Genomic DNA, 115,343 nt, shown 5'->3' on the forward strand with positions numbered 1-115,343 from the left:
CCCGCCGCCACGACGGCCGGCTTTTCGGGGGTCCGGGTGGCGGTGCCCCCGGCCCGAGGCGAAGCCTCGGATGACACTGCTTCGCGCGGGCGCTGCACCGACGCCAGGCTGAGGATGTCACGGCCGAACAGCGCCTGCGTCAGCCACACCGCCAGCACCCGCACCTTGCGTTCCCAGGTGGGTACGGCGAGCACGTGGTAGCCGCGGTGCATGAGCCACGCGGGGAGTCCCTTGATGACGAGCCGCTTGTACTGGAAGATCCCGCGGCCCAGGCCGAGCGTCGCGATCGACCCCAGGCTGTGGTGCACGTACGGCTTCGGCTCCCAGCCGCGCAGCGTCGCGATGATGTTGCGGGCCAGCAGTTTTCCCTGCCGGTAGGCGTGCTGGGCGTTGGGTACCGTGCGCGTGCCCGGCACCGTGAGGTCGGGCACCGCGGCGGCGTCCCCGGCCGCCCAGGCGCCGGGAACGCCCTCGATCCGCAGATCCGGGCGCACGACGAGGTAACCGCGCTCGTCGACCGGGAGGTCGGTGTGCCCTCCGATGACCGGGTTGGCGCCGTTGCCCGCGGTCCAGACGATGAGCTCGGCGTCGAACTCCTCGCCGGTCGAGAGCGTCACGTGGCCGTCCTCCACCGACGTCACCAGGGTGTTCAGGTGGACGTGCGCGCCTCGCCGTTCCAGTTCCCGCACGACCCAGCGGCCCGGCCGGGCGGTGACCTCGGGCAGGATGCGGTCCGACGCCTCGACGAGGTGGAACCGCAGTTCGTCGCGGCGCAGTTCCGGGTAGCGCTTGAGCAACGCCGTCGCCAGCGACAGCAGCTCGCCGAAGCCTTCGACGCCCGAGAAGCCGCCGCCGACAAAGGTGACCGTGAGCAGCTTGCGGCGCTGCGGGCCGTCGGGGAGGGCGGCCGCGCGGTCGAAGGCGGTGAGCAGCCGGTCCCGGATCGCGACGGCCTCTTCGACGTGCTTGAGACCGATGGCCTGGTCGGCGATGCCCGGCACGGGCAGCATCCGGGTGACCGCGCCGGCGGTGACGACGATCAGGTCGTAGCTTTCTTCGAAGGCCTCCCCGTCGGCGGGCTGCACGGTGACGACGCGGTGGGTGTGGTCGATCGCGGTGACCTTCCCGGCCACGATCCGGGTGCGGCGCAGGTGCCGCCGCAGCGACACCGCGGCGTGCCGAGCCTCGACCGAGCCGGCCACGACCTCGGGCAGGAACGGCTGGTAGGTGAGGTAGGGCCGCGGGTCGACGAGGGTGACTTCGGCTTCGCCGCGACGCAGCTTCTTCTCGAGCTTCCAGGCGGCGTAGAACCCGGCGTAACCGCCGCCGACGATCAGGATCTTGCGCATCTCGTCCTCTTTTCTCGCTTCACTCCCTGGACGAGGTGGCGGACGAGGGTGTGACCGCGATGTGCGTCACAGCTTCAGCGAAGGGCGGCGGCGAGCTGCCGGTACTCCGCGAGAGGCAAGCCGGGGTTCGAGGTGAGCACCTGCAGGGCCACGTGGTCCGCACCGGCCTGGTGGTGTTCGCCGACCCGCTCGAGCACGGTCTCGACGTCACCCCACGCGACCACCGCGTCCACCAGCCGGTCGCTGCCGCCGCCCGCGAAGTCCTCGTCGGTGAACCCGAGCCGGCGGAGATTGGCGGTATAGCCGCGTTTGGCCAGGTAGAAGCCCAGCGCCTGCCGGGCGGTCGCGTGCGCGGCCGCCCGGTCCGCGGTCAGGACGACTTTCAGTTCCGGGGCGAGCAACGGGCCGTCGCCGAGCGCGGTGCGGGCGAGGTGGGTGTGCTCGGCGGTCGTCAGGAACGGGTGCGCGCCGATGCTGCGTTCCGCGGCGAGCGCCAGCATGCGAGGACCGGCCGCGGCCAGCACCCGGCTCCCGGCGGGGGCGCCGAGCGCGTCCAGCTCGTCGAAGTACGCCACCATCCGCCGGTACGGGGACAACGCCCACTGGCTCGCTTCGCGGGGGCCGTTGCCGAGGCCCAGCAGCAGCCGGCCCGGGTGCCGTCCGGCGAGTTCGCTCCTGCGCGCCGCGATCGCCGCCGCCGGGTGCGCCCAGATGTTGGCGATGCCGGTGGCCACGGTGAGCCGGGAGGTCGCGTCGAGGAGGGTGGCCGCCACGTCCATGATGGCGGGACCGTTGCCCAGCCAGACCGCGCCGAAGCCCGACGCGTCGAGCTCGGCCATCGTGTCCGGGAGCCGCGCACCCTCCTGTTCGAAGAGCCGCAGCGGGTTCCAGAGGCCGATCCGTCCGAGGTTCACGGACGAGACCGTAGGAGCCGGCGATCCTCGGTGTCCAAGGCCAATCCGCCGAAACCGGCCTGGTCGCCGAGTGCGCGCGACTCGGTGCGTCGGGCAGAATTCCGGGGTGGCGTACACCGGCCGGCGAGATTCCTGTTCACCGCCACCGGAGGGGTAAGGCATGACTTCGAGGCAGGACGGCGACACCTGGGACCTGGCGTCCGGCGTCGGGGCGACCGCCACGATGGCCGCGGTGGCGCGGGCGATCGCGACCCGCGCGGATCCCGCGCGCATCGACGACCGGTTCGCCGAACCGCTCGTCCGGGCGGTCGGCGTCGACCTGCTCACCCGGCTGGCGAGCGGCGAAGAGCCGCCCGGTGAGCTGGTCGAGCGGGCGTGGATCGACGTGGCGAAGGTGCGGACGAGGTTCTACGACGCGTTCTTCCGCGAGGCGGCCCTCCCGCAGGCCGTGATCCTGGGCGCGGGGCTGGATTCGCGCGCGTACCGGCTGCCGTGGCCGGCCGGGACCGTCGTGTACGAGATCGACCGGCCGGAGGTCCTCGAGTTCAAGACCCGCGTTCTGGCCGAGCTGGGCGCCGAGCCCGCCGCCGACCGGCGCGGGGTGCCGGCCGACCTGCGTGAGGACTGGCCGGCCGCGCTGTCCGCCGCCGGCTTCGACCCGCGCCTGCCGACCGCGTGGAGCGCCGAAGGCCTGCTCGGCTACCTGCCGCCCCAGGCGCAGGACCGCCTGCTGGACACCGTCACCGGGCTCAGCGCGGCGGGCAGCAGGCTGGCGACGGAAAACCGGCCCAACCCGCGGCCGGGCGACGAAGAGCGGGTGAAGGCCGGCCTGGACCGGATTTCCGGGCGCCTGCGCGAGCAGAGCTTCGACACGGACATGGCGAAGCTGCGCTATTTCGGTGAACGCGACGAAGCGGAGACCTTCCTGGCCACGCGGGGCTGGGTGCTGACCGGGAACACCGTCCGCGAGCTGCTCGCCGCCCACGGCCTCACCCCGCTGGGCGACGACGACCTGCGCACGGGCGACGTGCGGTACATCAGCGGCGTCCTCCCCCGGGAGTGGCCCCCGGCTTGACAGCGGGCCGTCACGTCTCGCACTATGCGAACAAGTGTTCGATGATTGTTCTGGGTTCGCCCGCGGGTTCGCGTGGGTGTCTCCGGTACGAGTACGTGGTGCTGGAGGTGAGCGGCGGTGGCGGTGCCGGAGGCGCTGGCCGGGCTCACGGCCATCCCGGGGGTCCGCACGGCCGCGCAGCTGCGTGAGCCGGGCGACGGGCAGCTGCTGACGGTGCTGCCCGAGCTGGCCCGCCTGCTCCCCGACGGCGGCCTGCGGCGCGGCAGCACGGTCGCTGTCCGCGGAGCGACCTCCCTGGTCCTGGCCCTCCTGGCGGCCCCGACCCGCAACGGTTCCTGGGCGGCGGTGACGGGCCTCCCGGAGCTGGGCCTCGCGGCGGCGGCGGAGCTCGGCGTCGACCTGGAGCGCGTCGCGCTGGTGCCGGACCCGGGCGCGGAGCTGGTGGCGGTGGTGTCGGCCCTGGTCGACGGCTTCGACCTGGTGGTCCTCGGCCCGGCACCGGTGCCGGCGCAGACGGCGCGCCGGCTGGCGGGCCGGGTCCGCAACCGCGGGACGGTCCTGCTGACGGCGGGCGCGTGGCCGGGAGCGGACGTGGAGCTGAAGGTGTCCCGCCGCCGCTGGCACGGCCTCGACCAGGACGGCCACGGTCACCTCCGCGCCCGCAACGTGGTGGCGACCAGCCGCGGCCGGGGCGCGGCCGCCCGCCCGGCGACGGTGGGCCTGCAGCTGCCGGGCCCGGAAGGCGCGGTGGCCGGCGGAGCGCTGCCGGGCCGGCGGCTGGTCGAGGTGGCCGGATGAGGCCGGCGATGCGGCGGTTTCGCGCCGGACGAGTCGCGAGATGAGGGTGGCATCGAGGCCGCCGGCTGGGTCGGGTGCCGTCGGCCGATCGGGGTGCGAATCCAGCCGGACGACACGCGTACCCAGCCGGACGACACGCGTACCTGGTTGGACGACACGCGTGCTTAGGCGGACGACACACGTGCCTGGGCGGACGACACACGTGCTTGGGGGGACGACACGTGTGCTTGGGGGGACGACACGTGTGCTTGGGCGGGCGACACGCCGGTTCACCGGAGAATCGTCGTGTCGTCCATCCGGGTACGCGTGTCGTCCGCTCAGGTACGCGTGTCGTCCGGAACTTCCGGTTTCGTCCCGCCGCCGTGGGCAGGTCGCCGGATGAGTGATGCGCCACGGTTGCTCGTGCTGTGGTGCCCGGACTGGCCGGTCGTCGCCGCCGGGGCCGCTGCCGGTACGCCGCCCGCCGTGCCCGCCGCCGTTTTCTCCGCCAACCGCGTCGTCGCCTGCTCCGCTTCCGCGCGGCAGCACGGGGTCGGGCGGGGGATGCGGCGGCGGGATGCGCAGTCGCGCTGTCCCGGACTTGTGGTGCACCAGCACGATCCCGATCGGGATGCCCGGCTGTTCGAACCCGTGGCCGCCGCCGTCGAAGGGCAGGCCGTCGGGGTCGAGGTCGTGCGGCCCGGGCTGGTCGCCGTGCCCGTCGACGGGGCCGCCGGGTACTTCGGCGGGGAGGCCGCCCTCGCCGAGCTGCTCATCGACGAGGTCGCCGCGCGGGCCGGGGTCGAGTGCCAGGTCGGGATCGCCGACGGGTTGTTCGCCGCCACCCTCGCCGCCCGCCGGTCGGCTCTCGTTCCGCGTGGCCGGACCGGACACTTCCTCGCGCCGCTCTCGATCGCCGAGCTGAACCAGCCGGGTGACGACCGCGGAGAGCTCGTCGACCTGCTCAAGCGGCTCGGCCTGCGCACCCTCGGGGCGTTCGCCGCGCTGGCCGAACGGGACGTCGCCGGCCGCTTCCCGAAAGACGCCGTCGCCGCCCACCGGCTCGCCCGGGGCCTGTCGGAACGCCCGCCGCTGCGCCGCGCCCTGCCGCCGGACCTGGCGGTCACCGAAACCTTCGAAGAGCCGCTGCACAGAGTCGACGAAGCCGCCTTCGTCGCGAAGACGCTCGGCGAACGCTTCTTCGCCGGGCTCGCCAACCACGGTCTCGCCTGCACGCGCCTGGCCATCGTCGCCGTCACCGAAGCCGGCGAAGAACGCGTACGCGTCTGGCGCTGCGCCGAGCCCCTCACCGCCCGCTCGACGGCGGACCGCGTGCGGTGGCAGTGCGAAGGCTGGCTCACCACCCGGGACCGGCCCACCGCCGGCATCGTCCGGCTGCGCCTCGACCCCGAAGAAGTCGTCGGCGGCCAGGCACTGCAGCTCCAGCTCGGCTCGGTGGGCCGGGACGCCGACGCGGCCGAACGCGCCGGCCGCGCCCTGGTCCGCATCCAGGGTCTGCTGGGCCCGGACGCGGTCGTCACCCCGCTGCTCGACGGCGGCCGCGGCCCGGCCGAACGCGTCCGGCTCGTCCCGTGGGGCGAGCCGCGCCGCCCGCTCGCCGCGGACCGGCCGTGGCCGGGACGGCTGCCCGCGCCGTCGCCGACGGTCGTGCCGCCCCGGCCGGTACCGGCCGAGGTGCTCGACGCGGTCGGCGACGTCGTTCGCTGCACCGCCCGCGGCGAGCTCGGCTACCCGCCGTCGACGGTCGCCGTCGACGGCGGACCGGCGCGCCGGGTCATCGGCTCCGCGGGCCCGTGGGTGGTGCACCCGGCCCTGCCCGGCCGCCGCGCCGAGCGGCCCCTCGCCCGCGTCCAGGTGGTCCTGGAGGGCGACACCGCGGAGGACGGCGACGTCGCACTGCTGCTCAGGGCCACCGTCGGGGACGATCCACAGTGGACGGTCGAGGGCTGTTACGACTAGCGGCACGGGTGTCCGTGCGGTGTCAGGGCCGTGTCAGGCGGGGCGCCCACAGTAAGCACATGACCAAGAACAGCGCCGCCCCGACCACCACCGCGAACTGGACCGGCATGGTGCCGGTCGAAGACACGGCCCTGGCCGTCACCGACACCGGCGGCCCCGGCCTCCCCGTCATCTACCTCAACGGCCAGTTCGCCACCCAGGGCTACTGGAGCCGCGTCCTCGCCGAGCTCGGGCCGGAGTTCCGGCACGTCACCTACGACGAGCGGGCCCGCGGCAAGTCGAGGCGCTCGGCCGACTACTCGTTCGAGGCCGCCGTCCGCGACGTCGACGCCGTCCTCGCCGCCCGCGGCGTGGAGCGGGCGCTGGTGGTGGGCTGGTCCTACGGCGCGGTCGTCGCGGCGCACTGGGCCGAGCGGAACCCGGAGCGCGCGGTCGGCGCGGTCCTGGTCGACGGCGCCTACCCGCACGACTGGCTCGACGACGCCATGGAGCAGCGGATCCGCAAGCTGTTCAAGCGGATGAGCTGGTTCATGCCGCTGCTGCGCCCGACCGGCCTGACCCCGCGGATGAACGCGGCGCAGCAGGCCGAGAGCAACATCGAACTCGGCAGGCTTTCCCGCGAGCGCGAGCTGGGACCGGTGCTGGACGGCCTCACGGTCCCGGTGCGGTACGTGGTCGCGTCGGGCACGTCCTTCGGCAGCAAGGGCGACGAGCAGGAGCGCATCCGCGAGGCCCTCGACGCCGTGGTCGCCCGGAACGGGAACATCACCAGCGAGAAGGTCGGGAGCAACCACGGTGCCATCCTCCGCAAGGACTTCCGCACCGTCGCCGCCGCGATCCGCGGCATCGCGGCCCAGGACGGCTGAACCACCCGCCCGACGGCCCGGCGCTCACCCGGATCCCCCGGTGGCCCGGGCGTCAGCGGGCCGGCAGGCCCAGCAGGCCGAGGAACGCGGTCGCCGCCGGGGTCCGGCCGGTGCCGCTCCAGATGAGGTACTCGACGCGCGTGGGGGCGTCGGTGATCTCGACCGTCGCCAGGCCGGTCAGGTGGGGGACGTAGGTCGACGGGAGCAGCGCGATCGCCAAGCCCTGCCGCACGAGCCGGGCCATCATGAAGTCGGCGGTGGTGACCTCGAAGGCGACCTCGCGGCTCAGGCCCGCGGCGGCGAACGCCTCGTCGGACTGCGCCCGTGCGGCGGACCGCGGTGGCAGGTCGATGAAGGTTTCGGTGGCGAGCCGGGCCAGGTCGACGACCGGCTCGCCGGCCAGCGGGTGGTCGGGGGCGACGACGGCGACCAGGCGGTCCCTGGCGAGCTCGCGGGCGTTGACGCCGTCGGGCCGGGTGCTGGGCGGCAGCCCGAGGAAGGCGACCTCGATCCTGCCCTGCTTGACCTGCTCGGTGAGGTCCTCGCTGCCGCCGACGCGGATGTCGAGCCGGACCTGGGGGTACCGGTCGCGGAACCGGCTCAGCGCGGCCGGGACGTCGACGGCGGCCACGGTCGGGATCAGGCCCAGTGCGAGCCGGCCGCGCACCTCGCCGGTCACCGCGCCGACGTCGGCGACCGCCCGCTCGGCGGCGTTGAGGCTCTCGCGCGCCGCGGCCACGAACGCCTCGCCGGCCGGGGTGATCCGGACGTGCCTGCTGGTGCGGTCGAACAGCCGCGCGCCCAGTTCCCGTTCGAGCCGGGCGATCTGCCTGCTCAACGCGGACTGGACGACCCTGCACTGCTCCGCGGCGCGGGTGAAGCTGTTCGTCTCGGCGACGGCGAGGACGTAGCGCATCTGCTGGAGCTCCATGGATCAATGATCCTCGGGCATCGCTGAAGTGACAACATTGCGTTGGACTCATTGATCGACGGTCGGAAGACTCGGGCGTAGTTGCTCTTCCCCGCCGCTGCAGGACGTTCCGAAGGACTCCCATGACCACATCCGGTACCGCCCCGCGCTCGCTGCTGCGGGCGTGGTCGGGCGTCGCGGCCATCACCGCGAGCCTGTTCGTCTTCGTCACCACCGAACTGATGCCCGTCGGGCTGCTCACCCCGGTCAGCGCCGGCCTGTCCGTCTCCGTCGGCCTCGCCGGCATGATGGTGACGCTGTACGGCATCTCCGCCGGCGTCGGCGTGCCCTTCCTGGTGGCGTGGAGCCGCACGGTGAACCGCCGCTCGCTCCTCGCCGCGCTGCTGGTGATCATGGCGGCCGGCAACCTCGTCACGGCCGTGTCGCCGAACTTCGCGGTTCTCCTCGCCGCCCGGCTCGTCACCGGCTTCGCGCACGGCGTGTTCTGGGCGATCGGCGTCGCCATGGCGATGCGGCTCGTCCCCGGCGACAAGGCGAGCAAGGCCGCCGCCGTCGTGCTCTCGGGCATGTCGATCGCCACCGTCGTGGGCATGCCGCTGGGGACGTTCATCGAAAGCCTCACCGACTGGCGCACCACGTTCCTCATCTGGAGCGGCCTGAGCCTGCTGGTGCTCGTCGCCGTCGTGCTCACGCTGCCGTCGCTGCCGTCCGCGAGCGCCGTCCCGGTGCGGGAGGTGTTCTCGCTGCCGCTGGCGAACGGACGGCTGCGGGCCGTGATGACCACGGTCGCGCTGTACGTGCTCGGGCACTTCGCCGCGTACACGTTCATCCGCCCCTACATGGAGCAGAATGCCGGGGTCGCGCCGGTGTGGGTGACCGGGCTGCTGATCGTCTTCGGCGTCGGCGGCGCCGTGGGCAACTTCGTCGCCGGGCACACGGTCACCAGGAACATGCGCGCGACCTTCGTCGCCGCCTGCGCGGGGCTCGTCGTCTCGCTGCTACTGGTCCTGCTGATCGGCCACGGCCCGGTGGGCCTGGCGGTCGCGATCGTGCTGTGGGGTGTCTCCTTCGGCGCCGCGAACCTGTGCCAGGTCAACATGATGCTCGCCGCGGCCCCGGACACCTTCGAGGCCGCCATGTCGCTCAACACCATGGGCTACAACATCTCCATCGCGCTCGGCGCCCTGCTCGGCGGCGTGTTCGCCACCGGCTTCGGAACCGCCGGCGCGGTGTGGTTCGGCGTCGCGCTGACCCTGGCCGCGCTGCTGGCCTCCGCCGCGCGCCGGGCGCCGTCCGGCTCCGCGCTGTGATCGAGGTGACTCCGGGACAGTCCACAGTTGACACCGGCCGGGCCGTGGACGCAGGATCGGACCGCGGTATTCGTCCGTGTGTTCGAACAGTAGTCGCTGGCTTCCCCACAGCGAAAGCGGTGGGAGCTGGCTTTGGCGTTCAACAACCCGAGTGTGCCGTGGTCCGAAGTGGAGCGGATCGCGTCCGGACGGCCGCCCGTGCCCGGGGACGGCAGCGACGCCCCCGCGTGGTCGCGCAAGCGGGAGGGCTATGCCGGGGCACCCGCGGACCTGCGGAACCGGCGCCGCCGCGACGACGGCGGGGCCCGGATCCGGGCCCCCTACGCCGAGCTGCACGTCCACTCCAACTTCAGCTTCCTCGACGGTGCGAGCCACCCCGAGACGCTCGTCGAGGAGGCCGCGCGGCTCGAGCTCGACGCGCTCGTCCTGACCGACCACGACGGCATGTACGGCGCCGTGCGGTTCAACGACGCCGCGCGGGAGCTCGGGGTGCGGGTCGGGTTCGGGGCCGAACTCTCGCTCGGGCTGCCCGGTCCGCAGGCCGGTGCGCCGGACCCGGCCGGGTCGCACCTGCTCGTGATCGCCCGGCAGCAGAGCGGGTACCACCGGCTGTGCCGGGTCATCTCGCGGGCCCAGCTCGCCGGCGGGGAGAAGGGGCGGCCCGTCTACGACTTCGACGCGCTCGCCGAGGAGCTGGCCGGGCACGTCGTCGTGCTCACCGGCTGCCGCAAGGGGGCCGTCCGGCAGGCGCTCGCCCGGCAGGGCCCGGCCGCCGCGCGCGCCGAGCTGGGCCGGCTCGTCGACCGGTTCGGGCGGTCGCACGTCGCCGTCGAGCTGATCGATCACCGGCAGCCCCGGGACGACGCCGCCAACGACCTGCTCGACGGGATGGCCAAGGAGCTCCGCCTGCCGACGGTCGTGTCCGGCAACGTGCACTACGCCCGCCCGGAAGACGCCGTCGTGGCGGACGTGGTCGCCGCCGTCCGGGCGCGGCGGCCGGCCGAGGACCTCGACGGGTGGCGGCCGCCGTCGGGGCAGGCGTTCCTGCGGTCCGGGATGGAGCAGCGGCGCCGCTTCGAGCGGCGGTACCCCGGCGCCGTCGGGCGGGCCGCCGTCCTGGGCGTCGAAGTGGCGTTCGACCTCAACCTCGTCGCGCCGGACCTGCCACCGTTCCCGGTCCCGGCCGGGCACGACGAGATGTCCTTCCTGACCGAGCTGACCTGGCGGGGCGCGGCGAAGCGCTACGGGCCGCGGGAGGAGAACCCGAAGGCCTACGCCCAGCTCGACCACGAACTCGCCGTCATCGGCAAGCTCGGCTTCCCCGGCTACTTCCTCGTCGTCTGGGACATCGTCCGGTTCTGCCGGGAAGCGGACATCCTCTGCCAGGGCCGGGGGTCCGCGGCGAACTCCGCGGTCTGCTACGCGCTGGAGATCTGCCACGCCGACCCGGTGAAGTGGAACCTGCTGTTCGAGCGGTTCCTCGCGCCCGAGCGGGACGGGCCGCCGGACATCGACGTCGACATCGAGTCCGGCCGCCGCGAGGAAGCCATCCAGTACGTCTACGAAAAGCACGGCCGGTTCCACGCCGCCCAGGTCGCCAACGTCATCACCTACCGCGCGCCCTCGGCGATCCGTGACGCGGCGAAGGCGCTCGGTCACAGTCCCGGGCAGCAGGACGCCTACGGCAAGCTCGTCGATCGCTGGGGCGGGGTCGCCGCCACGAAGCAGCAGGCGGCCGGGGCGATCCCGGACGACGTCCTCGACCTCGCCGCGCGGATCGAGGACTTCCCGCGCCACCTCGGCGTCCACTCCGGCGGCATGGTCATCTCCAAGCAGCCGGTCTCGGAGATCGTCCCGGTCGAGTGGGCCACCATGAAAGACCGCAGCGTCCTGCAGTGGGACAAGGACGACTGCGCCACCGTCGGGCTGGTCAAGTTCGACCTGCTCGGCCTCGGCATGCTTTCGGCGCTGCACCACATGATCGACCTCGTCGCCGCGCACCACGATTCCGAAGTGGACATCGGGAAGCTCGACCTGGCCGACCCGGCGGTGTACGACATGCTCTGCGAAGCCGACGCCGTCGGGGTGTTCCAGGTCGAGTCCCGCGCGCAGCTGGCCACGCTGCCGCGGCTGCGGCCGCGGAAGTTCTACGACCTGGTCGTCGAAGTCGCGCTGATCCGGCCCGGCCCGATCCAGGGCGGTTCGGTGCACCCCTACATCCGGCGTCGCCGCGGTGACGAGGAATGGCAGCACGCGCACCCGCTGCTGGCGTCCAGTTTGGACCGGACGCTCGGCGTGCCGCTGTTCCAGGAGCAGGTGATGCAGATGGCGGTCGACGTCGCGAGCTTCACCCCGGCCGAGGCCGACCAGCTGCGCCGCGCGATGGGCGCCAAGCGCTCCAGCGCCAAGATGCAGGCCCTGATGGCGCGGTTCTTCGCCGGCTGCGAAGCCAACGGCCTCGACCGCGAGCTCGCCACCCGGATCTTCGAGCAGATCCACGCCTTCTCCGGTTACGGCTTCCCCGAAGCGCACTCGATGTCCTTCGCCCTGCTGGTGTACGCGTCCGCGTGGTTCAAGCGCTACTACCCGGCCGCGTTCTGCGCCGGGCTGCTGCGCGCCCAGCCGATGGGCTTCTACAGCCCGCAGTCCCTGGTCGCCGACGCCCGCCGCCACGGCGTGCACGTCCGCGAACCGGACATCAACGCGAGCCTCGCCGGCGCCACCCTCGAACCGGACGCCGGGAGCACCGGAGGTGTCGCACTGCGGCTCGGTCTCGCCGCGGTCCGCCACCTCGGCGACGACCTCGCCGAGGAGATCGTCGCCGAACGCGACGCCCACGGCCCGTACACGGGCATCGGCGACCTGACCCGCCGGGTGCGGCTGAAGAAGAACGCCACCGAAGCACTGGCCACCGCGGGGGCGTTCAGCGGGTTCGGCGGCGACCGGCGCCAGGACCTGTGGGCCGCCGGCGCGGCGGCGGCCACCCGGCCCGGGCACCTGCCCGGCCTCGCCCCGGGGCTGGACGCGCCCGCGCTGCCGGGCATGACGCGGCTGGAGGTGACGGCGGCGGACCTGTGGGCCACCAGCGTCTCCCCGGACAGCCACCCGGTGGAACACCTGCGCCAATTCCTCGAAAAGCGTGGCGCGATCACCGTCGCCGAGCTCCTGCGGACCGAGGACGGGGCCCGGGTGTGGGTGGGCGGCGCGGTCACCCACCGGCAACGCCCGGCGACCGCCGGCGGGATCACCTTCCTCAACCTCGAAGACGAGACCGGGATGGCCAACGTCGTGGTCTCCCAGGGCCTGTGGCACCGGCAGCGGCTGGTCGCCCGCACCAGCGCCGCCCTGGTGGTGCGCGGCCGCGTGCAGGCGGGCGAAGGCGTGGTGACGCTCGTCGCCGACAACCTTGTTCCGCTCGACATCCGCGGGCTCGCGGTTTCGTCCCGAGACTTCCGCTGAGGCCGTCCCCGCCACCGATCGCCCACCGCGTCGAAAACCTCGATTCCTCGGCGCGGGCGGGCCCGCACACGCGGCTTTCGTTGACTTCGGGCCTTCTCGGTGGTTCTCTCCCTGAGAGCGCTCCCAGTCATCCGTTCGTGCCCGACGAGTGAGGATGGACTTTTCATGACAGCTCGACGTCTGCGCTGGGCAGCGTGGCCGGTGATCGCCGTGCTCGCCGCGGCGGTACCGGCCGCCGGCACCGCCGGAGCGGCGACCACGCCCGCGGCGACGGTCACCGTCAACGCCCGAGCCGGGCTGGCGACCATGCCGGACACCGGGATCGGCATCAACCACGCGGTCTGGGACAGCCAGCTGGGGACCGACGAGGTGGCCGACCTGTTCGGCGCGGCCGGTGTCCGCACGATGCGCTACCCCGGTGGGTCCTACGGCGACATCTACCACTGGAAGGACAACACGGCGCCGGGCGGTTACGTGGCGCCGAACACCGATTTCGACACTTTCATGGGCGGTGTCCGCAGAGCCGGCGCGCAGCCGATCATCATCGCCAACTACGGCACCGGCACCCCGGAGGAAGCCGCGGACTGGGTGCGGTACGCCAACGTGACCAAGGGCTACGGCGTCAAGTACTGGGAAATCGGCAACGAGCTGTACGGGAACGGGCACTACGGGGCGAACTGGGAAGCCGACAACCACGCGGACAAGAGCCCGACGGCCTACGCCAACGGGGTCGTCGCCTACGCCGACGCGATGAAGGCGGCCGACCCGGGCGTCAAGATCGGTGCCGTGCTGACCACCCCGGCGAACTGGCCGGACGGCATCGTCGGCTCCGGTGACACGGCGACCTGGAACCAGACCGTGCTGTCGATCGCCGGTCCGCACATCGACTTCGTCATCCTGCACTGGTACCCCACCGGCTCGACGGCGGCGGAGGCCCTCGCCAAGCCGGAGCAGATCGACGACATGATCTACCTGGCGCGCGAGCAGATCACGCGGTACGCGGGCCCGGACTCCGGCCGGATCGGCATCTCGATGACCGAAACCAACACGCCGGTCGGCATGGACACCCAGCCGGGCGCCCTGTTCGCCGCCGACACCTACAGCTCGCTGCTGGCGAACGGCGTGTTCACCGTCGACTGGTGGGACACCCACAACGGCGGCACGAAGGTGTCCACTGTGGCCGGATACCCGGACTACGGCGACTCCGGACTGCTTTCCAGCGCCACCTGCCTGGAGGGCGGCGTCTGCGAACCGCCGCTCAACACGCCGTTCGCGCCCTACTACGGGCTGAAAATGCTGAGCACCTTCGCGCACCCGGGCGACCAGTTCGTCCGCGCCGGCGCGGACGACCCGCTGGTCGGCGCGCACGCCGTCCGGCGACCCAACGGGGACCTCGCCGTGTTGCTGCTCAACAAGGACCAGGACCAGGCGAGGACGGTGACGCTGGACTACGCGGGCTACACGCCGGCCGCGGGCGCGCCGCAGGTGTTCACCTTCACCAACGGCGCCACGGCGATCTCCAGCGCCACGACCGGCACGAGCACGTCCCAGACGCTGCCGCCGTATTCGCTCACGACGCTGGTGCTGCACCCCGCGACGGCCGCCTCCGCCGGTCCCGGGGCACCCGGACAGCCGACCGGGACGGCGACCGACCGGACCGCGGCGATCAGCTGGCCCGCGGCCGCGCCCGGCGCTCACCCGATCGCGAAGTACGAGGTCTACCGCCAGGTCGGCACGACCAGTGAGCAGTGGGGCGAGACCACCGGCACGTCGCTCGACGTCGGGAACCTCGTGCCCGGCAGCCGGTACACGGTGAACGTGCTGGCGCGGGACACGGCCGGGAACGTGTCCGCGGCCTCCCCGCCGCTGACGCTGACCACGGGCGCGCCGGCGGCGAGCAGCTGCACGGTCCGGATGACCGACGTGACCGACTGGGCGAGCGGCTTCGTCGGCGGCATCCACGTCACCGCCACCGGCGTGGTGGGGGACTGGACGCTGACGTTCAAGTGGCCGACCGCGCGCCAGCGGCTCACCGGCGGCTGGAGCGGCACCTGGGCGCAGAACGGGACGACGGTGACGGTGTCGTCGTCGGCCCCACCGGCGAACGGCGTCGACGTCGGGTTCACCGCCGACTACAGCGGGCCGAACATCCTGCCGGCGGCGTTCACCCTCAACGGCGTGCTCTGCGCGGCGGGCTAACGTCCGGACTCGACGCGCTCGCGCACAGCCCGCAGTTCTTCCCCGACGACCACCATCTGCGCGTCGACCGCCGACGGGTCGGTGCCGTCGGGGAAGAACAGGCTGAAGATCAGTTCGGCCCCGGTCAGGTTCGGCACCGCCCGGGTGAACAGGCCCAGGTGGGGGGCGTCGGCGCTGACGACGTCGACGACACCGTGCTCGGCGGCGACCCGCACGGCGACCCGCTGCGGGCCGCCTTCGGTGTGGACGCGCCAGATGTCGTCGTGGTCGTGGTCGACGGCGGTGGCGAATCCCGGGGCCCATTCGGGGAGGTGGCGCGGATCGGCGAGGTACTCGACAACCTGCTGCGGCGGGCGGGCGATGGAGATGGTGCGGGTTTCGGCGCGTCCCAGTGTCATGCCGGAAACGATACGCACCTGCGTACGATTTGTCGACGCGTAAAATCCCGCCGGTGAACGAGGACGACGATCTCGGAGCCCTCTGCGCCGGGGCGGGCCGCAGCCTGGCCGAAGCCGAGCGGCCGGTGCTGGAGCGCCACGGCCTCACGATGTGGCAGTACGTGGTCCTGTCGGCACTGGCCGCCGGGGCGGCGCCCAGCCAGCTGGTGCTGGCCCAGCAGATCCGCTACGACAAGACCCGCTTGATCGCCCTGCTCGACGCGCTCGAGGCGGACGGCCTGGTGCTCCGCGAGCCGGACCCGGCCGACCGCCGCGCACGCGTGGTCCGCTTGACGCCGGAGGGACTCGAGCGTCATGCGGCGGTCCGGATGGCGATACGCGAGGTGGAGGAGCGGAAACTGGCGGGGCTGCCGCTCGAGGCTCGGCGCCTGCTGCGGTCGGCCTTGGCGCACCTGGCGAACACGGAGTGACTGCGGCGGCCGGGGCTGTGCTGAGCAGCCCCCGATTTCCACGCTACCGGAGGGCACCGACAAAACCGGCGGCCTCCGCAGGGGCTGTCCACAGGCCACGCGCGAACCGGTGGTGGACAATGCGGGCCGGCCAGCTGGGAACCGGCGGCTGGCAACGCGGCTCGGCCGGCCGGGAACCAGTCGCGAACCGGTGGCCGGCAACGTGGGCCGACCAACGACGTCACCAGGCCTCCCCCGTCCCTCATCCCTGCCTTCTCTTCAGCCGGCGGTCGGGTTTGTCAAGGCACGCTTTCCCGCCTTGACAAACCCGACCGCCGGCTGAAAATCCCACCGGAGGGGCGGGGGAGGCCGGGCCCGCTCTGCCGTGGCAAAAACCTGCAGACATCTGCCGCGGCTGAAAGTCTGCCGCGGCTGAAAAGACAAAACTGTCCTCGCCGGACGGGCAGGCTCTGGGATGGCCATCCTTCGCCGCTGCTGTCTCTCGTTGCGATGTGGGCCGCTGGGTGGTCATCCCGTCGCCTGATTGAGGCCTATCACTTTGAGCCGGGCCCGCAAGCCTGCGCTGTTCTCCTGCTTTGCGCTGTGGGTTGCGGGCCCGGCTCAAAGTGATTTTTGCGGCCTCAGGCGACGGGATGACCACCCAGCTCCTTTGCTGGTGGGTTGTCGGGTCTTACGCTTTGCGGATCAGTTCCTCCGCCACCCAGTGGGCCACGCCCTCCGGGTATGGGTTTGGCAGTCCCAGTACGAAGTGGCCGAATCCCGCGTTCCCTGCCTCCGCTATCTTGGCCCTCGTTACCTCTGAGTGCTCGTAGTCCGCCGGTAGGAAGATCGAGCGGGTGATCTCCGCCGGGTTGCGGCCGATCTCCTCGCAGTACTTGTCGAGCAACCTGCTGCGGGCTGCGAGATCCTCGATGTCGCCGCCGCCCGGGATGTTCCACACGTTTGCGTGCGCTGCTACCACTCGGAGCGTTGCGTTCGCTCGGCCGCCGATCATGATCGGGGGGTGGGGGCGCTGCACCGGGCGGGGGTTTCCGTACGCTCCGGTCAAGGAGACGTGCTCGCCCGCGAAGTCGAACGGTGCCTCGGCTGTCCACAAGCGACGGATCACCGTGCACGCCTCGGCCAGGGCCGCCACCGCGTCCGCCTGGCCGTGGTACGGCAGGCCGTGCGCGTCGTACTCCCGCCGCGCCAGCGGGTGGCTCGGGCGGGAGCCCGCGCCGATGCCGAAGTCGAGGCGGCCACCCGACACGATGTCGACCGTCGTGGCGATCTTCGCCAGCATCGCGGGCGGCCGGAAGCGGTTGCTGGTGACCAGCAGGCCGATGCGGAGCCGGGACGTCTGGGCCGCCAGCGCCGAGAGCAGCGTCCAGCCTTCCAGGATCGGGCCGTCCGGGTCGCCGGCGATCGGCATCAGGTGGTCGAACAGCCACGCGTGCTCGATCTCCGGCACGGTGTCGGCTTCCCGCCAGACCCGCAGGACCTCGTCGTACCCCACCTGCATCGGCGGGGTCATGATGCCGAAGCTCATCGGCGCCGCCGCAGCGACGGGTCCAGCAGCGACGGCGGGGTGTCGAACTTCTCGTCCGGCGCCAGGTCGACACCGGGTGCGACGACGGTGTCGATCTCGTCGAGGACGTCGGCGGACAGCACGGTGTCGGCGGCGGAAAGCTGCGACCGCAGGTGGTCCAGGGTTCGCGGGCCGATGAGCGCGCTCGTCACGCCGGGGTGCGCGGTGACGAAGCCGAGGGCGAGCTGGATCAGGGTCAGCCCGGCCCGCTCGGCGATCTTGGCGAGCTGCTCGACGGCGTCGAGCCGGGCCCGGTTGGCGGGGATGTCGAGGTCGAAGCGCTGCGGCAGGACCTTCGCGCGGCTGGTGCTGATCTCCCGGCCCGCGCGGACCGCGCCGGACAGCCAGCCCGAAGCCAGCGGGCTCCAGGCCAGGACGCCCATGCCGTACTCCTCGGTCACCGGCAGCACGTGGGCTTCGATGCCGCGCTGCAGGATCGAGTAACTGGGCTGCTCGGTGACGTACCGGCCGAGGTGGTGCTCGCGGGCCGCCCACTGCGCCTGGACGATGCGGTAGGCGGGGAACGTCGAGGACCCGAAGTACCGGATCTTGCCCGCGCGCTGGAGGTCGGTCAGCGCGGAAAGCGCTTCCTCGTCGCTCGTCGTGGGGTCCCACCGGTGGAGCTGGTAGAGGTCGACGTGGTCGACGCCGAGGCGCCGCAGGCTGTCGTCGAGCGCGGTGACCAGCCAGCGGCGCGAGTTACCGCGGTGGTTGCGCTCGTCGCCCATCGGCATGGTCGCCTTCGTGGCCAGCACGATGTCGTCACGCCGGCCGGCGATCGCCTTGCCGACCATCACCTCCGATTCGCCCTGGCCGTACATGTCGGCGGTGTCGATCAGGTTGATCCCCGCTTCGAGCGCGGCGTCGACGATGGCGGTGGCCTCGTCCTGGCCGGTGTTGCCGATGGCGCCGAAGTTCATCGCGCCCAGCGCGAGGGTGCTGACCTGGACGCCGGTGCGGCCCAAGGTGCGGTACTGCATGAGGGGTGCCTCCGTGAGAGGATGAGCAAGCGGAACGTTGCTCCGCTAACCATACGGAACATGGTTCCGCTTAGCAACCCCGGGAGGGTCGGTGACTGAGCGCAAGCCCAAGCGGGCGGACGCCCGGCGCAACGAGAAGGCGTTGCTGGACGCGGCGGCCGCCGTCTTCGTCGCCTCCGGCGTGGACGCGCCGGTGCGCGACATCGCGGCGAAGGCCGGCGTCGGGATGGGCACGATCTACCGGCACTTCCCGACCCGGGCGGACCTGGTCATCGCGGTCTTCCGGCACCAGGTGGACGCCTGCGCGGAAGCGGGGCCGGCACTGCTGGCTTCGAACGAATCGCCGTTCGCGGCGCTGACGCGGTGGATCGACCTGTTCGTGGACTTCCTGGTGACCAAGCACGGGCTCGCCGGGGCGCTCCAGTCCGACAACGCCGGCTTCGAGACGCTGCACGCCTACTTCCTCGACCGCCTGGGGCCGGTGTGCGGCGAGCTGCTCGACGCGGCGATCGCGGCGGGCGAGGTCCGGACCGAGGTGCGGCCGCTGGAGCTCATGCGGGGCGTCGGGAACCTCTGCATCGGCGCGGACACCGATCTCCGGTACGACGCGCGCAAGCTGGTCGGGATCCTCGTCGCCGGGCTGCGGTGCGAGACCATGGGCACATGACGGCGTGGCGGGAGTTCGAAGCGGCGGAACCGGAGTTCGCCCGGCGGGTGCGGGCGTTGTTCGACGCGCACAAGCACAAGACGATCGCGACCCTGCGGGCGGACGGCGCGCCGCGGATCTCGGGCATCGAAACGGCCTTCGCGGACGGTGAGCTGGTCTTCGGCTCGATGCCGAACGCGCGCAAGGGCGCGGACCTGCGGCGGGACCCGCGGTTCGCGCTGCACAGCGCGACGGTCGACCCGGTCGAAGGCGAGGAAGCGCGGTGGCCGGGCGAGGCGAAGATCGCCGGGCGGGTGCGCACGGAGGACGGCGAGCGGTTCGTCGTCGACGTCGCCGAGGTCGTGCACACCCACCTGAACGAGGCGGCGACGCTGCTGGTCGTCGAGTGGTGGACGCCCGGAGCGGGCCTGCGCCAGGTCGAGCGCGAGTAGCCGGCGGCGCCGAACGCTCACTCGACCGTGACGGACTTGGCCAGGTTGCGCGGCTTGTCGATGTCGTAGCCCAGCGTCAGCGCGGCGTGGTAGGCGAGCAGCTGCAGCGGGATGGTCAGCAGGATCGGGTCGAGCTCCGGCTCGGTCTTGGGCACCACGATCCGCGGGACGCCGAGTTCGCCGAAGTCGACGCCTTCGTGGGTCACCGCCAGTACCGCGCCGCCGCGGGCCTTGATCTGCTGGACCGCCGCCAGGTTGCGCTCGGTCAGCTCGTCCCGCGGGACGACGGCGACGGTCGGCAGCTCCTCGTCGATCAGCGCGAGCGGGCCGTGCTTGAGCTCGGACGTCTGGTACGCCTCGGCGTGGCGGTAGGAGATCTCCTTGAACTTCTGCGCGCCCTCGCGGGCCACCGGGTAGCCGCGGACGCGCCCGACGAAGAACAGGCTCTTCGCGGCGGCCACGGTCTTCGCGTGCTCGGCGATCTCCGGTTCGAAGTCCAGGATGGACTTGATCTGGCCCGGCAGCGCGCGGATGGCGTCGATGATCCGCTGACCGTCCGCGTTGGACAGGTCGCGCACCCGGCCCAGCGCCAGCGCGATCAGCGCGAACCCGACGGCCATGTTGGTCAGCGCCTTGGTCGAGGCGACCGCGATCTCCGGGCCGGCGTGCAGGTAGACGCCGCCTTCGCAGGCGCGGGCGATCGTCGAGCCGACGACGTTGACCAGGCCGACGACCCGGCCGCCCTTGCGCTTGATCTCCTCGACCGCGAACGCCGTGTCGATCGTCTCGCCGGACTGGCTGACCGCGATGTAGAGCGTGTCGGCCTCGATGATCGGGTTGCGGTAGCGGAACTCCGACGCGGCTTCGGCGTCGGCCGGGATCCTCGCCAGTTCCTCGATCATCGTCGCGCCGATCTGGCCGACGTAGTAGGCGGAGCCGCAGCCGAGGATCTTCACGCGGGCGAACCCGCGCAGCTCCCGCGGTGTCAGGTTGAGCCCGTCGAGGCGGGCGACGCCGAACCGGTCGTCCAGGCGGCCGCGGATGATCCGCTCGACGGACTCGGGCTGCTCCTGGATCTCCTTGGCCATGTAGTGCGGGTGGCCGCCCAGGTCGAGGTCTTCGGCGTCGATGTCGATCTCGGTGGCCGGCTTGGTGGTGTCGCTCTCGTCGACGGTGAAGGTGCGGTAGCCGGTGGCGAAGACCGTCGCGAACTCGCCGTCGTCGAGGTGCGCGACCTGTGAGGTGTGCCGCACGAGCGCGGCCAGGTCGCTGGCCACGAACATCTCGCGCTCGCCGACGCCGATGATCAGCGGGGAGCCGTTGCGCGCGATGACCAGCCGGTCCGGGTGCGCGCTGTCGGTGACGGCGATCGCGTACGTGCCGGTGACCCGGGAGACCGCCGCCACGACGGCGTCTTCGAGGGTTTCGGCGCCCGAGCGGGCGATGAGGTGGGCGAGGACCTCGGTGTCGGTCTCGGAGGTGAGGGTGACCCCGGCGTCGGCGAGCTGGGCGCGCAGCGTGTCGGCGTTGTCGATGATGCCGTTGTGGACGACGCAGATCCGGCCGTCCTCGGAGGTGTGCGGGTGGGCGTTGGCCTCCGACGCGGGCCCGTGCGTGGCCCAGCGCGTGTGCCCGATGCCCGCCTTCCCGGCGAGCCGCTTGGGCAGTGCCGCGGCGAGGTTCCGCACCCGGCCGACGACCCGGTGGACCTGGGCGCCGCCCTTGGCGCCGAGGACGGCGATACCCGCCGAGTCGTAACCGCGGTACTCGAGCCGGGTCAGGCCCTCGAGCAGGATGGGGGCGGCGTTCTGGCCGCCGATGTAGCCGACGATCCCGCACATGGGGAGTCCCTCTTCCTAGCCGTAGACGATGCGGCGCAGCTGCCGCTCGGAGAGGATCGGTGCGGCCACCAGCCTGCCGCGGAGCTCGGCGGCGATCAGGGGGAAGATCTCGGGGTTCTTCCGGCCCTGGGCCTGCAGCTCGGCGTGCCGGCGGCGCACGTAGTCCTCGGTGGGAGTCCGGTAGAAGGCCAGGACGTCGTCGACGACCCGGGCGGCGACCCGGGGCGGCAGCCCGGTGGACGCGGCCACACGCTCGACGATGTCGGTGTCCTCCACGCGGGCCATCATGCCCTCTCGTACGGCGAACCCCAAATTCTTGCCCGAATTCGGGCAAGTTCTAAATGGTGGACAGTTTCCCCGGCCTCGGGCGAGGGTGGAGGAGTGCGACAGGACGAGATCTGGGACGCCGAGACCGCCGAGCGCTACGACACCCCGGGCCGCGGCGTGTTCGCCCCCGAGGTGGTCGGACCCGCCGTGGAGCGCCTGGCCGCGCTGGCGGACGGCGGGCGGGCGCTGGAGTTCGCCATCGGCACGGGCCGCATCGCCGTCCCGCTCGCCGAGCGCGGGGTGCCCGTCACCGGCATCGAGCTGTCCGAGCCGATGCTGGCCAAGCTGCGGCAGCGGGCCGCGATCCCGGTGGTCGCCGGGGACATGGCGACAGCACGGGCGGAGGGCCGGTTTTCGCTGGTCTACCTGGTGTACAACACGATCTCGAACCTGCTGACCCAAGACGAGCAGGTGGCGTGCTTCCGCAACGCCGCCCGCCACCTGGACCCGGGCGGCCGGTTCGTCATCGAGCTGGGCGTCCCCGAGCTGCGGCGGCTCCCGCCGGGCCAGGACGCCCTGGTCTTCCACGCCGAAGACGGGTACGTGGGGGTCGACACCTACGACCCGGTGCGCCAGCACCTGGTGTCCCACCACTTCACCTTCGGCGCGGGGCGGCAGGCGCGGGTGAGCCGCTGCCCGCAGCGCTACATCTGGCCGGCCGAGCTGGACCTGATGGGCCGCCTGGCCGGGTTCGGGCTGGAGTCCCGCCACGCCGACTGGACCGGCGGGGAGTTCACGACGGAGTCGAGCTCGCACGTGTCGGTGTACCGGTTGCCCTGATCGCTTCGACCAGCGGAAGCCGCACGCTCGCGTGCGGGATGACCCCCAGTTCGGCCAGCGCGGCCTTGGCGTTCGCCGCCCCCGTGCCGGAGCGCATGAGCGCCTCCGTCAACGGGATCAGTCCGTCGTTGATCGCCCGCGCCCCGGCCAGGTCGCCGTCGCGGACGGCGTGGATCAGCCCGGCCGTGCGCCCGGCGGCCACGTTGGCCACGACGCTGACCAGGCCCGCCGCGCCGCAGGCCAGGTACGGCAGGTTGAGCTCGTCGATGCCGCAGTAGTACGCCAGCGACGTCCGGCTCATCACCGTCATCGCCTCGGACAGGTCGCCCTTCGCGTCCTTGACCGCCCGGATCCGCGGGTGGCGGGCCAGCTCGATCAGGGTGGACGGTGTCATCGCGACACCCGTGCGGGCGGGGACGTCGTAGAGCATCACCGGCAGTTCGGTGGCGTCCGCCACGGCCAGGCAGTGGGCGAGCACGCCGTCCTGCGTCGGCCGGGAGTAGTACGGGCAGACCAGCAGCAACGCGTCCGCGCCCGCCGCCTCGGCTTCGCGGGCGCGGCGGATGCTCGTGGCCGTGTCGCAGGTGCCGACGCCGGCGATCACGCGCGCCCGGTGCCGCACCTGGACCACCACCGTCCGGATCAGGTCCGCGGCTTCGGCCTCGGACAGGGTGGGGGACTCCCCGGTGGTCCCGCCGACGACGAGGCCGTCGCACCCCGTGTCCAGGAGGTGCTCGACGAGCCGGGCGAGGCCGGGTTCGTCGAGCGCGCCGCCGGGCTGCATGGGGGTCACCATCGCGACGAGGTTGGTGCCGAATTCGGTCATGCCCCGACCTTGCCCGGGGGGACTGGTGTGGTCCAGCGATGCTTTTTTGCCGGTATTGCGTAGTCTGGCTTCATGATCGAGGTGGGCGCGCTGCGGGCGTTGCGCGCGGTGGCGGCCCTGGGGACGCTGGCGCGGGCGGCCGACGAACTCGGGTTCACCGCGTCGGCGGTGTCGCAGCAGATCAAACGGCTGGAACGGCAGGTCGGGGTGCCGGTGCTCGCGCCCGCCGGCCGCGGGGTGGTGCTGACCCCGGCCGGACAGGCGATCGTGGACTCGGCGCCCGAGGTGTTCCACGCGCTGGAGCGCTGCGCCGAAGCCGCCCAGTCCGTGTCGGACGGCGCACCGCGCGGCACCCTGCGGGTGGCGGCCTTCTCGACCGCCATCCGCGGCCTGTTCGCGCCCGTCCTGCCCCGGCTGGCGGCGCGGTGCCCCGACCTGCGCGTGGAGCTCACCGAGCAGGACCCGGACGAGGCCCTGCACAGCGTCGGCGCGGGGACGGCGGACTTCGCGCTGGTCCACGACGCCGACGGGCTGCTGCCCGCCCCGCTGCCGCCCTCGCTGACGCGGCGGTGGGTGCACACCGACGTCGGCGACGTGGTGGTGAGCCGCACGCACCCGCTGGCCCGGCTCGACGCGCCCCTCGCCGGGGCCGCGCTCGCCGGGCACGCGTGGGTCACCAGCCCGCCCGGAACCGTGTGCCACCAGTGGTTCCGGCGGCTGTTCGCCGAGGCCGGGGCCGAGCCCGACGTGCGCCACCTGGTCGACGACTTCGCGACGCAGCTGGCGCTGGTGGCTGCCGGGCAGGTGGTGGCGCTGGTCCCGCGCCTCGCCCGCCCGCCGCTGGGGGAGAACCTGATCGCCCGGCCCCTGCGGCGGCCGCCGAGCCGGGAGGTCCACGCGGTGTGGCGGCGGAGCGCGGAGGCGAGCCCGGCGATCCGGGCCGTGCTGGCGGAACTGGCGGAACCGGGCCCGGCCACCGGCGGCGTCGCGCAGCGGCCCCTCGCCGACGTCGAGGCCCCACTCCCGGCCGAGCAGCGTGCTCAGCTCGCGCGCCACCCGCGTTAGGGTCGGGGGGTAGCGAACTTTCCGCGAGGAGGCACTGTGCCGGTCGCCGCCGCGATCACGTTCACCTGGCTGGGAATGGTGCTGGCGATCTCGTTCCTGGAGGCACCGCTGAAGTTCCGCGCCCCCGGCGTCACGCTGCCGCTGGGGCTGGGCATCGGCCGGGTCGTGTTCGCCGCGCTGAACCGGGTCGAGGTGCTGTTCGCCCTGGCGCTGGCCGCTTGTCTCGTGGCCGGCCCGCGGACCACGACCGCGGTGGTCCTCGGCGCCGCCGTGGTCCTCGTGCTGCTCGTCCAGCTGGTCGCCGTCCGCCCGGCGCTGACGCGCCGCTCGGATCGCGTGCTGGCCGGGGAAACCGGGCCGCGCAGTCACGCGCACCTCGGCTACATCGGCCTCGAGGTGCTGAAGGTGGCCGCCCTGCTCGCCTTCGGGATCGTCAGCCTCTGAGGGCGGCTTCGGCGCTCGGGTAGGTCGGGAAGAAGTCCCCGAGGCCGATCAGCCCGAACGTCCGGCTCAGCCGGCCGGGGACGGCCGCCAGCGCGACCCCGGCCCCGGCGGCCTCGGCGACGTTGCGCGCCGCGATCAGCGCGGAAATCCCGCTGGAGTCGCAGAACGTCACCCCGGCCAGGTCCACCACCAGCCGCTGGCCGGCCGCCAGGGTGAGGGCCTCGATGCCGGCGCGCAGCCGCGGCGCGGTCGCCACGTCGAGCTCGCCCAGGACGGTCACCACCGCGCCGGCCCCCGTGGTGCGGGTGGTGACGGAGAACGGGGTGCCGGTCACGGTCGATCGCCTCCGGGACGCGGGATGCTCAGTGCCAGCAGGGCCGTGTCGTCCTCGACGCCGTCGCCGAAGCCGGCGAGCAGGCCGGTCACCGCCGTGATCACCGCCGGTGCCGTCGTCGGCGCCAGGCCGGTCAGGTACTCCTGCAGCTCCTCTTCGCTGTAGCGGACGCGACCGTGCGCGCGGGCTTCGGTCAGGCCGTCGGAGTAGAGCAGCAGCGTGTCACCCGGTCCCAGGACGACGTCCGCGGCGGCGAAACGCGCCTGGGGCAGCGCACCCACCAGCTGACCACCCGGGACGGGCAGGAACTCGGACGTGCCGTCGGCGCGGATCAGCAGCGCCGGCGGGTGGCCGCCGGTGGCCAGGGTGACCGCCGCGCCGCCGGCCTCGGGGCGGATGCGGCCCAGGACGACGGTGCAGTAGCGCGGATCCGAGCCGCGGTACTCGTGGTGCAGCACGGTGTTCAGCCGGTCCAGCACGGTCGCCGGGTCCGGGTCGTGCACGGCGGCGGCGCGCAGCGTGTAGCGCGCCAGCGACGTCACCACGGCCGCGGCGGCGCCCTTCCCGGAGACGTCGCCGAGGAAGAAACCCCACGTGTCGCCGGTCAGCGGGAACAGGTCGTAGAAGTCGCCGCCGACCTCGTCGGCCGACGCCGGGTGGTAGTAGGCCGCGACCTCCACGCCGGGGACCTCGGCCAGCGCGGGCGGCAGCAGGGTCTGCTGCAGCGTCCGCGCGAGCCGTTGCACGCGGTCGCGTTCGCGCTCGGCTTCTTCGCGCGCCCGCAGCAGTTCCCGCTCGTAGGCCCGCCGGTCGCGCGCGTCGAAGATCGTGGTGCGGATCAGCTGCGGCTGCCCGTCGGTGCCGGTCTTGACCGTCGAGGTCACCAGCACCGGCAGCCGGCTGCCGTCCGCGGTCTTCAGCTCGAAGGCGACGCCGCCGAGCTCGCCCTGCATGCGCAGGAGCGGCGCGAAGTGCGTCTCGTGGTAGATGCGGCCGCCGACGGTGAGCAGGTCGGCGAACCGGCGCCGGCCGACGACGTCTTCGCGCGCGTAGCCGAGCCAGCCCAGCAGCGTCGCGTTGATCTTCGCGATCGTGCCGTCCAGCAACGTCGACAGGTAGCCGCAGGGTGCGTGTTCGTAGAGGTCTTCCGCGCTGTCCTCCAACATGGCCGAAAATTCCGGAGCGGCACTTTCCCGACCACCCGGACCGGGGTGGCCCTCGCACATCATGGCCCGCTCACGAACGCCGTGATCGCGGCGGCCGTCGCCTCCGGTGCGCTGAGCTGGGGGCAGTGCCCGGTCGCGTCCAGCGTCACGAGGGTGCTGCCGGGGATTTGCTCGTGGGTGAACCGCCCCACCTCGGGCGGCGCGATGGCGTCGTTCGCGCACTCGAGGATCAGCGTGGGCACGGTGACCTTGGCCAGGTCGGCCCGGTTGTCGGAGAGGAACGTCACCCTGGCGAAGACGCGCGCGATGGCGGGATCGGTGCGGCAGAAGCTGTTCGTCAGCTCCTCGCCGAGCTCCGGGCGGTCCGGGTTGCCCATGATCACCGGCGCCATCGTCGCCGACCAGCCCAGGTAGTTCGACTCGAGCGAGTCGAGCAGCTCGTCGATGTCGGCGCGGCTGAACCCGCCGCGGTAGTCCCCGTCGTCGAGGTAGCACGGCGACGGCGTGAGCAGCACCAGCTTCGCGAACCGGTCCGGCTCGAGGTTGGCGGCCAGCACGGCGATCATCGCGCTGACCGAGTGGCCCACCAGCACGACGTCCCGCAGGTCCAGCTCGCGGCAGATGGCCAGGACGTCGTCGGCGTAGCCGTCGAGGCTGCCGTAGCGCTCGGGCGTCCAGGCGGACAGGTCCGAATGCCCGGCGCCGGTGTGGTCGAACAGCACCACCCGGTACCGCCGCTCGAGCTCCGGGACGACGAGGCGCCACAGGTTCTGGTCACAGCCGAAGCCGTGCGCGAGCAGGAGAGCGGGGCCGTCTTCCCGGCCGGTGACGGTCACGTTGTTCCTGGTGCGCATGCTCACCGGGACATCCTGCCACCGACCCGGCCGGAACGTGGACTGAGCGCCCATTGTCGCGTACCGGGAGGGCCGGGTGGCGTACCTGGGCGGTGGGACGGTGGTTCCCTCAGGTCCGACGCTGGGCGAAGCCGTCGAGCAGGCAGTCGAGGCCCAGTTCGAAACGGGCGTCCGCGGTCAGGTCCGGCATGTCCGCGAGCCAGCCGGCGAGCGAGTCGTCCGCCATCTCGGCCGCGTGCGCCTGCAGGTCCTCCGTCGAGGCGATGCCGAACCGCTCGAGCATCGCCAGTTCGCGGGTGACGCTCATCGCCGTTCCCGTGACGTAGTTGTCCAGCAGCGACGCGTACGCCACGGCCGGCCGGAGACCCGCGCCGTCGAGCACCGTCAGCAGGAAGGCCGCTCGGCGCAGGGTGCGGGGGCCGAACGGGGGCCGGCCGTCCACGAGTTCGGCGTACCAGCGGTGGCGGCCGATCATCGCCCACAGGCTGGTGGCGAGCCCCCGCAGGTCGGCGCGCCAGTCGCCGCTCGGCGCCGCCGGCACCGAGACCTCGGCCGAGACCTCGTCGAGCATCAGGTCGACCAGGCCGTCCTTGTTCAGGACGTACCGGTACAGCGACATCGGCGTGGCCACCCCCAGCGCGTCGGCCACCGTCCGCATGGTCAGCGCGGCGACGCCGCCGGTGTCGGCGACTTCGATGGCCGCGCGCACGACGGCCGCGCGGGTCAGCGCGTTCTTCCGGCCCGGCGGCTCCGGGTGGTGCCAGATCAGCGGTGGCATGCGCGGAGTGTACGTCGTACATTGGAGTGTACGACGTACATTCCGGGAGGGGCCGTGCAGCTCAGGGGGATCAACTACGACACCGGCTTCGGCGGCGCGGTGGGGGACCGGTCGCGCCGGGAGTTCGACCCCGCGGTCGTCCGGCGGGAACTGGCCATCATCGCGACGGACCTGCACTGCGACGCGGTCCGGATCAGCGGCGACGATCCCGATCGGCTCGTGGTGGCCGCGCACGCCGCGATCGACGCCGGGCTGCGTGTGTGGTTTTCGCCGTTCCCGATGGACCTCACGCCGCCGCAGCTGCTGCCCTACTTGGCGGACTGCGCCCGGCGGGCCGAGGAGATCCGGGCGCGGGACCCGGAGACCGTGCTCGTGCTCGGCTGCGAGATGTCGCTGTTCTGCGTCGGCTTCGTGCCCGGCGCCGCTCTGCTGGAACGCGTGCGCAACGCGGCGGATCCCGCGGCCTGGGCCGGGTTCACCCACCAGTGGGACTTCGGCACGATGCTGCGTGACGTCGCCGGCGTCGCGCGGCGGCACTTCGGCGGCAAGATCACCTACGCCGCCGGGGACTGGGAGGAGATCGACTGGGCGGAGTTCGACTTCGCCGCCGTCAATCTCTACCGCTCGGCGGACAACGCGGGTGGCTTCGCCCAGCGCGTACGCGACCTTTCAAGCCAGGGGAAGCCGCTGGTCATCACGGAGTTCGGCTGCTGCACCCACCGGGGCGCCGCCGACGCGGGCGGGACCGGCTGGATGATCGTCGACTTCGAAGCCGACCCCCGGGTGCTGAACGGCGCCTACGACCGCGACGAGGCCGGTCAAGCGGCCTACTTCACCGAGCTGATGGACGTCTTCGAGACCGAAGGCGTGCACGGCGCGTTCTGGTTCACCTTCGCCGGTTACGAATGCCCGTCGGATCCGGAGCCGCGGCGCGATCTCGACCTGGCCAGTTACGGCCTGGTCAAGGTTCTGAAGGGCCGGGACGGCAAGGCGTACCCGGGGCTCGCGTGGGAGCCGAAGGAGGTCTTCCACGCCGTCGCGGCCCGGTTCGGCCGCCGGTGATCAGCCGGCGAGTGCGTCTTCCCGGGTGGTGGCGACGGCCAGCGCCTCGTGCAGGCCGGTCAGGCTGAGGGTCCGGTTGACGACGCTTGCCTCGGGGGCGACGACGCGGACCCGGGTGCCGGCGCCGGCCTCGCGGCGCGCCTCCAGCAGCACCGTGATGCCGATCGAGGCGAGGAAGGACACTTCGGACAGGTCGACCACCAGCAGCTCCGGCGCGTCGGCGAGGGCGGTGGTGACCGCTTCGCCGAGGACGGGTGCGCTGAGCAGGTCGATTTCGCCCGCCACCGCCAGCACGACCGCGCCGCCGGAGTGGTGGGCCGTCACGCGCAGGAGGTCCTGTGGCCGGACCCGGTTGCCGTCAGCGGTCACGGTCACCCCTGGGCTGCATGCTGGGACCCCTTCTCCGTCGTCCACTCTGCTCCGAGTCGGTTGTACCCCGCTCTCGCGGCGGCCAAACATCGGTGAACAACTCGAACGGAGTCATTCCCGGGACCTCAGAGCAGCGGCTCGGACCGGTACCGCGCGATCCGCTCGGTCAGCCCCCGCACCGCCGCGTCGCCCCGGTGCGCCCGCAGCAGCCGCTCCAGCGGCCCCAGCCGGTCCTTCGGCCGCACCGAGCCCACCGCTCCCGCCAGGTCGACCGCCTCCCCGCCGATCCGGGTGGCCTCGTCGAAGTCGCCCCTGAGCGCGTGGTTCTGGGCCAGCATGATCAACGTCAGCGACCGGCTGCGGGCCATGTCGGCGCCGTAGCGGCCGGCCGCTTCGGTCAGCTCGGTGATCGCCGCGCCGCTGTGGCGGGCCCCCACCGCCGTGGCCAGCTCGGTCAGGACCGTGCCGCGCATCGCCGCCATGTCCGTCTCGCGGAAGAACGCCTCCCACGGCTTCGGCTCCGGCCACGAGCCCGCTTCCGCGAACACCGCTTCGGCCTCCCCCAGCCGGGTCAGGGCCGCCCGCTCGTCCCCGCCCATCGCGGCCGCCCAGGCCTCGTTCGCCGCCAGGATCGTCCACGCGCGGCGGGATCCGGAGCGCCGTGCGGCCGCCTGGCCCTCGGCGAACTCGGCCAGCGCCCCGGCCACGTCGTGGTGGTGCAGGTGAACGCGGCCGAGCCGGTAGCGGATGTTCGCCACCAGGTTGTCGTTGCCCGCCTCGGCCGCGAGCTCCAGCGCCCGCGCGAAGCGGTGCCGCGCCGGCACCGCGTGTCCGATGTCGAACTCGGTCCAGCCCAGCAGGTTGTGCACGTCGGCCAGTACCGTGTGGAGCCTGGCCCGCAACGGACCCGGGACCGTGCCCCAGTGCAGCAGCAGGCTCGCTGTCTTGACCACCCGGACGGCGTCCCGGCAGAACCCGCCGCCCTGCCGGTAATCCAGGGCCCGCAGGACTCCGACGGCCGCTTCCAGCTCGCCGACGTCGGTGGTTTCGATGCTGATCGGAAGGGGTGTGCCATCGCCCGTCGTCGTCACCATGACCTCACCTCGCGCCACGTGCACGCATGGTCGGTTGCCGGCGCCGGGGAGATACCCACGACGGGCGCGGTGGAAACGGCCGTCACCCGCCGGGGGAGGTCAGTGCCGAAGGAACCGCGCGATCGGCAACCGGGCCTGGGTCGCGGCCTGCGCGACGAGGGCGGCGAACTGCTCGGCACCGTACCGGCTCAGATGGGTCGCGTCGTCGACGCCGTCGTGCGCCAGCGTCAGGTACAGCGGCCAGGACGCGGCTTCACCCAGGCCCTCCAGCAGTGCCTGGCTGTGCGCGGTGAGGTCGAGCAGCGGGAGCCGCTGCCGCCGGGCGACGTCCCGCAGCACCGCGGGCAGGTCGACGCCGAGGTTGTTGACCACCAGGCCGAGCGGCGTGAGCCTGCCGTCCGCGCCGAACCGGTGCCGCACCGGGGGTGTGACCATGACCGGCGCCCCGCCCTGCGCGCGAACCCCGGCGACCAGCGTGGCGAGGTTGGCGCGGTAGACGTCTTCGGTCGTCTGCTTGTCGTTGTGCGCCAGCTGGATCAGCACCGTGTCGCCGGGCCGGATCATCGGGCGCACCCGCGCGAAGTAGCGGGGGTCGTCGAGGTAGCTGACCGTGCTCGCGCCGGATTGGGCGTAGTTCCGCACGCTCGGCCCGGCGCGGAAGAACGCCGGCAGAGCCTGGGCCCAGCCGTTCTTGGGCAGGTTCGCCCAATCACCGGCGGTGGAATCGCTGATCACGAAGATCCGCGGCGCTTTCGGCCGAGGTGTCACGGTGATCCGGACCGGCCGCGGGGCCGGTCCGGTGAGGTGCACCTGGAGTCCCGGCGTGCCCGGTCCGTCCTGGCCGCTCGGCATCCCTTCCGGCGTCCGCACTTCGACGGTCACCGAACGCCGGACGTACTGCCCCGCCTCGGTGGCCACCGGGGCGAGCGCGATCCGCCGCGCCTCGACGTCGAGCCCGGTCGACCCGGCGCCGGGGCCGCCCAGCACCACGTCGATCTCGTAGTCGCCGGCGGGCACGTCGAACGAACACGAGTCCGCGCACACGGTCCACCGCGGGGACGCGTCCGCCGGGACCGCGCCGGACGCGAGCACCGCGGCCAAGGCGAGCCCGAGGATCCTCACGGCGCTTCCTCCGGGGCGATGGCGAGCAGGGCGATGGTGGCCAGGTTCCGCTGGGCGAAGTCGTTGGTGGCGAACGTGGCGAAGTCGCCGGCGGGGTTCGTCGTGGTCCGCGTGGGAATTTCCGTCACCGGACCGGCGACGGCGGAGCCGGTGACGCGCTCGGCGGGCGGCCACGGCCGGCCCGCCGGATCACCGGTGAACTGGTCCCAGCCGCGCTTGCGCAGGCTCGCGTCGCCGAGCTGCTCGCCCGCCCACGCCGTGACGCGGGAGTAGATCGTCTTGAACAGCCCCGGGTTGAAATCGCGGCCGTACCGGGCGATCTTCTCGGCCGGCGGCGCCTGGGCGTACCGCGCGAAGTCCAGGTAGGTCCGGCGGAACTCCGGGACGTCGACCAGGTCGAGGGCCTCCCAGAGGATCTGCTCGCCGAGGAAGGCCATCGAAAGGTTGTAGCCGCCGTCGAAGTCGCCCTTCTCCAGGTTCACCAGGTGGCCGGTCGCCGGGTCGAAGCCGACCGCGCCGCCCGCTTCCCCGGTGAACAGCCCGGCCGGGAAGGTGGCGATGTCCCGCATGCCGGTGACGATCCGGTCGCGCCAGCGGACGTCGCCGGTGCGTTCCCACTCCGTCAGCCAGTTGCTGACCAGCGCGTACCAGTCGGGTCCGATGCGGACGCGGGCCGGTGCTTCCGTCTGCGGCGGCAAGACTTCACGCAGGGGATCGATCGTGCGCAGCGTTTCGTCCACCTGCATTGACGACCGGATGAGGTCGCCCAGGAGCTCGTCGGCGGTGAGGTAGTAGGAGAACCGCTTGGTGAACGACTCGCCGACGCGGGCCTCCTTGGCGCCGTCACCCCAGTGCACGACGGCGTGGCGCGAGCCGAGCCCGGCGAACCGGCCGCCGTGGTGGGTGTCCACTTCGGACACGTGCTGGGTCATCGCGTGCGCCAGCCGGAACGTCCGGGGATCGCCCGAGCGCAGGAAGGCGTACCAGAGCAGGGCGTCCGTGCCGAGTTCGGCGTTGTCCCAGGCGTACCCGCCGACGTCGTAACGCCATTCGTGGCGGTCGGCGTCGTAGGTGTGCATGACGTCGCCGTAGTGCCAGAACCCGTACCACTCGCGCTCGTCGACCTGGCCGGCGTAGAAGGCGATCTCCCGGGCCATCCCGTCTTCGAGGGCCGCGCGAGCCGGCGTGCTCCGGTCGGGCAGGCTCCAGCGGCCGAACACCCCGGCCGCGTGGTAGGTGCCCGGGTCCGTGACCAGCTGCGGCGGCGTGGTCAGCGAGGCCGAGAGCGCGGCGATCGTGTCCCGCGGCGGGGTGGCCGCCAGCGCCCACAACCGCAGCTCGGTCGAGCGCACGACGCCCTGAGGTGTCGCGAAGCCCTCTTGGACGTCTTCGTAGGACAGGTCGAGCCCGTGCGCGACGGTGTCGTAGGTGCGCAGGTCCATCGCCGGCGCCAGCGGGGAATACGACCAGAGCGTCACCGACGCCGTGTCGGTGGCCGCGCCGCGGATGTCGAGCGAGCGCGGGGCACGCTGCCAGAAGTCGCGCAGCCCGAAGCCCAGCCCGCCTGCGGGACCGCCGACGTAGCCGAAGCCGGCCGCGCGGTCGCCGCGACCCGCGTGTTTCAGCCAGCTGCCCGCGGCGCTGGTCCGCTTCCAGACGGCGAAGTGGCGGGCGGACTCCTGGAACAGGGTGAAGTCGTTCCACAGCGCCAGCTTCTGGTAGCCGTCCCGCACCTGCTGGCCCCACTGCGCGACCGGTGGCGTGGCGGTGCCGTCGGTCTGGGCCTTCCGGACCGCCGGGCCGGGGTCGCGGCGCAGGCCGGTGAGCACCCGGACCGGCTCGCCCCAGACTCCGCCGCCGTCCGTGCCGAAGCGGACGTGCCGGTTGTGCGGCTCGTCGGCGAGCGGAACCGAGAACCGCAGGCCGAGCCCGCGCACGAAATCGCGGTTTTCGTCGGCGTCCCAGCGGAAACCGTGCACCACGCGCAGGGAGTCGTCGCCCGCGCCGAGGTGGATCCGCATGGTCCAGGGCAGGATGGCGCGGGTGCCGCGGCCGCGGTCGCGCCGGTACCGGCCGGTCAGCTTCACCACCGCGCGCACCGGGCCCGCCTGCTCGACCTCGGCGCGTTCGACGACGCCGCTCCAATCCTCGCGGCGGGGCGCCCGGCTGTCGTCGGCGTCGTCCGGCTGGTCCTGCAGGCGCAGCAGGAGCTCGCCGTCGCGGGCCACGACCCGCCCACCCCGGGAGAGCGACGGCACGGCGACGGCGCCGGTCGTGGCCAGTTTCAGCTCGACCGTTCCGTTGGCCACGACGATTTCGCGCGGCGACCGGCGCACGGTGACCGGAACCGGTGGCGGCGCGGGCGTTCCGGGGGCCAGCGCGAAGGTGTCCGCGGCGGCGGCCGACGTCACGGCGTGGCCGGTCCACTTGACCGAGCCGTCCGGCCAGTACGCCAGCGGCCACGACTGCAGCGGAACTCCGGTGCCGTCCCCGGTGCGCAGGGCCAGCGGGGTGGTCCGGGACAGCGTTCCCCGAGCCCAGGGGACGCCGAAGGCGCAGCCCACCGGGGCCGCGGGACGGCCGTCCAGCCAGTGCAGGCGCACTTCGCCGCCGCCGGACGCCGCGGGCGGGGTGACCGCGGCCGCCGTGGCCGCCGGGGGTGCGACCGCCGCCGCGGCCACGGCGGACACACCGCCGAGGAAGACTCTTCGGGAAAGCGGGGACTGCGGGGACATCATCGGCCTCCGGGTCAGCTCGTCGCCGCCGCGATGAACCGATTCAAACCAGCCGCTCCGGTGGTTGTCAACGGGATCGACCCGATCAGTCCAGTAAGCGCTTTCTCGATCACGGACCGAACGGCGGCGGCCGTTCGACCCATTCGAAAGGTTTCGGCGCTTTCGTTGGTGCTGTTGCTGGTTGACGCCGCTCGCGCGCGGACTTACCGTGCTTGAACCGATTCAGGACCGGATTCCGTGAGTTCGCCCGGTGCTGGTCTCAGAAGGGAAATCCGATGAACGGACGGCCCACGACGATCCGATTCGGGTGCTGGGCCAACGAAGGCCGGGCCGAGGTCACGAAGGCCGCGGTGGAGTTGCTGCAGGTGACCGGCCTGCGGGGTGCGGCGGCGTGGCGGCCGGTGGAGGTGCCGGCCGCGGTCGCGGTGGGTGTCCGGTGAGGCCGCCGATCGGCATCCGGGACGTCGCCGTCCACGCCGAGGTGTCGGTCGGCACGGTGTCCAACGTGCTGAACCGCCCCGACGTGGTCGCCGCCGGCACCCGCGCCCGGGTCCTGGCCGCCATCGACGCGCTGGGGTACGTCCGCAACGAGCCGGCGCGCCAGCTGCGCTCCGGCACCGCCCGCACGCTCGGCCTGGTCGTGCTCGACGTGGGCAACCCGTTCTTCACCGACGTCGCCCGCGGCGTCGAGGAGGCGGCGAGCGAGGCCGGGCACGCGGTGATCCTGTGCAACAGCGGCGCATCCGTGGCCAGGGAACGCGGGCACGTCGAGCTGCTGGCCGCGCAGCGGGTGCACGGGGTGCTGATCACGCCGGTGGACTCCGGGCCGGTGCCGGTGCGGTGGCTGCGGGAGCGGGGGATCTCGGTGGTCCTGCTCGACCACCCGACGGCGGAGGAGGACCTCTGCTCGGTCGCGGTGGACGACCGCCGGGGCGGCGAGCTCGCGGTCACCCACCTGCTGGCCGAGGGGTGCGAGCGGATCGTGATGGTCACCGGCCCGGCGGGCATCCACCAGGCGGCCGAACGCCACCGCGGCGCCCGCGACGCGGTCCGGCTGGCGGGCCGGCCGCCGGACGTGCTGGAGGTGCTGCCCGTCTCCGCCCTCAACGTGGCGTCCGGCCTGCGCGCGGGTGAGCGGCTGCTGGCCAGGTCGGTGCGGCCGGACGCGGTCTTCTGCGCCAACGACCTGCTGGCACTGGGCCTGCTCCAGGCCACGGTCCGGGCGGGCGTCCGGGTCCCGGAGGACCTGGCGATCGTGGGCTACGACGACATCGACTTCGCGGCGGCGGCCGCGGTCCCGCTGACGTCGGTCCGCCAGCCACGCCACGAGATCGGCCGTGCGGCGGCGGCACTGGTCATCGCCGAGTCGCAGTCGCCGTCCGAGCACGAGCACCGGCACGTCGTGTTCACCCCGGAGCTGGTGGTCCGCGAGTCGAGCCGCCGCCCGCGGTTTCGCCGAACGACCTCGAAAACTCGATCGAAGGAGATCGGATGACCCCGTTCCGCACCGGCCGTCTCGCGACGGCGGCCCTGATCCTGGTGGGCCTCGTCCTGCCCGTTCCGGCGGCTTCGGCCGCGAACTCCCTGAGCATGCTGGGCGCGGACGTCTCGACCGCCCAGCGCGCGCTCGACCTCGGCGCGAGGTACACCGACGCGGCCGGGGTGGCCCGTGATCCCCTCGACATCCTCAAGGGAGCGGGCGTCAACTACGTGCGGCTGCGCGTGTGGAACAACCCGCGCAGCGGCTACAACAACAAGGCCAAGGTGCTGCAGTACGCCCGCACCGTGAAGGCCAAGGGCCTCAAGCTCCTGGTCGACTTCCACTACTCCGACACGTGGGCCGATCCCGATACGCAGACCAAGCCCGCCGCCTGGGCGTCGCACTCCACCGGACGGCTGCAGACCGATGTGTACGACTACACCTACGACGTCTGTTCCGGGCTCAAGGCCCAGGGCACGACGCCGGACAGCGTGCAGATCGGCAACGAGATCAACGTCGGCATGTTGTGGAACGACGGGAAGGTCGTCAACAACGACTTCACCAACCTCGGCCTGCTGCTCAAGGCCGGCTACAACGCCACCAAGGCCTGCAACGGCGGCACCCAGGTGATCGTCCACACCGCGGACGCCGACAGCGACGCGCACGCCCGCTGGTTCTACGACGGCATCCGGGCGCAGGGCGTCCCCTGGGACATCACCGGCCTGTCCTACTACTGCTACTGGCACGGGACGATGGCGAACATGGCCGGTGTGGTGTCCGACGTGCGGTCGCGGTACGGCAAGCCGGTCGTCCTCGCCGAAACGGCCTACCCGTACACGACGGCGAACGACGACAGCACGCCGAACGTCATCTCGGCCGCACAGCCGTGCGCCGGGTACCCGGCCACCCCGGCCGGGCAGGCGGCGAACTTCACCGCGGTCCAGGACACCGCCCGCGCCGCCGGCGCGATCGGGGTCTTCTACTGGGAACCCACCTGGTACGCGGTCAACGGCAACGGCTGGGACCCGGCCGACATCACCGGCTCCGGCAACGGCTGGGAGAACCAGGCCGTCTTCGACCACTCGGGCCGGTTCAACCCGCAGGTCCGCTGGCGAGCTTGACGGGCACTCAGAAAACGCTTTCTCGAACGTCGCTTAACGTTCAGCAGATTGGCCGTTTTCTGTCTCGCCGCAGGTGTTCCGCCCGTGGCTCACGTGTTACCGTGGGAGCGCTCCCAGCCTGAAACTTTCCTGTCGAGTGGTGCTCCAGGAGGTCGGTAATGAACTGGCGATTCCTCCGCGCGCTCGTGGCCGGCTTGCTGCTGGCCGCCTGCGCCGTCGTGGCCCCGGCCGCGGCCCGAGCGGCCGTGCCCACGCGGGTCATGGCGCTGGGCGACTCCATCACGGGGTCGCCCGGCTGCTGGCGGGCGTTGCTGTGGAAACACCTGCAGGACACCGGCCACACCGACGTCGACTTCGTGGGCACCCTGCCGGCCCCCGGCTGCGGCTTCACCTACGACGGCGACAACGAGGGGCACGGCGGGTTCCTGGCGACCGGGATCGTCCGGGACAACCAGCTGCCCGGCTGGCTGTCGGCGTCCCGCCCGGACATCGTGCTGATGCACCTGGGCACCAACGACGTGTGGAGCAACATCCCGGCGAGCACGATCCTCGACGCCTACACGACGTTGCTCGGTCAGATGCGGGCCGCCAACCCGGCGACGAAGCTGATCGTCGCGAAGATCATCCCGATGAACCCGGCCAACTGCGCGGCCTGCGGCCAGCGGGTGGTGGAGCTGAACAACGCCATCCCCGCCTGGGCGCAGGCGCACTCCACCGCCGCGTCCCCGATCACCGTCGTCGACCAGTGGACCGGGTTCGACACCGCGGCCGACACCGGCGACGGCGTCCACCCGAACAGCACCACCGGCATCCAGAAGATCGAGAGCCGCTGGTACCCGGCGCTGCTCGCGGCGCTCGGCACGGACACCCCCGCCGCGACCGGCCTGCACGTCGACGGCACCCGCGTCCTGGAAGCCGGCGGCAGTCCGTTCGTGATGCGCGGGGTGAACCACGCCTACGTCTGGTACCCGAGCCAGAACCGCGCGTTCGCCGACATCAAGTCCTTCGGCGCCAACACCGTCCGGGTCGTGCTCGGCAGCGGGCAGCGGTGGGGGCCGACGCCGGCCGCCGAGGTCACGAGCGTCATCGGGCAGTGCAAGCAGAACCGGCTGATCTGCGTTCTGGAGGTGCACGACACCACCGGGTACGGCGAGCAGAGCGGGGCCGCCACCCTGGACCAGGCGGCGAGCTACTGGATCAGCGTGGCCAGTGCGCTGAAGGGCCAGGAAGACTACGTCGTGATCAACCTGGGCAACGAGCCGTTCGGCAACGACCAGCAGGTGAGCGCGACCTGGACGACCGCGACGAGCAACGCGGTGCAGCGGCTGCGGGCCGCCGGGCTGCGGCACCTGCTGATGGCCGACGCGCCGATGTGGGGCCAGGACTGGCAGAACATCATGCGGGACAACGCGGCCACGGTGTTCAACGCCGACCCGCAGCACAACACGGTCTTCTCCATCCACATGTACGGCGTCTACGACACCGCCGCCGAGATCAACGCGTACTTCGACGCGTTCCGCACCGCCGGGCTGCCCCTGGTCGTCGGCGAGTTCGGGAACATGCACACCGACGGCAACCCGGACGAAGACACGATCATGGCCCAGGCGCAGGCCCGCGGCCTCGGGTACATCGGCTGGTCGTGGAGCGGCAACAGCAGCGACGTCGGGTACCTCGACATGACGAACAACTTCGACCCGGCCGGTCTGACGGCGTGGGGCGAGCGGTTCCTCAACGGCGCCAACGGAATCCGCCAGACCTCGAAGGAAGCCACCATCTTCGGCGGCGGCCAGGCCGACACCCAGGCACCGTCCGTTCCGGGCACCCCGGCCGTGTCGGGCGTGACCTCCGGCGGTGCGACGTTGACCTGGGCGGCTTCGACGGACAACGTCGGTGTCACCGGTTACGACGTCCTCCGGGCGCCGGGTGCGAGCGGCGGCACGTTCGCGGTGGTCGGTTCGTCCGCGACGACGTCGTTCACCGACAGCGGCCTGGCGGCTTCGAGCACGTACCGGTACCAGGTCCGGGCCAAGGACGCCGCGGGCAACACCTCGGCCCTGTCGGGAGTCGCGACGGCGACGACGAGCGCGGGCGGCGGCGGTGCGTGCAAGGTGACCTACTCCGCCTCGAACTGGGGCGGCGGCAACGGGTTCACCGCCAACATCACCATCGTCAACACGGGCACGAGCGCGCTCAACGGCTGGACGCTGGCCTTCACGTTCGCCGGTGGCCAGCAGGTGACACCGCCCGGCTGGGGTGCCGGCTTCGCGCAGTCCGGCGGTGCGGTCACCGCCAAGAACCTGAGCTGGAACGGCACGCTGGCGCCCAACGCCTCGACCGGCATCGGTTTCAACGGCACCTACAGCGGCTCCAACCCGGCGCCGGCGGCGTTCACGCTCAACGGGAGTACCTGCTCGGCGGGCTGACGCGCCTTCCAGGAAGGACGAAGGAGTCCTCATGTCCCTCAAACGGCCAGCGGTGTTCCTCTCCACTGTCCTCGGCTGAACAACCAACGCAGATCGGAGTAGCCATGCGCAGGTTCGCCGTCAGCAGGCGGCTCGTCGTGGCCGCCGCGGCCGTGGTGGCCGCCGGCCTCGTCCCGGCCCCGGCCACCGGCGCGGTCGTGCCGGCCGCGCCGCTCAGCGGCACGCCGCAGATCGACAAGCTGAACCGCGGGGTGGTGAGCGTCCACACCGCACAGGGCAACCGGGTCAGCTGGCGGCTGCTCGCCGGTGACCCGGCCGGCGTCGCGTTCACCGTCTACCGCGACGGCACCAGGGTGACCGCGACCCCGGTGAGCGGGCCGACGAGCTTCCTGGACGCGGGCGCCCCCGCGGGTGCCCGCTACACCGTGCGCGCGGTGGCCGGCGGGTCGGAGGTGATGTCCGCCTTCGCCGCGGAGGATTCGCTGACCCTGGACAGCGGTGTCGCCGCGAGCACCCGGGACATCCCGATCCAGCCGCCCGCCGGCGGCACGACGCCCTCCGGGGAGGCCTACACCTACACGGCCAACGACGCCAGTGCCGGTGACCTGGACGGCGACGGCCAGTACGAGATCGTGCTGAAGTGGGATCCGACCAACGCCAAGGACAACTCGCAGTCCGGATACACCGGCAACGTCTACATCGACGCCTACCGGCTCGACGGCACGCGCCTGTGGCGGATCGACCTCGGGCGCAACATCCGCGCCGGCGCCCACTACACGCAGTTCCAGGTCTTCGACTACGACGGCGACGGCAGGGCCGAGGTCGCCATGAAGACCGCGGACGGCACGCGGTCGGGTACCGGCCAGGTCATCGGCAGCGCGAGCGCCGACTACCGCAACTCCAGCGGGTACGTCCTGTCCGGCCCGGAGTTCCTGACGGTGTTCAACGGGCAGACCGGCGCCGCGATGTCCACGGTGAACTACGACCCGCCGCGCGGCACGGTGTCCTCGTGGGGTGACAGCTACGGCAACCGGGTGGACCGGTTCCTCGCCGGCACGGCCTACCTGGACGGGTCCCGCCCGAGCCTGATCATGAGCCGCGGCTACTACACCCGCACGGTGATCGCGGCCTGGGACTTCCGGAACGGCGCGCTGACCAAGCGGTGGACGTTCGACTCGAACTCGGCCGGCTCGCAGTACGCCGGCCAGGGCAACCACCAGCTGGCCATCGCCGACGCCGACGGCGACGGCCGGGACGAGATCGTCTTCGGGGCCATGGCCGTCGACGACAACGGCAGTCCGCTGTGGAACACCCGCAACGGCCACGGCGACGCCATGCACGTCGGCGACCTCATCCCCACGCGGCCCGGCCTCGAAGAGTTCAAAGTGGACGAGGACAAGTCCAAGCCGGCCGCCTGGATGGCCGACGCGCGGACCGGCCAGATCATCTGGCAGAACGCCTCCTGCAACTGCGACAACGGACGCGGGGTCTCGGACGACATCTACGCCGGCAGCCCCGGGGCCGAATCGTGGTCGTCCGCGGTGTCCGGGCTGCTGAACACCAGCGGCCAGAACATCGGGCGCAAGCCGTCGTCGGCCAACTTCGTCATCTACTGGGACGGTGACGCCCAGCGCGAGCTGCTGGACGGCACCCACATCGACAAGTACGGCACCAGCGGCGACACCCGGCTGCTGACCGCGTCGGACGTGCACTCGAACAACGGAACCAAGAGCACCCCGTCGCTGCAGGCCGACCTGTTCGGCGACTGGCGCGAGGAGGTCGTCTGGCCGACCTCGGACAACCGGGCGCTGCGGATCTACTCGACCACGGACGCGACGAGCATCTCGCACGTGTCGCTGATGCAGGACCGGCAGTACCGGACGGCCGTCGCGTGGCAGAACACGGCGTACAACCAGCCGCCGCACCCGAGCTTCGCCCTGGCGAGGTGACGGCGTTGTCCGCCCCCCGGAAGGTCCTTGCCGGTGTACTGGCGCTCGTGCTGGTTCCGCTGACCGTGGTGTCCGGCACGGCGGTCGCGGCCGATCGGCACCGCACGGTCACGGACTTCGACGCCGGCTGGCTGTTCCACTACGGTGACGCCGGTGGTGCCGGTGGTGCCTCCTACGACGACGGCGGCTGGCGCAAGCTCAGCGTGCCGCACGACTGGAGCATCGAGGGCCGGAACCCGCCGGCCGTCCCGTTCTCGCAGTCGGCACCGAGCACCGGCCGCGGCGGCTACCTGCCCTCCGGCATCGGCTGGTACCGCAAGCACTTCTCGCTGGCCGGGGTGCCCGCCGGCCGCAAGGTGTCCCTCGAGTTCGACGGCGTGATGGCCAACGCGAGCGTGTACGTCAACGGCACGCTCATCGGCACCCACCCGTACGGGTACACCGGCTTCCGCTACGACATCACCGCGGCGGCGAAACTCGGCGGCGACAACGTGGTCGCCGTCAAGACCGACACGACGGCACAGCCGGCGTCGCGCTACTACACCGGCGCCGGGATCTACCGTGACGTCCGGCTGATCGCCACCGACCCGGTGCACATCGGGCAGTGGGCCACCCGCGTCACCACGCCGGGCAACAACACGGTGCACGCCGAAACCACGGTGGTCAACGAGAGTGGCGCGGCGGCGAGCGTCAGCGTCCAGGGTGTGCTCACCGATCCGGGCGGGGCCGCGCTGCCCGCGGTCACCACGGCGGCCAAGACCGTCGCCGCCGGGGCGTCGGCCACCTTCGCCTACGACGTGCCGGTGAGCAACCCGAGGCTGTGGGACCTGGCGAGCCCGAACCTGTACTCGCTGGCCACCACCGTCCTCGCCGGCGGGACGGCGGTGGACGACGACGTCACGTCCGTGGGCATCCGCACCCTGGCGTTCAACGCCGCGAGCGGGATGAGCCTCAACGGCAAGAACGTCAAGTTCCAGGGGGTCGCGCTGCACCAGGACCTCCACGGGCTCGGGACGGCCGCGCCGCAGCGGGCCGTGCAGCGGCGGCTCGCGCAGCTGAAGGCGCTCGGGGTGAACGCCATCCGCACCGCGCACGACCCGCCGAGCCCGGCGTTCCTCGAGCTCACCGACCGGATGGGGTTCCTGGTCCTCGACGAGTTCTTCGACGTCTGGACCCAGCACAAGTACTCCGACGTCGGCGACTACGCGACCCACTTCACCCGGACGGCGGCCGCGCCGACCGGTACCCCGGCGGTGCCCGGCGCGAGTGGTTCGGTGCCGTGGTACCAGGTGGACGCCACCAGCGTCGTCCTGCGCGACCGCAACCACCCCAGCGTGGCGATGTGGAGCACCGGCAACGAGATCCGCGACCCGATCGCGACCCGGACCCCCCTGCTGACCAGGATGGCCGCCATCGCGCACAGCCTCGACCCGGGCCGTCCGGTCACCCAGGCGCTGTTCCGGCCGAGCGACAGCGGCGACGTCACCGGGGCCACCCGGACGATCGTGGACGTCTTCGGCGGCAACTACCGGCCCGACGAGGTCATCCGGGCCGCGAAGACGTCCCCGGCGCGGCCCGGGCTGTTCACCGAGATGGGCACCGACACCTCGGCGTGGCAGACGGTGCGGGACAACCCCGTGGTCACCGGCCTGTTCCTCTGGACAGGCGCGGCGTACCTGGGGGAGGCCGACGGGCTGTGGCCCCGCGTCGAGCCGGACTTCGGGTTGCTGGACGGCGTCGGCACGGTCCGGCCGATCGGCTACTCGTGGCAGCGGACGTGGGGTGCGCCGACGACGTCGCCGCCGGCGACCGGCACCACGGCGACCCGCGTGCTGCTGTCGCCCGACCACAGCGCCGTCTCCACGGACGTCGACGACGTCGCGTACGTCAAGGCGACCGTGGCCGACTCCGCCGGCCGCGTGGTGACCGGCTCCTCGGCCCCGATCACGTTCGGCATCAGCGGGCCGGGCGAACTGGTGGCGGTCGACAGCGGGAGCCCGGTGCAGGAAAGCTTCCGCGGCTCGGTGCGGAAGGCCTACCAGGGCATCGCGTACGGCCTGGTGCGGGCGACGGGCCCGGGCACGGTCACGGTGACCGCGAGCTCGGCCGGGCTGACGCTCGGCACGACCACGCTGACCGGCACCACGGCGTCGTTCGTGCCGTGCTCCGGCAGCTGCGACTGAAGGGAAGATCCGTGCGCAGGTACCGGCTGAGCATCCTCACGCTCGCGGTGGTCCTGGCCGGCGGCGGGGTGGCCGCCGCCGGCCCCGCGGCCGCCGCCACCTACTACGTCGCGCCGTCGGGCAGTGACAGCGCCGCCGGGACGCAGGCGGCACCCTGGGCGTCGATCGCGCACGCCCAGGCCGTCGCGCAGGCGGGCGACACGGTGTACCTCCGCGGTGGCACCTACACCTATTCCCGCGCGAACAAGGCCTGCGCGAGCCAAACCGACCGGGTGGACGCCATCACGCTGAACAAGAGCGGCAGTTCCGGCAACCCGATCCGCTACTGGGCCTATCCCGGGGAAACGCCCGTCTTCGACTTCTCGCGGGTCAGCGACAACTGCCGGATCAAGGGCTTCGACGTCACCGGCGATTTCCTCCACCTGAAGGGGCTGGAAGTCAAGGGTGTGCCCCAGAACAACAACCTGAACCACGAGTCCTGGGGCATCTGGATCTCCGGGAGCGACAACACCTTCGAAGCGCTCAACCTGCACCACAACATGGGTCCCGGATTGTTCGTCCAGGACGGCGGCGGCAACGTCGTCCTCAATTCCGATTCCCACGACAACTACGACCCCCGGACGTCGAACGGGGCCGGGGAAAGCGCCGACGGGTTCGGGGCGCACGTTTCCGCCAACCGCCCGGGCAACGTGTTCCGCGGCTGCCGCGCGTGGTGGAACTCCGACGACGGGTTCGACCTGATCAACGCCTTTTCGTCGGTGACGATCGAGAACTCGTGGGCGTGGCGCAACGGCTACCTGCCGCAGACGACCACGCCGTCCGGCAACGGCAACGGCTTCAAGATGGGCGGCTACGGCGGGAAGTACGTCAGCAACGGCGTCAAGCACTACGTCCGGAACTCGGTGGCGTTCAACAACAAGGCGGCGGGGTTCTACGCCAACCACCACACGCTGGCCAACGACTACTTCAACAACACCGGCTACGCCAACAACCCCGACTACAACATGCTGGGCATCACGCCCAGCGGCGGGGCCACCGGGCTGGGCAACCTGCGCAACAACATCGCCTACAAAGGAACCCTGACGTCGAACATGTCGGGCACGAGCGCCTCGTACAACTCGTGGAACCTGGGCGTAACACTGTCGGACGCGCAGTTCCAGAGCGTGTCGACGGCCGGCTGGGACGCGCGGCGCCAAGCCGACGGGAGCCTGCCGGTGCTGCCGAACCTGCGGCCGGCGCCGGGGGGTTCGCTGATCGACAAGGGCACCAACGTCGGCCTGCCGTACCGCGGGGCGGCGCCGGACCTCGGCGCCTTCGAGTACTGAACAGCCGAATGCGGCCGGACGAGATCAACTAGGGTGGTGGTGCCTGGGGGACGGCGAGGACGAGGAGCGATCGTGCCCACATTGACCGAATTGCCCCGGTGGACGATTCGGACCTCCGGTGACCAGGCCACCTTCACCTACGTTCCCGCGGGCGGCGACCCCGTGGCGCCCCCGGTGCGGGGCGGGCGCGGGCTGGCCCTGCGGGAGGCGGACCTCCCCGGCTTCGCCAAGGCGCTCGGCGAGGTGATGAAGCTGCCGACCTACTGGACGGCACGGGCCCGGGCGGGCCGCCTGAGCCTCGACGGCGACCCGGCCTGGTCGGAACCCCGGCTCGACCCGGCGGACGGCTTCGTCCACGTCGCCGGGCCGTGCGACCCGCCGGAGGCGGGCGGCTCCTTCACCGTGGCCTTGGCCGACGTCCGCGCCCTGCGCGTCCGGATCGCCGCCTACCTGCACCGGCGGGGGTAGCCCGCGGGTTGGCTGCCCGCCGGGGTGGGTAAGCGGGGGCACGACGCAGCCGGCAGCACGGAGACGACGATGGCCATCAGGCTGGGCAGCACGGTGATCAACTGCACCGGCCTGGACACGATGACCCGCTTCTGGGGCGCGGCGCTCGGCCTGGAGCCGGCGTCCGGGACCGACGGCTTCCGCCTGTTGCGCGGCTCACACGTCAACCTCTCGCTGCAGCGCTCCTCGGCGCCGGTGTCGGCGCGGGACCAGATGCACCTGGACCTCTACACCGACGACCAGCAGCACGAGGTCGAACGGCTCCTCGGTCTGGGCGCCCGCTTCGTGCGCCACGTCGAGGACGACCCGGTCGACGACTGGGTGGTGCTGGCCGATCCGGAGGGCAACTTGTTCTGCGTGTGCGCGAAGCCGGCGGACGAGGTTCGTGACGCCCGGGCCAGGGCGACGGAGCCGTGAGCCGGTCCGGCGGCGTAGCCTCGCCCTGTGGATGCCCGCCGAACGACCCAGCGAACCCGCTGCGACGGTCCGTGACCATGCGTGCCGGGGTGACCGGCGGCAGGACGGATTCGTGGCCCACGCGGGCGAGTTCCGGCCCGAGGGCCGGGTGCGCGACGTCGCCTCAGGGCACGAGGCGACGATGACCGCGCGGCCGCGGGCGGACGAACGCCGCGCCGAGGGTCCGGAGCCCGGGGCGGTCCGCGTCGCCTCGGTGGACGCCTTCGCCCGCCACGAGCAGCTGGCCGGCCACTCGGACCGGGAGTCCCGCCGGCTCTGGCCGCCGGCCCTGGAGCGCGCCGGCCCGCGGCCCGAGGGCACGATCACCCTCGACGCCGCCGGCCCGGACTTCGCCGAACGCCGCGGCCTGGGCGCGCTCGCCGGCTCCGCCGAGCGGCACGCGACCACGCTGAAACCGACCACGCCCGCCCGGCTCGTGGCGCTGCCGGACCTCCCCGGCGTGCGCGTGGAGCGTGCGGCATGAGCAACCACCACGCCACCGTCCGCTACCGCGATGACGACGAGCTGCTCGCCGTGGCCGTGCCGTTCCTCGAGGGCGGCCTCGCCGCCGGTCAGCCGACGCTGGTGTCGCTGGAGCCGGACCGCGCCGAACTGCTGCGCGGCGCCCTGCCGCGCTCCGCCCGGGTGGAGTACCTGTCCACCGGCGACCTCTACGCGCGCCCCGCCGCCGCGATCAAGTCCTACCGCGAGCTGATGGCCGGCCTCGTCGACGGCGGCGCGACCGGGATCCACGTCTTCGGCGAGATCCCGCGGGCCGCGATCGACACGTCCTGGCACTGGTGGGCCCGCTACGAGGCGACGGTCAACCACGCCTACGACGAGTTCCCGCTGCGCAGCATCTGCGCGTACGACACCCGCACGACGCCACGGCACGTACTCGACGACGTCGCCCGCACGCACCCCTTCGTCGCCACTCCCGGCGGCGCGCACCACCCGAACACCGGCTACGTGGAGCCGCGGTCCTTCCTGACCGGCTCGCGGCCGATGACGCCGTTCCCGATCGAAGGCACCGAGCCGCGGGCGGAACTGCTCGATCCGCGGCCGGCGGACGCGCGCCGGGCCGTGCTGGCGACCGCGCCGGGGGATCTGCCTCCGGCCGAGGTCGACGACCTGGTCCTGGCCGTGAGCGAGGTCGTGGACAACGCCGTGCGCCACGGCCTGCCGCCGGTCCGGGTGCGGATCTGGGCGGATACCGGGCAGCTGGTGGTCTCGGTGCACGACGCCGGCGAGGGACCCACGGACCCGTTCGCCGGATTGCTGCCGGCGGAGCGGAGCATCGGCGGCCGGGGGCTCTGGATCGCCCACCAGGTCTGCAGCGAGGTGGTGCTGCACCGCGGCGAAGCCGGCTTCACGGCCCGCCTCGCGGCCGGCCGGCCCTGGTAACGGCTCAAGCGCAGCGCGGCTGCCCCGGGCAGCTCCGCAGCAGAACGACCACCGGCGCGGCCGGGATCGTGCCGTCCGGCTGCGGCATCCCCTGCGGCCACGCGATCGACAGCGCCACCGCCGACGCGTTGTTGCCGTAGTTCCGCTCCAGCAGCGTCCGGTCGGCGTTCACCGTGTTCACCAGGTCGTACGTGCCGGCCGGGACGTGGGTGATGTCCAGCCACTGGAAGTCCACGGTGTACTTGTAGTCGTCGCCCGCCCCGACGGAGATGCCCTCGAGCACCTCCAGCGCCGTGGGCTCGTGGTGGCGGCACATGTTGTCGCGCAGGTTCGCGGCGAGTTCCGCGTCGGCGCCGGTTGCGCCCGGGACGTGGGTCAGGCGGGCGGCGTCGTGCACCCGGAACCGGTCGCCGAGGCAGAAACCGTTCTTGCGGTCGGTGACCACCGTCTTGCCCTGCCGGGACACCAGCGCGAAGTGCTCGAAGTTCATCAGGTGCCAGTGCTGGTGGGCGAGGGCCGGTTCGTAGTAGGTGAACGCCCCGGTGGCCCGCTGCGCCGCCGCGTAGCCGGCCGGGATCGAGCCGTCGGTGCCGTCGCGCAGCGCCTGCCGGACGCTCATGGTGTCCTGCTTCGTGCTCTCGCGGCGGCCGTACAGCAGCAGCGGCCCGTCGCCGACGTTCTCCTCCGCGCTGGTGAACCGCAGCCGGACGGCCTTCGCCACCGACGGCGTCACGCACCGGCCGTTGGGGGCCGCCGCGTCGATCACCGGGCAGACGTCCCAGGCGGTGCACTGCGGGAGTTCGCCGGTACTGCCCCCGGGACACCCCGGCGGGGCCTGGCGGAGGTCGGGGAGCAGGAGGTCCGGTGCCGCGTCGGCCCGGGGAGCGGAGGCGGAAACGGAGGCCGCGAGCGCGACGAGCGCCAGTACCGCGAATTTTCTGAGCAAGGGCGGGCCGTCCTGTCCGGTATTCCGACCGGGCCATTCTAGAGCGTCCGCAATTCCCCGGTGCGACACCGTGTCGTCACACGATCGACTGAGTCGCCCCCGATTCGGCGGTTCCGGTCAGTAACGTGCGGCGAACTCATCGCCCGAAAGGACCGCACCGCATGTCGACGACCACCGCAGATTTCCGCGCGACCGCCGCGAGTTCCCCGGCGGCGCGGCCCGCCGGAACCGGCGGGATCACGCTGGTCTGTGGCACTCGGCCGGAACTGATCAAGCTCGCCCCGCTGATGCGGGTGTTCGGCGACGAGTGCGCCGTCGTCTACACCGGACAGCACTACGACCGGTCGCTGTACTCGCGCATCCGCGCGGACCTGCCGCCGTCCGACCGGTTCCACGAACTCGGCGTGGGCGCCGGCCGCCGCGGCGGCCAGCTCGGCCGCACGGTCAGCGCGGTCGACGAAGTACTGGCCGACCGGCCCGGCCGGGTGGTGGTCGTCCAGGGCGACACGACGTCCGCGCTCGCCGGCGCACTGGCGGCCAACGCGCACGACCTCCCGCTGGTGCACGTCGAAGCCGGGCTGCGCAGCCACGACCGGGCGATGCCCGAAGAGCACAACCGCGTGCTGATCGACCACCTCGCCGATCTGTGCTGCGCGCCGACCGAGCTCAACCGCACCAACCTGCTGGCGGAAAACGTGCCCGCCGACCGCATCGCCGTCACCGGCAACACCGTCGTCGAGGCACTGCAGGCGGCGCTGCCGTCCACTGAGGACCGCCGGGCGGTGCTGGCGGCCCGCGGGCTGGAGCGCGACCGGTTCGTGCTGGCGACGATCCACCGCCCCGAGAACGTCGACGACGCCGGCCGGCTGGCGGTGATCCTGCGCGAGCTGGGCCGCCTGCCGCTGCCGGTGGTGTTCCCGCTGCACCCCCGCACGGCCAAGACCATCGAGGCGGCCGGTCTGCGGCCCCTGCTGGACCCGCTCGTCGAGCTGGAACCCCAGGCGTACCCGGCGTTCCTGGCCCTGGCCGCGGAAGCCGCGGTGCTGGTCTCGGATTCCGGCGGCATCCAGGAGGAGGCGAGCGTCCTCAAGCGCCCGGTGATCGTGGTGCGCCGCAGCACCGAGCGGCCCGAGATCGCGGGCACGTTCGGAACGCGGGTGCTGCCGGGGCCGTCGATCGGCGCGGAGGTCGCCCGGTGGCTCGACGACGTGGCCGGCCACCGGGAGCGCCTCCGGCAGATCCCGTCACCGTACGGCGACGGATCGGCGACCGCGCGGATCGTGGCCGCGCTGGGTGCGTTGCTCGACGAGCGGGCCGGTGTGGTGACCGGCGGCTGATTCGCGGGGCGGGGGGCGCTACTCGGCCACTCGGTCCGCCGGTGCGCGCCCTCCTCGATCACCCGGCCGGCGCGGTCACCACCGGCTGACCCGCCGGCGCGTCGACCACCTCGTTCGCCAAGCGCACGCTCGAATTCCAGCTCGTCACGTCCGGGTAGACGTGGGCGGTGGTGGCCAGCAGGAGGCCGGTGCCGTCCACCGTCACCGGGGGGCGCGCGGCCAGGTAGCCGAGCGGGTACACCGGTTCCACGAACGGCGCCTTGAACACCCGCACCTCCTCGATGCCGTCGGCACCCAGCTCCGGGTACAGCCCGCGCAGCTGGGTCGACCAGCGGGCCGCGATCGCGGTGTCGTCGTCGAGGAACAGCTGGGAGTCGCGGTCGGTGTAGTGCATGACGTACACCAGGTGGCGGCCGTCGTGGGGGCCGGCCAGCGCGGACATCGCGACCACGCCGTCGAACTCCGTGCCCGAGTGCAGGACCGGCGTCCAGTAGTGCTCGGTGATCGGCTGCCGCAGGAAGAACACACCGGTGACCACGCCCTGGTAGGGCAGGTCGGTCGTGGGCAGGCGGGTGGCGAGCGCGTCGTCCGCGATGCGGCGCAGCAGGGGGAGCGGCACGGTGGAGATCACCTGGTCGGCGTCCAGGACCTCGCCGCCGGTCAGGGTGAGGACCGGGCGGCCGCCGGTCGAGCTCAGCCGTCGGACCGGGGTCGACGTGCGCACGACGCCGCCGGCCCGCTCGATCGACGCCCGCAGCGCGTCGATGATCGTCTTGTAGCCGCCGTCCGGGTAGCCGCGGGTGGCGACGTTGCGCTCGCGGCCCAGCCGCTGCCACAGGTACAGCGCGGGGACGTCGCCGAAGGCCGTCCCGAACTTCGAGCCGAACATCGGCGCGAACAGCCGCTCCCACACGACGTCGCCGTAGAGCCCGCGCAGCCAGTCCTCGGTGCGCAACCGGTCGAGGTCGCGGCCCTGCCCCAAGCGGCGCAGCAGCAGGGAAACCACGCCGAAGCGCACGCGGTCGTGCAGCCGCAGCGGGGAGAACCGGAGCAGGTCGAGCGGGGAGTTGAACGGGTGGCGCCGTCCCTCGACGACCATGCCCATCGTCGTTTCGCGCCACCGCACCGCGTCCCGCAGGCCCAGCTCGTCCAGCAGGGCCAGCAGGCTCGTGTCGGACGGCATGACGCAGTGGTAGAAGCGCTCGATCCACCGGTCGCCGTGTGCGAAGAACGTGCCGAGCCCGCCGAGCTGGTCGCTGCTCTCCAGGAGCGTCACGCGGGTGCCGCGGCGGGCGAGGCGGTGGGCGGCGGCGAGGCCGCAGATGCCGCCGCCGATCACGGCGACGTGCGGGGAGTCGGGGTGGGTCACCGGGGTCACAGCTTCCGGTAGGGCGCCGGGCTGAGCCGGTCGCGGGCGAGCAGTTTCAGGTATTGCACGACGGTCCGCCGCAGCTTCAGCTTGCTGGGTCCCTGTTTGCGGTCGTACCGCAGGGCCAGTGGGACCTCGGTGATCACCGGGTGGCAGTGGCGGAGCTTGAGCAGCAGCTCCACCATGCACGCGAAGCCCTGCTCTTCGATGAGCCGCTCGCCCCAGTGCGCGGAGGCCCGTGCCAGCAGCGACGCCCGGTAGGCGCGGTAGCCGCTGGTGAAGTCCCGGACGCCGTCGACGTCGAGGGCGCGGTGGAACAGCTGGGCCGCGCCGCGGGAGAGCAGCCGCCGCCCGAACGGGGCGGTCCGGTCGTCGCCGCCCGGGACGAACCGGGAGCAGATGGCGACGTCCGCGCCGGCGGCGATTTCCGACTGCAGCGCGCGGATCAGCGCCGGGTCGTGCGTGTCGTCGGCGTCCATCACGACGACGACGTCGTCGGGGCCGGCTTCCTCCAGCGCCGCCCGCAGCCCGGACTGCACCGCGCGGCCGAGCCCGAGGTTCACCAGGTGCCGGACGACGCGGACGTCGAGCCCGCCGTAGCCCGACTCGGCCACGGCGACCGTGGCGTCGGCGGAACCGTCGTCGACGACCCAGACGGTGACCTGCTCGGTGCGGGCCACGTCGGCGAGCCGGTGCAGCAGCGGCGGCAGGGACGCTTCTTCGTTGAACGCGGGCAGCACGACGTGCGCCCGTCCGCCGGTCCGGCCGGCGGTGCGGTCCGGTTCGGACAGTGTGGCCAGGGTGGTCTCTTCGCGTGCCACGGTTCCCCTCGTCTGGTTCTGCTCGTCGTTTGCCCGTCACCCGGACGGAATCGGGTTTCGTGGGGCCGTCGAGTCCTATTCGGCTATGTTGTGTGGTTTCTTTAGTGGCCCCGGAAGTCCCCCGGAAGGAGGCGCGTCATCAGAACTACTTGGTGTTTCCGGAATTCACCGGATCGGGTCCGTTTGACGCCCCGATCGAGTGGCTTTCCGAAGCTGGGCGGAAAAATTCACCCGATCGAGCCGGTGTTGCCTCGAATGGCTGAGTCGTGAAGAAAGCGAGAATGGAATCCTCATGTCAAGTAGAGGTCGAGACCGGTGACTGAACTCAGGGACACGATCGTCACCGAAGCGGTGCCGGCGCCGCGGCACGTGCGGCCGGGTGACCGGCCGCGAGCCGCCGTGCGCACCCGCCCGCTGCTCGCCCGGGTCAACGCCGTGGCCGTGCTGCTCGTCGCCGTCGACGCTGCCGCCTGGCTCACCGCGGTGCTGCGCACCGGGCCCGGCCCGGCGTGCGCGGCGGTGACCGCCGCGGCCCTCGCCGGGGCGCGCGTGGCCGGCCGCGTCCACCGCCGCCGCCTCTGGCTGTCGTGGCTGCACGACCTCCCGCGTTCGGTCACCGCGACCGCGCTGGCGTTCGCCCTCGTCACCGGTTTCGGCCTGGTGGCCGGCATGGACGGCGACGAAACGGCGCGGATGCAGGAAGTGGTGCTGTGCTTCGCCGTGCTCAGCGAAGCCGTCCGCCCGGCGGTCTTCGCGCTCGGCCGCTGGGGCCGCCGCCGGCTGCGGCGCTGCGACCGGGCCGTCGTGGTCGGGTCCGGCCGGATCGGTGGCGAGCTGGTCCGCACCATGCTGGAGCACCCGGAGTTCGGGCTGCTGCCGGTCGGCGTCGCGGCGCCCGGCCCGGAGGCGGTGCCCGCCGGCCTGCCGGTCGAGCGGATCGACGGCGACCTCGCCGGCGCCATCGCCCGGCTGCGCGCGGGCACGGTGATCCTCGCCCCGGCCGACGAGCGCGACGGCCCGATCGTCGACGCCGCCATCACCGCGCACCGCCTCGGCTGCGTCACCCTGGTGCTGCCGCACCTGTTCGAGCTCTGCCCGGACGGGCCGGGCGTCGACCGGCTCCGCAGCTACCCGCTGGTGTGGCTGGGCGGCGCACCGACCCGGCGGCCGAGCTGGTGGGTCAAGCGTGCCGTCGAGACGGCGCTGGCCGCGGCCGCGCTCGTCGTCCTCGCGCCGGTCATCGCGGTGTGCGCGCTCGCGGTCGCGGTGGAGAGCGGGTTCCCGGTCTTCTTCCGCCAGGTGCGGGTCGGGATGGACGGCGGCACGTTCGTGCTCTTCAAGCTGCGCAGCGTGCGGCAGGCCGCCGTCGACGACTCGCAGACGCGCTGGTCGGTGGTGGGGGACCACCGGGTCGGGCCGGTCGGCCGGTTCCTGCGCCGGTCCTCTTTGGACGAGCTGCCGCAGCTGTGGAACGTCGTGCGCGGCGACATGTCGCTGGTCGGCCCGCGCCCGGAGCGGCCGGTGTTCGTGCACGAGTTCTCCGCCGTCCACGACCTGTACTGGGCGCGGCACCGGGTGCCGACCGGGCTCACCGGGCTGGCGCAGGTGCACGGCCTGCGCGGGGACACCTCGATCGCGGACCGCGCGCGCTACGACAACTACTACATCGCGAACTGGTCGCTGTGGCTCGACGTCAAGATCATCATCCTCACGGTGGGAGAGCTGCTGTGCCGAAGGCAACGCTGATGCGCAGGCACCCGGCCGGGTGCTGGGCGGCCGCGGCCGTGCTGCTGGCCGGCTGCCTGACCGGGTGCGTCGCCAGCGAGGCGCAGGAGATCGCGGCGCCGCCGCCGAAGCCCCTCGCGCCCTGCGCGTGGTGGTACGGGATCGGCCAGCCGCCCACCACGCAGGAGATCGAGCTCGCGGCCAAGCGGTACCAGGTCGTCGTGCTCAACGCCGACCAGGGTGCGGCCATGCGCCGCCTGCGCCAGCTCAACCCGCGGGTGAAAGTGCTGGTGTACAAGGACTTGTCGAGCACGCGCAACTACGCGGGCGCGGTCGACGGCGGTCAGGACGCGGTCTTCCTGCCGAGCGGGATCGGCTACGTCGCCGCGGAGCAGCACCACCCGGAGTGGTTCGCCCAGGACACCAAGGGCCGGCGGATCGAGTGGCAGGGCTACCCGAAGCACTGGCAGATGACGGTGTGGAACCCGGACTACCAGCAGGCCTGGACCGACGCCGTCGTCACCGAGGTGAAGCGCGAGGGCTGGGACGGGGTGCTCGCGGACAACGACTTCAACTCACTGAGCCACTACTCGTCCGCGGTGCTGGCGGGCACGGCGAACGTCGCGGAGACCGACCGCAAGCTCCGCGACGGCCTCGACGCGTTCCTGGCCAAGGCCGGCGACGCCCTGACGAACGCGAACAAGGTCCTGGTGCCGAACGTGTCCGAGACGCACCTGGTGCCGGGCCGCTGGACCGCGCACTCCCGGTTCGGCGGCGCGATGGAGGAGAACTTCGGCTTCCGCGAGAACGGCGGCACCGGCGGCCTGCTGACCTTCCGCGGCAACGAGTTCCAGGAACTGCGCGCGCAGGCCGCGCTCGGCGAGTCCATGCTGCTGCTGATCACGAGGACGCACAACGCGCGCGAGGAGCGGTCCGGCTACGCGAGCGCGGCCCTGCTCGCCGGCCCCCGCACGTGCTGGACCCGCGCGACGACGGACGACTACCGCGACCCGGAGTGGTCGACGCTGCAGGACAGCGGCCTGGGCGAGGCGATCGACGCGGCCAGCCGGCTGCCCAACGGCGTCTGGAGCCGCACGTTCACCCACGGCTGGGTGGCGGTCAACACGACGGCGGCCGGCCAGACGGTGGTCCCCCCGGTGGGCCTGGTCAGGCCCGGCGCACCCGCGGCCCTCACCTCGACCCCCACCCTCACCTCGACCCCCACCCCGACTTCGGCTCCCACCTCGGCCGCCGGTCCGCCCCCTCCCACGTCTTCCTCGGCCCCGCCGCCGATCACACTGGAGGCCGCCGACGCGGTCGTCCTCGTCGACCCGCAGCAGCTGGTGAAACGCGGCACCTGGCTGGTCGTCCGCGACGAGTTCCGCATCGGCCGCCTCTGGGCCCGGTGACCGCCCGGCTGTCGTCCCCTCGATCACGCGAGTTCACCAAACTCCAGACCCGTGACTGCAGGCATCACGCGTGATTGGCGGGGCATCACGCGTGATTGGCGGGGCGACACGATCGGGTCAGCTGGTCGTAGAGGTCCAGGTGACGGCGGGCGCAGGCCTCCGGGCGGTAGCGGGTGTGGGCGCGTTCGGCGAGGAGACGGCCCAGGCGGCCCGGGTCCGGTTCGGCGAACAGGGCCCGTAGCCGCTCGGCCAGTGCCGGGACGTCGCCCGGTGGGGCCAGGAACCGGGGGCCGCCCGGGACGTCGAGCATGGCCGGGACGCCGCCGGTGGCCGTGGCCAGTACCGGCTTGCCCGCGGCCATCGCTTCGGCCACCACCAGCGGCTGTTGCTCCATTGTGGACGGCAGGACCAGCGCGTCCGCGCCGGCGAGCAGGGCCGGGACGTCCGGCCGGAACCCGAGGAACGTCACGCGCCCGGCCAGTGGTGGCCGCCGCGCGGCCCGTTCCGCCGCCGCGCGCTCCGGGCCGTCGCCGATCACCGTCAGGTGGGCGTCCGGGGGCAGCACGCCCGGCCGGGACAGCGCGGCCAGCAGGTCGAGCACCCCCTTGCGCTCCACCAGCAGCCCGGCGAAGACGAGGTGCCGCACCGGCCCGCGCGGCGGGGCGGGCGAGGCCGCGGAGACGCAGTTGTCGACGTGCACCAGCCGCCCGGCGGGCACCCGCAGGCGACGGCGCAGGAAAGTGCCCATGGCGAGAGCCGGCACGACCGTCCGGTCCAGGACGCGGGCGACGACGGCGTCCGCGGCCAGCACCGTCCGCGTGTAAGCCGACGGCCCGGCCGCCCCTCGCTCGCCGCGGAACCACGGCTCCGCCACGTCGTCGGGCACGCCGTGGTAGGTCTGGAGCAAGGCCGGCCGGGGGCCGCGGGCGAACCGCAGGCCCGCGATCACCAGCCCCGCGCGCCGGTCCTGCGCGTGCACGACGTCGGGCCGCCACGCCCGCAGCGCCGCCCGGGCCCGGCCCGCCGCCGCGAGGTCTTCCTTGTCCGACACCGCCAGTTCCTCGTGGCGGCCGTCGAGCAGGGCGGCGCCCCGCGCGGGAACCGGCCCGAAGACGCGGACGTCGTGGCCGTCGGCCGCGAGCGTCGCGGCCAGCCGGACGGTGACGTCCACCGGGCCGCCGCGGTCCTGGGTCAGCAGATAGGCGACGCGGGTCACGAGAGGCGCTCCGACGGGGTGAGTTTGTCGACGAGGGCGGCGATCTGGTCGGTCATCCGCCCCCGGTCGAAGGACAGTTCCGCGCGGCGGCGGCCGCGTTCGCCTTCGCGCCGGGCCAGCCCGGGGTCGGCGAGGCGGGCGGCGACGGCTTCGGCGAGCAGGCCGGTGTCGCCGGGCGGCAGCACCGCCCCCGCGTCCGCGACGCTCTGGCGCATCCCGCCGACGTCGAACCCGACGACCGGCCGCGCGCACGCCATCGCCTCCAGCGGCACCAGCGCCATGCCTTCGGCGCGGGAGGGGAGGACGACGACGTCCGCGGCGGTGTACCAGGCCGCCGGTTCGTCGGTGTGCCCCGGCCAGTGCACGGACGGGTGGCCCGCCACGGGGTGCCGCTCGCGCCACACCGGGCCCATCGGCCCGTCGCCGGCGAGGACGAGCCGCGCGCCGGGCAGCCGCCGCAGCACCTCCGGCCACGCCGACAGCAGCTGGTCCTGGCCCTTGAACCGGGCGAGCCGGCCGACGCAGACGGCGATCGGCGCGTGCTCGGGCAGCCCGAGCCGCCGCCGCGCGGCCGTCCGGTCGCCGGGGACGAACCGGGTCGTGTCGACGCCGTTGCAGACGACTTCCGCCTCGGCGGTCACCCCGGCGGCCCGGCCGGCGGCGAGCTCGTCGTCGCTCACGCACACGAGGAGATCGGTCCACCGCGACGCGAAGCGCTCCCACGCGGCCGACGCGCGGCGCAGGGGCCCGCTCGCCGACTCGAAGGACCACATGTGGGGCTGGAACACCGTCGGGCGGCCGCCGCGCACGGCCAGCCGTCCGGCCAGGCCCGCCTTCGAGCTGTGGAGGTGGACGACATCGGGGTCGAGGTCGGCCAGGAGCCGCCGCAGCCGCCGGGCTTCGGCGAGCGAGCCGGGGCCGGGAGCGCGGCGGGCGGTCCAGCCGCGCACGTCGACCCCGAGGTCCCGGGCGCGGTCGGCGAGCCACCCGGCGGGCGGGCAGACGACGGTGACGGACCAGCCACGCTCTCGCTGGGCGACGGCGAGTTCCAGCACGACCGCGGCGACGCCCGCGGTGACGGGCTGGGAGACGTGCACGAGCTTCACCGGAGGCCTCCCCGGCGCAGTTCGGCGAGCGCGTTGCGGTGCAGCAGCAGGCTCGCCCCGGCGTACCCGGCGACGAGGACCGCCGCCGCGGCGATCGCCCCCGGCAGCGTGTCCCCGGACCACCGGCCCAACGCCACCGCCGGCACCGCGCCCGCCACCCCGGCGAGCAGGACCCGGGCGGTCATCCCGGCCAGCTCCGCCGCGGGCGGCGCCACGCCGAGCCCCGCCAGGACCCGCCACGCCAGTGGCAGCACCAGCCACGCGGCCCCGCACTGCACCGCGGAGACCGCGCCGATCCCGGCGTGGGTCAGCACCGCGAGCCCCACGGCGAGCAGGACCAGGTGCGTCGTCTCGAGGGCCAGGTACCGGCGGACGTGGCCGGTCGCCTTCACGGCCTGGTACCAGATCTGCAGCAGGCAGATCCCCACGCCGTACCCGGACAGCAGCACCAGCGGGCCGGCCGCGCCCGCCCACCGCTCGCCCAGCAGCACGACGTGCCCGGCGAGGACCGCCAGCGCCAGGTACAGCCCGCCGGTCACCACGAGCACCGCGCGGGTGAACCGGGTGACCGCTCCGCCGAGCGGCACCCCTTCGCGCCGCAGCCGCGTGAACACCGGGAAGGCGACCGCGCCGAGCACGACCGCCACCATGATGTACGGGACCCAGGCGAGCCGGTACGCCAGCGAGTAGACGCCGACCGCGTCCGGCCCGAGCACGTGGCCCACCGCGAAGTAGTCGAGGTTGACCAGCAGCGCGCCGACGACCGCGGCCGGCCCCACGACGGCGACCCACCCCAGTACTTCGCGCACGGCCGCGACGTCCCAGCACGGCCGCACGCCACCGCGGGCCAGCGCGCCGAGCAGCGGTTGCGACACCGCCGTGGCCAGCAGACCGAGCACCAGGGACAGCGGCCCGGCACCGCAGGCGGCGAGGACCACGGTCAGCGCCGCGCCCAGCACCGCGCTCCCGCCGTCGGGCAGCAGCCGCCGCCGGAAGTCGAGCTCGCGGTGCATCAGGCCCATCTGCACCCCGCCCGCGGCCGAGAACGGCAGGCCGAGCGCGGCCAGCCGGACCAGCCCGGCGGCGTCCGGGGTGCCGAGCAACGCCGTGAGCGGGCCGGCCGCGGCCACCAGCGCGACGGCCAGGACGATCCCGGCGCCGACGCTCAGCGTGAGCACCGTGCCCGCCGTTCGCCGCGGATCGCCTTCGGTGCGGCCGATGACGTCGTAGACCCCGATCGACTGGACGACCTGGCCGAGGTTCACCAGTGCCACCGCGAGCGCCACGGCGCCGAGCTGCCCCTCGGTGAGCAGGGCGGCCAGCACCAGCGTGACCAGCATCTGGCTGCTCTTGCTGACCAGGTTGACCACGCCCAGCCACAGCGAGCCGCGGACCGCGCGGGTCCCGAGCGCGGCCGTCACGTCGCCCGCACCCGGACCGCGGCGGCCACCGCGAGGCCCCAGGCGACGACCACCGCGGCACCGTCCACGGTGACCGACGTCCGCGGCCCGAAGAGCGAGTCCACTGTGTACAGATGCGCGAAGGGGACGGCGAGCGCGACGACGGCGAGCCCCGCCGCGCCCCACCCCGGCTCGCCGCGGTGACGCCACCACAGCGCGGCCACCACGGCCATCTCTGGCACGGCGATCAGCACGTCGCCGGGCTGGTGCACCACGCAGACCACCACGGCGAGGAGGGTCAGCAGGTCGGCGACGGGCTCTTTCGTCCGCCGGATGAGCAGCGCGCTCGCGACGAGCACACCGGCCAGCACCACGAGCTCGGAGGGCGTCCACCCGGTGACGCGGAAGACCACCGCGGCGATGTCGACGCGCTGCGCGGTCAGGGAATCGACCGCGCCGTAGTCGGTGGCGCGGGCGTGGGTGAGGTTCGCGACGACGACGTCGAGGAACGGCCCGATGCCGCCCCCGCGGACCACGAGCAGCACGACGACCGGCAGGCTGGCGGCCGCGGCGACGGCGGTGCCGAGCAGGGCGACCCGCCGCGAGCCGCGGGCGAACAGCAGGACGGCCAGCGGGAAGCCGTACTGGGGTTTCAGCCAGGCGAGCGCGAGGGCGACGGCCGCCCACCCGGGCCGGTCCCGCCGGGCGAGCAGGGCACCGGCGGCACCCAGGGCGATCAGCGGGTTGATCTGGCCGACGTAGAGCTGGGCCTTCCCGACCTGGCTGGTCACGAGCAGCGCGGAGACGACGGCGGTGGTGACGCCGAACGGCACCGGGACGTACCGCCGGACGGCGTGCGCGGTCAGCGCGGCGAGCAAGACGAGCAGCAGCAGCGAGAAGAGGGTGAACGCGACGGCGCCGACCCGGTAGCCCGGGAGCGCGAACGGCGCGTGCAGCAGCAGGTGGTAGGGCTGGTAGAGGTTGAAGTCCTGGCGGACCGGCCAGTGCGCGAACATCGCGGCGGGGTCGTAGGGGTTGCCGCCGGCGAGGAATTCGCGGATGGGGAAGTAGAGGGCGTCCCGGAAGTCCTGCAGCCGTTCTTCGCCGAGGACGGCGGGGGACGGCAGCGGGACCTGCCACGAGGGGGAGACGGCGTGCCAGGCGCTCAGGCCGCCGGCGAGCGTCGCGAGGAGGAGAACGAGCCGCTGTTTCGGGCTCGGGCCGGCTCCGGTGGAGAGGGGGGCGAGGTCCTGGTCCGCACTCACGTCAGCACCACCGCCACCAGCACGGCATCCGCGGGCAGCACACTCACCGTCGCGGTCAGCTCCGCCTGGTCCCACCCGGCCGCCGTCACCGCCACCACCGACGCGCCTTCTCCGGACTCCTCCGGCAGACCCGCCGCCAGCTTGGCCGCCGCCTCGGTCAGCGACGGGGTCACCGCCAGCACCCGCGCCGGCCGCCCGGCCGCGCGGCACAGCACCGCCAGCCGGTCCGTCGCCGACGGGTCCGCCGCCCGCACCACCGCCACCGGGCGGTGGAGCCCCGCCGCGGCCAGCGCGCGGCGAACCGGACCCGGGCCCGCGCCGCCCGGCGTCACCCGGCGCACGGCCGCCGTCGCGAGGCCGGCCGCGACCGCGCCGACCAACGCCAATCCCGTCACCAGCGGCACGTCCGGGGCCACCGTGACCACTTCCGGCCGCGTGTCCAGGGTCCGCAGCTTCCCGGCCGGCGCGAGCAGGTCCGCGTCGATCATCGCCTTGCCCAGCGCCATCGCCGCCGCACCGGCCTGGTCCGCCGACGCCGCGCGCACCGAGAGGCGCGCCAGGCCCGAGGCCGGGACCAGCTCGACCGACACGTGCCCGGCCAGCTCCTCCGGGCTGAACCCGGACACCGGGGCGGCCGCCCGCAGCACCGACGGGCTGCGGGCCAGCTCGACCAGCGCCGGCAGCGCCAGCGAGACGACTTCGCCGTACGGAGCGCCGTCCGCCGCGGCGGGGCCGGCGAGCAGGCTCACCCGGCCCTGGTACTCCGCGCCGCGCGTCAAGCCGATGATCAGCACGAGCGCACCGGCCAGCACCGCCACGGCAACGGTCAAGACCGCACCGCGTCCCAAGGAAACACGGGGGAACTTCATCGGGCACCTCGAAGCAGTTCGTCGTAGGACTTCATCAGCGTGTGCGGGTCGTAGTCGCGCTCGATGGCCCGGAGCCCTTCGGCCGCCACGGTTTCCCGAGCCGCCGCGTCGAACAGCAGCGTGTTGAGCGCCGCGGCCGTCGCGGCCGGATCCGCGGGCGGCACCACGATCCCGCCGCCTCCGGCGAGCACCCCGCCGATCCCGCCGACGTCCGTCGCGACCACCGGACGGCCGGCCGCCATCGACTCCAGCACCGCCAGCGGCAGGCCTTCCCAGTCGCTCGTCAGCACCGTGACGTCGGCCGCGGCGAGCAGGTCCGGCACGTCCGCGCGGGTGCCGAGGAACTCGACCCGGCGGCCCAGCGCCTGCGCCCGGCGTTCGAGGCCGGCGCGCAAGCTGCCGTCGCCGGCCAGCCACAGCACCGCCTCGCCCTCGACCGCCGCCCAGGCGTCCAGCAGCACGTCGTGGCGCTTCTGCGGTTCGAGCCGGGCCAGGCAGAGCGCCACCGGCGTCCGCTCCGGGACGCCGAGGGACGCGCGGATCTCCGCGCGGCCGAACACGGGCGGACCGGGGAACACGGCGTTGCGGATCACCACCGGGCGCCGGAGCCCCGACGCCGTCAGCCGGTCCGCGGCGGCCTCGGAGACCGCGACGACCTGGCCGGAGGTGCGGCGCAGGATCCGCGCCGCGGCGGGGTAGTCCTCGTCGGCGACGCCGTGGAAGACGGTGAGCGGCCGCCGTCCCGGGGCGAGCGCGAGGCGGGCCACCAGGCTGGCGCCGACGTTGTGGGCCAGCACGACGTCGGGCCGGAACCGCGCGATCGCGCGGCGGGTGGCCCACGCCGCCTTCAGCACGCCCGCCTTGCTGCGGCGGGCGAGCGGCACGGGGAACACCGGGGTGCCGCCCGCGGCCAGCGCGTCGGCGCGGAAGCCGCCGCCGCAGGCGACGGCGGACACCCAGCCGTACTCCTCGCCGCGGGTCACCATGCCGGCCACGAGCGTTTCCGCTCCGCCCGCCCCCATCTCACTGATCACGTGCAGCACCCGCATCGGCGCTTCCCTCTCCTTCTCGGCGAATCCGGGTTTCGGCCGCGACGGCGAGCGCGGCCAGCGACCACAGCGGCAGGTAGTACTGCTCGGACAGGAACGTCGAGGTGACCAGCACGGCCAGCAGCGACGCCTGGATCGCGGCCGCTTCGGTCCGCGCCGGCCCGGGACCGGCCCGCCGGACCGTCCGCTCGCTCGCCACCGCGGCGGTGCCGACCACGCCGGCGAACAGCGCGAACCCGGGCAGGCCGAGCTCCGCGGCGACCTCGAGGTACATGTTGTGCGCCACCGGCGTCTGCTCGTCGACCTCGGCGTTGTGCGACTCGGCGGCGTAGTGCTCGCGGAACCCGCCGGGGCCGACGCCGAGCACCGGGTGGCCGGTCAGCATCCGGGCCGCCGCCTGCCAGCGCAGCTCCCGGGTGTCCACATTGGTCGCGGCGATGAAGCTCTTCTCCTGCAGGGCCCGGTCCAGCTGCGGCCCGGCGAACGCCCACGCGCCGAGCCCCAGCACGGCCACCGCCACGGCCGCGGCGGCGACCACCCGCCACGGCAGCACCCGGCGCAGCAGCAGCCAGCCGACCGCGGCGGTCAGCCCGAGCGCGCCACCGCGGGAGAACGTCGCCGTCGCGCCGGCCACCAGGACGACGCCCGCGACGGTCAGGGCGGGCCCCCGGCCCCGGCGGTGCAGCGCGGCGAGCAGCGGGACGGCGGCGACCAGGAAGTAGGCCAGGTCGTTGGGGTCCGGCTGGGGCCCGCTCGCGCGGGCTTCGCCCTCGGCGACCAGGCTGTAGAGGGCGCCCGCGCCGGCGACGGTGGCGCCGGCGGCGGCGGCCAGCAGCAGCCACCGGATCGGCACCTCCCGGCTCGCGACGTCCGCGAGCACCGCGGTGACCACCAGGAACGGCAGCCAGCGCAGGGTGTACGCGGCGGTGAACGGCCCCGCGGCGTGCCCGGCCGCGGTCGCCGCCAGCACGACGGCGAGCAGCGCCAGAACCGCGTGCAAGGGCGTCGGGCACGGCAGCTGACGGCGGCGGATCCGCACGGCGAGCCAGCCGGCGACGAGCAGAGCGGGCGCGAGCTTCCCGAGCTGGCTCTGCACGGCCGTCAGGTAGCCCTCGACCGGCGCCAAGGCGACGGTCGCGCACGCGAGGACCCGCAGCAGGGCCGTCTCCCGGGTCTCGCGCGCCGAGGGCCGGACGACCGCGTACGCGGTCATCTCCCGACGTCCAACCGGGTCACCGGCCGGGTGCGCCGCACGGCCGTCCGCCGCACGTACTCCCCGGTGCCGACGACGTCGAAGTGCTCGCGCAGCGCGGAAAGCACCCAGCCCAGCCACGCCACCTTCCGCGCGCCGGGAGCCGTCATCCCGGGGAAGAACTCCATCCCGGGCGCGTCGGCGGCGCCGAGGACGTCGGTGGGGTGCAGCAGCAGCGAAGGCGAGACCCCGCGGGCGAGGCAGAGGCGCAGCGCGGTCCGGAAGTACGCGCGGGCCAGCCGCGGCGAGATCTCGTGCAGCTGCAGGAGGTAGGAGCCGTGGATCGGGGTGCGCAGCAGCGGCATCGTCGTCACCGGCAGCTCGACCAGCGCGCTGCCCGCGCAGGTTTGCCAGCGGTAGGCGTGCACGGGCGCCAGCACCCGCGAGACGCCGCCGAACAGCTCGCCGAGCCCCGCTTCGGAGGTGTTGGCCGTGCGGTTGTGGTAGGCGCGGGCCAGCGGGCCGATCCACGTGGGCAGCGTGCTGGCGTCGTAGGCGTAACCGCGTTCGGCGAGCAGTTCGACCAGATCGCGCGTGACGCTGTAGCCGGGGCCGCGGAACCCGCTGGGCCGCGGCGCCCCCGCGGCGGCGATGGCGTCTTCGGTCCGGCTCAGCTCGTCTTCGAGCCGCTCACGGGAGTAGCGGTGCAGCCAGGGTTCGTGGCCGAAGGAGTGGTTGCCCACCTCGTGCCCCGCCGCGGCGATCTCGGCGACGGCCTTGGCCCCGTCTTCGCGCACGACGTCGGCGCCGACGACGAAGACCGTCGTCGTGAGCTGCTGTTCGCCGAGGATCTCCAGCAGCCGCGGCACCGCGGACGGCAGGAAACTGGGCCGGTCCCGCCAGCCGGGATCACCGTGGGTCTTGAGGTAGGCCCACAGGTTGTCGAGGTCGACGGAGACGCTGGCGAGCGGCCGCGCACTCATGCGGCCTCCCCGGCGAGTGCGGGCGCGCCGGAGCGGGACCGGGCGGTGGTGGCCGGGGCCGGCGCGGTCGTGGTTGCGTCGGTCGGGACGGTGGCGAGTATTTGTGGGCTCATGCGGCTTCTCCGGCGAGGGCGGCCGCGCCGGCGCGGGACCGGGCGGCGGCCGGTGCCGGCGCGGTCGGGGCGGTGGCGAGTGTTTGTCGGCTCATGCGGCTTCTCCGGCGAGGGCGGGGTGTGCCGGCGATCGCGGTCCGGGCGGTGGCGAGCGGCCGCGCACTCATGCGGCTTCTCCGGCGAGTGCGGGCGCGCCGGCGCGGGACTGGACGCCGAGCAGCAGGACGCCGCACACGACCACGGCGAGGCCGGTGGCCACCCATGGTCCGTGGCCGGCGACGACGTGGTCGCCGAGGGCGGTGATCCCCGTGACCGAGGACAGCACGATCGTCGTCGCGTCGGCGGTGGCCACCACCGCGGCCGCCGGGCCGCGCTGGAGGGCCGAGGCCATCGACGCCTGGCCGAGCACCGCCGCCACCAGCATCAGCCACGTCAGCGGCTGCCCCGGCAGGGCGGCGAGATCGAGGTGGGCGAGCGTCCGGCTGGCGACCGCCACGACGGCGAACGCGAGCCCGGACAGGATCGCGGCCGGCAGGAACGTCGCCGCGCGGCCCGCGGGGACCATGGCCAGTCCCGTGCCGGCGACCACCAGCGCCAGTGCGGCGACCCCGGCGGGCGGGAGGTCCGTGGCGACCGAAGCCGACGAGGACCCGGCCAGCACGACCAGCCCGGCTGCCAGCAGCACCAACGTCATCGCCTCGCCGGTGCGGATCCGCCACCCGAGGACGACGACCCCGAACGCGGTCGCCAGCCCGATGGCCGACGACGACGCGGCCTGGACCAGGTACAGCGGCAGCGAAGCCCGCGCGAAGAACGCGAGCGCGAAACCACCGGCCTGCCCGGCGAAACCCAGCAGGTACAGGCGATCCGCGGCCAGGCGGGCCAGCAGGCCCAGTCCCGCGCCCGGCCGGCTTCCGGCCCGCCGCGCGGCGACGCTCTGCGCGACGATCCCCACCGCGTAGAGCACCGCGGACGCCACGAGCACCGCGTAATCCACCACGAACGACTCCTCACGTCCCGCACCGCGAACCGGGTGACCGGGCAAAGCGTAGGAACGCGGAAGTGGCTTCACTTTCGAAGGATGGGGTTCGGGAATTCGTCACGCTCCGAGAGGGATATCGGTCGCCCAGGCAACCCCAAAGCGTGACGAACCGAAGCGTCTCGACCGTCGGAACACGGTGCGTGATAATGGTCCGGTGCGCAGCCGCCGGGTCGGCCGGCCGCGACCGCGGATACCCGGTTGACCACCCGTTCGAGCTATACGAACACCGGTCAGGGGTTCGCGCACCTCACACGATCGGTGAATCGGCTGGAACGCCCGGCGGGGGATCAGTAAGTTTTTCCCACCAAGGCGGAACAATGCCCTGAATGCCGCATTGGCAATTGTCTTATCGAGGAGATTCCATGCTGAAGAAAATCGGCTTCGTCGCCGCCGCGATGGCTGCCGGCGCGTTCGTCACCGGCGGGATCGCGGCCGCCGGGACGCCGGACGAGGAGGGCCACCACCACGGCCACTACGGCTACGACCACACCGGTCAGGTCGGCCTGGTGAACCTGAACAACACCGATGCGCTGCACAACGTCCAGGCGACGCTCGGCCTGTGTGGCAACGACATCAACGTGCTCGGCGTCCAGGTGCCGATCCACGACTCGCTCAACGGCATCGGCGTGCCGATCCTGTCGCCGGGCGCCAGCGAGGCCGAGGGCGAGTCGCCGTACAACTGCGCCGCCAGCGGGCTCGCCGACGGCGGCACCAGCCAGGGCGAGTGAGCTTTCCGCTCCGGCGGAAAGAAACGATTTCCGGAATGGGTGCGGCTCCAGCTCGCACCGTGAAGTGCCGCCCCTTGCCGGGGCGGGGCAGTTGAGGAGTTCTTTCCCGTGATCAAGCAGCTCGGATTCGTCGCGACCGCCCTGGCCGCCGGCCTGGCCGGGTTCGGCGGCGCGGCCTCCGCGGCCACCGTCGACAGCTACCCGATCGACCAGAGCGAGCAGTTCGGCCTGGCCAACGTGCAGAGCCTCGACGTCCTGCACAACGTCAACCTGGTCGGCGCCGTCTGCGACAACACCATCAACGTGCTCGGGGTGCAGGTCCCGCTGCACGACGTCGCCGAAGGCATCGACGTCCCGATCATGTCGCCGGGGGCGAGCGAGGCCGAAGGCTCGACGCCGTCCAACTGCGCCAGCGGCAGCATCGCCGACGGTGGGACGGCCCAGGGTCACTGACCGATCGACCCGGTGGGAAGCCGCCGCACGGAAGCGTTTTCCGTGCGGCGGCTTTGCGCTGGGCGGAGCACAACGGGGGAGCGCGACCGTGGCCGGTGACGTCGACCCGGCGGTCGAAAACGCGCAGCTGCGCGCGGCGCTGTCCTCCCGGCCGGTGATCGAGCAGGCCAAGGGCATGGTGATGCTCCTGCGCGGCTGCTCCGCCGCCGAGGCGTTCGGCGTGCTGGTCGCCGTGTCGCAGCTGAGCAACGTCAAGCTCCGTGACGTGGCCGCGGTCGTCGTGGCCGCCGGGAGCGGTACCGGGCCCGCACTGTCCGATGAGGACGCCGAACGCGTGGTCCGCGCGGTGCTGGGCGGCCACCTGCCGGATGCCCGGGGAGCGGCTGGGAACCGGCGAGGTCGTCCGTCGCCCGGCTGCGGGCTTGGCTGAGGGGTCCACACCTCGCCGGTTCACCAGCCGGATACCCGTTCCCGGGGTCAGGGGAACGAGTTCCGTGTGTCCGATCCTAGGGCTTCCCCCGCCATTCCGGCGTGATTCTTCGGGTGGTTGCACCGTGAACGAGTGTGCGAATGAGTCGCGTTTCCGGCGAAACGGCTTCCCGCCGTCAAACCCGGCTGACCCGATCGGGTCAATCATCGCCGGTCAGCGGCTTCCGGCGCGCACCCGATGGTGGTGCGAAGTGGATCCGATCCCATTCTTTCAGTACGTTTCCCTCACGCGGGACGGAGAACACACACCTCGCCGCCCGTCCTGTCCGATGCACCGAACACGATGTACCGAACGAACGAGGAGAACAAATGCTGAAGAAGGTTGGTTTCGTCACGGCCGCCATGGCCGCCGGCGCTTTCCTGGCCGGGGGCGTCGCGGCCGCCGGCACGCCGGACGACCACGACCACCACAGTGGTCACACCGGCCAGCTCGGCCTGCTGAACCTGAACAACACCGACGTGCTGCACAACGTCAACGCCGTGCTCGGCGTGTGCGAGAACGACATCAACGTGCTCGGTGTCCAGGTGCCGATCCACGACTCGCTCAACGGCATCGGCGTGCCGATCCTGTCGCCGGGCGAGCACGAGGCCGAGGGCGAGTCGCCGTACAACTGCGCCTCGGGTGGCCTCGCCGACGGTGGCACCAGCCAGGGTCACTGACCCCGCGCCACGGCCGCCCGTTGTGTGTGCGGAAGCCGGCTGAGGCGCGGAGTCCGGCGCCGCGCCCGATGTCGTGCGGTGGGCCCGGAACCGGGAGCGAGCTGCACACTCCGGTTCCCCGTCCCGGGCACGCGACGACCCTGGTGCCGACGCCGGCACGGGTGGGACCGGCCACCGGAAAGACGTGGTGAGCCGGTCCCGCCCGGCGCAACCGAAAGCCGCGACCGATTTCATCGGTCGCGGCTTTCGCCGTTCGCGGGGTCAGCGGCGGCCGAGCAGCCGCCCGACGACCCCGCGGCGGCGCCTCCGCTCCGGGCGGGACGTGGTGCCCACCCGGAGCACGATGTCCAGCACCGCCGCCTGTTGTTCGGTGGCGGCGCGGGTGTAGCCGGGCGACGCGGTGACGGCGCGGCGGAGGTCGTCGGGGTCGGCGGTGCCGGTGTCGAACCCGCTGACCCGGGTGACGTCGATGGGGCCTCGGCACGGTGTTTCCACGGGAAGGTTCTCCTGGTGTCGGACGGTCCGTATCCCGTTATCGCTCCGTTACCGCCCGCGCGTTACCGTTCCCGTGTCCCCCGGTCAGGTGGAGTCAGGCGCGGCTCCACTTCTGGTTCGCCTGTCCGTTGCAGGACCACAGGATCGCGTGGGTCCCGTTGGCGGTCGCGGCCCCTTCGACGTCGAGGCACAGTCCTGATTGGACATTGCGGATCGTGCCGTCCGAGCCCAGCGTCCACTGCTGGTTGTTCTGCCCGGTGCACGAGCGGCTGAGCACCCGCGCGCCGCTGGCCGCGCCGTCGAGGCACTTGTCGCCGAAGACGCGGATCTCGCCGTTCGCCCAGGTGGTCCAGAGCTGGTTGGCGGCGGTCTGGCAGTCCCAGATCAGCGTGCCCGCGCCGGACGCGGTGGACGCGTTGTCGACGTCGAGGCAGCGGTTCGAGCCGGTGCCGCGCAGCCGTGACGTCGTGGCGGCGAGCGGGGTCCCGCCGGAGACGCGGTAGGCGGCGACGCCGTGGGCGGGCACGCTCGCGCTGATCGCGCCGCTCGTGGCGGACGTGCCGCCGGTCCACAGGTCGGTCAGGGTGAACGACGTCCCGCCGAGCCCGATCTGCGCCGCGGTGGTGCTGATGGTCGTCGTGCCGCTGCCGCGGTTGAACAGGCCGACGGCGACGGACCCGTCGGACAGCGGCTTGGCGAAGACCTCGACGTTGCCGTCGTCGCGGACCCGGCGGCCGCCGGCACCCAGGCTGTCCTGGTTGACGGCCAGCAGCCGGGGGTTGCGCAGGACCGCGCTGATGTCCGCGGACATCGTGCGGATGTCGTTGCCCGCCATCAGCGGGGCCGCCATCAGGGCCCAGAGGGCGAAGTGGGCGCGGGATTCGGTCAGCGACAGGCCCGGGCGGCCGACGACGAGCATGTCCGGGTCGTTCCAGTGCCCGGGACCGGCCTGCGCGGCCAGCGGGGCGGTGACGTCGAGGACGTTGCCGACGCCCATCGGGTAGCTGTTGGTGTTGCCGTTCTGCCAGATGTCGAGCAGGTCTTCGGTGGTGCGCCACAGGTCGGCGACCTGGCCCCAGTCGTACTTGTCGCCGGTGGTGGCGTGGTAGCTGTTGGGGTTGATGCTGTAGACGATCGGCCGTCCGGTGGCGCGCAGGGCGTCGCGCATCAGGCCGAAGCGGCTGACCTGCTCGTCGCGGGTGCCGGCGGAGGAGCACCAGTCGTACTTGAGGTAGTCGACGCCCCAGGAGGCGAACGTGCGGGCGTCCTGGGTTTCGTGGCCCTGGCTGCCGGTGGAGCCGGGGTAGGTGCCGCCGCGCTGGGCGCAGGTGCGGTCGGTGGGGACCTGGTAGATGCCGAACTTCAGGCCACGGGCGTGGATGTAGTCGCCGAGGGCCTTCATGCCGCTGGGAAACTTCGAGGCGTTGCCGCGCAGGTTGCCCTGGCTGTCGCGCTGCGGGTCGAACCAGCAGTCGTCGACCACGACGTACTGGTAGCCCGCGTCGCGCATGCCGGAGGAGACCATCGCGTCGGCGGCCTGGTGGATGGTGGTCTCGCTGACGTTGCAGCCGAAGCTGTTCCAGCTGTTCCAGCCCAGTGGCGGGGTCACCGCCGGGCTCCCGGGCGCGGCGACGGCGGCGGCCGGAACCGCGGCGGACAACGAGAGCGCGGCGGCCGCCGCGGTGAACAAGTGCGGGATCCGTGAACGGGTTCGAGCGGGCATCGTCGCCCCTTTCCGGACGGCGGGCGGAAGTTAGCGTTAACACTTTTGCCCGCGCTGGCTGTCGTAGGACTTTCCGAAAGTTTCGGCCTGTGACCCGGTGGCTCAGGTATGTATAGAGGAAGCCAAGAGCTCCGTCCAGCCTCCCGTCACGGGTCATTGCCAAACGCGCTCGCGCATGATTACAGTCCCCTGTCTGGGAGCGCTCCCACTTCCGCCTGGCTCGACGACGAGGAGATGGCGAATGCGGGCAAGGAAAATCCGGGCTGGCTTGGTGTTACTGGCGGTGACGGCGCTCGGGCTGACAGCGGGCTCCGTGCCCGCCTCCGCCGCGGACTACGAGCGGCTGCTCAACGGCACGTTCGCCGGCGGCACCCTCGACCCCTGGTGGGCCGGGTCCGGGACCACCGGCCGCGTGACCGGCGGGGAGTTCTGCACCGACGTCACCGGCGGCACGGCCAACGGCTACGACGCGCTGGCCGGCCAGAACGGCGTCCCCTTCGAGGCCGGTCAGCAGTACACGCTGACGTTCGACGCCCACGCGACGACCAGCCAGCAGATCTCCGCGGTCGCGGGCGAGGCCGTCTCGCCCTACCGGCAGATCTCCCGCACCGACCTCACGGTCACGCCGGCGACCCAGCACTTCACCGTCACCTTCACGTCCACTTTGGACTTCCCGGCCGCCGGCAACGGCCAGCTGGCCTTCTGGTTCGGCGGGCAGGCCGCGAACAACACCGTCTGCCTGGACAACATCTCGCTGATCGGCGGCGTGATCCCGCCCGGCGGCCTGCCGCCCACCAGCGGCATCCGGGTGAACCAGGAAAGTTACACCCCCGGTCTGCCCAAGCACGCCACGGTCATCAGCAGTTCCACGACGCCGGTGACGTGGACGTTGCGCAACTCCGCCGGCACCGCGGTGACCACCGGCCAGACCCGGCCCCGCGGCGCGGACAGCGCCTCCGGCGAGAGCGTGCACGACATCGACTTCTCCGCCTACGACACCGCGGGCACCGGGTACACCCTCGCCGTCGGCACCGAGACGAGCTTCCCGTTCGACATCGCCGCGGACGGGCTGAAGAAGCTGCGCTACGACGCGCTGGCCTTCTTCTACCACCAGCGCAGCGGGATCGCGATCGACGCCCAGTACGTGGGGGCCACCTACGCGCGTCCCGCCGGCCACGTCAACGTCGCGCCGAACCAGGGCGACAACAACGTCCCCTGCCGGTCGGACCTGAACTGCGGCTACACCCTCGACGTCCGCGGCGGCTGGTACGACGCGGGCGACCACGGCAAGTACGTCGTCAACGGCGGCATCGCGACCTGGGAGCTGCTCGACGAGTACGAGCGCGCCCTGAAGCTGGGTGACGCGAGCGCGCTGGGCGACGGCAAGCTGGCCATCCCGGAGCGGGCCAACGGCGTCCCCGACATCCTCGACGAGGCCCGCTGGGAGGTCGACTTCCTGCTCTCCATGCAGGTCCCGGACGGCAAGCCGAACGCGGGCATGGTGCACCACAAGATCCACGACGCGGCGTGGACCGCGCTGCCCACCCGGCCCGAACTGGACAGCCAGCCGCGCCGGCTCTCCCCGCCGAGCACGGCGGCCACGCTCAACATGGCCGCGGTCGCGGCGCAGGCGTCCCGGCTCTGGAAGACGATCGACCCGGCGTACTCGACGAAGCTGCTGGCGGCGGCCGAGAAGGCCTACGCCGCGGCGAAGGCCAACCCGAACGTGCTCGCCGACCCGAACGACGGCACCGGCGGCGGGACCTACAGCGACAACACCGTGACCGACGAGTTCTACTGGGCGGCCGCCGAGCTGTTCGCGACGACGGCGAAGAGCGCGTACCGCACCGACGTCACCGGTTCCGCGCTCTACCGGGGCGTCAGCTTCAACACCCACGGCTTCGACTGGGGCTCGACGGGCGCGCTCGGCGACATCACCCTCGCGCTGGTGCCGAACGACCTGCCGTCGGCGGACGTCGCGGCGATCAAGACGGCGATCACGACGACCGCCGACAGCCACCTCGCCCAGATGGCGGGCATGGGCTACCCCGCGCCCTACCGCACGGCCGACGGCACGTACGAGTGGGGATCCAACGGCCTGGTGGCCAACAACGGCGTCGTGCTCGCCCTGGCCTACGACTTCACCAAGCAGGACAAGTACCGCGACGGCGCGTTCCAGGCCATGGACTACCTGCTGGGCCGGAACCCGGCGAACTACTCCTACGTCGCCGGCCACGGTGACCAGGCCGTGCAGAACGTGCACCACCGGTTCTGGGCGCACCAGCTCGACCCGTCGCTGCCGACCGCGCCGCCCGGGGCGCTGTCCGGCGGGCCCAACAGCGGCCTGCAGGACCCGACCGCGGCCCGGTTGCTCGCCGGCTGCGCGCCCCAGCGCTGCTTCGTCGACGACATCCAGGCGTACTCGGTGAACGAGGTCGCCATCAACTGGAACTCGGCGCTGGCCTGGCTGGCGAACTGGACGGCGGAGAAGTCGCCGTCCGCGGCCGACACGACCGCCCCGGCCGCGGCGGGCAAGCCCGTCGTGTCCGCGGTCTCCGCCACCGGCGCGACGGTCACCTGGACCGCGTCCTCGGACGCGGAGAGCGGGATCAAGAACTACGACGTCGTCAGCGTGACCGGCACGACCCGCAAGGTCCTCGCCACCGTGACCGGGACGTCCGCGACCCTGACCGGCCTGACGCCCTCGACCGCGTACTCGCTGGTCGTGGTGGCCCGCAACGGCGCCGGCCTGACCGGGTCCGACTCGGCGTCGACGCAGTTCACGACGCTGCCGGACAGCTCGGGCGGCGGCTGCTCGGTGACCTACACGGCGAACTCGTGGTCCGGCGGCTTCACCGCCTACGTCACGCTGACCAACTCCGGGACGACGGCGTGGCAGGGCTGGACGCTGAAGTTCGGGTTCCCGGGCAACCAGAAGGTGACCCAGGGCTGGTCGGCGACGTGGGCGCAGTCCGGGGCGGACGTCACCGCCACGGCCCTGTCCTGGAACGCGGCGGTGGCGCCGGGCAAGTCGGTCTCGATCGGCTTCAACGGCAGCTACACGGGCACCAACGACCGTCCGGCGGCCTTCGCGGTGAACGGCAAGACCTGTGGCTGAGGGGTTGTCTTCCCACCCTCGATCGGCGAAGTGCCGGACAGTCCGCTAGCGTCACACCTGCGGGCAGGTGCGCCTCCTCCCCCCTCGGCGCACCTGCCCGTTCTTCCTGCCCGCCGGATCCGCACCCGGCTGCGGCCGGTGGTCATCGACTGGCGAGGCCGCCCATGATGGCGTCGATGACGCCCTGGTGGGTCACCGCGGAGGACCGCCGGTCGAACAAGCCGAAGCCGTACTGGCCGTTGTTGCCGTTGTCCCAGTAGACGGTGGCGGCGCCGTACTTCTTGGCCGTCGACACCACGGCCCGCGCGAAGTCGGCCCGGTACCGGTTGTTCGAGGAATCGAACGCCGACTTGTCGATGGACCCGTACTCCCCGACGACGGCCGGATACCCCTTCGAGACGAAGGTGTCGCGCACCAGTTTCAGCTGGGCGTCGAGGTAGTCTTCCTGGCCCCAGGTCGACTTCTTCGCCGGATTGGTCGCGCCCCGGCCCCACTGGGTGATGGTGCCGTTTTCTTCGCCGGCGAAGTCCCACGGGCTGTAGTAGTGGACGGAAATCATGATCCGTTTTTCGGCGGCGGGAATCGACGGGGAACGGAACTGGTCGGACGGCACCACGAAACCGTAGTTCCCGGTGGTGTAGTCGATGTTGGTGTTCCACCCGGCGACGAGCAGCCAGCGCGCGGTGTTGTTCCCGCCGGTCTTGCGCACGGTGTCGACGAAGATCTGGTTGTAGGCGTTGATGTTCGAGTAGCACGGCTGGGTCGGGGTGCCGTACTGGCCGTCGAACTCCTCGTTCATGGCCTCCATGACCAGGTGCTGGTCGTAGCCGGCGAACCGGGTGGCGACCTGCTGCCACACCTTCTGGTACTTGGCCTTGATGGTGGCCTGGTCGCCGGCATCGCAGATCAGCCAGGCGCCGTTGATGGATTTGTACCCGTCGCCGTGCATGTTGATCAGCACGTACAGGCCGCGCTTGTAGGCGTAGTCGACGACCTGCTGGATCCGGTTCAGCCAGGCCGCGTTGATCTGGTAGCCCGGGCCGGCGCCGATGTAGTTCAGGTAGGAGACGGGGATCCGGACGGTTTTGAACCCCGCGGCCTTGACCTTGTCGATGAGCGCCTGGGTCACGGCGGGCAGCCCCCAGGCGGTTTCGCCGGGCACGCCGTTGGCGTTGGCTTCCAGCTGGTTCCCCAGGTTCCACCCGGCGCCCATGTCGGCGACGATCTGCGAAGCGTTCAGCTGCTCGGCGGCGGCGGCCGGATTCACCCCGGACACGGTCGCCGTGACGGCGAGCGCGGCGGCGAGCAGGACGGACCGGAGCTTCGTTGCTCGGGAAGTCATGACGGATACCTCTCATGCCCATTGGTGGTGATATTCCAACATGGCCGATTCCGCCCGTCAACGCTTCCTATGACGAGCTTCTCGATTTGATTGTCGAAGCGATCGAAAAATCGAAAGAATCGACAAATATTCGACCGGCCCATAGCCGCCGTGTCGTCCGCCCGGGTACGCGTGTCGTCCGTCCATCTACGCCGGCCGGCCCCCGCGGTCCGGCGGGCGGGGAGGGCTGCGGCTCCACCGCCGTCCCGCATAAGGTGGACACGTCGATCACCCGGGCGAGCGGAGGAGTTCGCATGGAAGGCATCAACCCCGCGGTCCCGCCGAGCGGCACCGGCTGCGCGGACTGCGACACCGCGAACCCGCCGGGCTGGTGGTTCCACCTGCGCCGCTGCGCCGAATGCGGGCACATCGGGTGCTGCGACTCCTCGCCCGCCCAGCACGCCAGCGGCCACGCCGCCGCCACGGGACACCGGCTGGCGCGCAGCTTCGAGCCCGGCGAAGAGTGGTTCTGGGACTACAGCGACGAGGTGCTGTACGAATCCGGCCCCGCGCTCGCCGCCCCCGAACACCGGCCGCTCAGCCAGGCCGTGCCCGGGCCGGCCGGGCGGGTGCCCGAGGACTGGACGCAGCACCTGCACCGGTAGCCCGGCCGCCTCGGGCGGTGATCATCTGGGCCTGACCCGCCCCCACGACGGCGGCTGACCCGCGCGTCACAGCTTGCGGAACCGGGCCTCCAGCAGCGCGAACACGCCGAACACCGCGATCCCCGCCGCCAGGGCCAGCAGCAACGCCTGCCCGTAGGGCTGCACGGCCAGCGTCTTCAACGCCGGATCCAGGCCGCCCGCCTTCGCCGGGTCGTAGCGGACCGCGGCCAGGACGAACATCGCCCCCACCGTCGCGTAGAGCACGCCCACCGCGCACCAGCCGATCTGGCCGAGGCGGGTGGTCGACAGCCGCACGGTGGGGGAGGCGCCGCCGAAGTCGAGGTCGTGCAGGAACTTCTTCCGGGCCCCTCGGTAGGCGAGCCACGCCGCGACCACGATGACCAGGACACCGGCCGCGACCACGGCGACCGCGCCCCACGGCCGGTTCAGCACGCTCGCCACCACCGAGCCGGCCTTGCCGGACGCGCCCATCGCCGTCTTGCCGGCGCTGTAGCCGACGAGGCCGTACAGCACCACTTCGACGCCGCTGATCGCCCGCCGCACCCAGCGCCGCCGGGCCGCGACGTGCCGATGGCCGGCGATCGCCTCGGCGAGCTGCCACAGGGCCAGCACCCCGGTGCCGGCCGCGATCAGCCAGAGCAGCCACGCGCCGCCTTCGGACGCGACGATCTGCAGCGCGCCCGCCTTGTCCGCGCGCTCGTTGTCGCCCAGCGCGACCTGGGCGGCCAGCCACGCGACGAGCAGGTGCACGGCCGCGTAGCAGGTGAGCCCGATCCGGGCAAGGACGCTGAAAACTCTCAGTTCGGGCATAAAGGTGAGTTTTGCTCACCTTGCCGGGTTTGGCCACCGTCCCGAGGCTCCGGCTCCTACGGGTCGGGCGGGCACCAGGTGTCGGACGTCGGGCCGTCGGCGGCGCCGCAGAAGCCGTGCACCGACTTGTCGACTTCGCCGCCCGCCACGCCCATCACCGCGACCGGCTTGTTCTGGGGCACGTTCCGGCTGATGTCGCCGCCGAAGTCGATGGTGCCGGTGACACCCTCGAGGTACTTGTTGACCTGCTCGGTACCCGGGCGCGACGTGTGGATGGCGGTGATCTCGCGCCAGATCGCCCCCGGCGTCACCGGGATCTCGGCCGCCGTCTCGCGCAGGTACGCCGCCGCGACGATCATCACCTGGGCGGCGTCGTAGGCCAGGGCGGCGTGGCCGTCGTACGAGCGGCCCTCCGGCGTCCGTTCGAACGGGAACAGCGTCTCGTCCAGCGTCTTGTAGAAGTCGAGGGCCACGCCGCCCGGCTCGTTGACCGGCGCGGTGGCGAACGACAGGTAGTAGTAGGGCAGTGCGCGGTTGCGCCGGCGTTCGCCCTGGTCGGCGACAAACCGCGTGACGTCGTCGTCGCCGATCACCGTGGCCCGGCTGCCGCACTGCGCGGCGCTGCCGAGGAACTGGCCGAAGTCGGGCACACCCCGGCCGGCGAAGAACGCCATGCCGTCGTAGGAACAGGTGTCGCGGCCCGCCGCGCCGGCGTTGCCCAGCAGCGTCTCGCCGTAACGGACGTGCGAAGGCGGCCCGCCGAGGCCGCCGTCCGGGGTGAACGCCCGCCCTTCGGCCTGGAAACCCTTGTCCCGGAACGACTTCAGGACGTCGTCGCGCAGATTGGTGCTGTAGACGTCGGCGTCGTCGTCGGAGTAGTAGACGCGGACCACCTTCGGGCCCGGCAGCTGCTCGGCGAACCCGGCCGCCACCGCGGCCTCGCGCCGGTTCTGCGGGGTCACCTGGAAGTACATCGGGTTCAGGTCGGCCAGCGGATCGGCGGACAGCGTCGAGGCGACCATCGGCAGCCCGGCGTTGGTCAGCGCGGCGATGGTCCGCTGGGTCGGCTCGCTGCTGATGTCCAGCCCGACGACGCCGACGATGCTGCTGTCCTGCTGGGCCTGCTGCCGCAGCTGGTTGGCCACCCGCACGCCTTCGCGCATGTTGCGGCCGGCGTTGGCGATGAGCAGCCGGACGATCGGGTCGGCCGAGCCCGGCGCGTTCAGCTGCCGCAGCTGGGCGACGGCGAACCCTTCCAGCGACTCCCGTTCGGTGGTCAGCCCCTCCGCGACGTTGTTGGACGACGTCAGCGCCTCGAGGACGACCAGCGTGATGTACGGCCGCTCCGGGTGGGCTTCGTGCAGCCGCTCCGCGCGGTGGTTCTGGTCCAGTACGACCGCCTCGACCTGCCGGATCGTCGCGTCCGACGGCTGGAAGACGTCCTGGGAGCCGTCCGTGGTGCCGACGCATTCGCTGCCGGTCCAGGTCAGCCACGGGTTGTCGGAGCCGCAGTGCTGGGCGTAGGTGTCCTGGGTGCGGTAGGCGACGAACCCGGCGACCAGCGCGACGACGAGGACCGGCACCCCGATCCGCGTCCACCGGCTCGCCCACCACGGCGGCCGCACCTGCCGGCGGAACCGGTAGTCGCTGCCGAGGGTCTGCAGCATCTGCCGGACCTTCGGCTCGTCGTCGTCCGACGGCGGCCGGACGCCGATGGGCAGGTACCAGGCGGTCGGCCGGCGTTCCCGCCGGTCGCGTTCGAGCTGGTTCTGCCAGGCCACGTACGCGGCGCGCGCCTGCGCGGCCTGGAACTGCGGCCGGTGCGGCGACTGTTCCAGCTCGGGCGGCGGCGCGGGGCTGGCGCTGATCACCAGCAGCGGGTCGAACCGCCCGACCTGGTTGCGGACGGAGTTGACCAGTTCCATCAGCCGGTAGCCGCCGTTGCCGACGCTCACCTCGTCCAGCAGCAGCACGGGGTAGGTCATCCGGCGCCGCCGCCACACCCGCCACGGCCGCAGCCGGTACGCGCGCCGCAGGTCTTCGAGGAAGGCGTTGAGCAGCAGGCGGCAGACGTACTCGGGGGCCTCTTCCTGCCATTGCCCGTCGGTGAGCCGCCGGGCGAACCGGACGAAGCTGCCGGACATTTCGGGGGCCAGGTGCGGTTGCCGCAGGAACCAGCGGTACCGCCCGGAGAGCACCGGAACCCGCCCGGTGACGGCGATCCGGAACGTCAGCAGCGTCAGCCCGCGCACCAGGAGCGAGAAGACCTTCCAGATGCCCTGGTTCTCGGGCAGCTGCTTGACGGTCTCCTCGGCGGAGGAGCTGAACCGCTCGGCGAGGCTGATCCGCCGGATGGCCCGCCGCAGCACCCCGTCGGGATCGTCGCGGCCGTCGTAGTCCTGCAGCATCAGCCAGTAGACGAGGTCGAACAGCGGAAAGGGCACCCGGCTGGTGTGCGCGGTCGCGCTGTCGCCGAGCTGTTTCCGGGCATCCCGCAGAATGTCCCGCACGACGGTGACGGAGCCGACGGTCGCGGGACCGGTTGCGTCCCGCCCTTCGTACCGGGAGAGCTCCGGCCGCGCGTACCGGATGCTCCCCTGCGGCTTCGCGGTCTTGAGCCGTTCCGCGACGGCGGCGAGCACATCCCCGTTTTCGGGCGGCCGGACGAGGCACACCATGGGCAGGCCCCGCCGTTCGGACCGCTCGTCCTGGTAGTCGCCCCAGTGGCATTGTTCGTCGAGTTTCCGCGGCCGGTCGCCGAGCCGGGGCCGGAGGCAAAGCGCCCCGAGCAGCTTGACCAGTACGTCGGCGCCGAGAAATCCGAGCGGCCCTGTTCTCCCCATCGGTACAGAATGGCCAATTCCCGGTGGGACCGGTCCCGCAGATTTACCGACACGGTGTCACAGCGCGGGAGCCGCCGACGATCTCAGGCCGGTCATTCGGCTCCGAGGCCACTCAATCGGCTGTGATGAAGGAAATCGAGCGGGAACGCACCCACCTGGCCAAGGGAAAGAGGTCCGCCTCCTCTGCCCCGCGGAGCGGGAGGTGGCGTCCGCGGGCCGGTTGAGCCGCCGGTAGGTATCGCCCAGGTACTCGGGCGAGACCTTCGCCGTGCCGGTCGCCCGGCCTCCCGGTCGCCGCCTTTGCATCGCCCGTGGATCGGTGGCGCGCTTCCGGCGGGGTATTTCGGGCTCGCACGGGTACGGTTGCACAATCGTTGCAGCCGGCGCCCGGGAGACCGAGTGAGCAGAACACCCGAGCCGCGATCGCTCAGCTCGAACGAGGTCGCCCGCATCCTCGGCGTTTCGCAGGTGACGCTCCGGACGTGGGAACAACGCTACGGCATCGGTGCGTCCGGGCGCGAGAAGAACGGCCGCCGCCGGTACCTGCCCGGCGACCTCGATCGGCTGCGGCGGATGCGGGCGCTCCAGGTGCAGGGCACGCGGGCGGGTGAAGCCGCCCGGCTGGTGCTGTCCCGGTCGGCGGCGGAGACGACCGTCGACCTCCGGCGGCTGCGGATCGCCGAATCCGCCGAACGGCTCGACCTGGCCACCCTGGGCGACCTGGTCGACGACGCCCTCGGCAGCCTCGGCGTGGCGAAGTCGTGGACCGAGGTCGTCGCGCCGGTCCTGCGGGACATCGGGCAACGCTGGGCGAAAGCGGGCGACCGCGCCGCGATGGCCGCGGAGTGGGCGCTCGCCGCCGCGGCTTCGGCCGCGCTGGACCGGTTGCGGGCACCGGCTCCCGCGCGGTCCGGCCGGGGGCCCGTGCTGTTCGTCTGCGGGCCGGCCGAGCGCCACGACCTGCCGGTGAAGATGCTCTGCGCGGCACTGGGCGACGACGGCGCGCCCGCGATGTTCCTGGGCGGCCTGGTACCGCTCGACGTCCTGCGGGCGGTGTGCGGCCGGTTCGCGCCGAGTGCCGTGGTGGTGTGGTCGATGACGTCGCCGTCGGCGGACGTGCGGGCCCTGCGCACCCTGCACGCCGAGGGGGTCCCGGTCCGCCCGGCCGGTCCGGGCTGGCGGGGATTGCCGGCGTGCGGCGAGCCGCTGCCGTCGTCATTCGTTGACGCCCTGGCCGACTTGCATCGGATGTGAATCGAAACCAGCACCGCCGTGGAACCGATCGGCGCGGAAGACCCGGCATGACGACGCTTGGGTCTTGGACGGCGGGAAAGCGCCTGCGGCAGCTGCTGGTGTTCGTCGACGTGGTGGTGGATGGGCGCGGGCGCGGCCAACGTCGTTACGTCGGCCGCTGAAGGACCACTCCATGATCCGTCAATGGATTGATGGTCCGTCACGAAATTGATGTAGGCCGATCGAGTGATTCCTGTCGCGGTGGCTTGATCGGGTCGTCTTCCTGGTCATGAGCGTCGACGCCACTGATCAGGAATCACCTGTGAAGCGCATGGTCCGCGGGTGCACTCGCGCGGTCCGGAGCAATTCCGGACCGCGCGTCGCCGGCTCGGCCAGCGGCTCATCGAAGGCGAGTGAGTGTGACCAGTGACTGGGAAATCCTGTCCGCCGATCAAGGGAGGCCGTATCTCTCCGAACTTTTCGAGCTCGTCGGTCCGCAGGTCGGGAGATATGCGCGGGCACGCACGCGGTACGTGGACCCGGATGACATCGTCACCGAAACGGTCCTGCGGCTGCGCCACCACCTGGACCGCAACCCCGGCGCCGAGGCGGCCGACCTGGTTCCGGTGGCGCTGACGATCGCCCGCAACCTCCTGATCGACCAGTCGCGGGCGAACCGCCGGGAGGTGCTGCTGCCCGCGGAGAGCCTGATCACCGTGCAGACCCTGCGGGAAGAGGATTTCGCGGACCGGCGCGCCGAGATCATCGACGCCTTCGACGCACTTCGCGCGCTGCCCGAAGATCTGCGGGAAATCGTGACGCTGGTCTGCTTGAACGAACGTTCCCTCCAGGAAGCGGCGCAGATCTTGCGCATCAGCGTCCGGATGGCTCAGCGCCGATACAAGAAAGGTCGGGAAAAGCTCCGGCGGGCTCTCGGCACCGCGCACCACTGAGATCGAGGTGAGCCGGGCAATGTACAGAACGAGTGAAGGAGCGGGCAGCATGGTTCTCGGATGGTTCGGCCGACGGGCCGTCGAGATCGACGACATCGAACTCGACCGGCGCCTGGCGGATCTTCGTCGCGCGCTGAGCTGCGCGCCGCCGGAACGGAGTGGCAGCGGAGCCGACCACGCCGCGCGTCGGCGCCGGCCCGGTGGCCGGGGGCTCCTCGCCATCAGCGGCCACGGCCCGGACGCGGCGGTCCCGGCGCTGCGGCCGAAAGCCGGACGCCGCGGCGAAGCCTGGACCGGCTTCGCCGCGGGCCACGGACGGAGCCGCCGCAAGCACCGGCAGCAGACCACCGCGGTCGTCCTGGCGGTGGTGATGGCGTTGTCGGCGGTCGTGGGCGGCTTCTACTGGTACCGCGGGTCCGGGCAACCGGCGGCGCCGCCGCCGATCGCCGTCCGCGTGGGCGTACTGCCCCTCGTCGACGTCGCGGCCTTCTACCGATCCGTCGACCAGGCGTACTTCCGCTCGGCCGGCTTGGACGTCCAGGTCGTCACCGTCGCCAGCGGCCCGGAGGCGGTCCACGGGCTGCAGACGGGCCGGATCGACATCGCCTTCAGCAGTTATCCGGGGATGTTCATGGCGCAGGCCACCCACGCGGCCGACCTGAAGGTGATCGCGCCGGCTTATGTCGCAAAACCCGGCCACCTGATGCTCGTCGGCGCCCCGAACCGCTCCTTCACCCGGCCCGACCAGGCCGCGCACAAGAGGATCGGGGTCACCAGCCGCGGATCGATCTCCGACCTGCTCGCGATCTCGGAGATCCGGCAGGCCGGCGGAGATCCGGCCGACATCGACTGGCAGACCATGGACATGCGGGCGATGGTGCCGGCGATGCAGCGCGGCGAACTCGACGGCGCCGTCCTCGCCGAACCGTTCGTCACGACGGCTGCCGGAGCCGGCGCGGTTCAGCTGCTCGATCTCGGGCTCGACCTCAACTTCGCCATCCCCATGTCCGGCTGGGTCGCCCCGGCGAGTTTCGCGGAGAGCCGGCCGGAGGTCATCAGCGCTTTCCAGCTGGCACTGGGCCGCGGCGTCAGCGACGTGCAGAACCGCGATGTCCGCGAGCAGATCTTCCAGCAGTACCTCGGCATCGACGCCGGCACCGCCCGGGAGGTCCGCGTCGGCAGCTACCCCGCCTACCTGGACCTCGGCGACCTCCAGCGCGTCGCGGACCTGATGCTGAGCCAGCGAATGCTGTCCACGCCGTTCAACGTCACGACCATGCTGCTGTCCGGGCCGCCGGGATCTTGACCGGCCACCCCACCCACGCCAACCCAGGAGAACAGATGCCGAACAGGAAGACCCCGGCCCCCCGGTGGGCCGACGAGCACCGGATCAAAGCCTTCGCGGACGCCATCCACTACACGATCCTCGCCGTCGACGTGGAACGCTTCAACGCTCCCGAACGGACCAACCTCCACCGGGTCATCGTCCGATCCGGGCTGTACCAGGCGGTCGAGGAGGCGCTGACGGCGTCGGGTGTCCAGTGGCAGGGCTGCCACCGCAGCGACCTCGGCGACGGGGTGCTCGTGCTGGCACCGGGGGCGTACCCGAAAGCCGTCTTCGGCGAACGAGTGCCGCAGGAACTCGCGAGGAACCTGTTCGCGCACAACAGCGCCCACATCGCCGAGGAGCAGATCCGGCTGCGGATGGCGCTGCACGCGGGCGAGATCACCCGCGACGCGTACGGCTTCACCGGATCGTCGATCATCCACACGTTCCGGCTCCTCGATTCCCGTGCGGTCAAGGACGCCCTGTCGATCTCGGACGGGGACATCGCGGTCATCACGTCGAACTGGTTCTACGAAGAGGTCATCCGCCACATCCAGCTCGGCGATCCCGGCAGTTACACGTCGGTCTTCGCCGCCGTGAAAGAGACGACGACCCGCGCCTGGCTGCACATCCCGGCCCTCGACGCATCGCCCGGCGAAGCCGGCCGCGAAGTGGGGTAGCCCACGGCTCCCAACCCCGAGCGACCGCGGCGGCGGTGGCACCGGATGTGTAGTTTCTCGGGGGAAGAGAGGAGCTGACGTCCGTGGAACGGCTGCATGTGGGCTGCGCGATGTGGACCCACAAGGCGTGGCCGGGCCGGTTCCTGCCGCCGTCACTCCCGGCCAGGGAGCGCCTGCGCGCGTACGCCGGCTGGTGCAACGCGGTCGAAGGCAACACCACGTTCTACGCGACGCCGGCCCGGGAGACCGTCGTGACGTGGGCGGAGCAGATCGGACCGGACTTCCGGCTGGTGGTCAAGGTGCCCAAGCTGGTCACCCACGAGCGCCGGTTCGCCGGAGTCGAGGTGCCGATGCGGGCGTTCTTGGACGCGATCGAACCCCTCGGCGACCGAGCGGTCCTGTGGACCCAGCTGCCGGGCGCGTTCGCCCCTTCGGACGTCGACGCGCTCGGCCGCTTCCTGCGCCGCCTCCCGCCCGGCCGCCGGCGCGCGGTGGAGGTGCGGCACCCGGCGTTCTTCACCGACCCCGCCGCGGCTTCGCGGCTGGAGGAAACGCTGGCGGGCGTGAACGCGGAGTGGATCCCGTTCGACACCACGGTGTTCTTCGGGAGCCCACCGGTGACCGAGGCCGAGCAGGAGTCCTGGACGAAGAAGCCCCGCGTCCCGCGGCGAACCCGCGCCCTGACCGACCACCCGATCGTCCGCTACCTGGGCCGCGACTCGGCCGAGGAGACGACCGAGGGCTGGCAACCGTGGACCGAGGTGGTCGCGGACTGGCTGCGCGACGGCCGTTCGCCCACGGTGTTCATCCACACACCGGACAACAACGACGCGCCGGCCCTCGCCCGCCACTTCCACGACGACGTCCGGGCCCTGGTACCCGAACTGGCCGCGTTACCGGAGCCGGAGCCGGTCGGGCCGGCGACGCTGTTCTGAGCACCGGGCCGCCGAAACCGTCGACGACCGGCAACCTGTCCCGGCGGCGGCGGACAGCCAGGTCCGCCCGCGCCATGCGCCCGTGTATGGCGTCCGCATGGCGGACGTCATGATCGTTCCCGGTCATGGGGGCACACCGGAAAACTCTGCGCGTTCATTTCGGTACCGACGATCTGGCCCGCACCCGGGTCCAGCCCACGCCGGATCCGCTGTGGGAAACCCTGCTCAGCCTGCACCGGCTGCAGGGGGTGGCCGGACAGCCGGTGTTCGGTGACTGGCGGTCCCGGGTCCGGCGGCGGCTGGATCGATCGGCCGGGCTGCTGTTCACCCTGGCTCCGCCACGCGGCTATTCGGTGGACTTCCTGACTCCGGTAACCGGCGTGACCGACCTGGAAGCGGGGCTCGACGCCGTGCTCAGCACCCCGCGTTCGGTGCTCACCGCCGATCTCACCGAGCTGGCCGCCTCCCGGCGCCTCCCGTCGTGGGCGCCGTTGCTCGCCGCCGGTGAGCTCGAGGTCCTGCGCGAACTCGGCGACGCCGTCCGGCGGTACTTCGCGGTCGCGGTCCAGCCCTACTGGCCCGCCATCGTGAAACAGGTCCGGGCGGACCGGCTGCAGCGCGGCGAGATCGTGCTCGGCGGCGGTGTCGAGGCCCTGCTGAGCACGCTGCACCACCGGGTGCGGTGGCGCTCCCCGGTGCTCGAGATCGACTACCCGGTGGACCAGGACCTCCGGCTCGGTGGCCGCGGTCTCCTGCTCGTCCCGTCGCTGTTCTGCTGGCAGTCGCCGGTCACGCTGCTCGACGCGGGCCGCCAGCCCGTGCTCGTCTACCCGATCGACCGGCGTCCCGGCTGGGTCACCGGCGTCTCGTCCGTCCGGAGCGCGACCGCGCTGCTGGGCCGGACCCGGGCGGCGGTGCTGAACGCCATCTGCGCCAGACCCCTGATCTCCACCACCGAGCTCGCGGCCGAACTGGGGATTTCGCCCGCGGGCGCGAGTCAGCACGCCACCGTGCTGCGCGGTTCGGGACTGATCGTGACCGACCGCGCCGGTGGCGCGGCGCGACACCGGCCGACCACGTTCGGCGCCGCCTTGCTCACAGTGAATGCGTCTTAGTGAGCAATCCGGGCAGGAGGCCGGCGTCGGTCGACAACCGGGCCCGCAGCGCCGCGGCGATCGGCGTCGGGCCTCCGAGCTCGAGCAGCGTCTCGGCCGCCTGCCAGTCTTCTCGTGCGCCGGTGTGGTCGGCACGGCACGAGCGGATGTTGCTCCGCACGACGAGCGCGCGTGCCTGACCGAGCACGTGGCCGCTTGCGCGCAGCTGGTCGAGCGCTCGCGACGCGTGGTCGTCGGCCGTAGCCGGGTCGCCGGCGGCCAGCAGTGCTTCCGCGAGGTGGACGCGGGCCTGGGCGGTCAGCAGGCCGAAACCGCCTCGTTCGGCGGTTCGGAGCGCGACGGACGCGTAGTCGGCCGCTGCCGTGCGGTCGACGGCGGAGAGCCCGAGCGCCGCCACGATCTCGCCCCGGCGGTACCCGATCTTCCTGGCCAGGCGGAGCGCTTCGAGGTAGTGGCCGTACCCGGATTCCGCCCCGCCCAGCTCGAAGTGGACGTCGCCGAGCGCGCACAACGCATCGGCTTCGAACCTGCGGTTGCCGGCGTCTCGTGCGGCACGCAGTGCTTCGTGGGCACAGAAGCGCGCGGCCGCGAAACCACCGAAGCCCAGATGTACCGCGGCCAGGTGGACCAGTACATCCGCTTCGTCGTCGCGCGAACCCAGTTCCGCCAGGATCTCGCGGGCCTCGGTGAGGACCTCGAGCGCACGGTCCAGCGCGCCGGTCACCCGGTAGCCGTGGCCGAGGTTGCACAGGGCGATGGCGGACGCGTGCGGGGAACCGAGCCGGCGGCAGATCCCGAGCGCACGCTCGTTGTGCCGGATGCCCTCGGCGATGCGGCCCCGTTCGATGAGCACCGCGCCGAGGTTGATCAGGCCGTTGGCGGTGCGGAGCGGGGCGCCCCGCTCCTCGGTCGCGGCGAGCGCGGACGCGAAGTGTTCGGCCGCCCGGTCGAGCAACCCCAGGTCCAGGTGGACGGCGCCGAGTGCGTGCAGCACCGAGTCCTCGCCGTCGCACGCCCCGCTCAGGTGGTAGGCCTCCTTGGCCCCTTGGAGTTCCGCCAGCGCCACGCTGTAGGCGCCCCGGCTCCAGGCCAGCGCGCCGAGGCTGTGCCGCATGGCCCCGACCGCGTGCCGGTCGTGCGCCTGCTTCGCGGCCGTGAGCCCGGTGCTCGCCGCGACCTCCCATTCCGCGTCCAGGCGGTGCGAGTGGTAGAAGCCGCGCAGGACGTCCGCCAGCCGCCAGGCGTAGGGGAGCGGTCCGTGCTCGGCCGCCCAGCGGATCACGGCCAGGACGTTCTCGTGCTCGGCCCGCAGCCACTGCCGTGCCTCGGCCCGGTCGAACGGCCGCTCGGGTGGCTCGCCGGACGGAAGCCGCAGCAGGTCGGGGTAGAGGGCGGTCGCCGCGCGGTCCGCGGTCCGCAGGTAGTGGTCGAACAGCCTGCGCAGTGCCCCGTCCCGGCACGGTCCGGAAAGCCGCTCCCCGGCGCTTTCGGCTGCGTAGTCGCGGAGCAGGTCGTGCAGCCCGAACCGCTCGGGGGTCCGGGATTGCACGAGGTGACCGGCGACGAGTTCCCGGAGCACCCGCCGCGCCGCCCCGGTGTCCAGCCCCGCGAGGGCCGCCGCCGCGCTCAGGCTGACGTCGGCTGCCGGCACCAGCCCGAGCAGGCAGAACAGCTGCGCGGCGGGCGCCGAGACGGTGTCGTAGGACAGGTCGTAAGCCCGGCGAAGACTGAGCCGCTCGTCTCCTGGTACCGCCAGCCGGGCGACCAGCCCGGCGCCGGCCAGCTCCGCCACGTAGCCGGCCAGGGTCTGCTCGGGCCACAGGACCAGGTTCGCGGCGACGATCCGCAGGGCCAGTGGCAGGCCGGTGCACAGCCTGGCCAGTTCCCGGGCCGCGGACTCGTCGGCCGAGATCCGGTCCGGGCCGACGACCGTGGTGAGCAGTTCGAGGGAGTCGTCCGCCGACAGTCCGTCCACCACGAACGACGTGGCGCCGAGCGTGGTCTCCACCCCGGCCAGCCGATGCCTGCTGGTGATCAGGACCGCACACCCCGGGCCCCCGGGCAGCAGCCACCGGACCTGCTCGGCCGAGGCGGCGTTGTCGAGCACGACGAGGAGCCGCCGATCGGACAACACCGAGCGGTACAGCGCCGCGGCGTCGGCCGGATCGGCGGGCACCCGGGTGGCCGGGACACCGAGCGCGTGCAGGAACCGGACCAGGACCTCGAACCGGTCGAGGGCCGGCGCGGAGGCGCAGCCTTGGAGGTCGACGAACAGCTGGCCGTCGGGAAACGCCGCCGCGGCGCGGTGGGCCCAGTGCAGGGCCAGTGCGGTCTTGCCCACCCCGGCCGGTCCGGTGATCAGGGCCACCGGCGGGGGACCGTTCGCCTCACGCCGGAGGAGCACGTCGTCCAAGGCCGACAGCTGCTCACCGCGGCCGATGATGGTGGCCGAGTCCGGCGGGAGCTGCCGCGGCCGGAGCCGGCCGTGGCGCTGCGGCGCCGGTGCCAGGTCGATGGCGGGGTCGTTGGTCAGGACGGCGCGGTGGGTCCGGCGCAGCGCCGGCCCGGGTTCGAGACCGAGCTGTTCGACGAGCACCGCGCGGGCTCGCTGGTAGGTGGCCAGTGCCACGTCGGTCCGGCCGCCGCGGTAGTGCGCCAGCATCAGCAGTTCCCACGGCCGTTCCCGCAGCGGCGCCTTGCTGGTCAGGGCCCGGAGGTCGGCGGCGGCGATGTCGTTGCACCCCAGTTCGAGCCAGGCCTGCGCCCGGTCTTCGGCGACGCGCAGACGCAGCTCTTCGAGCCGTTCGAGGTCCGGGCGCAGCGGCTCGGGCGGTTCCAGGCCGTTGAGCACCGGCCCGCGCCACAGTTCGAGCGCGGCGCTGAGGTGCTCGACCGCGGAGGCCGGCGCGCCCGCGCCGAGCCGACCGGAACCCAGCTCGGCGAGCCGGGTGAACCGGTCGGCGTCGAGCTCGCCGTCGGCGACGTCGAGCTGGTAACCGCCCTGGTGGGTCCGCAGCCGGTCCGTCCGCGCCGGATCCGCGCTACCGAGCACGCGCCGCAGTTCGGCCACGTAGGACTGCAGGTTGGCCAGCGCGGATTTGGGTGGGCGGTCACCCCAGAGCTGGTCCACGAGCGAGTCGGTGGGCACGGTCGAATTCGCCTTGAACAGCAGCACCGCCAGCAGCGACCGGACTTTGCGTCGCGTGATGGTCAGCGCGTTCCCGCGGTCGTCGAAGACCTCGAGCGGACCGAGCACGCGAAACCGCAGTGGAGCGTCCAGTTGTGACGACAGTGAGTAATCTGTCTCGTCCATCGCTCCCCCCGGACGGTCCGCTCACCTGTCCTGTTTCAGGTCGTTTGTCGTGAAGACGATCGCCAGGATGCCAGAGCGGTGGGCCTCGGCCTCATCCAGGCACGCCTATTCGATTTCGAACCAGCTGTTCACAATGGTGCCACCTGGCGGGAAAGTCACCTCGGATCGGAACGGATTGTACTTCCACGGCCCGTATTCCCTGGTGCAATTCAACCGGCAATAGTCGGCAACAACGCGATAGCGGCTGTCGGTGTTCTGGCAGAAGACTGACGCGAAGGTCGTGTTGTCCGTGGCCTGGACGCATTCGGCTTGCGCCGGCTTCGCCCCTTCGACGGCGGAAGCAACCCCAGGCAGGCTTGTCAACGTTGTCAGGAGAAAACCGGTCGTGACGATGAACTGGACGGCCTTGCGCATTCGTCCATCCCTTCCGACGACATGGGGGACGCCCCCCCGAAATCCCCAGGGCCGGTGAGCCCTGCTCGCGATCGAGTTTCCTGGCGAACCCCCGAGCCGGGCAAGGATTTCAGCCAGGCGTGAAACGCCCACGTCGCGAACGTGCCGGCCCGGCGTGCCGACGGAGTTCCCCCGGTGGCTTCGACCCCCTTGGCCGCAGCGTACGGATGGTGATCGACCGTCCTCTATCCGTTGTCCGCCGGGTGATCCGCGCGTATCGGATTGCCGGAGCACCTCGTGGTTGTCCCGCTCGGCCGGAAGCTCGGTCGCGGCCTGCCGTGCACGGCCGTGCCGAGGGCAGCTCCTTGCCGGTCGAGCCGGTCGAGCCGGTGGAGGTGGGCGGCTCGCTCCACCCGGCGCGCCGCTCGAACTGCTGAGGGTGCCGAAGTCAAGACGACGGCCGCCAGGCAAATACGTGACTCACTCCATCGGGTGACGAGTGTGCCGGCGCTGTTAGGCTGACGTGGGCGGATGGGCATCACGGAGCCCCGGGAACCCCGGGACGCGTGGCACATATTTCCGGCGGCCCCGCGGCTTTCAGGCCCTACGCAGGGCGGATCACCGCACTCCCCGGCGGCGGGGAAATTTCGGTAAAGAGCTCGCAACGGTGGCGTCATGCATCGTTCATGTGGTCCCGCACCATTGGCCGGACCAGATCTCCGTTCCGCCATCCGGCCGTACCGGGAATGGTCCGGTCGGAACCCATGAAGGGGAAACCATGCGCGCACCTTCGCTGCGGTTCGGGCGGGGAAGACCGCCGCGCTTCGCCGTGGCCGCCCTCGCCGGGGTCGCCGTGCTGCTCGCATGCCCGGCCGTGGCGGCCGCGCACGGGGAGGGCGCTCCGGGCACCGTCGCCCCGGGGGAGCCGGTCACGATCACGTTCCGGGTGCCCAGCGAACGCGCCACGACAGTGCGGCTGGAGGTGCTGTTCCCGGACCGGCCCACCGTCGTCTCGGCGAAGCCGCGGAACCTGCCGGGGTGGAAGATCAGCGTCCGACCGGACGGCGGCGACGCGATGGCGGGCAAGCCGGTGACGTCGATCGTGTGGGAAAACGGGACCGTGCCCGCCGGCGCGTTCCAGGAGTTCCCCGTGCTGATCGATGCCCTGCCCGCCGGCGTGCTCGCTTTCCAGGGGCTGCAGACCTATTCGGACGGCCAGGTCGTGCGCTGGGGGAAATGGGTCGACCCCACGGAGCCGCCACAGCCCCAGCCCGAACACGCGCCCGTCGTCACCGTGGCTCCGGCGGACATGCCCGAAATGACCGAAATGACCGGCGTGAACGCTCTCACGCGCGGACTGGTCGAGGGCGCGCTCGTGGTCGCGCTGGTGGTCGCAGGAATGGTGGTACTGCGGAGGCGATCCGCCGGCAGCAGGCCCGAAATCGCCGACGAAACCCTTGAGCGGGAAAAAGTCCAGCTGTAGCCCGACGGAACCGGATGGGGTGGCGATGGTGGAGGTTCAGCAGGGCCCGGGCGCTCGGAGCCTGCCGGCGGACGCGTTGGAACAGTTGCGGCGCCAAGCCGTGGCCGCGGTCGGATCAGGGCTGTCGCAGACGAGGGTCGCGCGCATGTTCGGCGTGTCCAGGAAAGCGGTCGGCTCCTGGGTGCGGGCCTACGAGTCCGGCGGCGAGTCGACGCTCCGGCCCCGGCCCCGCGGCCGCCGGGCCGGCGAGCAGTTGGTGTTGTCCGCGGCCCAGCAGGGCCGGGTGGTCGACGTCCTGGCCGCCGGGCCACCCGACGCGGCCGGGCTGCCGTGGCTGGTATGGACGCGCAAAGCCGTCGCCGAGCTGGTCGCGCGGGAGTGCGGTGTCGTGCTGTCGGGGACGACGATCGACAAGTACCTGCTCCGGTGGGAACTGATCGGCCGCGACGGCATGTTCTCCCGGCGGCCCGGTTGCCCGGGAACGCTGCTGGTGACCTGTACCCACCCGCGCTCGCCCACGGGCTCCCGCGCGCTGCACGCCCTCGTCGCGGTGAGTGGCCGCGGCACGCTGCAGTTCCTCGTCGCGGCGGCGCCGTTCACCGGCGTCGCCGAGTTCCGGCGCCGGCTGCGGATGCAGTGCGGCCGGGAGGTCCGGCTGGTCCCGCACGACTGGCCCACCGCACACCCGGCGCTGCTCGACGACGGCCAGGACGTCGTGCTGCCGGCCTGAACCCCGCATTTCCCGACCGCCGATTCGGAAACCGGACCGGCCATTTTTCCTGCGCCCATGAGGTGTTACCCCCGCGTAAACAGTTTACCGGGTCTTCGGATCGCATCCGGTGATTTCGCCGGAAAGGAGTGCCTTGCTCGCTTTGAAAGGGTTACAGGGTGGCCGGTTCCATCCCCATCACGACCGCACTCTCCCCGTCGCCGGTGTGTCCGCTATTTGCCCGCTGCGGTTGGCGTGGCGTTTTCGGACCGAATCGGCGGAAGCGGCCATAAGCCCTGGTAGGAGGGTTGTGTCCGGCAGTGGCAACATCGCCGCAACGCACGTTTTCACCCTGCTGGTCAACAAAGCGGTGAAGCTGCGACCATGCCGTCGTCCGGGTCTTCCCAGCCTGGCACATCCGGACCGCGAATACCTGAGACCGGGCCAAGAAGTCCGGCGCCCGAGGAGGCGGCACGTGCGAAGCACACCATTTCTCACCGCGGCAGCGCTGACCCTCGTCTTGGCGAGTCTGACGCCCGCTGTCGCGGCCGAGGCTCCGGTGACGGTGGCGGAGTGCTCCGCCACGGTGACCGGCGTGCCGGGCGAGCGGCTGGCGCTGGCACCGGCATCGGTGACCGAGCCGGTGGTGTCCGCGCTGTCCGGCCTGGACCCGCTGGGCGTGCTCACCGGTACCTTCCGGTCGCTCTGGGCCGGCACGGCTCCGATCCCGCTGGGGACCGTCCCCGCGGGCCAGGCGGTGATCTCGGGGACCCGGATCGCGGACGCGGTGGTCACCCGCCTGGGCGAGCTTCCCGTGCTCGCGCCGGTGCTCGCCCCGCTGGTGTCCACCGTGCGCGCGTCGCTCGCCTCTGTCTGCGGCATCGTCGTGCGCGGCGAGGTTCCGGGTGCTCCTCCGGCCGATCCGCCGTCGACACCCGCGAATCCCGCGCCGGCCGGTGGTTCGCCCGACGGCGGTACCCCGATCGCGGGGCGGCAGTGGACGATCGCGGCCGTGCCCGGCTCGACGGCGGGCGGCGGCGCGGTGTTCGGCACCCCGATCCCCGGACAGCTGCCCGGAGCCGGCTTCCCGGCCGGTGCCGAGGTGCCGCAGGCGGGCGGGCAGGTGCCGGTGGCGCTGGACGCGCGGCGCTCGGCCGGATCGGCGGAGGCACTGGCCGCGCCACGGGGCGACGCGCTCTCCTGGCCGGTCCTGGCGGGGATCCTGCTGCTGGCCGCGGTGAGCGCCCAGCTCGTGCGCAGATGGGGCTTCCGCCGCCCCCGCTGACCGCGACCGGCCGCGAAGCCCCGTTACTCCCCGGTTACGGCGATCTTCGCAGGAGGGACGAGCGGTGACAGCCCGTTCACGAAAGGACGTTCCCCATGAACAGCGCAGTGGCCACTATTCGGAACTTGACCGTGACCGATCGTGACGCGCGCAGTCTCTCCGCGGACGCTCTCGAAGCGCTCCGCCGGCGAGCCGTCGCCGCTGTCGAAGCGGGCGTGACGCGGGCGGAGGTCGCCCGCCTGTTCGGGGTCTCCCGCAAGACCGTCGGCGCCTGGGTCGCGGCCTACCAGCGCCGAGGCGACGAGGCGTTCCGGCCACGACGGAGGGGGCGGCGGCCCGGTGAGCAGTTCGCGCTGACGGCCGGGCAGCAGGCTTGGATCGTGCGGACGATCGTGACGGGCCTGCCGGAGCTGTGCGGACTGCCGCAGCGGCTCTGGACGCGGCAAGCGATCTCCGAGTTGGTCCGCGAGGAGTTCGGCATCCTGATCAGCTCGCCCACGGTGTCCCAGTACCTGACCCGCTGGGGGCTGGTGGAGGAGCACCGGTTGCTGGAGATGCGGCGCGGCCGGGTCCTGTCGGGCCGTCCGCGCGAACCCCGGCCCGGCAACGAATGGATCCCGGACGCGGAAGTCCTGTGGCTGGCCTGGACGCGGCCGCACACGTCGGCCGATCCGCGGCGCGGCCCGGTCGAGGGCAGGCAGAACCTGCTGACGGGATTCCGCGACTACTACGGCGACGTCAACGTCCTGCTCGCTCTTTCCCACCGGGGGATGGTGTTCTTCCAAGCGCAGCAAGGGGCCTTCGACGTGCAGCAGGCGAACGAATTCCTGTCGCGGCTGACCGGCCAGTTCAACCGGGGACTCAACATCGTCGTGTGCGAGTGGCCCGCCGAGCACGACGGAATGCTGCGGGCCTGGCCGGAGCCCCGCCCTGGCCGGCTGTCGGTGCGGTTCACGCTCGGCTGACGCTTTCGAAAGGGAAATAGCCGTCTTGCGATCACGCCAAAACCGGGTAGTATTTGACAGCAGAGCCGGGTTGGGGTCTGCGAAAAAGCTCACCGCTCTCGCCGGGTGTTGTGAAAACGGTGATACAGCAAATTCATTTTGCGGCCACGCCGCTGTTTCCGGTGTTGGTTTGACTTGTGCTGCGAACCGATGCGGACAACCGGGAGAGCCATGACCGTCAACACCCTTCCTTCGGCCGATCTCGACCTCGAAGTGCTGCTGGCGCACAAGGAAACGATCGCCGACGGCGTCGTCCGGCTGGTGTTCCACCACCCCACGGGAGACCAGTTGCCGCCGTGGGCGCCGGGCGCCCACGTGGACCTGCTGCTGCGGCCGGACCTCGTCCGCCAGTACTCCCTGTGTGGCGACCCCGGCGACCTCTCCGTGCTGGAAGTCGCTGTGCTGCGCGAGCACTCCGGGCGCGGTGGTTCCGCGTTCGTGCACGACACGCTGCGCCCGGGGGACCGGCTCCGGATCCGCGGTCCCCGCAACAACTTCCCGTTCGTGCAAGCCGAACGGTACCTGTTCGTCGCGGGCGGGATCGGCATCACGCCGTTCCTGTCGATGGTGGCGGCCGCCGACGCGGCCGGTGTCGACTGGCGGCTGCTCTACGGCGGACGGTCGCGCTCGTCGATGGCCTTCGCCGGGCAACTGCGGGAGCGGTACGGCGACCGGGTGATGCTGTGGCCGCGTGACGAAGCGGGACACCCCGACGTGTCCGGGACGCTGGTCGCGGCGGCCGCCGGCACCGCGGTCTACTGCTGCGGGCCCGAGCCGCTGCTGGCCGTCGCCGAAGAGGTCTGCGCCGGCCAGCCGCACCTCGAACTGCACCTGGAACGGTTCTCGCCCAAGGAGATGACCGGGGGCGCGACCGGCTTCGACGTCGAGCTCGTCCGGTCGGGGCTGACCCTGACGGTCCCCGCCGACCGGTCGATCCTCGAAGTGGCCGAAGACGCCGGGGTGCCGGTGCTGTCGTCGTGCCGCGAGGGTACCTGTGGTACCTGCGAGACCCCGGTGCTCGGCGGGGTGCCCGACCACCGCGACTCCCTGCTCACCAGCGACGAGAAGGCGGCCAACGAAACCATGATGATCTGCGTGTCCCGGTCCTGCGGCCGGAAGCTGGTACTGGATCTCTGAGATGTCCTTGAAACCAACGAAAATCGGTACGTGGGCGGCGGCCCTGCTGGCTGCCGCGTCCTGCGGCTGGGCACTGTGGACGGTGACCGGTCACCTCGGCGGCGAGCAGCGGCCGCAGGTGACCCAGGTTGCCGCTCCGCGAACGACGTCGCCGGCCGTCCCCGCCACCACGCCGTCCGGTCCGGCCCCCGCGTCGCCGGCCTCGACGGCCCCGCCGTCGGTGCCCGGACCGGATCCCGTCCTCCCCGGCCGGCCCGTCGTGGCCGGTCGCGTCCCCGCGGTCACGACGCCGTCGGGGCCGCCGCCCGGGCAACCGGTGCCGACCGGGGAATACCCACCGTTGCCGGGGGAGCCGCCGCTGCCGTCGTCTTCGGTGCCGCCACCCGTGACCGCACCGGTGCCGCCGGAACCGCCGGAACCGTCCGCACCCCCGAGTACCGAACCCGCGCCGCCACCCGCTCCGGAATGCGATTCGAGTGGGCTGCTGCTTGGACCATTGCTGTGCACTGTGCTCGGCCTGCTGGGCTGAACCAGGGAACTATCAAAAGCAAGCAGTTTTCACTCCTTTATTGACTCAATTCCTCACCGGTGTTCGGCTATTTAGCCGACGATTATTTCACGTCTCGTTAACAGGAAAACCGGAAACCGAACGCGAAGTCCGTGATTCACTTTCCTTCGTCCGGTCGGCCCGTTTCCCGTCGGGTCGAACAGATACAGAAAGGAAGCTCATGTCCCCAGAAGCTCCGCCAGGAGCCCGCACGAGGCCGCGTCGTGCCAAATCGGTGGTCACCGTCATCCTCGCGATCGCCACCCTCGGCGCCTCGGCGGTGGCCGCGGTCCCCGCATCAGCGCAGCAGCCGATCGGGGTCGGCCCCGTGCCGATCACGTTCCACCTGAAGGACGACAACGGCAAGTGGTTCGACTCCGGGCTCAACCTGTTCGGCGACCAGTCGCTCGCCGTGGCCGAGCTGCCCCGCCTCGGCACACTGGGCGGCCTCACGACCGGGGGTGAGCTGTCCAGCCTGCTGAACTCCGACCTCGTCGGTGCGGCCGGCAACCTGGCGCAGAACCTCCTCGGCCAGCTCCCTCTCCTCGGCCAGGTCCCCGTGCTCGGTTCGCTCGGCGGTGAGCTGGGGAAGGCGCTGAACCTCGACAGCACCCTGTCCGCGGTGAAGTCGATCGAGGCGACCAACCGGCAGGCGGCGCCGGCGGCGACGAAGGCGGAGAACCTGCTCGGGCAGTTCGCCCAGCAGCTGACCACGCTGCGTGCCGACCAGCCGCTCAATCTGAACGCCCTGCCCATCGGCCTCGACCTGCAGGGGGCGCTCAACGACCTGGCCAAGTTCGCCGTCAAGGGGCCGCCCGTGACGGTGAACTTCGTGGTCGACCCGAAGGAGTCGACCGGCGCCCGCGACCCGATGGGCCTCATCGCGCCCGTCGGAGCCGAGGGCTTCCCCTACGAGAAGGCCGGTGGGGCGTTCTTCGGGCAGCGGTCGATCCAGCTGACCGAGCCCGGGCTGTACGCGTTCACCGACATGGTGACGCCGTACATGCTGGGCGCCGTCGTGGTCGACGACCCGCTCACCATCGGCCTCGACTTCGGCAAGGCGTCGATGGTGAACTCGCGCGACCTGGTCGTCCCGACCAACTCCGACATCGTCAACCGGCTGGTGAACACCTTCTTCAACATCACCAACCCGAACAACTGGCAGCAGTTCAAGCCGGACTCCGAGAACAAGTTCAACGCGATCCAGCCGCCGGTGCCGATCCTGCAGTACGACGCCGCGGGCAACCCGGTGCTGATCCCGAACCTGGACGCCTACTTCGACAAGAAGTTCTCGTACCCGAAGACCCTGTCGAAGGGCAACCAGCTCCCCGCGACGCCGGGTGTCGGCGAGGTGTGGATCGACACCGAGGTCGAGGAGTGGGCCGGCAAGAAGGCGGTCGGTTCGGCGACCAAGGTCAACGTGACGAACTGGACGGTCGATCGCAAGATCGGTGCGCCGTCGATCAACATGAACAACCCGCACAACATGTGGACCGACAAGGACTACAAGTACCTCTACCAAACGGAGTGGTTCTCCAACAAGGTCGACGTGTTCGACCGGGAGACGGGTGCGTTCGTCCGGCAGACCCAGGTCGGCCAGAACCCGGCGCACGTGATGACGGAGCCGGGCAGCGACAACCTCGTCATCGGCATCAACGCCGGCAACGAGGTCGTCGAACTGGCGCCGGGCGGCACGAACGTGCTCCGGAAGATCACGGTCAGCCCGACCGGTGAGGTCCGGCACCCGCACGCGCACTGGACCAGCTCGGACGGCAAGACGGTCGTCACCCCGAACGTGCTGACCAACAACGCGTCGGTGATCGACCTGCCGACCGGCACCGTCCGGACCGAGAAGACGGGCCAGTTCCCGATCGCCTCGAGCATGACCCCGGACTCCTCGAAGTTCTACACGGCGGACTTCACCGGCGAATCGATCACCTGCGTTTCGCTCGCGGCGCCCGCTTGCGTGGACAACGGGCAGAAGGTGCACAGCAAGACGATCGACCTGTGGGCGAACTACAGCCCGCAGGACGGCCCGAAGGCCGGCGCCCCGTTCGGCGGCCTGACGATCCAGCTGCCGGTGACCCCGGACGGCAAGGCGATGCTCGCGGCGAACGTGCTGTCCCAGACGGTCAGCGTCATCGACCCGAGGACCGACAAGATCGTCAAGGACCTGCCGTGCGCGGCGGGCTGCCACGGCATCAACTTCGGGGCCAAGAAGGGCGGCGGCTACTACGGCTACGTGTCGAACAAGTTCGCCAACGTCATGCAGATCATCGACGTCGACCCGAACGGCGACGGTGCCATCGACGACGCGAAGGTCGCGGGCCAGCTGACGCTCGACCCGACGGCGACGACCAAAATGGACGGTTCGATCTCCGGAAAGGCCGGCTACGGCGGCCAGGGCGTGCTGGCCATTCCGCTGGTCTACAACGGATGGGCCCAGCAGAACCAGGGGAGCTGGCGGTCGCAGCTGACCGAGCAGCAGCTCGACCCCTTCCCCTCGTCCGCTCGCTGATATCACGGCAGTGGTCCGGGGCCGGGATTCCACCCGGCCCCGGACCGCACCGTCGGAGGAGATCCCCATGGCGCACCACCGGAAAGCCCTTCCGCGCACCCTGTCCGCGTTGCTCACGGCCGTGTTCGGTGTGCTGGCGCTGTCCCCGCCCGCGGCGGCCCAAGTGTCGATCGTGCCCGATCGCGTCGACGGCGGCGGTACGCACACCTTCGCGTTTCGGCTGGCCAACGAGCGCACCGACACGAAGTCCACCCGGCTCGAACTGGTCTTCCCGCAGACCCCGCCGGTCGCCTACGTCAAGGTCGACCCGGCACCGGGCTGGACCGCCACCGTCCGCTCGCGGCCGCTGAACCCGCCGATCGAGGTGGGCGGCACCCTGGTCCGCGAGGTCGCGGCCGCCCTCGTCGTCGAAGGCGGCGCGGTCGCGCCGAGGCAGTTCGAGCAGTTCCTCGTCACCATGGGCCCCCTGCCCGCCGATGGGCGGCTGCTGTTCGAAGCGACGCAGACCTTCGCCAACGGCTTGGTCGCGCACTGGAACCAGAAGACTTCACCCGCGCCGGCGATCACCTTCGGCGCCGGACCGGTCGCCCCCACGGCGGAAGCCGCCGGGCAGCAACCGGTGCAGGCCACCGACGACGCCTCGGCTCCCGTGTACCAGGTGCCGCGGAGCACCGGCGGCCCGCCCTTCGCCGTGCTGTGGGGCGCGTTCGGCCTCGCGCTCGTCGTGATCGCGGTGACCGGGTACCGGGCGCACCGTCGCCGGTTGCGCGCACCCGCAGCGGAATCCGAGCCCGAACGCACGGAGGTAGGCGTCGAATGACGGTGGTGAAAGAGCGTGCCCGCCCCGCGGTCCCGCGGCCGCGCGGTGGGGCCGGCCGGATCGTCGCGCTCGTCCTGCTGGTCGCCGCTTGCTGGGGCGCGCTGCTCGCCACGACCCCGCCGGCGACGGGCGACCCGGTGCTCCTGACGACGTCGCCGGGCAGCACCGAAGTGGTCAAGTCACCCGACGCCGTCGTGCTGACCTTCGACCGGCCGGTGCCGGCCGAGTTGGCCACCATCCGGATCCTCGACCCCGCCGACGGCTCGCAGGTGGTCTTCACGCGACCGTTCCATGTGGACGGCCGGGAGGACGTGCTTTCCGTGCTCATGCCGAAGGAGCGCCACGAAGGAAGCTATGCCGTGGCGTGGACTGTGCCGTCGAGCCGGCTGGAGCCGGTCAGCGGTTCCTTCACGTTCGACGTGTCCTACCCGATCAAGCCCGACGGCGTGCCGGACATCGAGACGAAGCGCGACCCGGTCGTGGCGGCCGTCCACCTGACGGCGCGGACGCTGGCGGTCGCGGCGATGGTGCTGCTCGCCGGTCTCGCGTTCTTCGTCGCGGCGATCGGGCCCGCCGCCGTGCGGGCGAACGCGACCCGGCGGTTGATCAAGATCGCTTGGTGGCTGGTGGTCGGTGGCACGCTCGTCGCCCTGGCGTCGTTCGGGCCGTACGCGGCGTGGGTGCCGTGGCGTGAGGCGTTCGACCCGCGGCTGCTGGCGGGTGCGGTCGAGTCCGACGCCGGAGGAGCGCTGCTCGCCCGCTTGGCCACGCTCGTGCCCGCCACGCTGGGTCTCGCGCTGCTGGTGAAGAGCCCGCCCGCGGCCACCGCCGCCGACCGGCGGCTGCGCGGCGCGGCGGTGCTGGGCTGCGCGTCCGCGGTCCTCGCCACCTGGACCTTCGCCGACCCGCGGCCACTCGGCGCGCCGTCACCGCTCGAGCTGGCCGTGGACGTCGGCCTGCTCGTCGCGCTCGCCGTGCCGGCCGGTGGCTTGGTGCTGCTGCGGTATCCGGTCGCCCGCCACCAGCACACGGTCTCCCGGTTCGCGCGGTCGGTGCTGGGGTTCGCCGCGCTCCTTGCCCTCGCCGGGACCGCCCAGGTCTGGACCGGGCACCGCCTCGGCTGGCTGCCCGCCGGAGCCCTCGCGCTGGCGGCGGTGCTCGCCGTCTTCGGCTGGCTCGTTCGGCGCCGTCCGGTGAAGGCGCGGATCGGCCCTCGGGCCATCGCGGTGGCGGGGGCGGCGGTGGTGATCACCGTGGCCACCGCGACGCTGCTCGCGCTGGATCCCGGGCAGAGTGCGCACGCGCAGGGCCCGGCAGGCCGGGCCCCGGCGGCGATCCGGCAGCAGGTCGCGCCGGCACGGCTCGGGTACGGCACGGGCGCACTGGACCTCGTCGTCCTCCCGGCCGCCGACCGGCTCGATGTGCGCGTGTCGGTGCTGGGCCCGCAGGGCGCCGGCACGACCGTGACCGCCGCGCTCGGCCGGACACCGGTGCCGCTGGACCGCGCCGGACCCGGCTACTGGACGGGGCGGGCGAGCGCGCTCGGACCCGGCCGGTGGGAGCTCGCGCTGACGCTGCGGGCCGGGGACGGCCGCACGCAGACGGTCAAGCAGCCCATCGACGTGAGATGAACACCCTTCCAGCCGCGGGAGCCACCTTGTCCTCGACCTCCACCGTCCCCTCGCACCGGGCCACCCGGCCGTCGCCGCGGCCGCGCGTGAGCACCGTCCTCCAGCTCGTCTCCCGGCGGCTCCACTTCCTGGCCGGCATCCTCGTCGCGCCCTTCCTCGCCGTGCTGTGCCTGACCGGGCTCGTCTACGTGTTCAGCCCGCAGATCCACGACAGCCTCTACCGGTCCGACCTGCACGTGAGCCAGGTCGGCGCCGCGCCGCGCCCACTGGCCGAGCAGGTCCGCGCGGCACTCACCGCGCACCCCGAGGGGACGCTCAAGTCGGTCCTCACCCCGCCCGCTCCCGACCGCACCACCCGCGTGGTGCTGGCGGTTCCGGGTCCGGCCGGGACCACGGACCGCACGGTGTTCATCGACCCGTACACCGGGCTGATCAACGGCGAGCTGACAACGGTCGAGAACCGGCTGCCCGCGAACACGTGGTTGCGCCAGCTGCACGGCAATCTCCAGCTGGGCGCGCCGGGCCGGCTCTACGCCGAGCTCGCCGCGAGCTGGGTGCCCCTCGTCGCCGTGGGTGGCCTGGTGCTGTGGCTGGCCCGCACGCGTCGGAAACGCCCGGTGCGTGAAGTGCTCCTGCCGTCCACCCGGGACAAAACGGGATGGGCACGGCTGCGCGCGATCCACGGCGCCACCGGCCTGTGGCTCACGGTGGGATTGCTGGTGGTAGCGGTCACCGGGCTGGCCATGAGCCAGTTCGCGGGCGGGCGCGTGGACGCGGCGACAGACCCGGTTCACCTGCGGGCCCCGGTGCTCGCGGCGGCCCCGGTGCCGGCCCGGCCGGGCGCCGAGCCGATCGGTGTCGACCGCGCGGTGGCGGCCGCCGAAGCCGCGGGACTGAGCGGCGAGCTGGCGGTCGTCGCACCGCCGCGCCCGGATGCGCCCTACACCGCCACGGAAATCGCGGAAGGGCTGCCGCTCCACCGCGGTGCGGTCTCGATCGATCCCTACACCGCGGAGGTGACCGAGCGGATCGCTTGGAGCGACTACTCGCTGCCGGCGAAGCTCAGCGCCCTGGCAACCGAGTTCCACACCGGCGCGCTGTTCGGCCTGGCGAACCAGATCGTCCTCGCGCTGGTGGCGATCGCGACGCTCGTCCTCCTCGCGCTCGGGTACCGCATGTGGTGGATCCACAACCCGTACAAGGGGCGGTGGACGTCGTTGCCCCGCCCGGTGTGGCGGCAGCTGGCCGGCGGCCCGCTGATCGTGACCCTGCTCGGGATCGCGGTGCTGGCGTGGGTCCTGCCGCTCATCGGTGCGAGCCTGGTGGTGTTCTTGGCCCTCGACGCTCTGCTGAGCCGGTTCAAGCGACGCTCGGCGTAGTTCCCTCCCGCTCCCCGAGGTCAGGACCCCGGCAAGCGGGTGGGCACGCTGGCCGCGGGGAACGACTCGAAGGTGGTGCAGGCGTTGCTCAGGCACTCGAGCATCGCGCTCACCGCCGATACCTACACCAGTGTCCTGCCCTGCCTGGCCCATCGTGCCGCCGAAGCAACGGCAGCTTCGGTGCTGGCGGCGGCTCGCGATGCGGCTGCCTCGTTGCGCAGCCGGAGGAGCGGGAAACAACGCCGCCGAAGCAAAGGAGGCGGTGGCCGGAACAAGAAGGCGAAGAACAAGACCTGCAAGGGCGGCCTCATTCGGCCCCGCCCATGATCAAAACCCACCGGCAAGATCCTCATGATCAAGGATGCCTGCAGGTGGGCTTCGATTCAGTGGGTGCGCCATCAGGGACTCGAACCCCGAACCCGCTGGTTAAGAGCCAGCTGCTCTGCCAATTGAGCTAATGGCGCCGGTGTCTGCCGGAGGCTTCCCTCGGCGACGTGGAAAAGATTAGCACCCCTCTCCAGGCCCGTTTCAGGGGGGTCCCCCAACCCGGTTCCGGCATTGCCGCCCCGGTGTCCCGGCTGGTCGGGCACACTGTGGGCGGACATCTACGGCGAAACAGGCGGGTGGGCATGCGGGGTATGACGGTGCGGCTGCTGGTGGCCGCGGGGGTGATCGGCCTCACCGTGGCCGGGTGCAGCAGTAGCCCTTCGGGTGAACCTCCTCGGCCGACGGTGCCGCCGCCGTCCAGCCAGAGCAAGCCCGCTCCGAAGCCCGCCGTGCTCGCGTTGACGCCCGGCAAGGACGCCAAGAACGTCGCGCCCGGGGAGCCGGTGAGCGTCAGCGTCCAGGACGGGAAGGTCGGGGACGTCAAGCTGACCGGCGTCGACGGCAAGGTCGTCGCCGGCAAGGCGCGGGCCGACGGCTCCGGGTGGGACTCCGCCGAGCCGCTCGGCTACAACAGGACCTACAAGCTGACCGCGACCGCCACCGGCTCCGACGGGAAGCCGGTCACGGCGGAGTCGACCTTCAGCACCGTCAAGCCCGCCCGGCAGCTCGGCGTCTCGGTGAACCTCGTCGAAGGCGAGACCGTCGGGGTCGGGATGCCGCTGATCTTCACCTTCACCGGCAACGTCGCCGACAAGGCCGCGGCCGAGAAGGCGCTGAAGGTCACCGCGGAGCCGGCCACCGAGGGCGCCTTCCGCTGGTTCGGTGACAAGCAGGTCACCTGGCGGCCGAAGGACTACTGGAAGAGCGGCACGAAGATCAAGGTCGACGCCGCCGTCTACGGCAAGCCGCTCGGCGGGGGCAGCTACGGCCGGGAGGACAAGGGTGCCACCGCCACCGTCGGCGACAAGCTCGTCGCCGTGGCCGACGGCGGGACCCACCAGATGACCGTCACCATCAACGACAAGGAGGTCAAGACCATGCCGACCTCCATGGGCAAGCCCGGTCACAACACGCCGCAGGGCACCTACACCGTCATGAGCGAGCACACCGGCTACACGATGAACTCCGCGACCTACGGCGTGCCCGAAGACGCGCCCGGCGGCTACAGCACCTTCGTCCAGTACGCGGTCCGCCTGTCCTACAGCGGCATCTTCTACCACTCCGCGCCGTGGTCGGTGCGGCAGCAGGGCCACAGCAACGTCAGCCACGGCTGCCTCAACCTGTCCACCGAGAACACGAAGTGGCTGATGGACACGTCCAAGAAGGGTGACGTCGTCACCGTGCGGAACAGCGGCGGCCCGAAGCTCGAGCCGACCGACGGCTGGAGCGTGTGGCAGCTGTCCTGGGACGAGTGGCGGACGGCGGCGAACTAGCCCGAGTCGCGGACCAGTTCCCGCGCCTCCGCCTCGGTCGACACCGCGGGTCCCGAGCCCCAGAGCGGCTTGTTGGCCGTCTCGCGGCTGAAGTACACCGCGACGGCGCCGATCGCGCCCGCCGCCATCAGGTACCAGGCCGGCCAGAAGTCGTGGCCGGTGGCCGAGATCAGCGACTGCATCACCAGCGGGGTCGTGCCGCCGAAGAGCGACACCGAGATGTTGAACGCGATGGACAGCGCGCCGTACCGGATGGCGGTCGGGAACAGCGCGGGCAGCGCCGCGGGCATCGACACCTCGAAGCAGAGCAGCAGCAGGCCGAGCCCCATCAGCCCGAGGAAGGTGAGGACGAGCCCGCCGTCGTGCACGAGCAGCATCAGCGGCCACGACAGCACGAGGAACCCGAGGCAGCCGGCCATCATCACCGGCTTGCGGCCGACGTGGTCGGTGATCCGCCCGCCGACCATGATGATGAGCATCATCACGACCATGACGACGATGATCAGCAGCAGGCCGTGGGTGGCGTCGAGGTGCAGCTGCTCGGACAGGTACGTCGGCATGTAGGACAGCAGCATGTAGTCCGTGACGTTGAAGACGAGCACCAAGCCGACGCACACGAGCAGCGCGGGCCAGTACTCGGTGAACATCTTCCAGAACGGCTCCCCGGACCGCCCCCGCTTCTCGGCCTCCTCGGCGTGCTTCTGGAACGCCGGGGTCTCCTCCAGCTTCAGCCGCATGTAGAGCCCGATCACGCCGAGCGGCCCGGCCACCAGGAACGGGACGCGCCAGCCCCAGTCGAGCAACGTCTCGTGGGGCACCCACGCCTTCATCCCGGTGACGACGGACGCGCCGAGCACGTACCCGGACAGCGTTCCGAACTCCAGCCAGGACCCCATGAACCCCCGCCGCTTGTCGGGCGAGTACTCGGCGATGAAGGTGGTGGCGCCGCCGTACTCGCCGCCGGTGGAGAACCCCTGCACCATCCGCGCGAGCACGAGCAGGACGGGCGACCAGACGCCGATGGTGGCGTAGGAGGGGATCAGACCGATGCACAAGGTCCCGATGGCCATCATGATCATCGTGACGGCCAGCACCTTCTGCCGCCCGATCCGGTCCCCGAGCGGCCCGAACACCAGGCCCCCGAGCGGCCGCATCAGGAAGGCGGCGGTGAAGGCCCCGAAGGTCCCGATCAGCCGCACCCCGGGCGACACGCTCGCCGGGAAGAAGACCTCGGCGATGGTGTCGGCGATGTAGGCGTAGACGCCGAAATCGAACCACTCCATGGCATTGCCCAGCGCGGCGGCGCCCACCGCGCGCTTGAGCAGCGACTGGTCGACGACGGTGATGTCTTCGTACCGCAGTTTCTTCCGGTTGCGCATCTTCGGTCGTGAACGTTCCACCCGAACACCGTGCACCCGGTCGGCGGCTCGCGCAGGCTGAGCCACCTGGTCGTGAGCGTTGCCACGGCCGGGCGAAGTACGGGGTTGCGACGTGCTCGGTTGCCTACACTGCGTGCTCGCTGCCGACGATCGCGGGCACGTTCAAATCCCGCCGTTCGCCGCCGCGGTCTTCGTACCCCTGACGTTGCTGCCGACGGTACTGGGGGGTGCCGTTTGGTGGCCGTGCTGATGAACCTGTTCGCGCTGCTGCTGGTCGTCTGGGTTGGCGCTGATCCTGCTGGACTTGACGGGCCGGGACCGCTGGTGGACGGGTGCCAGGGTGGGCGTGGCGGCGGGCATCAAGCTGATGCCGGCGGTCTTCGTCTACACAGCAGCGCTACTCCTGGCGGCCCAAACCCCAACCTGGCTGAACCCCACGAACCCGACCCCCACGACAACCGCTACCCGGCCACCCAAGACGACCACACGGATGGGGGTCCGGGGGCGAGCCCCCGGCGGGGGCGTGGGGGTTCGACCCCCACAAAAAGGCGAAACCCCAGGCGGAGGAAAGGTTGCGAAGCAACCGACCAGCCTGGGGCAATGGGGTGAGCGACGGGTTTCGAACCCGCGACCTCCTGGACCACAACCAGGTGCTCTACCAGCTGAGCTACGCCCACCATCACCGAGGGGATCCGCTTGCGATCACCTCGCTGGGAGTAATCGTAGCGGGTGCCCTCGACTGCTTTTCAGGGGGTCACCTTTGGTGCTGTTCCTGCACTTCAGCGGCGGCGGCCTTGGCTTCTTCGCTGGTGGGGCCGGGCTGGGGGACGAAGGCGACGCGCCGGTAGTAGTCGAGTTCGCCGATGGATTCGCGGATGTCGGCGAGGGCGCGGTGGGCGAGGCCCTTCTCCGGCTTGGCGTAGTAGATGCGCGGGTACCAGCGGCGGACGAGTTCCTTGACGGAGGAGACGTCGACCATGCGGTAGTGCAGGTGGGCGTCGAGGGCGGGCATGTCGCGGGCGATGAAGCCGCGGTCGGTGGCGATGGAGTTGCCGGCGAGGGGGGCGGTGCCCGGTTCGGGGACGTGCTCGCGGATGTAGTCGAGGACGCGGCGTTCGGCTTCTTCGAGGGTCACCGTGGAGCGGCGGACTTCTTCGGTGAGGCCGGAGTGGGCGTGCATCTCGCGGACGACTTCGGGCATCCCGGCGAGTTTTTCCTCGTCGGCGTGGATGACGATGTCGACTCCTTCGCCGAGCACGTTCAGTTCCGCGTCGGTGACGAGGGCGGCGATTTCGATCAACGCTTCCTTGCCGAGGTCGAGCCCCGTCATTTCGCAGTCGATCCAGACTAGGCGGTCGGTCACCTGGTGACCCTAACCCGACACGGGGATATGAAGGGCGTTACCTGCGCGTACGGCGCGTTACGCCGGCCGAGACAGGTTCGGTGTGGTCCAGGACACAGCCGGAGGCGGCGAGGAATACCTGACGTTCGCTGTCAGGTATCGCTGCGAAGGTGGTCCCACACCGAAGAGAGGGAACCAGCCATGACCAGCACCGCCACCGCGTCGTTCACCGTCGACCAGTGGGAGCCGCAGGCGACCGACGAGTTCGCGGGCACCGAGTTCGCCCGGGTGGCGATCACCAAAACGTTCACCGGGGCGGTCGAGGGGACCAGCAAGGTCGAGCTCTTGTCGGCGACCAACGCGGCTTCGCGCGCATATGTCGCCTTCGAGCGGCTCGAGGTCTCGGTCGACGGCCGCAAGGGCAGCTTCGTCCTGCACCACACCGCCGACGACTCGGGCCTGGCCCTGAAGATCCTCACCGGCTCCGGGGCGGGCGAACTGACCGGGATCTCGGGGACGGCGAACATCGAAATCGAGGGTGAAGAGCACCGCTTCACCCTCGCCTACACGCTCTGAGCAGCACGAAGGCCGTTTCGAGAGCCCCCGATTGACTCTCGAAACGGCCTTCGCGTGCTCTCCCGCTCCCCGAAAGCGGGGGGACGGACCGCCCCGACCACGGCCCGTCCGCGTCCTAGTTGTCCACGATCTGGTCGACGATCTTCTTGGCGTCGTTGATCGGGATGGCGAAGCCGATCCCGACGCTGCCCGCCGCGCCGTTGGCCGAGGCCGAGGGGCTGTACAGCGCCGAGTTGATGCCGATCACGTTGCCCTGGGCGTCGACCAGCGCGCCGCCGGAGTTGCCCTGGTTGATCGCGGCGTCGGTCTGGATCGCGGTGTAGCTCGGCGATTCGCTGCTTTGGTTCGACGTGCGGCTGAACGGCGAACGCTGCTGCTGCTCGCCCTGCCCGATGTCGGACAGGTTCCGGTTCAGCGCGCTGACGATGCCGGTGGTGACGGTGTTCTGCAGGCCGCCCGGCGAGCCGATCGCGACCACTGCCTGGCCGACGACGAGCTTGCTCGAGTCGCCCAGTGACGCCGCCGTCAGGCCGCCGGCGTTCTGGGCCTGCACCACGGCGATGTCCGCCTTGGTGTCCGCGCCGACCACGCTGGCCTGGTACTTCTTGCCGTCGGCGGTGGTGATGACGACGTTCTGGGCGCCGTCGACGACGTGCGCGTTGGTCAGGATCCGGCCGTCCGAGGTGAGGATGACGCCGGAGCCGATGGCCTCGCCCTGGCCGGTCGTGACGTTGATCTGGACGACGCTCGGCGTCACCTTCGCCGCGACGGCGCTGACGTCGCCGGAGGTCGAGTTCGAGACCGTCTGCCCGTTCGCCGCCGGCGTGCTGACCGACGTCGTCGCGCCATCCGCCGCGGTCGTCGTGAGCCCGACGATCGAGGCGCCGCCGACGCCGCCGACCAGCGCGGCGCCGAGCGCGGTCGCGCTGACGATCATCGCGACGCGGCCGCCCTTGCGCGGCTTGGCCTTCAGCGCCGTGGGGACCTGGCCACCCGGGGTCTGCGGGGTGAAGAGCGGATTCGGCGCGGCCTGCTGCTGGTAGGCGTACTGCGCGTACGGCCCGTACTGCGGGGTGGTGTGCTGGTGCGGCTGGTGCCCACCGGGTGAGGCGGGGCCGGGCCGACTCTCGTTCTCGGTCATGGGACAAGATTCGCGCCCGTGCTTGTGAGCAGCCTGTGGAAATACCTCAGGCTTTGCTGAGAAGAATCAGCTGAGAAGACTCAGCCGATCCTCAGGTGTCAGGCGAAGAACGACGGGACGTCGAGAGCACCTCCCGCCGCCTCGAACTCGGCGTGCACGGCCTTCCGCAGCTCGGCGTCGCCGAGGTAGTCGGCCGCGGTCAGGGCCAGGCCCAGCGCGCCGTCACGGACCCCCGCGTCGCCCGTCGCCGATCCGGCCGCGGCCGCGAATTCCTTGGTGTGCAAGGCAACCGTGGGTCCCGAGACGGCGAGCATGGGGTGCAGCGCGGGCATCCGGTACGACAGGTTGCCGAGGTCGGTCGATCCCGTGAGCGACTCCGGCACGATGCCCGGCGGCAGCGGTTTGCGGCCGGTGATCACCTGGTTGGCCGACCACCGTCCGGCGAGCGCGGTGTTGAACCGGATCGGCAGGTAGGCCGCCTGGGCGTCCCAGATCAGCTCGACGCCGCAGCCGGTCATCGCCGCGGCGCCTTCGGCGATCGACGTCATGCGGGCGGCGAGGTCGCGCAGCGTCTCGGGCGTCTGGGACCGGAGGTAGAACAGCAGCGCGGCACGGGCCGGGATGACGTTGGGCCGGGCACCGCCGTCGGTGAACACGCCGTGGACGCGGTCGCTCTGCGGCAGCTGCTGGCGCAGCGCTGAAACGCCCTGGTACGCGGCGACAGCGGCATCAAGCGCGTTGCGGCCCATGAACGGCTGGGCGCTCGCGTGCGCGCCGACGCCGTGGAAGACCATCTCCAGCTGGCGCCGCCCGAGGAACGGGTGCAACGCGATGTCGTGGCTGAAGGGGTGCAGCATGATCACCGCGTCGACGTCGTCGAACACGCCGGCGCGGGCGAGGATCTCCTTGCCGCCCCCGCCTTCCTCGGCCGGGGTGCCGATCAGGCTGACGCGGCCGCCGAGCCGCTCGGCGACGGTGGCGGCGCCGAGGAAGCCGCCCGCGGCGGTGGAGCAGATGACGTTGTGGCCGCACGCGTGGCCGAGCCCGGGCAGCGCGTCGTACTCGGCGAGGACCGCGATGTGCGGGCCCTCTTGCCGCGGTGTGCTGACGCGCAGAGCGGTGTCGAGGCCGCCGACGCCGATCGTGGCCTCGTGGCCGTGGCGGCGCAGCAGATCGGCCAGGGCGCGGACCGATCGGTGCTCGGCGAAGCCCTCTTCGGGGTGGGCGTGCAGATCTTGGCTCAACGCCACCAGATCGGGTGAGCCGCGCTCGACCGCGGCGGTCACCTCGGCCCGCGTCGCCGCATCCGCGCCGGCGTGCGGCGAGGACAGCGGTTCGGCGGCCGCGACGGCGTCGGCGGTGGCCTCGACCAGGGAACGCAGGTAGCTGTCGTCGGGCGGGACGGGGTCGGTGTGCGTCATGGGGGGATGCTAACTCCGACCTCCGACAATCCGCGGTCGGCGATCTCCGCGAAGGCTGCCGGCTGCGGCGGGCGCTGGTCGGCAGCACGACCCGGCCGCCTGGTTTCAGGACGCGTGCAGCAGACACCGTCCACTGTGGATGTCTTCAAGGGTGCACGGCGTCCAGGGGCCACTCGATCGAGTGAACAAATCCGAGCTCAGGCGTTCGACTCCCGGAATTGTCGGACCCCCCTTCTAACGTCGCAGCCAAGGTCCCGACCCGATCCGAGGAGGACAGATGACGACGATTTCCCGCCCCTGTGGCGAGATTGCGGTACACGGCGAGTTCGACCTGGCCGCGGCAGCCCGGTTCCTGACGGGCTTCGCCCCGGCTGGCCAGCCGGATTCCGAGCCCGGCGCGCTGCGGGTGGCCTTCGCGCTCGAGGGCGAATGGACACCGGTGGGAGCGGTGCTGCGGCAGAGATCGCCGGGCGAGGTCACGGTGGAGGTCCACGGCCCGCCCGAGCACACGGGAGCGGTGGTGGCGCAGGTAGAGCGGATGTGTTCGCTGGACATCGACGGCACGGCGTTCCCGGAGGCCGGCGCCCGTGACCCGGTGGTGTCGCTGCTGCAGACGCTGCACCCGGGCCTGCGCCCGGTGCTGTTCGCCTCGCCGTACGAGGCGGCGTGCTGGGCGGTGCTGAGCCATCGGATCTGGATGACGCAGGCGGTCCGGCTGCGCCGCCGCTTGACCGAGCGCTACGGCACGGAGGTCGACGTGGGCGGGAGCAGGCTGTGGTCGTTCCCGGCCCCGGCGGCCCTGGCGAAGCTGGCGTATCAGCCGGGCCTGCCGGGCCCGAAGCTGCCACGCCTGCGCGCCATCGCCGAGGCGGCGGCCGAAGGAATGCTGGACGCGGCAGCGTTACGAGCCATGCCGGCGGAGGAGGCCCTGAAGCAGCTGCAGCTGTTGCCGGGCGTCGGCCGCTTCAGCGCGGAGCTGATCCTGATCCGCGGAGCCGGCCACCCGGACGTCTTCCCCCGCGCCGAAACCCGCCTCCACGAAATCATGCGCGACGCGTACCACCTCCCGGACGCGGGAGTGGCGGAGCTGGCGGAGATCGCGGAGGCGTGGGCACCGTTCCGGAGCTGGGTGTCGTTCCTGTTCCGCGTGGAGGGGGAGGCCCGCATGCGGGAGTCACGATGACCTGACCCGTCTCGGCTTGGGCGGCGGCCGCCGGTGAGCTGCTCGCCGAGCCGGGAATCGCCTTGGCGGCGGCTGTTGTGGTGAGCTGCTCGCCTAGCCGGGGATCGGCTTGTCGACGGCTGGTTGCGGTGACCTGTTCGCCGGGCGCGGATCCAGCTCAGTCCCGCCACCGTTCCCGCCGGAGGCGCTCTTTGAACTTCGCGCTGTGACCAAGGACCCAGCCATCACCCCGGTGGCCACGGAAAGGAGATCACCACGAGCCAATACCGGAAGCCGCGATGCGGCGAGCGGTGGGGACTCACAGTAGCCAGATATCGCCTGTGGTGAGGTAACCGGGTGAGCTCGCCCGTTCATCTCGCACTCGACGGCCTCGCCGGTAACGCGCTGTCAGCTTTCCGCGCGGCGGCCGCCGGCACCCCGCCGGCTGGTTCGCTGCTCGAGCAGGCCCAGGCGCCCGCGGTGGTCACCCTGGTCGCCGGCGGCGTGGCGCTGCTGGTGGTGCTGGTCGGCGGGACACCCTGGCGACGGGCGCGGAACGTCGTGACGATGGTGCACGAGGCCGGGCACGCGCTGGCCGCGGTCCTGGTCGGACGGCGCCTGCAGGGCATCAAGCTGCACTCGGACACCTCGGGCGTCACCGTCTCGCGCGGCAAACCCGAAGGGCCGGGCATGGCGTTCACGGCGATGGCCGGGTACCTGGCGCCCTCGGTCCTCGGGCTGCTGTTCGCGAGCCTGCTGGGCGCCGACCTGGTCGGCACGGTGCTGGTCCTGATCGCGCTGCTGCTGCTCGGCGTGCTGGTGATGGTCCGCAACGCCTACGGGGTGTTCACGGTCGTCGCCAGCGCGGCGGTGCTGGCACTGATCGCGTTCGTCGCGCCGGTCGAGCTACAGGCGCCGTTCAGCTACCTGGTGACATGGTTCCTGCTGTTCGGAGGCGTGCGCCCAGTGGCCGAGCTCCAGATCAAGCGGCGCCGCGGCCAGGCCCGCGACTCCGACGCGGACCAGCTGGGCCGCCGCACAGCGGTCCCACCGGTCCTGTGGGTCCTGGTCTTCGCGGTGGCGACGATCAGCTGCCTGATCGCCGGCGCGCTATGGCTCCTGGAGCCCGTCGCCAAGTAGCCCGCCCGCCGGCCCGGCTGCGATCGCGCAGACTGCGGCACCCCGTCCGCCGCCGGCGAGTCCGGGCAGGTCGAAGGCTGCTCGCCCGCGCCACTGCGCCAGCCGCGCCGGGATTGCTGCCCGCCCCAGGGACGCCAGCCATGCCGGCAGCGTTACCCACGCACGGGGCGCCAGCGGCGCCGGGGCCGACAGGCGCTGCGGCTACTGGCCCGCAGGACCAGCTGCACCGAGGTTGCCGCGCGCTCCAGGGACGCCAGCCATGCCGGGCGGGTATCCGCGTACGGGGGCGCCAGCCGCAGGCCGCGCCGGCCCCACTCGCGTGGGGGCTACCCGTGTCGGGGCTGCTGGCCCGCGCAAGAGGCACCACTCGCGCCGAGGGTCAGCCGCGCCGAGGCTGCTCGTCCGCGCCACGGGCGCCACCCGCGCCCGGTGGACCACTCTCGTCGGGTTGCCACTCGCGCCACGAGCGCGCCATCCCCGCCACGAGTGCCATCCCGCCCGGTGGGCCACCCGAGCCACCCACCCGCACCGCACGCCCCCACCCCGTGCCCGCGCACGGACCGCAGGTCACACACCACGACCACCCTCCAAGGCCGCACCCGGCCGTCTTCGTGACCGGCGGTGGAGCCCGTGGCCGCCCGGTGGGTGGCATGCGGCAAACTGGTCTCTCGCTGGTCCGCGGAGGGAGACGAACGATGGACGAGGTCGCCAAGGCCGTCGAGGAGTGCGCACGGGCGGCGAAGCTGGCCGCGCCGTCGCTGGCTGCCGCCAGTGCCGAGGCCGTCGATGCCGCTCTGGCCGGGATGGCCGAACGGCTTCTCTCGCACCGGGACGAGATCCTCGAGGCGAACCAGGCCGATGTCGAGCGCGCCAAGGCCGACGGGATGAGCGCGGGCCTGCTCGACCGGCTGACCATCACCCCCGAGCGGCTCACCGGCATGGCCGAACAGCTGCGGCTGCTCGCCGGCGCGCCGCACCAGGAGCGGTCGGTCGAGGTGTCCACGCTGGACGGCGGGCTGCGGCTGGTCGAACGGCGGCGGCCGGTCGGTGTCATCGGGGCGAACTACGAGGCGCGGCCGAACGTCACCGTCGACGTGGCCTCGCAGCTGGTCAAGTCGCGCAACGCCGGCGTGCTGCGTACCGGCTCGGCCGCGCTCGGGTCGGCGCAGCGGCTGCGTGAGGTCGTCATCGCGCCGGCGCTGTCCGACGCCGGGATCGACGCCGACTGCGTGCAGCTCGTGCCGCGCGTGGAGCGGGAGGCGGCGTCCGCGCTCGTGCGGCTGCCCGGCCTCGTGCCGCTGGTGATCCTGCGGGGCAGCGGGGACAGCACCCGCGCCCTCGCCACCGAGGCGGCCGTCCACGGGGTGCGCACCCTCGCGCACGCCGATGGCGGCGGTGTCCTGTACGTCGACCGCGGGGCGGATGTCACCAAGGCGCGTGACCTCGTCTACGCCAGCCTCGACCGGCTCGGCGTCTGCAACCGGCTGAACCTGCTGCTCATCCACGAAGACATCCACGACGAGGTCTGGCCCGCGCTGTCGGACGCCCTTGCCGAGCGCGGGGTCACACCTTCGCTGGCCCCGCACGAGCACCCCATCGGCTACGAGTGGGCGCTGGACTCCGACCGCGAGGCGACCGTCACGGTCGCGAAGGTGGGCTCGCTCGGCGATGCCGTCGAGATCGCCAACGAGGGCACTTCCGGGCTGGCGGCGGGCATCACCACCGAGGACCAGGCGGCCGCCGACGCCTTCTTCGACGGCTACACCGGCACGGGTGTCTTCTGGAACGCGCCGACCCGCCTGCTCGACGGCTTCAAGCTGCTCGCCGTGCCGGAAACCGGCATCAACCTCGACAAGGTCCCCGGGCCGCGCGGCCCGGTGACCTACACCGACCTCTACGTCCGCCAGTACGCGGTCCTGCCGGCCTGAACCACGGGCCGCGTCCAGGTCAGCGCGTGGGGGGAACGCCGGCGAGCTTGTGGAGCTCCTTGACGGTGTCCGCGGCGTTGGTCACCAGCTCGGTCCGCTCGCCGGCGTCGCCCGGGTACCGGTAGATCGCGGTCGGTCCGTCGCTGATCGCGATCGCCGCGACCAGGCGGCCTTCGGGGTCGCGGGTGAGCCCGGTCGTCACCGACACCTCCCGGCCGACGGTGTCGACCGTGGTGAGCGTCCGCTCCTTGTACCAGCCTCGCGTGGTCATGGTCCGCAGCTCCGGGGGGGATAAGCACAACAGGGGAATACGTCGTAGGACGCGGGGACCGCCCCGCGCGTTACGGCATACTGGGCCGGGTGATCTCCCGGCCGCACGTCCTGCTGTCCGCCGCGCAGTCGCTCGACGGCTACCTCGACGACACCTCGCCCGAGCGGCTGGTGCTGTCCACAAAGGACGATTTCGCGGTCGTCGACCGGTTGCGGGCCGAGGCCGACGCCATCTTCGTCGGGGCTGGGACGGTGCGGGCCGACAACCCGCGGCTGCTCGTCCGCTCTCCCGAGCTGCGGCGGCAACGGCTGGACCGGGGGAAGCCCGAACAACCCGTCAAGGTCACCGTCACCACCCGCGGTCTCGACCCGGACGCCCAGTTCTTCACCGTCGGGGACACCGAAAAGCTCGTCTACGCGCCGCCCGGCGCCGCGGACGCGCTCAAGCACGTCGCGACCGTCGTCGAGGCGGGAGATCCGCCGGACTTCGGGCGCATCCTCGACGACCTCGGGGCGCGCGGGATCGAAAACCTGCTGGTCGAGGGCGGCGGCGGGATCCACACGCGGTTCCTCACCGAAGGCCTCGCCGACGCGGTGCGGCTCGCGATCGCGCCGTTCTTCGTCGGGCAGCCGGACGCGCCGCGGTTCGTCGGGCCCGGGCTCTACCCGCGCCCGCTCGTGCTGACCGCCGCGAACGAGCTGCAGGGCATGGCGATCCTCGAGTACCGCGCCGCCGCCGAACCGACCGGCCGGGACGTCCGGCGCCTCAAGGAAGCCATCGCGCTCGCCGCCGAGTGCCCGCCCAGCCACACCTTCCGGGTCGGCGCCGTGATCACCGACGCCGACGGCGAGGTCGTCGCCACCGGGCATTCCGGCGAAGGCGACCCCCACAACCACGCCGAGGAAGCCGCGCTGGCCAAGTGCGCCGGCGACCCGCGCCTGGCCGGCGCGACCATGTACAGCTCACTGGAACCGTGCAGCAACCGCAGTTCGCACCCGCGCAGCTGCACCCAGCTCATCCTCGACGCCGGGATCCCGCGCGTCGTGTTCGCCTGGCGGGAGCCGCCCGTGTTCGTCGACGCCCGGGGCACCGAGCTGCTGCGGCAGGCCGGGCGGCACGTCGTCGAGGTGCCCGCGCTGACCCCGGCGGTCCAGCGCGAGAACACCCACCTCGACTTCTGAGACTTCCGACAGGGGGCTAGCAGGCGCCGTTGTCCTGCCAGACACCCCATTCGCCGGTCGTGCCGGGCTCTTCGCCCTGCGTCCACCACTTGGCCGTCCACTTGTGGCTGTGGTGGGCGACGACGTCGTCCTTGACGTAGACCTTCGTCCGGTCCCACTCCGCCACGGTGCACGAGCCGCCGCCCGGCGTGGTCGGGGTCGTCGTCACCGGTGGCGTCGTCTGCGGCGGCGTCGCACCGGCGAAGCGGACGCTGAACTTCGTGAAGTCCCAGTCGTTCTGCGGGACGTTGCTGCACACACCGTTGTCCGTGGTGCCGACGCAGGCGCGGTCCCGGTTCACCGACCAGAACGTGAAGCGGCCGAGGCCGTGGCCGGTCGCGTAGTCGTACACCGTCTGGAAGTCCGAGGTGTAGAACATCTCCGCCGCGTCCGACTTGCCGTTCATGCCGGAGAAGCCTTCGTGGGCGTACGCGGTCGCGCTGTCCCAGCCCAGGTGCGACATCAGCAGGCCGTGGAAGGCCTCCAGCGCCGACACCTGCGACGAGCCGCCGTTGAAGCCGCCGTCGAACGGCATGATCGAGAAGTTGTTCGGCGTGAAGCCGATCGACTTCGCCTGGTCGATCAGCTGCGTGCCGAACCAGCCGGTGCCGGCCGCGGTGCCCGGCATGGTGACCGACACGAACAGGCCCGGGTTGTCAGCCTGCAGCTTCTTCGCGGCGCCGAGCTCGTTCGCGATCGCGGCGGTGTTCTCGTATTCGGGCTCTTCGAGGTCGAAGTCGATCGCCTTGAGCGAGTACTTCGTGATGACCTGCTGGTACGCGGCGGCCGTCTCGGCCACCGTGCCGCAGGTCTGGCCGAGCTTGGTGCCGCCGTAGCCGCCGACGGACACCGAGACGTCGCCGCCCGCGCCGCGGATCCGCGAGATCACGCCCGCGACCGCGGTGTCGGACGAGACCGCGGACGTGCCGTCCCAGGTCGGGGTGCAGCCGCCGCCGTTCGGGGCGAGGATGAACGCCAGCTGGAACGCCTTGAGCCCGGTCGCGTTCATGACGGTCACGGGGTCGGGCGGGTTGTTGCTCTGGGGCATCAGGTACGGCGCCGCGGCGTACCAGTTGCTGCTCAACGCCGCGGTCGCCGACGGCGCGCCGAGCACGAGGCTGACGGCGGTGGCGGCGAAAGTGGCGGCGGCGAGCCCGGCGGCGGCCAGTCTGCTCCTGCGCATGAGCTGTCCTCCCGGTGGGGATCGAAGTGGACAGATCATTGGACTAGACCAATCCCGAAGTCAAGGTGCGAAAGCCGGGTTTCGGGAAGCGGTGGGCGAAAGACGCCGGAAT

The 115,343-nt window shown here is 72.2% G+C and carries 97 protein-coding genes and 2 tRNA genes; 55 read left to right on the forward strand and 44 right to left on the reverse strand.

What is annotated here, in order from left to right; translation table 11 throughout:
• Both DV20_RS25670 and DV20_RS25675 read right to left on the reverse strand, forming a co-directional pair.
• Positions 1–1,349, reverse strand: a 1,349-nt coding sequence (locus tag DV20_RS25670) for an NAD(P)/FAD-dependent oxidoreductase (protein WP_051736117.1), incomplete at its 3' end; no start/stop codon positions are given.
• 74 nt (positions 1,350–1,423) lie between these two features.
• Positions 1,424–2,263 (reverse strand): TIGR03620 family F420-dependent LLM class oxidoreductase, encoded by an 840-nt coding sequence (locus DV20_RS25675; RefSeq protein WP_043784519.1) that lies wholly within the window; start codon positions 2,261–2,263, stop codon positions 1,424–1,426.
• Positions 2,264–2,423: 160 nt separating this feature from the next.
• Here DV20_RS25675 and DV20_RS25680 point away from each other — a divergent pair, with 160 nt between their 5' ends.
• The 4 genes from DV20_RS25680 (at position 2,424) to DV20_RS25695 (ending at position 6,961) form a co-directional block, all read left to right on the forward strand.
• Entirely contained in the window at positions 2,424–3,338 is a 915-nt protein-coding gene (locus tag DV20_RS25680) for an SAM-dependent methyltransferase (protein ID WP_043784521.1), read from the forward strand.
• A 117-nt stretch (positions 3,339–3,455) separates the two neighbouring features.
• Complete coding sequence (locus tag DV20_RS25685) at positions 3,456–4,136, forward strand: hypothetical protein (RefSeq protein ID WP_043784522.1); 681 nt, start codon at positions 3,456–3,458, stop codon at positions 4,134–4,136.
• 378 nt (positions 4,137–4,514) lie between these two features.
• A complete protein-coding gene (locus tag DV20_RS25690; protein WP_200876498.1) occupies positions 4,515–6,095 on the forward strand; it encodes a DNA polymerase Y family protein in 1,581 nt (526 codons plus the stop codon).
• Positions 6,096–6,154: 59 nt separating this feature from the next.
• Complete coding sequence (locus tag DV20_RS25695; protein WP_043784525.1) at positions 6,155–6,961, forward strand: alpha/beta hydrolase; 807 nt, start codon at positions 6,155–6,157, stop codon at positions 6,959–6,961.
• A gap of 52 nt (positions 6,962–7,013) precedes the next feature.
• On the opposite strand, the gene DV20_RS25700 is transcribed toward DV20_RS25695, so the two are convergent.
• The gene (locus DV20_RS25700; protein WP_043784527.1) at positions 7,014–7,892 is read right to left on the reverse strand and encodes a LysR family transcriptional regulator; all 879 of its coding nucleotides are present in this window, start codon (positions 7,890–7,892) and stop codon (positions 7,014–7,016) included.
• Between the two features lie 122 nt (positions 7,893–8,014).
• Between DV20_RS25700 and DV20_RS25705 the strand changes: the two genes are divergently transcribed.
• The 3 genes from DV20_RS25705 (at position 8,015) to DV20_RS25715 (ending at position 14,860) form a co-directional block, all read left to right on the forward strand.
• The gene (locus DV20_RS25705; protein ID WP_051736118.1) at positions 8,015–9,202 is read left to right on the forward strand and encodes an MFS transporter; all 1,188 of its coding nucleotides are present in this window, start codon (positions 8,015–8,017) and stop codon (positions 9,200–9,202) included.
• A 132-nt stretch (positions 9,203–9,334) separates the two neighbouring features.
• Entirely contained in the window at positions 9,335–12,661 is a 3,327-nt protein-coding gene (locus DV20_RS25710; RefSeq protein WP_043784528.1) for an error-prone DNA polymerase, read from the forward strand.
• 165 nt (positions 12,662–12,826) lie between these two features.
• Positions 12,827–14,860, forward strand: a complete 2,034-nt coding sequence (locus tag DV20_RS25715) for a cellulose binding domain-containing protein (RefSeq protein WP_235190954.1) — start codon at positions 12,827–12,829, stop codon at positions 14,858–14,860.
• On the opposite strand, the gene DV20_RS25720 is transcribed toward DV20_RS25715, so the two are convergent.
• A complete protein-coding gene (locus DV20_RS25720) occupies positions 14,857–15,258 on the reverse strand; it encodes an SRPBCC family protein (protein ID WP_043784531.1) in 402 nt (133 codons plus the stop codon). The two genes, DV20_RS25715 and DV20_RS25720, sit on opposite strands and share 4 nt — an antisense overlap.
• 53 nt (positions 15,259–15,311) lie before the next feature.
• On the opposite strand from DV20_RS25720, the gene DV20_RS25725 reads away from it, so the two are divergent.
• Entirely contained in the window at positions 15,312–15,728 is a 417-nt protein-coding gene (locus DV20_RS25725; protein ID WP_043784533.1) for a MarR family winged helix-turn-helix transcriptional regulator, read from the forward strand.
• 670 nt (positions 15,729–16,398) lie between these two features.
• Here DV20_RS25725 and DV20_RS25730 read toward each other — a convergent pair.
• The gene (locus tag DV20_RS25730) at positions 16,399–17,256 is read right to left on the reverse strand and encodes an LLM class flavin-dependent oxidoreductase (RefSeq protein ID WP_043784535.1); all 858 of its coding nucleotides are present in this window, start codon (positions 17,254–17,256) and stop codon (positions 16,399–16,401) included.
• A complete protein-coding gene (locus tag DV20_RS25735) occupies positions 17,253–18,275 on the reverse strand; it encodes an aldo/keto reductase (protein ID WP_043784537.1) in 1,023 nt (340 codons plus the stop codon). The genes DV20_RS25730 and DV20_RS25735 overlap by 4 nt, the downstream gene beginning before the upstream one ends.
• 91 nt (positions 18,276–18,366) lie before the next feature.
• On the opposite strand from DV20_RS25735, the gene DV20_RS25740 reads away from it, so the two are divergent.
• Positions 18,367–18,942 carry a TetR/AcrR family transcriptional regulator gene (locus DV20_RS25740; RefSeq protein ID WP_043784538.1) on the forward strand — a complete coding sequence of 192 codons (576 nt, stop codon included), beginning with the start codon at positions 18,367–18,369 and terminating at the stop codon, positions 18,940–18,942.
• Positions 18,939–19,373 (forward strand): pyridoxamine 5'-phosphate oxidase family protein, encoded by a 435-nt coding sequence (locus DV20_RS25745; protein WP_043784540.1) that lies wholly within the window; start codon positions 18,939–18,941, stop codon positions 19,371–19,373. The genes DV20_RS25740 and DV20_RS25745 overlap by 4 nt, the downstream gene beginning before the upstream one ends.
• 17 nt (positions 19,374–19,390) lie before the next feature.
• Here DV20_RS25745 and glmS read toward each other — a convergent pair whose 3' ends face one another.
• Both glmS and DV20_RS25755 read right to left on the reverse strand, forming a co-directional pair.
• Positions 19,391–21,214 (reverse strand): glutamine--fructose-6-phosphate transaminase (isomerizing), encoded by a 1,824-nt coding sequence (gene glmS / locus DV20_RS25750; RefSeq protein ID WP_043784542.1) that lies wholly within the window; start codon positions 21,212–21,214, stop codon positions 19,391–19,393.
• Between the two features lie 15 nt (positions 21,215–21,229).
• Entirely contained in the window at positions 21,230–21,502 is a 273-nt protein-coding gene (locus DV20_RS25755) for a hypothetical protein (protein ID WP_043784543.1), read from the reverse strand.
• A gap of 93 nt (positions 21,503–21,595) precedes the next feature.
• Between DV20_RS25755 and DV20_RS25760 the strand changes: the two genes are divergently transcribed.
• Positions 21,596–22,321: a class I SAM-dependent DNA methyltransferase gene (locus DV20_RS25760; protein WP_043784545.1), complete on the forward strand. Its 726-nt coding sequence runs from the start codon at positions 21,596–21,598 to the stop codon at positions 22,319–22,321.
• Here the strand turns inward: DV20_RS25760 and dapA are convergent.
• Positions 22,275–23,147, reverse strand: coding sequence for a 4-hydroxy-tetrahydrodipicolinate synthase (dapA, locus tag DV20_RS25765; RefSeq protein WP_043784546.1), 873 nt, complete (start codon positions 23,145–23,147; stop codon positions 22,275–22,277). The two genes, DV20_RS25760 and dapA, sit on opposite strands and share 47 nt — an antisense overlap.
• Positions 23,148–23,219: 72 nt before the next feature.
• Here dapA and DV20_RS25770 point away from each other — a divergent pair, with 72 nt between their 5' ends.
• A complete protein-coding gene (locus tag DV20_RS25770) occupies positions 23,220–24,212 on the forward strand; it encodes a LysR family transcriptional regulator (RefSeq protein WP_235190955.1) in 993 nt (330 codons plus the stop codon).
• A gap of 75 nt (positions 24,213–24,287) precedes the next feature.
• Positions 24,288–24,656 carry a hypothetical protein gene (locus tag DV20_RS25775; protein WP_051736130.1) on the forward strand — a complete coding sequence of 123 codons (369 nt, stop codon included), beginning with the start codon at positions 24,288–24,290 and terminating at the stop codon, positions 24,654–24,656.
• On the opposite strand, the gene DV20_RS25780 is transcribed toward DV20_RS25775, so the two are convergent.
• The 4 genes from DV20_RS25780 to DV20_RS25795 all read right to left on the reverse strand — a co-directional run bounded on the left by DV20_RS25780 (position 24,646) and on the right by DV20_RS25795 (position 27,788).
• On the reverse strand, positions 24,646–24,990 hold the full coding sequence (locus DV20_RS25780) for an STAS domain-containing protein (RefSeq protein WP_043784549.1): 345 nt from the start codon (positions 24,988–24,990) through the stop codon (positions 24,646–24,648). The genes DV20_RS25775 and DV20_RS25780 overlap by 11 nt on opposite strands.
• Positions 24,987–26,156: a SpoIIE family protein phosphatase gene (locus DV20_RS25785; RefSeq protein WP_043784551.1), complete on the reverse strand. Its 1,170-nt coding sequence runs from the start codon at positions 26,154–26,156 to the stop codon at positions 24,987–24,989. The genes DV20_RS25780 and DV20_RS25785 overlap by 4 nt, the downstream gene beginning before the upstream one ends.
• A gap of 59 nt (positions 26,157–26,215) precedes the next feature.
• Positions 26,216–27,016, reverse strand: a complete 801-nt coding sequence (locus DV20_RS25790; protein WP_043784552.1) for an alpha/beta fold hydrolase — start codon at positions 27,014–27,016, stop codon at positions 26,216–26,218.
• Positions 27,017–27,119: 103 nt separating this feature from the next.
• On the reverse strand, positions 27,120–27,788 hold the full coding sequence (locus tag DV20_RS25795) for a TetR/AcrR family transcriptional regulator (RefSeq protein ID WP_043784554.1): 669 nt from the start codon (positions 27,786–27,788) through the stop codon (positions 27,120–27,122).
• Positions 27,789–27,842: 54 nt separating this feature from the next.
• On the opposite strand from DV20_RS25795, the gene DV20_RS25800 reads away from it, so the two are divergent.
• Positions 27,843–28,850, forward strand: a complete 1,008-nt coding sequence (locus tag DV20_RS25800) for a hypothetical protein (RefSeq protein ID WP_043784555.1) — start codon at positions 27,843–27,845, stop codon at positions 28,848–28,850.
• Here DV20_RS25800 and DV20_RS25805 read toward each other — a convergent pair whose 3' ends face one another.
• The 4 genes from DV20_RS25805 to DV20_RS25820 all read right to left on the reverse strand — a co-directional run bounded on the left by DV20_RS25805 (position 28,851) and on the right by DV20_RS25820 (position 34,125).
• A complete protein-coding gene (locus DV20_RS25805; RefSeq protein WP_043784557.1) occupies positions 28,851–29,225 on the reverse strand; it encodes an STAS domain-containing protein in 375 nt (124 codons plus the stop codon).
• 119 nt (positions 29,226–29,344) lie between these two features.
• A complete protein-coding gene (locus DV20_RS25810; RefSeq protein WP_043784559.1) occupies positions 29,345–30,313 on the reverse strand; it encodes a hypothetical protein in 969 nt (322 codons plus the stop codon).
• 99 nt (positions 30,314–30,412) lie between these two features.
• Complete coding sequence (locus DV20_RS25815) at positions 30,413–31,435, reverse strand: GDSL-type esterase/lipase family protein (RefSeq protein ID WP_043784560.1); 1,023 nt, start codon at positions 31,433–31,435, stop codon at positions 30,413–30,415.
• Complete coding sequence (locus DV20_RS25820) at positions 31,432–34,125, reverse strand: exo-rhamnogalacturonan lyase family protein (RefSeq protein ID WP_235190956.1); 2,694 nt, start codon at positions 34,123–34,125, stop codon at positions 31,432–31,434. Before DV20_RS25820 ends, DV20_RS25815 begins: the two co-directional genes overlap by 4 nt.
• Before the next feature lie 320 nt (positions 34,126–34,445).
• On the opposite strand from DV20_RS25820, the gene DV20_RS45610 reads away from it, so the two are divergent.
• From DV20_RS45610 to DV20_RS25870, 11 genes are all read left to right on the forward strand, one after another.
• Positions 34,446–34,610: a hypothetical protein gene (locus DV20_RS45610; protein WP_160169755.1), complete on the forward strand. Its 165-nt coding sequence runs from the start codon at positions 34,446–34,448 to the stop codon at positions 34,608–34,610.
• Complete coding sequence (locus DV20_RS25825) at positions 34,607–35,665, forward strand: LacI family DNA-binding transcriptional regulator (RefSeq protein ID WP_043784564.1); 1,059 nt, start codon at positions 34,607–34,609, stop codon at positions 35,663–35,665. The genes DV20_RS45610 and DV20_RS25825 overlap by 4 nt, the downstream gene beginning before the upstream one ends.
• Positions 35,662–36,771: a glycoside hydrolase family 53 protein gene (locus DV20_RS25830; RefSeq protein ID WP_043784566.1), complete on the forward strand. Its 1,110-nt coding sequence runs from the start codon at positions 35,662–35,664 to the stop codon at positions 36,769–36,771. The genes DV20_RS25825 and DV20_RS25830 overlap by 4 nt, the downstream gene beginning before the upstream one ends.
• Positions 36,772–36,929: 158 nt before the next feature.
• The gene (locus DV20_RS25835; protein WP_043784567.1) at positions 36,930–39,194 is read left to right on the forward strand and encodes a cellulase family glycosylhydrolase; all 2,265 of its coding nucleotides are present in this window, start codon (positions 36,930–36,932) and stop codon (positions 39,192–39,194) included.
• Between the two features lie 104 nt (positions 39,195–39,298).
• A complete protein-coding gene (locus tag DV20_RS25840; protein WP_043784569.1) occupies positions 39,299–41,143 on the forward strand; it encodes a rhamnogalacturonan lyase in 1,845 nt (614 codons plus the stop codon).
• Entirely contained in the window at positions 41,140–43,326 is a 2,187-nt protein-coding gene (locus DV20_RS25845) for a glycoside hydrolase family 2 (RefSeq protein WP_043784571.1), read from the forward strand. The genes DV20_RS25840 and DV20_RS25845 overlap by 4 nt, the downstream gene beginning before the upstream one ends.
• A gap of 11 nt (positions 43,327–43,337) precedes the next feature.
• Positions 43,338–44,651 carry a right-handed parallel beta-helix repeat-containing protein gene (locus DV20_RS25850; RefSeq protein WP_043784572.1) on the forward strand — a complete coding sequence of 438 codons (1,314 nt, stop codon included), beginning with the start codon at positions 43,338–43,340 and terminating at the stop codon, positions 44,649–44,651.
• A gap of 72 nt (positions 44,652–44,723) precedes the next feature.
• Positions 44,724–45,119, forward strand: coding sequence for a hypothetical protein (locus DV20_RS25855; RefSeq protein ID WP_043784575.1), 396 nt, complete (start codon positions 44,724–44,726; stop codon positions 45,117–45,119).
• Positions 45,120–45,188: 69 nt separating this feature from the next.
• Entirely contained in the window at positions 45,189–45,575 is a 387-nt protein-coding gene (locus tag DV20_RS25860; protein WP_043784577.1) for a VOC family protein, read from the forward strand.
• Between the two features lie 112 nt (positions 45,576–45,687).
• Positions 45,688–46,098 carry a hypothetical protein gene (locus tag DV20_RS25865; RefSeq protein ID WP_043784579.1) on the forward strand — a complete coding sequence of 137 codons (411 nt, stop codon included), beginning with the start codon at positions 45,688–45,690 and terminating at the stop codon, positions 46,096–46,098.
• Positions 46,095–47,018 carry a sensor histidine kinase gene (locus DV20_RS25870; RefSeq protein ID WP_043784581.1) on the forward strand — a complete coding sequence of 308 codons (924 nt, stop codon included), beginning with the start codon at positions 46,095–46,097 and terminating at the stop codon, positions 47,016–47,018. The genes DV20_RS25865 and DV20_RS25870 overlap by 4 nt, the downstream gene beginning before the upstream one ends.
• Positions 47,019–47,022: 4 nt before the next feature.
• Here the strand turns inward: DV20_RS25870 and DV20_RS25875 are convergent, their stop codons facing one another.
• Positions 47,023–47,964, reverse strand: coding sequence for a lysyl oxidase family protein (locus DV20_RS25875; protein ID WP_043784582.1), 942 nt, complete (start codon positions 47,962–47,964; stop codon positions 47,023–47,025).
• Positions 47,965–48,125: 161 nt separating this feature from the next.
• Between DV20_RS25875 and wecB the strand changes: the two genes are divergently transcribed.
• The gene (gene wecB / locus DV20_RS25880) at positions 48,126–49,301 is read left to right on the forward strand and encodes a non-hydrolyzing UDP-N-acetylglucosamine 2-epimerase (protein ID WP_043784584.1); all 1,176 of its coding nucleotides are present in this window, start codon (positions 48,126–48,128) and stop codon (positions 49,299–49,301) included.
• Positions 49,302–49,359: 58 nt separating this feature from the next.
• On the opposite strand, the gene DV20_RS25885 is transcribed toward wecB, so the two are convergent.
• Both DV20_RS25885 and DV20_RS25890 read right to left on the reverse strand, forming a co-directional pair.
• Positions 49,360–50,670, reverse strand: a complete 1,311-nt coding sequence (locus DV20_RS25885) for an NAD(P)/FAD-dependent oxidoreductase (RefSeq protein WP_043784825.1) — start codon at positions 50,668–50,670, stop codon at positions 49,360–49,362.
• A gap of 5 nt (positions 50,671–50,675) precedes the next feature.
• Positions 50,676–51,491: a glycosyltransferase gene (locus DV20_RS25890; protein ID WP_043784585.1), complete on the reverse strand. Its 816-nt coding sequence runs from the start codon at positions 51,489–51,491 to the stop codon at positions 50,676–50,678.
• 315 nt (positions 51,492–51,806) lie between these two features.
• Between DV20_RS25890 and DV20_RS25895 the strand changes: the two genes are divergently transcribed.
• Entirely contained in the window at positions 51,807–53,237 is a 1,431-nt protein-coding gene (locus DV20_RS25895) for an exopolysaccharide biosynthesis polyprenyl glycosylphosphotransferase (protein WP_043784586.1), read from the forward strand.
• Positions 53,237–54,625 (forward strand): putative glycoside hydrolase family 15 protein, encoded by a 1,389-nt coding sequence (locus DV20_RS25900; protein ID WP_235190957.1) that lies wholly within the window; start codon positions 53,237–53,239, stop codon positions 54,623–54,625. The genes DV20_RS25895 and DV20_RS25900 overlap by 1 nt, the downstream gene beginning before the upstream one ends.
• An 85-nt stretch (positions 54,626–54,710) precedes the next feature.
• On the opposite strand, the gene DV20_RS25905 is transcribed toward DV20_RS25900, so the two are convergent.
• The 9 genes from DV20_RS25905 to DV20_RS25945 all read right to left on the reverse strand — a co-directional run bounded on the left by DV20_RS25905 (position 54,711) and on the right by DV20_RS25945 (position 64,818).
• Positions 54,711–55,841, reverse strand: coding sequence for a glycosyltransferase family 4 protein (locus DV20_RS25905; protein ID WP_043784588.1), 1,131 nt, complete (start codon positions 55,839–55,841; stop codon positions 54,711–54,713).
• Entirely contained in the window at positions 55,838–56,947 is a 1,110-nt protein-coding gene (locus DV20_RS25910) for a glycosyltransferase (protein ID WP_043784593.1), read from the reverse strand. Before DV20_RS25910 ends, DV20_RS25905 begins: the two co-directional genes overlap by 4 nt.
• Positions 56,944–58,368 carry an oligosaccharide flippase family protein gene (locus DV20_RS25915; protein WP_235190958.1) on the reverse strand — a complete coding sequence of 475 codons (1,425 nt, stop codon included), beginning with the start codon at positions 58,366–58,368 and terminating at the stop codon, positions 56,944–56,946. Before DV20_RS25915 ends, DV20_RS25910 begins: the two co-directional genes overlap by 4 nt.
• Positions 58,365–59,612 carry a glycosyltransferase 87 family protein gene (locus DV20_RS25920; protein ID WP_235190959.1) on the reverse strand — a complete coding sequence of 416 codons (1,248 nt, stop codon included), beginning with the start codon at positions 59,610–59,612 and terminating at the stop codon, positions 58,365–58,367. Before DV20_RS25920 ends, DV20_RS25915 begins: the two co-directional genes overlap by 4 nt.
• Positions 59,609–60,442, reverse strand: a complete 834-nt coding sequence (locus DV20_RS25925; protein WP_235190960.1) for a hypothetical protein — start codon at positions 60,440–60,442, stop codon at positions 59,609–59,611. The genes DV20_RS25920 and DV20_RS25925 overlap by 4 nt, the downstream gene beginning before the upstream one ends.
• Before the next feature lie 35 nt (positions 60,443–60,477).
• The gene (locus DV20_RS25930) at positions 60,478–61,530 is read right to left on the reverse strand and encodes a glycosyltransferase (protein WP_235190961.1); all 1,053 of its coding nucleotides are present in this window, start codon (positions 61,528–61,530) and stop codon (positions 60,478–60,480) included.
• Positions 61,505–62,743 (reverse strand): O-antigen ligase family protein, encoded by a 1,239-nt coding sequence (locus DV20_RS25935; RefSeq protein ID WP_043784595.1) that lies wholly within the window; start codon positions 62,741–62,743, stop codon positions 61,505–61,507. The genes DV20_RS25930 and DV20_RS25935 overlap by 26 nt, the downstream gene beginning before the upstream one ends.
• Entirely contained in the window at positions 62,740–63,705 is a 966-nt protein-coding gene (locus tag DV20_RS25940; RefSeq protein ID WP_043784596.1) for a polysaccharide deacetylase family protein, read from the reverse strand. Before DV20_RS25940 ends, DV20_RS25935 begins: the two co-directional genes overlap by 4 nt.
• A 276-nt stretch (positions 63,706–63,981) precedes the next feature.
• Positions 63,982–64,818 (reverse strand): DMT family protein, encoded by an 837-nt coding sequence (locus tag DV20_RS25945; protein WP_043784597.1) that lies wholly within the window; start codon positions 64,816–64,818, stop codon positions 63,982–63,984.
• A gap of 404 nt (positions 64,819–65,222) precedes the next feature.
• On the opposite strand from DV20_RS25945, the gene DV20_RS25950 reads away from it, so the two are divergent.
• The 4 genes from DV20_RS25950 (at position 65,223) to DV20_RS25965 (ending at position 67,190) form a co-directional block, all read left to right on the forward strand.
• Positions 65,223–65,588 (forward strand): hypothetical protein, encoded by a 366-nt coding sequence (locus DV20_RS25950; RefSeq protein ID WP_043784598.1) that lies wholly within the window; start codon positions 65,223–65,225, stop codon positions 65,586–65,588.
• Between the two features lie 108 nt (positions 65,589–65,696).
• Positions 65,697–66,041 (forward strand): hypothetical protein, encoded by a 345-nt coding sequence (locus DV20_RS25955; RefSeq protein WP_043784599.1) that lies wholly within the window; start codon positions 65,697–65,699, stop codon positions 66,039–66,041.
• Between the two features lie 88 nt (positions 66,042–66,129).
• Complete coding sequence (locus DV20_RS25960) at positions 66,130–66,471, forward strand: ANTAR domain-containing protein (RefSeq protein WP_043784600.1); 342 nt, start codon at positions 66,130–66,132, stop codon at positions 66,469–66,471.
• A 368-nt stretch (positions 66,472–66,839) separates the two neighbouring features.
• Complete coding sequence (locus tag DV20_RS25965) at positions 66,840–67,190, forward strand: hypothetical protein (RefSeq protein WP_043784601.1); 351 nt, start codon at positions 66,840–66,842, stop codon at positions 67,188–67,190.
• A 261-nt stretch (positions 67,191–67,451) separates the two neighbouring features.
• Here the strand turns inward: DV20_RS25965 and DV20_RS25970 are convergent, their stop codons facing one another.
• Positions 67,452–67,685 (reverse strand): hypothetical protein, encoded by a 234-nt coding sequence (locus tag DV20_RS25970; RefSeq protein WP_043784602.1) that lies wholly within the window; start codon positions 67,683–67,685, stop codon positions 67,452–67,454.
• Positions 67,686–67,779: 94 nt separating this feature from the next.
• Positions 67,780–69,408 (reverse strand): glycoside hydrolase family 27 protein, encoded by a 1,629-nt coding sequence (locus DV20_RS25975; protein WP_043784604.1) that lies wholly within the window; start codon positions 69,406–69,408, stop codon positions 67,780–67,782.
• A gap of 271 nt (positions 69,409–69,679) precedes the next feature.
• Here DV20_RS25975 and DV20_RS25980 point away from each other — a divergent pair, with 271 nt between their 5' ends.
• The gene (locus DV20_RS25980; RefSeq protein WP_043784835.1) at positions 69,680–72,526 is read left to right on the forward strand and encodes a glycoside hydrolase family 9 protein; all 2,847 of its coding nucleotides are present in this window, start codon (positions 69,680–69,682) and stop codon (positions 72,524–72,526) included.
• Positions 72,527–72,668: 142 nt separating this feature from the next.
• On the opposite strand, the gene DV20_RS25985 is transcribed toward DV20_RS25980, so the two are convergent.
• Positions 72,669–73,868, reverse strand: a complete 1,200-nt coding sequence (locus tag DV20_RS25985) for a glycoside hydrolase family 5 protein (RefSeq protein WP_043784606.1) — start codon at positions 73,866–73,868, stop codon at positions 72,669–72,671.
• Positions 73,869–74,161: 293 nt separating this feature from the next.
• Between DV20_RS25985 and DV20_RS25990 the strand changes: the two genes are divergently transcribed.
• Complete coding sequence (locus DV20_RS25990; protein WP_043784608.1) at positions 74,162–74,512, forward strand: UBP-type zinc finger domain-containing protein; 351 nt, start codon at positions 74,162–74,164, stop codon at positions 74,510–74,512.
• Positions 74,513–74,578: 66 nt separating this feature from the next.
• Here the strand turns inward: DV20_RS25990 and DV20_RS45055 are convergent, their stop codons facing one another.
• Positions 74,579–75,343, reverse strand: coding sequence for a DUF1206 domain-containing protein (locus DV20_RS45055; RefSeq protein WP_043784610.1), 765 nt, complete (start codon positions 75,341–75,343; stop codon positions 74,579–74,581).
• A gap of 56 nt (positions 75,344–75,399) precedes the next feature.
• Positions 75,400–78,186 carry a type 1 periplasmic-binding domain-containing protein gene (locus tag DV20_RS45060; RefSeq protein ID WP_043784611.1) on the reverse strand — a complete coding sequence of 929 codons (2,787 nt, stop codon included), beginning with the start codon at positions 78,184–78,186 and terminating at the stop codon, positions 75,400–75,402.
• A 399-nt stretch (positions 78,187–78,585) separates the two neighbouring features.
• Between DV20_RS45060 and DV20_RS26005 the strand changes: the two genes are divergently transcribed.
• The 6 genes from DV20_RS26005 (at position 78,586) to DV20_RS26030 (ending at position 84,429) form a co-directional block, all read left to right on the forward strand.
• A complete protein-coding gene (locus DV20_RS26005; RefSeq protein WP_043784612.1) occupies positions 78,586–79,440 on the forward strand; it encodes a MerR family transcriptional regulator in 855 nt (284 codons plus the stop codon).
• A gap of 398 nt (positions 79,441–79,838) precedes the next feature.
• Positions 79,839–80,372 (forward strand): RNA polymerase sigma factor, encoded by a 534-nt coding sequence (locus DV20_RS26010; protein ID WP_160169756.1) that lies wholly within the window; start codon positions 79,839–79,841, stop codon positions 80,370–80,372.
• Positions 80,373–80,421: 49 nt separating this feature from the next.
• Positions 80,422–81,678 (forward strand): ABC transporter substrate-binding protein, encoded by a 1,257-nt coding sequence (locus DV20_RS26015; RefSeq protein ID WP_043784614.1) that lies wholly within the window; start codon positions 80,422–80,424, stop codon positions 81,676–81,678.
• Positions 81,679–81,713: 35 nt separating this feature from the next.
• Positions 81,714–82,379: a hypothetical protein gene (locus tag DV20_RS26020; RefSeq protein WP_051736119.1), complete on the forward strand. Its 666-nt coding sequence runs from the start codon at positions 81,714–81,716 to the stop codon at positions 82,377–82,379.
• Positions 82,380–82,489: 110 nt separating this feature from the next.
• Positions 82,490–83,314: a DUF72 domain-containing protein gene (locus tag DV20_RS26025; protein WP_043784841.1), complete on the forward strand. Its 825-nt coding sequence runs from the start codon at positions 82,490–82,492 to the stop codon at positions 83,312–83,314.
• A 125-nt stretch (positions 83,315–83,439) separates the two neighbouring features.
• Entirely contained in the window at positions 83,440–84,429 is a 990-nt protein-coding gene (locus DV20_RS26030) for an ArsR/SmtB family transcription factor (RefSeq protein WP_043784615.1), read from the forward strand.
• Here DV20_RS26030 and DV20_RS43175 read toward each other — a convergent pair.
• Positions 84,410–87,742, reverse strand: a complete 3,333-nt coding sequence (locus tag DV20_RS43175) for an AfsR/SARP family transcriptional regulator (RefSeq protein WP_084093664.1) — start codon at positions 87,740–87,742, stop codon at positions 84,410–84,412. The genes DV20_RS26030 and DV20_RS43175 overlap by 20 nt on opposite strands.
• A 105-nt stretch (positions 87,743–87,847) precedes the next feature.
• Positions 87,848–88,156: a hypothetical protein gene (locus DV20_RS26040; RefSeq protein WP_051736121.1), complete on the reverse strand. Its 309-nt coding sequence runs from the start codon at positions 88,154–88,156 to the stop codon at positions 87,848–87,850.
• Between the two features lie 757 nt (positions 88,157–88,913).
• On the opposite strand from DV20_RS26040, the gene DV20_RS26045 reads away from it, so the two are divergent.
• From DV20_RS26045 to DV20_RS26085, 9 genes are all read left to right on the forward strand, one after another.
• Entirely contained in the window at positions 88,914–89,618 is a 705-nt protein-coding gene (locus tag DV20_RS26045; protein ID WP_084093665.1) for a DUF1775 domain-containing protein, read from the forward strand.
• 25 nt (positions 89,619–89,643) lie between these two features.
• Positions 89,644–90,348: a helix-turn-helix domain-containing protein gene (locus DV20_RS26050; RefSeq protein ID WP_043784847.1), complete on the forward strand. Its 705-nt coding sequence runs from the start codon at positions 89,644–89,646 to the stop codon at positions 90,346–90,348.
• Between the two features lie 454 nt (positions 90,349–90,802).
• Positions 90,803–91,612, forward strand: a complete 810-nt coding sequence (locus DV20_RS45615; RefSeq protein ID WP_160169757.1) for a hypothetical protein — start codon at positions 90,803–90,805, stop codon at positions 91,610–91,612.
• Positions 91,613–91,743: 131 nt separating this feature from the next.
• Entirely contained in the window at positions 91,744–92,577 is an 834-nt protein-coding gene (locus DV20_RS26060) for a helix-turn-helix domain-containing protein (RefSeq protein WP_043784852.1), read from the forward strand.
• A 210-nt stretch (positions 92,578–92,787) separates the two neighbouring features.
• Positions 92,788–93,753 carry a PDR/VanB family oxidoreductase gene (locus DV20_RS26065; RefSeq protein ID WP_043784617.1) on the forward strand — a complete coding sequence of 322 codons (966 nt, stop codon included), beginning with the start codon at positions 92,788–92,790 and terminating at the stop codon, positions 93,751–93,753.
• Between the two features lie 782 nt (positions 93,754–94,535).
• A complete protein-coding gene (locus DV20_RS26070) occupies positions 94,536–96,818 on the forward strand; it encodes a YncE family protein (protein ID WP_043784618.1) in 2,283 nt (760 codons plus the stop codon).
• Positions 96,819–96,885: 67 nt separating this feature from the next.
• Positions 96,886–97,638 carry a DUF1775 domain-containing protein gene (locus DV20_RS26075; RefSeq protein WP_043784620.1) on the forward strand — a complete coding sequence of 251 codons (753 nt, stop codon included), beginning with the start codon at positions 96,886–96,888 and terminating at the stop codon, positions 97,636–97,638.
• Positions 97,635–99,269: a copper resistance CopC family protein gene (locus DV20_RS26080; protein WP_043784628.1), complete on the forward strand. Its 1,635-nt coding sequence runs from the start codon at positions 97,635–97,637 to the stop codon at positions 99,267–99,269. Before DV20_RS26075 ends, DV20_RS26080 begins: the two co-directional genes overlap by 4 nt.
• A 26-nt stretch (positions 99,270–99,295) precedes the next feature.
• Complete coding sequence (locus tag DV20_RS26085) at positions 99,296–100,648, forward strand: PepSY-associated TM helix domain-containing protein (RefSeq protein WP_043784631.1); 1,353 nt, start codon at positions 99,296–99,298, stop codon at positions 100,646–100,648.
• 391 nt (positions 100,649–101,039) lie between these two features.
• Here DV20_RS26085 and DV20_RS26090 read toward each other — a convergent pair.
• A tRNA-Lys gene (locus DV20_RS26090) sits at positions 101,040–101,112 on the reverse strand.
• Between the two features lie 174 nt (positions 101,113–101,286).
• Here DV20_RS26090 and DV20_RS26095 point away from each other — a divergent pair.
• The gene (locus DV20_RS26095) at positions 101,287–102,468 is read left to right on the forward strand and encodes a L,D-transpeptidase (protein WP_235190962.1); all 1,182 of its coding nucleotides are present in this window, start codon (positions 101,287–101,289) and stop codon (positions 102,466–102,468) included.
• On the opposite strand, the gene proP is transcribed toward DV20_RS26095, so the two are convergent.
• The 3 genes from proP to orn all read right to left on the reverse strand — a co-directional run bounded on the left by proP (position 102,465) and on the right by orn (position 105,210).
• Complete coding sequence (proP, locus tag DV20_RS26100; RefSeq protein ID WP_084093666.1) at positions 102,465–103,847, reverse strand: glycine betaine/L-proline transporter ProP; 1,383 nt, start codon at positions 103,845–103,847, stop codon at positions 102,465–102,467. The two genes, DV20_RS26095 and proP, sit on opposite strands and share 4 nt — an antisense overlap.
• 601 nt (positions 103,848–104,448) lie before the next feature.
• Positions 104,449–104,524 (reverse strand) — tRNA-His (locus tag DV20_RS26105).
• Between the two features lie 77 nt (positions 104,525–104,601).
• Positions 104,602–105,210: an oligoribonuclease gene (gene orn, locus DV20_RS26110; protein ID WP_084093667.1), complete on the reverse strand. Its 609-nt coding sequence runs from the start codon at positions 105,208–105,210 to the stop codon at positions 104,602–104,604.
• A 180-nt stretch (positions 105,211–105,390) separates the two neighbouring features.
• Between orn and DV20_RS26115 the strand changes: the two genes are divergently transcribed.
• Positions 105,391–105,765, forward strand: a complete 375-nt coding sequence (locus tag DV20_RS26115) for a DUF3224 domain-containing protein (protein ID WP_043784633.1) — start codon at positions 105,391–105,393, stop codon at positions 105,763–105,765.
• Between the two features lie 115 nt (positions 105,766–105,880).
• On the opposite strand, the gene DV20_RS26120 is transcribed toward DV20_RS26115, so the two are convergent.
• Positions 105,881–106,906, reverse strand: coding sequence for a S1C family serine protease (locus tag DV20_RS26120; RefSeq protein WP_043784634.1), 1,026 nt, complete (start codon positions 106,904–106,906; stop codon positions 105,881–105,883).
• Positions 106,907–107,004: 98 nt separating this feature from the next.
• Positions 107,005–108,327, reverse strand: a complete 1,323-nt coding sequence (locus DV20_RS26125) for a M20 family metallopeptidase (protein ID WP_043784635.1) — start codon at positions 108,325–108,327, stop codon at positions 107,005–107,007.
• A gap of 277 nt (positions 108,328–108,604) precedes the next feature.
• Between DV20_RS26125 and DV20_RS26130 the strand changes: the two genes are divergently transcribed.
• The 3 genes from DV20_RS26130 to DV20_RS26140 all read left to right on the forward strand — a co-directional run bounded on the left by DV20_RS26130 (position 108,605) and on the right by DV20_RS26140 (position 112,557).
• Positions 108,605–109,510, forward strand: a complete 906-nt coding sequence (locus DV20_RS26130) for a DNA-3-methyladenine glycosylase family protein (protein WP_043784636.1) — start codon at positions 108,605–108,607, stop codon at positions 109,508–109,510.
• 336 nt (positions 109,511–109,846) lie between these two features.
• Positions 109,847–110,629 (forward strand): M50 family metallopeptidase, encoded by a 783-nt coding sequence (locus tag DV20_RS26135; protein WP_043784637.1) that lies wholly within the window; start codon positions 109,847–109,849, stop codon positions 110,627–110,629.
• A 695-nt stretch (positions 110,630–111,324) separates the two neighbouring features.
• Positions 111,325–112,557 carry an aldehyde dehydrogenase family protein gene (locus tag DV20_RS26140; RefSeq protein WP_043784638.1) on the forward strand — a complete coding sequence of 411 codons (1,233 nt, stop codon included), beginning with the start codon at positions 111,325–111,327 and terminating at the stop codon, positions 112,555–112,557.
• 19 nt (positions 112,558–112,576) lie between these two features.
• Here DV20_RS26140 and DV20_RS26145 read toward each other — a convergent pair whose 3' ends face one another.
• The gene (locus DV20_RS26145; RefSeq protein WP_043784639.1) at positions 112,577–112,828 is read right to left on the reverse strand and encodes a hypothetical protein; all 252 of its coding nucleotides are present in this window, start codon (positions 112,826–112,828) and stop codon (positions 112,577–112,579) included.
• An 89-nt stretch (positions 112,829–112,917) separates the two neighbouring features.
• Between DV20_RS26145 and DV20_RS26150 the strand changes: the two genes are divergently transcribed.
• On the forward strand, positions 112,918–114,009 hold the full coding sequence (locus DV20_RS26150; RefSeq protein ID WP_043784640.1) for a dihydrofolate reductase family protein: 1,092 nt from the start codon (positions 112,918–112,920) through the stop codon (positions 114,007–114,009).
• A gap of 16 nt (positions 114,010–114,025) precedes the next feature.
• On the opposite strand, the gene DV20_RS26155 is transcribed toward DV20_RS26150, so the two are convergent.
• Entirely contained in the window at positions 114,026–115,231 is a 1,206-nt protein-coding gene (locus DV20_RS26155) for a chitinase (RefSeq protein ID WP_043784641.1), read from the reverse strand.
• Between the last annotated feature and the right edge of the window lie 112 nt (positions 115,232–115,343).

It is taken from the genome of Amycolatopsis rifamycinica (assembly GCF_000695625.1).
Classification (GTDB): Bacteria; Actinomycetota; Actinomycetes; order Mycobacteriales; family Pseudonocardiaceae; genus Amycolatopsis; species Amycolatopsis rifamycinica.

Excerpts from the sequence above, each read along its gene's own strand:
- DV20_RS25680 (WP_043784521.1), top strand. The coding sequence starts at position 2,424 with ATGACTTCGAGGCAGGACGGCGACACCTGGGACCTGGCGTCCGGCGTC.
- DV20_RS25690 (WP_200876498.1), top strand. The coding sequence starts at position 4,515 with ATGAGTGATGCGCCACGGTTGCTCGTGCTGTGGTGCCCGGACTGGCCG.
- DV20_RS25695 (WP_043784525.1), top strand. The coding sequence starts at position 6,155 with ATGACCAAGAACAGCGCCGCCCCGACCACCACCGCGAACTGGACCGGC.
- DV20_RS25700 (WP_043784527.1), bottom strand. The coding sequence starts at position 7,892 with ATGGAGCTCCAGCAGATGCGCTACGTCCTCGCCGTCGCCGAGACGAAC.
- DV20_RS25705 (WP_051736118.1), top strand. The coding sequence starts at position 8,015 with ATGACCACATCCGGTACCGCCCCGCGCTCGCTGCTGCGGGCGTGGTCG.
- DV20_RS25715 (WP_235190954.1), top strand. The coding sequence starts at position 12,827 with ATGACAGCTCGACGTCTGCGCTGGGCAGCGTGGCCGGTGATCGCCGTG.
- DV20_RS25720 (WP_043784531.1), bottom strand. The coding sequence starts at position 15,258 with ATGACACTGGGACGCGCCGAAACCCGCACCATCTCCATCGCCCGCCCG.
- DV20_RS25730 (WP_043784535.1), bottom strand. The coding sequence starts at position 17,256 with ATGAGCTTCGGCATCATGACCCCGCCGATGCAGGTGGGGTACGACGAG.
- DV20_RS25735 (WP_043784537.1), bottom strand. The coding sequence starts at position 18,275 with ATGCAGTACCGCACCTTGGGCCGCACCGGCGTCCAGGTCAGCACCCTC.
- DV20_RS25745 (WP_043784540.1), top strand. The coding sequence starts at position 18,939 with ATGACGGCGTGGCGGGAGTTCGAAGCGGCGGAACCGGAGTTCGCCCGG.
- glmS (WP_043784542.1), bottom strand. The coding sequence starts at position 21,214 with ATGTGCGGGATCGTCGGCTACATCGGCGGCCAGAACGCCGCCCCCATC.
- DV20_RS25755 (WP_043784543.1), bottom strand. The coding sequence starts at position 21,502 with ATGATGGCCCGCGTGGAGGACACCGACATCGTCGAGCGTGTGGCCGCG.
- dapA (WP_043784546.1), bottom strand. The coding sequence starts at position 23,147 with ATGACCGAATTCGGCACCAACCTCGTCGCGATGGTGACCCCCATGCAG.
- DV20_RS25770 (WP_235190955.1), top strand. The coding sequence starts at position 23,220 with ATGATCGAGGTGGGCGCGCTGCGGGCGTTGCGCGCGGTGGCGGCCCTG.
- DV20_RS25775 (WP_051736130.1), top strand. The coding sequence starts at position 24,288 with ATGGTGCTGGCGATCTCGTTCCTGGAGGCACCGCTGAAGTTCCGCGCC.
- DV20_RS25785 (WP_043784551.1), bottom strand. The coding sequence starts at position 26,156 with ATGTTGGAGGACAGCGCGGAAGACCTCTACGAACACGCACCCTGCGGC.
- DV20_RS25795 (WP_043784554.1), bottom strand. The coding sequence starts at position 27,788 with ATGCCACCGCTGATCTGGCACCACCCGGAGCCGCCGGGCCGGAAGAAC.
- DV20_RS25810 (WP_043784559.1), bottom strand. The coding sequence starts at position 30,313 with ATGGTGACGACGACGGGCGATGGCACACCCCTTCCGATCAGCATCGAA.
- DV20_RS45610 (WP_160169755.1), top strand. The coding sequence starts at position 34,446 with ATGAACGGACGGCCCACGACGATCCGATTCGGGTGCTGGGCCAACGAA.
- DV20_RS25830 (WP_043784566.1), top strand. The coding sequence starts at position 35,662 with ATGACCCCGTTCCGCACCGGCCGTCTCGCGACGGCGGCCCTGATCCTG.
- DV20_RS25835 (WP_043784567.1), top strand. The coding sequence starts at position 36,930 with ATGAACTGGCGATTCCTCCGCGCGCTCGTGGCCGGCTTGCTGCTGGCC.
- DV20_RS25840 (WP_043784569.1), top strand. The coding sequence starts at position 39,299 with ATGCGCAGGTTCGCCGTCAGCAGGCGGCTCGTCGTGGCCGCCGCGGCC.
- DV20_RS25860 (WP_043784577.1), top strand. The coding sequence starts at position 45,189 with ATGGCCATCAGGCTGGGCAGCACGGTGATCAACTGCACCGGCCTGGAC.
- DV20_RS25870 (WP_043784581.1), top strand. The coding sequence starts at position 46,095 with ATGAGCAACCACCACGCCACCGTCCGCTACCGCGATGACGACGAGCTG.
- wecB (WP_043784584.1), top strand. The coding sequence starts at position 48,126 with ATGTCGACGACCACCGCAGATTTCCGCGCGACCGCCGCGAGTTCCCCG.
- DV20_RS25900 (WP_235190957.1), top strand. The coding sequence starts at position 53,237 with ATGCGCAGGCACCCGGCCGGGTGCTGGGCGGCCGCGGCCGTGCTGCTG.
- DV20_RS25930 (WP_235190961.1), bottom strand. The coding sequence starts at position 61,530 with ATGCGGGTGCTGCACGTGATCAGTGAGATGGGGGCGGGCGGAGCGGAA.
- DV20_RS25935 (WP_043784595.1), bottom strand. The coding sequence starts at position 62,743 with ATGACCGCGTACGCGGTCGTCCGGCCCTCGGCGCGCGAGACCCGGGAG.
- DV20_RS25940 (WP_043784596.1), bottom strand. The coding sequence starts at position 63,705 with ATGAGTGCGCGGCCGCTCGCCAGCGTCTCCGTCGACCTCGACAACCTG.
- DV20_RS25950 (WP_043784598.1), top strand. The coding sequence starts at position 65,223 with ATGCTGAAGAAAATCGGCTTCGTCGCCGCCGCGATGGCTGCCGGCGCG.
- DV20_RS25965 (WP_043784601.1), top strand. The coding sequence starts at position 66,840 with ATGCTGAAGAAGGTTGGTTTCGTCACGGCCGCCATGGCCGCCGGCGCT.
- DV20_RS25975 (WP_043784604.1), bottom strand. The coding sequence starts at position 69,408 with ATGCCCGCTCGAACCCGTTCACGGATCCCGCACTTGTTCACCGCGGCG.
- DV20_RS25985 (WP_043784606.1), bottom strand. The coding sequence starts at position 73,868 with ATGACTTCCCGAGCAACGAAGCTCCGGTCCGTCCTGCTCGCCGCCGCG.
- DV20_RS25990 (WP_043784608.1), top strand. The coding sequence starts at position 74,162 with ATGGAAGGCATCAACCCCGCGGTCCCGCCGAGCGGCACCGGCTGCGCG.
- DV20_RS45055 (WP_043784610.1), bottom strand. The coding sequence starts at position 75,343 with ATGCCCGAACTGAGAGTTTTCAGCGTCCTTGCCCGGATCGGGCTCACC.
- DV20_RS45060 (WP_043784611.1), bottom strand. The coding sequence starts at position 78,186 with ATGGGGAGAACAGGGCCGCTCGGATTTCTCGGCGCCGACGTACTGGTC.
- DV20_RS26015 (WP_043784614.1), top strand. The coding sequence starts at position 80,422 with ATGGTTCTCGGATGGTTCGGCCGACGGGCCGTCGAGATCGACGACATC.
- DV20_RS26020 (WP_051736119.1), top strand. The coding sequence starts at position 81,714 with ATGCCGAACAGGAAGACCCCGGCCCCCCGGTGGGCCGACGAGCACCGG.
- DV20_RS26025 (WP_043784841.1), top strand. The coding sequence starts at position 82,490 with ATGTGGACCCACAAGGCGTGGCCGGGCCGGTTCCTGCCGCCGTCACTC.
- DV20_RS26030 (WP_043784615.1), top strand. The coding sequence starts at position 83,440 with ATGGGGGCACACCGGAAAACTCTGCGCGTTCATTTCGGTACCGACGAT.
- DV20_RS43175 (WP_084093664.1), bottom strand. The coding sequence starts at position 87,742 with ATGGACGAGACAGATTACTCACTGTCGTCACAACTGGACGCTCCACTG.
- DV20_RS26040 (WP_051736121.1), bottom strand. The coding sequence starts at position 88,156 with ATGCGCAAGGCCGTCCAGTTCATCGTCACGACCGGTTTTCTCCTGACA.
- DV20_RS26045 (WP_084093665.1), top strand. The coding sequence starts at position 88,914 with ATGCGCGCACCTTCGCTGCGGTTCGGGCGGGGAAGACCGCCGCGCTTC.
- DV20_RS26050 (WP_043784847.1), top strand. The coding sequence starts at position 89,644 with ATGGTGGAGGTTCAGCAGGGCCCGGGCGCTCGGAGCCTGCCGGCGGAC.
- DV20_RS26065 (WP_043784617.1), top strand. The coding sequence starts at position 92,788 with ATGACCGTCAACACCCTTCCTTCGGCCGATCTCGACCTCGAAGTGCTG.
- DV20_RS26075 (WP_043784620.1), top strand. The coding sequence starts at position 96,886 with ATGGCGCACCACCGGAAAGCCCTTCCGCGCACCCTGTCCGCGTTGCTC.
- DV20_RS26080 (WP_043784628.1), top strand. The coding sequence starts at position 97,635 with ATGACGGTGGTGAAAGAGCGTGCCCGCCCCGCGGTCCCGCGGCCGCGC.
- DV20_RS26095 (WP_235190962.1), top strand. The coding sequence starts at position 101,287 with ATGACGGTGCGGCTGCTGGTGGCCGCGGGGGTGATCGGCCTCACCGTG.
- proP (WP_084093666.1), bottom strand. The coding sequence starts at position 103,847 with ATGCGCAACCGGAAGAAACTGCGGTACGAAGACATCACCGTCGTCGAC.
- DV20_RS26115 (WP_043784633.1), top strand. The coding sequence starts at position 105,391 with ATGACCAGCACCGCCACCGCGTCGTTCACCGTCGACCAGTGGGAGCCG.
- DV20_RS26120 (WP_043784634.1), bottom strand. The coding sequence starts at position 106,906 with ATGACCGAGAACGAGAGTCGGCCCGGCCCCGCCTCACCCGGTGGGCAC.
- DV20_RS26125 (WP_043784635.1), bottom strand. The coding sequence starts at position 108,327 with ATGACGCACACCGACCCCGTCCCGCCCGACGACAGCTACCTGCGTTCC.
- DV20_RS26130 (WP_043784636.1), top strand. The coding sequence starts at position 108,605 with ATGACGACGATTTCCCGCCCCTGTGGCGAGATTGCGGTACACGGCGAG.
- DV20_RS26140 (WP_043784638.1), top strand. The coding sequence starts at position 111,325 with ATGGACGAGGTCGCCAAGGCCGTCGAGGAGTGCGCACGGGCGGCGAAG.
- DV20_RS26145 (WP_043784639.1), bottom strand. The coding sequence starts at position 112,828 with ATGACCACGCGAGGCTGGTACAAGGAGCGGACGCTCACCACGGTCGAC.
- DV20_RS26155 (WP_043784641.1), bottom strand. The coding sequence starts at position 115,231 with ATGCGCAGGAGCAGACTGGCCGCCGCCGGGCTCGCCGCCGCCACTTTC.